Annotated in this window: 87 protein-coding genes and 1 pseudogene (1 of these 88 cut by a window edge); 46 read left to right on the forward strand and 42 right to left on the reverse strand. The window is 59.9% G+C overall.

Going from position 1 to position 98,687, the window contains the following annotated elements; translation table 11 throughout:
• Together GIR22_RS07860 and GIR22_RS07865 are read right to left on the reverse strand one after the other, a co-directional pair.
• On the reverse strand, window positions 1-89 hold the start of the coding sequence (locus GIR22_RS07860) for an amidase (RefSeq protein WP_154742787.1). Its footprint begins 1,165 nt before the window's first position; 89 of the gene's 1,254 nt are visible here — the first part of the coding sequence; it begins with the start codon at window positions 87-89; its stop codon lies beyond the left edge, outside the window.
• Window positions 90-99: 10 nt separating this feature from the next.
• Entirely contained in the window at window positions 100-525 is a 426-nt protein-coding gene (locus GIR22_RS07865; RefSeq protein WP_154742788.1) for a VOC family protein, read from the reverse strand.
• A gap of 113 nt (window positions 526-638) precedes the next feature.
• Here GIR22_RS07865 and GIR22_RS07870 point away from each other — a divergent pair, with 113 nt between their 5' ends.
• From GIR22_RS07870 to pqqE, 10 genes are all read left to right on the forward strand, one after another.
• A complete protein-coding gene (locus tag GIR22_RS07870; protein ID WP_154742789.1) occupies window positions 639-1,505 on the forward strand; it encodes a LysR family transcriptional regulator in 867 nt (288 codons plus the stop codon).
• Window positions 1,506-1,553: 48 nt separating this feature from the next.
• A complete protein-coding gene (locus GIR22_RS07875; protein ID WP_154742790.1) occupies window positions 1,554-2,015 on the forward strand; it encodes an Lrp/AsnC family transcriptional regulator in 462 nt (153 codons plus the stop codon).
• Between the two features lie 146 nt (window positions 2,016-2,161).
• Window positions 2,162-3,853, forward strand: a complete 1,692-nt coding sequence (locus tag GIR22_RS07880; RefSeq protein WP_154742791.1) for a flavin monoamine oxidase family protein — start codon at window positions 2,162-2,164, stop codon at window positions 3,851-3,853.
• An 11-nt stretch (window positions 3,854-3,864) separates the two neighbouring features.
• On the forward strand, window positions 3,865-4,659 hold the full coding sequence (locus GIR22_RS07885) for a carbon-nitrogen hydrolase family protein (protein ID WP_154742792.1): 795 nt from the start codon (window positions 3,865-3,867) through the stop codon (window positions 4,657-4,659).
• A gap of 50 nt (window positions 4,660-4,709) precedes the next feature.
• Window positions 4,710-7,139 (forward strand): pyrroloquinoline quinone biosynthesis protein PqqF, encoded by a 2,430-nt coding sequence (gene pqqF, locus GIR22_RS07890; protein WP_154742793.1) that lies wholly within the window; start codon window positions 4,710-4,712, stop codon window positions 7,137-7,139.
• A gap of 159 nt (window positions 7,140-7,298) precedes the next feature.
• A complete protein-coding gene (pqqA, locus tag GIR22_RS07895; RefSeq protein WP_003194766.1) occupies window positions 7,299-7,373 on the forward strand; it encodes a pyrroloquinoline quinone precursor peptide PqqA in 75 nt (24 codons plus the stop codon).
• A 75-nt stretch (window positions 7,374-7,448) separates the two neighbouring features.
• Window positions 7,449-8,360: a pyrroloquinoline quinone biosynthesis protein PqqB gene (gene pqqB / locus GIR22_RS07900; RefSeq protein ID WP_154742794.1), complete on the forward strand. Its 912-nt coding sequence runs from the start codon at window positions 7,449-7,451 to the stop codon at window positions 8,358-8,360.
• Between the two features lie 11 nt (window positions 8,361-8,371).
• Window positions 8,372-9,124 carry a pyrroloquinoline-quinone synthase PqqC gene (gene pqqC / locus GIR22_RS07905; RefSeq protein ID WP_154742795.1) on the forward strand — a complete coding sequence of 251 codons (753 nt, stop codon included), beginning with the start codon at window positions 8,372-8,374 and terminating at the stop codon, window positions 9,122-9,124.
• The gene (gene pqqD, locus GIR22_RS07910; RefSeq protein WP_154742796.1) at window positions 9,121-9,405 is read left to right on the forward strand and encodes a pyrroloquinoline quinone biosynthesis peptide chaperone PqqD; all 285 of its coding nucleotides are present in this window, start codon (window positions 9,121-9,123) and stop codon (window positions 9,403-9,405) included. The genes pqqC and pqqD overlap by 4 nt, the downstream gene beginning before the upstream one ends.
• Window positions 9,383-10,519, forward strand: coding sequence for a pyrroloquinoline quinone biosynthesis protein PqqE (pqqE, locus tag GIR22_RS07915; protein ID WP_154742868.1), 1,137 nt, complete (start codon window positions 9,383-9,385; stop codon window positions 10,517-10,519). The genes pqqD and pqqE overlap by 23 nt, the downstream gene beginning before the upstream one ends.
• Before the next feature lie 5 nt (window positions 10,520-10,524).
• Here the strand turns inward: pqqE and GIR22_RS07920 are convergent, their stop codons facing one another.
• From GIR22_RS07920 to GIR22_RS07930, 3 genes and pseudogenes are all read right to left on the reverse strand, one after another.
• The gene (locus GIR22_RS07920) at window positions 10,525-10,683 is read right to left on the reverse strand and encodes a YqaE/Pmp3 family membrane protein (RefSeq protein ID WP_033050408.1); all 159 of its coding nucleotides are present in this window, start codon (window positions 10,681-10,683) and stop codon (window positions 10,525-10,527) included.
• 97 nt (window positions 10,684-10,780) lie between these two features.
• Window positions 10,781-10,930 (reverse strand): annotated as a pseudogene (locus GIR22_RS07925) (helix-turn-helix domain-containing protein); the annotation flags it as partial.
• Window positions 10,931-11,110: 180 nt separating this feature from the next.
• Window positions 11,111-12,391, reverse strand: a complete 1,281-nt coding sequence (locus GIR22_RS07930) for an aspartate aminotransferase family protein (protein ID WP_154742797.1) — start codon at window positions 12,389-12,391, stop codon at window positions 11,111-11,113.
• Window positions 12,392-12,600: 209 nt separating this feature from the next.
• Here GIR22_RS07930 and GIR22_RS07935 point away from each other — a divergent pair, with 209 nt between their 5' ends.
• On the forward strand, window positions 12,601-13,500 hold the full coding sequence (locus GIR22_RS07935; protein WP_154742798.1) for a LysR family transcriptional regulator: 900 nt from the start codon (window positions 12,601-12,603) through the stop codon (window positions 13,498-13,500).
• Between the two features lie 227 nt (window positions 13,501-13,727).
• On the opposite strand, the gene GIR22_RS07940 is transcribed toward GIR22_RS07935, so the two are convergent.
• The 10 genes from GIR22_RS07940 to bioB all read right to left on the reverse strand — a co-directional run bounded on the left by GIR22_RS07940 (window position 13,728) and on the right by bioB (window position 26,010).
• The gene (locus GIR22_RS07940) at window positions 13,728-15,515 is read right to left on the reverse strand and encodes an acyl-CoA dehydrogenase C-terminal domain-containing protein (RefSeq protein WP_154742799.1); all 1,788 of its coding nucleotides are present in this window, start codon (window positions 15,513-15,515) and stop codon (window positions 13,728-13,730) included.
• Between the two features lie 214 nt (window positions 15,516-15,729).
• Window positions 15,730-17,514 (reverse strand): acyl-CoA dehydrogenase C-terminal domain-containing protein, encoded by a 1,785-nt coding sequence (locus tag GIR22_RS07945; protein WP_154742800.1) that lies wholly within the window; start codon window positions 17,512-17,514, stop codon window positions 15,730-15,732.
• A 90-nt stretch (window positions 17,515-17,604) separates the two neighbouring features.
• Window positions 17,605-18,897: a GGDEF domain-containing protein gene (locus GIR22_RS07950; RefSeq protein ID WP_154742801.1), complete on the reverse strand. Its 1,293-nt coding sequence runs from the start codon at window positions 18,895-18,897 to the stop codon at window positions 17,605-17,607.
• Window positions 18,898-19,101: 204 nt separating this feature from the next.
• Window positions 19,102-20,907, reverse strand: a complete 1,806-nt coding sequence (locus GIR22_RS07955; RefSeq protein ID WP_154742802.1) for a phenylacyl-CoA dehydrogenase — start codon at window positions 20,905-20,907, stop codon at window positions 19,102-19,104.
• Between the two features lie 242 nt (window positions 20,908-21,149).
• Window positions 21,150-21,422, reverse strand: a complete 273-nt coding sequence (locus GIR22_RS07960; protein WP_154742803.1) for a pyrroloquinoline quinone biosynthesis protein PqqE — start codon at window positions 21,420-21,422, stop codon at window positions 21,150-21,152.
• A 106-nt stretch (window positions 21,423-21,528) separates the two neighbouring features.
• The gene (bioD, locus tag GIR22_RS07965; RefSeq protein ID WP_154742804.1) at window positions 21,529-22,209 is read right to left on the reverse strand and encodes a dethiobiotin synthase; all 681 of its coding nucleotides are present in this window, start codon (window positions 22,207-22,209) and stop codon (window positions 21,529-21,531) included.
• Window positions 22,206-23,018 (reverse strand): malonyl-ACP O-methyltransferase BioC, encoded by an 813-nt coding sequence (gene bioC / locus GIR22_RS07970; RefSeq protein ID WP_154742805.1) that lies wholly within the window; start codon window positions 23,016-23,018, stop codon window positions 22,206-22,208. The genes bioD and bioC overlap by 4 nt, the downstream gene beginning before the upstream one ends.
• Window positions 23,011-23,742 carry an alpha/beta fold hydrolase gene (locus GIR22_RS07975; RefSeq protein WP_154742806.1) on the reverse strand — a complete coding sequence of 244 codons (732 nt, stop codon included), beginning with the start codon at window positions 23,740-23,742 and terminating at the stop codon, window positions 23,011-23,013. The genes bioC and GIR22_RS07975 overlap by 8 nt, the downstream gene beginning before the upstream one ends.
• Window positions 23,735-24,913 carry an 8-amino-7-oxononanoate synthase gene (gene bioF / locus GIR22_RS07980; RefSeq protein ID WP_154742807.1) on the reverse strand — a complete coding sequence of 393 codons (1,179 nt, stop codon included), beginning with the start codon at window positions 24,911-24,913 and terminating at the stop codon, window positions 23,735-23,737. The genes GIR22_RS07975 and bioF overlap by 8 nt, the downstream gene beginning before the upstream one ends.
• Window positions 24,914-24,954: 41 nt before the next feature.
• The gene (gene bioB / locus GIR22_RS07985) at window positions 24,955-26,010 is read right to left on the reverse strand and encodes a biotin synthase BioB (RefSeq protein ID WP_154742808.1); all 1,056 of its coding nucleotides are present in this window, start codon (window positions 26,008-26,010) and stop codon (window positions 24,955-24,957) included.
• A 92-nt stretch (window positions 26,011-26,102) separates the two neighbouring features.
• Between bioB and GIR22_RS07990 the strand changes: the two genes are divergently transcribed.
• The 5 genes from GIR22_RS07990 (at window position 26,103) to rarD (ending at window position 31,775) form a co-directional block, all read left to right on the forward strand.
• A complete protein-coding gene (locus GIR22_RS07990; RefSeq protein WP_154742809.1) occupies window positions 26,103-26,840 on the forward strand; it encodes a ComFC family protein in 738 nt (245 codons plus the stop codon).
• A gap of 64 nt (window positions 26,841-26,904) precedes the next feature.
• Complete coding sequence (locus tag GIR22_RS07995) at window positions 26,905-27,669, forward strand: TOBE domain-containing protein (protein WP_154742810.1); 765 nt, start codon at window positions 26,905-26,907, stop codon at window positions 27,667-27,669.
• 69 nt (window positions 27,670-27,738) lie between these two features.
• The gene (locus tag GIR22_RS08000) at window positions 27,739-29,643 is read left to right on the forward strand and encodes a PhoX family protein (RefSeq protein WP_154742811.1); all 1,905 of its coding nucleotides are present in this window, start codon (window positions 27,739-27,741) and stop codon (window positions 29,641-29,643) included.
• Between the two features lie 80 nt (window positions 29,644-29,723).
• On the forward strand, window positions 29,724-30,698 hold the full coding sequence (locus GIR22_RS08005) for a serine/threonine protein kinase (protein WP_154742812.1): 975 nt from the start codon (window positions 29,724-29,726) through the stop codon (window positions 30,696-30,698).
• 192 nt (window positions 30,699-30,890) lie between these two features.
• Window positions 30,891-31,775: an EamA family transporter RarD gene (rarD, locus tag GIR22_RS08010; protein WP_154742813.1), complete on the forward strand. Its 885-nt coding sequence runs from the start codon at window positions 30,891-30,893 to the stop codon at window positions 31,773-31,775.
• 222 nt (window positions 31,776-31,997) lie between these two features.
• On the opposite strand, the gene GIR22_RS08015 is transcribed toward rarD, so the two are convergent.
• Entirely contained in the window at window positions 31,998-32,516 is a 519-nt protein-coding gene (locus GIR22_RS08015; RefSeq protein ID WP_154742814.1) for a glycine cleavage system transcriptional repressor, read from the reverse strand.
• A 515-nt stretch (window positions 32,517-33,031) separates the two neighbouring features.
• On the opposite strand from GIR22_RS08015, the gene GIR22_RS08020 reads away from it, so the two are divergent.
• Window positions 33,032-35,209, forward strand: coding sequence for a malate synthase G (locus GIR22_RS08020; protein ID WP_154742815.1), 2,178 nt, complete (start codon window positions 33,032-33,034; stop codon window positions 35,207-35,209).
• A 158-nt stretch (window positions 35,210-35,367) separates the two neighbouring features.
• Here the strand turns inward: GIR22_RS08020 and GIR22_RS08025 are convergent, their stop codons facing one another.
• On the reverse strand, window positions 35,368-35,817 hold the full coding sequence (locus tag GIR22_RS08025) for a response regulator (protein WP_154742816.1): 450 nt from the start codon (window positions 35,815-35,817) through the stop codon (window positions 35,368-35,370).
• A 246-nt stretch (window positions 35,818-36,063) separates the two neighbouring features.
• Between GIR22_RS08025 and GIR22_RS08030 the strand changes: the two genes are divergently transcribed.
• From GIR22_RS08030 to GIR22_RS08060, 8 genes are all read left to right on the forward strand, one after another.
• On the forward strand, window positions 36,064-37,998 hold the full coding sequence (locus GIR22_RS08030; protein WP_343039641.1) for a putative nucleotidyltransferase substrate binding domain-containing protein: 1,935 nt from the start codon (window positions 36,064-36,066) through the stop codon (window positions 37,996-37,998).
• Window positions 37,995-38,702: an exonuclease domain-containing protein gene (locus tag GIR22_RS08035; RefSeq protein WP_178122154.1), complete on the forward strand. Its 708-nt coding sequence runs from the start codon at window positions 37,995-37,997 to the stop codon at window positions 38,700-38,702. Before GIR22_RS08030 ends, GIR22_RS08035 begins: the two co-directional genes overlap by 4 nt.
• Window positions 38,703-38,878: 176 nt before the next feature.
• The gene (locus tag GIR22_RS08040) at window positions 38,879-39,397 is read left to right on the forward strand and encodes an RNA polymerase sigma factor (protein WP_154742818.1); all 519 of its coding nucleotides are present in this window, start codon (window positions 38,879-38,881) and stop codon (window positions 39,395-39,397) included.
• Window positions 39,394-40,362 carry a FecR domain-containing protein gene (locus GIR22_RS08045; RefSeq protein WP_154742819.1) on the forward strand — a complete coding sequence of 323 codons (969 nt, stop codon included), beginning with the start codon at window positions 39,394-39,396 and terminating at the stop codon, window positions 40,360-40,362. Before GIR22_RS08040 ends, GIR22_RS08045 begins: the two co-directional genes overlap by 4 nt.
• 248 nt (window positions 40,363-40,610) lie before the next feature.
• Window positions 40,611-43,040 carry a TonB-dependent siderophore receptor gene (locus GIR22_RS08050; protein ID WP_154742820.1) on the forward strand — a complete coding sequence of 810 codons (2,430 nt, stop codon included), beginning with the start codon at window positions 40,611-40,613 and terminating at the stop codon, window positions 43,038-43,040.
• Window positions 43,041-43,104: 64 nt separating this feature from the next.
• Window positions 43,105-44,208 carry a PepSY-associated TM helix domain-containing protein gene (locus tag GIR22_RS08055; protein WP_154742821.1) on the forward strand — a complete coding sequence of 368 codons (1,104 nt, stop codon included), beginning with the start codon at window positions 43,105-43,107 and terminating at the stop codon, window positions 44,206-44,208.
• Entirely contained in the window at window positions 44,205-44,381 is a 177-nt protein-coding gene (locus GIR22_RS25940; RefSeq protein ID WP_178122155.1) for a hypothetical protein, read from the forward strand. The genes GIR22_RS08055 and GIR22_RS25940 overlap by 4 nt, the downstream gene beginning before the upstream one ends.
• Before the next feature lie 30 nt (window positions 44,382-44,411).
• On the forward strand, window positions 44,412-45,041 hold the full coding sequence (locus tag GIR22_RS08060; protein WP_154742822.1) for a glutathione S-transferase: 630 nt from the start codon (window positions 44,412-44,414) through the stop codon (window positions 45,039-45,041).
• 89 nt (window positions 45,042-45,130) lie between these two features.
• Here GIR22_RS08060 and creD read toward each other — a convergent pair whose 3' ends face one another.
• Genes creD through rloA2 form a run of 4 tightly spaced genes read right to left on the reverse strand, consistent with a single transcriptional unit; the run spans window position 45,131 to window position 49,226 of the window.
• Window positions 45,131-46,507, reverse strand: coding sequence for a cell envelope integrity protein CreD (gene creD, locus GIR22_RS08065; RefSeq protein ID WP_154742823.1), 1,377 nt, complete (start codon window positions 46,505-46,507; stop codon window positions 45,131-45,133).
• A gap of 52 nt (window positions 46,508-46,559) precedes the next feature.
• The gene (creC, locus tag GIR22_RS08070; RefSeq protein ID WP_154742824.1) at window positions 46,560-47,999 is read right to left on the reverse strand and encodes a two-component system sensor histidine kinase CreC; all 1,440 of its coding nucleotides are present in this window, start codon (window positions 47,997-47,999) and stop codon (window positions 46,560-46,562) included.
• Window positions 47,999-48,667 carry a two-component system response regulator CreB gene (gene creB, locus GIR22_RS08075; protein WP_154742870.1) on the reverse strand — a complete coding sequence of 223 codons (669 nt, stop codon included), beginning with the start codon at window positions 48,665-48,667 and terminating at the stop codon, window positions 47,999-48,001. Before creB ends, creC begins: the two co-directional genes overlap by 1 nt.
• Window positions 48,668-48,725: 58 nt before the next feature.
• Entirely contained in the window at window positions 48,726-49,226 is a 501-nt protein-coding gene (gene rloA2, locus GIR22_RS08080) for a retropepsin-like aspartic peptidase RloA2 (protein ID WP_178122156.1), read from the reverse strand.
• A gap of 175 nt (window positions 49,227-49,401) precedes the next feature.
• Here rloA2 and GIR22_RS08085 point away from each other — a divergent pair, with 175 nt between their 5' ends.
• A complete protein-coding gene (locus GIR22_RS08085; RefSeq protein WP_154742825.1) occupies window positions 49,402-50,295 on the forward strand; it encodes an acyltransferase in 894 nt (297 codons plus the stop codon).
• 381 nt (window positions 50,296-50,676) lie between these two features.
• Here GIR22_RS08085 and GIR22_RS08090 read toward each other — a convergent pair whose 3' ends face one another.
• Window positions 50,677-51,240, reverse strand: coding sequence for a DUF2780 domain-containing protein (locus GIR22_RS08090; RefSeq protein WP_154742826.1), 564 nt, complete (start codon window positions 51,238-51,240; stop codon window positions 50,677-50,679).
• A gap of 315 nt (window positions 51,241-51,555) precedes the next feature.
• Here GIR22_RS08090 and GIR22_RS08095 point away from each other — a divergent pair, with 315 nt between their 5' ends.
• Entirely contained in the window at window positions 51,556-52,014 is a 459-nt protein-coding gene (locus tag GIR22_RS08095; protein WP_154742827.1) for an anti-sigma factor domain-containing protein, read from the forward strand.
• A 53-nt stretch (window positions 52,015-52,067) separates the two neighbouring features.
• On the opposite strand, the gene fdhA is transcribed toward GIR22_RS08095, so the two are convergent.
• The 8 genes from fdhA to GIR22_RS08135 all read right to left on the reverse strand — a co-directional run bounded on the left by fdhA (window position 52,068) and on the right by GIR22_RS08135 (window position 61,987).
• The gene (fdhA, locus tag GIR22_RS08100) at window positions 52,068-53,267 is read right to left on the reverse strand and encodes a formaldehyde dehydrogenase, glutathione-independent (RefSeq protein ID WP_088423304.1); all 1,200 of its coding nucleotides are present in this window, start codon (window positions 53,265-53,267) and stop codon (window positions 52,068-52,070) included.
• Window positions 53,268-53,385: 118 nt separating this feature from the next.
• A complete protein-coding gene (gene purU / locus GIR22_RS08105; protein ID WP_034101145.1) occupies window positions 53,386-54,243 on the reverse strand; it encodes a formyltetrahydrofolate deformylase in 858 nt (285 codons plus the stop codon).
• Between the two features lie 123 nt (window positions 54,244-54,366).
• Window positions 54,367-54,999, reverse strand: coding sequence for a sarcosine oxidase subunit gamma (locus GIR22_RS08110; RefSeq protein ID WP_154742828.1), 633 nt, complete (start codon window positions 54,997-54,999; stop codon window positions 54,367-54,369).
• Between the two features lie 82 nt (window positions 55,000-55,081).
• Window positions 55,082-58,099 (reverse strand): sarcosine oxidase subunit alpha, encoded by a 3,018-nt coding sequence (locus GIR22_RS08115; protein ID WP_154742829.1) that lies wholly within the window; start codon window positions 58,097-58,099, stop codon window positions 55,082-55,084.
• Window positions 58,096-58,398, reverse strand: a complete 303-nt coding sequence (locus GIR22_RS08120; protein ID WP_154742830.1) for a sarcosine oxidase subunit delta — start codon at window positions 58,396-58,398, stop codon at window positions 58,096-58,098. Before GIR22_RS08120 ends, GIR22_RS08115 begins: the two co-directional genes overlap by 4 nt.
• A gap of 156 nt (window positions 58,399-58,554) precedes the next feature.
• Window positions 58,555-59,805, reverse strand: a complete 1,251-nt coding sequence (locus GIR22_RS08125; protein ID WP_154742831.1) for a sarcosine oxidase subunit beta — start codon at window positions 59,803-59,805, stop codon at window positions 58,555-58,557.
• 22 nt (window positions 59,806-59,827) lie between these two features.
• Window positions 59,828-61,081, reverse strand: a complete 1,254-nt coding sequence (glyA, locus tag GIR22_RS08130; protein ID WP_154742832.1) for a serine hydroxymethyltransferase — start codon at window positions 61,079-61,081, stop codon at window positions 59,828-59,830.
• Window positions 61,082-61,249: 168 nt separating this feature from the next.
• Window positions 61,250-61,987, reverse strand: coding sequence for a TraX family protein (locus tag GIR22_RS08135; protein WP_154742833.1), 738 nt, complete (start codon window positions 61,985-61,987; stop codon window positions 61,250-61,252).
• Window positions 61,988-62,077: 90 nt separating this feature from the next.
• Between GIR22_RS08135 and GIR22_RS08140 the strand changes: the two genes are divergently transcribed.
• From GIR22_RS08140 to GIR22_RS08150, 3 genes are all read left to right on the forward strand, one after another.
• Window positions 62,078-63,118: a threonine aldolase family protein gene (locus GIR22_RS08140; protein WP_154742834.1), complete on the forward strand. Its 1,041-nt coding sequence runs from the start codon at window positions 62,078-62,080 to the stop codon at window positions 63,116-63,118.
• Window positions 63,119-63,301: 183 nt separating this feature from the next.
• Window positions 63,302-63,502: a hypothetical protein gene (locus tag GIR22_RS08145; RefSeq protein WP_154742835.1), complete on the forward strand. Its 201-nt coding sequence runs from the start codon at window positions 63,302-63,304 to the stop codon at window positions 63,500-63,502.
• Between the two features lie 136 nt (window positions 63,503-63,638).
• Complete coding sequence (locus GIR22_RS08150; RefSeq protein WP_154742836.1) at window positions 63,639-64,172, forward strand: REP-associated tyrosine transposase; 534 nt, start codon at window positions 63,639-63,641, stop codon at window positions 64,170-64,172.
• Between the two features lie 521 nt (window positions 64,173-64,693).
• Here the strand turns inward: GIR22_RS08150 and gbcB are convergent.
• A complete protein-coding gene (gene gbcB / locus GIR22_RS08155; RefSeq protein WP_154742837.1) occupies window positions 64,694-65,794 on the reverse strand; it encodes a glycine-betaine demethylase subunit GbcB in 1,101 nt (366 codons plus the stop codon).
• A 282-nt stretch (window positions 65,795-66,076) separates the two neighbouring features.
• Between gbcB and gbcA the strand changes: the two genes are divergently transcribed.
• The gene (gene gbcA, locus GIR22_RS08160; protein WP_154742838.1) at window positions 66,077-67,372 is read left to right on the forward strand and encodes a glycine-betaine demethylase subunit GbcA; all 1,296 of its coding nucleotides are present in this window, start codon (window positions 66,077-66,079) and stop codon (window positions 67,370-67,372) included.
• A gap of 660 nt (window positions 67,373-68,032) precedes the next feature.
• On the opposite strand, the gene etfB is transcribed toward gbcA, so the two are convergent.
• The 6 genes from etfB to GIR22_RS08190 form a co-directional block, all read right to left on the reverse strand.
• Complete coding sequence (gene etfB / locus GIR22_RS08165) at window positions 68,033-68,803, reverse strand: electron transfer flavoprotein subunit beta (protein WP_154742839.1); 771 nt, start codon at window positions 68,801-68,803, stop codon at window positions 68,033-68,035.
• A gap of 15 nt (window positions 68,804-68,818) precedes the next feature.
• Entirely contained in the window at window positions 68,819-70,039 is a 1,221-nt protein-coding gene (gene etfA / locus GIR22_RS08170) for an electron transfer flavoprotein subunit alpha (protein ID WP_154742840.1), read from the reverse strand.
• Window positions 70,039-71,982 (reverse strand): dimethylglycine demethylation protein DgcB, encoded by a 1,944-nt coding sequence (dgcB, locus tag GIR22_RS08175; RefSeq protein WP_154742841.1) that lies wholly within the window; start codon window positions 71,980-71,982, stop codon window positions 70,039-70,041. The genes etfA and dgcB overlap by 1 nt, the downstream gene beginning before the upstream one ends.
• Before the next feature lie 150 nt (window positions 71,983-72,132).
• Window positions 72,133-74,193 carry a dimethylglycine demethylation protein DgcA gene (gene dgcA, locus GIR22_RS08180; RefSeq protein ID WP_154742842.1) on the reverse strand — a complete coding sequence of 687 codons (2,061 nt, stop codon included), beginning with the start codon at window positions 74,191-74,193 and terminating at the stop codon, window positions 72,133-72,135.
• 15 nt (window positions 74,194-74,208) lie between these two features.
• Window positions 74,209-74,739: a 4-vinyl reductase gene (locus GIR22_RS08185; protein WP_154742843.1), complete on the reverse strand. Its 531-nt coding sequence runs from the start codon at window positions 74,737-74,739 to the stop codon at window positions 74,209-74,211.
• Between the two features lie 107 nt (window positions 74,740-74,846).
• Window positions 74,847-75,824 (reverse strand): dipeptidase, encoded by a 978-nt coding sequence (locus GIR22_RS08190; protein ID WP_154742844.1) that lies wholly within the window; start codon window positions 75,822-75,824, stop codon window positions 74,847-74,849.
• Between the two features lie 221 nt (window positions 75,825-76,045).
• Between GIR22_RS08190 and GIR22_RS08195 the strand changes: the two genes are divergently transcribed.
• The 3 genes from GIR22_RS08195 (at window position 76,046) to GIR22_RS08205 (ending at window position 78,170) form a co-directional block, all read left to right on the forward strand.
• Entirely contained in the window at window positions 76,046-76,447 is a 402-nt protein-coding gene (locus GIR22_RS08195) for a lysozyme inhibitor LprI family protein (protein WP_154742845.1), read from the forward strand.
• Between the two features lie 110 nt (window positions 76,448-76,557).
• Window positions 76,558-77,709 (forward strand): MFS transporter, encoded by a 1,152-nt coding sequence (locus GIR22_RS08200; protein WP_154742846.1) that lies wholly within the window; start codon window positions 76,558-76,560, stop codon window positions 77,707-77,709.
• Window positions 77,710-77,753: 44 nt separating this feature from the next.
• The gene (locus GIR22_RS08205) at window positions 77,754-78,170 is read left to right on the forward strand and encodes a DUF3010 family protein (RefSeq protein WP_154742847.1); all 417 of its coding nucleotides are present in this window, start codon (window positions 77,754-77,756) and stop codon (window positions 78,168-78,170) included.
• Here GIR22_RS08205 and GIR22_RS08210 read toward each other — a convergent pair whose 3' ends face one another.
• Both GIR22_RS08210 and GIR22_RS08215 read right to left on the reverse strand, forming a co-directional pair.
• Window positions 78,171-79,343 (reverse strand): AAA family ATPase, encoded by a 1,173-nt coding sequence (locus GIR22_RS08210; RefSeq protein WP_154742848.1) that lies wholly within the window; start codon window positions 79,341-79,343, stop codon window positions 78,171-78,173.
• Between the two features lie 68 nt (window positions 79,344-79,411).
• The gene (locus GIR22_RS08215; protein ID WP_154742849.1) at window positions 79,412-80,356 is read right to left on the reverse strand and encodes a GlxA family transcriptional regulator; all 945 of its coding nucleotides are present in this window, start codon (window positions 80,354-80,356) and stop codon (window positions 79,412-79,414) included.
• A 193-nt stretch (window positions 80,357-80,549) separates the two neighbouring features.
• Between GIR22_RS08215 and GIR22_RS08220 the strand changes: the two genes are divergently transcribed.
• The 6 genes from GIR22_RS08220 to GIR22_RS08245 all read left to right on the forward strand — a co-directional run bounded on the left by GIR22_RS08220 (window position 80,550) and on the right by GIR22_RS08245 (window position 85,800).
• A complete protein-coding gene (locus GIR22_RS08220; RefSeq protein ID WP_154742850.1) occupies window positions 80,550-81,494 on the forward strand; it encodes a choline ABC transporter substrate-binding protein in 945 nt (314 codons plus the stop codon).
• A gap of 74 nt (window positions 81,495-81,568) precedes the next feature.
• Window positions 81,569-82,456: a 3-dehydrocarnitine:acetyl-CoA trimethylamine transferase CdhC gene (cdhC, locus tag GIR22_RS08225; RefSeq protein WP_154742851.1), complete on the forward strand. Its 888-nt coding sequence runs from the start codon at window positions 81,569-81,571 to the stop codon at window positions 82,454-82,456.
• Between the two features lie 131 nt (window positions 82,457-82,587).
• A complete protein-coding gene (locus GIR22_RS08230; protein WP_154742852.1) occupies window positions 82,588-83,553 on the forward strand; it encodes an L-carnitine dehydrogenase in 966 nt (321 codons plus the stop codon).
• 66 nt (window positions 83,554-83,619) lie between these two features.
• Entirely contained in the window at window positions 83,620-84,096 is a 477-nt protein-coding gene (locus tag GIR22_RS08235; RefSeq protein WP_154742853.1) for a thioesterase family protein, read from the forward strand.
• Window positions 84,097-84,105: 9 nt separating this feature from the next.
• Window positions 84,106-85,263, forward strand: coding sequence for a gamma-butyrobetaine dioxygenase (locus GIR22_RS08240; protein ID WP_154742854.1), 1,158 nt, complete (start codon window positions 84,106-84,108; stop codon window positions 85,261-85,263).
• Between the two features lie 273 nt (window positions 85,264-85,536).
• Window positions 85,537-85,800, forward strand: a complete 264-nt coding sequence (locus GIR22_RS08245; protein ID WP_154742855.1) for a hypothetical protein — start codon at window positions 85,537-85,539, stop codon at window positions 85,798-85,800.
• 58 nt (window positions 85,801-85,858) lie between these two features.
• On the opposite strand, the gene gbdR is transcribed toward GIR22_RS08245, so the two are convergent.
• Both gbdR and GIR22_RS08255 read right to left on the reverse strand, forming a co-directional pair.
• Window positions 85,859-86,950 (reverse strand): choline metabolism transcriptional regulator GbdR, encoded by a 1,092-nt coding sequence (gbdR, locus tag GIR22_RS08250; RefSeq protein ID WP_154742856.1) that lies wholly within the window; start codon window positions 86,948-86,950, stop codon window positions 85,859-85,861.
• A 442-nt stretch (window positions 86,951-87,392) separates the two neighbouring features.
• Window positions 87,393-88,769: an L-serine ammonia-lyase gene (locus tag GIR22_RS08255; RefSeq protein ID WP_154742857.1), complete on the reverse strand. Its 1,377-nt coding sequence runs from the start codon at window positions 88,767-88,769 to the stop codon at window positions 87,393-87,395.
• A 436-nt stretch (window positions 88,770-89,205) separates the two neighbouring features.
• Between GIR22_RS08255 and GIR22_RS08260 the strand changes: the two genes are divergently transcribed.
• The 3 genes from GIR22_RS08260 to choV all read left to right on the forward strand — a co-directional run bounded on the left by GIR22_RS08260 (window position 89,206) and on the right by choV (window position 92,263).
• Entirely contained in the window at window positions 89,206-90,153 is a 948-nt protein-coding gene (locus tag GIR22_RS08260; protein WP_154742858.1) for a choline ABC transporter substrate-binding protein, read from the forward strand.
• An 89-nt stretch (window positions 90,154-90,242) separates the two neighbouring features.
• Window positions 90,243-91,088 carry a choline ABC transporter permease subunit gene (gene choW, locus GIR22_RS08265; RefSeq protein WP_154742859.1) on the forward strand — a complete coding sequence of 282 codons (846 nt, stop codon included), beginning with the start codon at window positions 90,243-90,245 and terminating at the stop codon, window positions 91,086-91,088.
• Window positions 91,085-92,263 (forward strand): choline ABC transporter ATP-binding protein, encoded by a 1,179-nt coding sequence (choV, locus tag GIR22_RS08270; protein WP_154742860.1) that lies wholly within the window; start codon window positions 91,085-91,087, stop codon window positions 92,261-92,263. Before choW ends, choV begins: the two co-directional genes overlap by 4 nt.
• Before the next feature lie 37 nt (window positions 92,264-92,300).
• Here the strand turns inward: choV and GIR22_RS08275 are convergent, their stop codons facing one another.
• Window positions 92,301-94,241 (reverse strand): BCCT family transporter, encoded by a 1,941-nt coding sequence (locus GIR22_RS08275; RefSeq protein WP_343039642.1) that lies wholly within the window; start codon window positions 94,239-94,241, stop codon window positions 92,301-92,303.
• 380 nt (window positions 94,242-94,621) lie between these two features.
• Between GIR22_RS08275 and betI the strand changes: the two genes are divergently transcribed.
• From betI to betA, 3 genes are all read left to right on the forward strand, one after another.
• Entirely contained in the window at window positions 94,622-95,215 is a 594-nt protein-coding gene (gene betI, locus GIR22_RS08280; protein WP_154742862.1) for a transcriptional regulator BetI, read from the forward strand.
• Between the two features lie 110 nt (window positions 95,216-95,325).
• The gene (gene betB / locus GIR22_RS08285; protein ID WP_154742863.1) at window positions 95,326-96,798 is read left to right on the forward strand and encodes a betaine-aldehyde dehydrogenase; all 1,473 of its coding nucleotides are present in this window, start codon (window positions 95,326-95,328) and stop codon (window positions 96,796-96,798) included.
• A 137-nt stretch (window positions 96,799-96,935) separates the two neighbouring features.
• Complete coding sequence (gene betA, locus GIR22_RS08290) at window positions 96,936-98,636, forward strand: choline dehydrogenase (RefSeq protein ID WP_154742864.1); 1,701 nt, start codon at window positions 96,936-96,938, stop codon at window positions 98,634-98,636.
• Window positions 98,637-98,687 lie beyond the last annotated feature (51 nt).

The raw sequence follows: 98,687 nt of genomic DNA on the forward strand, positions 1-98,687 counted from the left end.
TGCGCAATAAAATGCTCAGCGACCATCGCAGGTGTCGTGACCCCAGAGCGTACCGCCTCGGCAATATGGGTGGCGTCGAGGTGCTTCATGATCGCCCCCTCACTTGGCAAACAATTGCCCAATATCCCTGAACGCCTTGAACTCCAAGGCATTGCCGCAGGGATCAAACAAGAACAATGTCGCTTGCTCACCCACCTGGCCCTTGAAGCGAATATGCGGCTCCAACACAAACCGTGTACCACGCGCGTGCAAACGCTCCGCCAAGGCATGCCAGTCCTCCCAGCCAAGCACCACGCCAAAATGCGGCACAGGCACGTCATGGCCGTCTACGGCATTGGTGTGGGCGGCTGCTTGGGAGGCAGTTTTCGGGTGCTCGTGGATCACCAACTGATGGCCGAAGAAGTTGAAGTCGACCCAATGCTCGCTGGAACGCCCCTCCTCCAGGCCAAAAGCCTCACCGTAGAACAACCGCGCAGCGGCCAAGTCGTATACCGGGATTGCCAAGTGAAAAGGTGCAAGGGTCATCAGGTCAAACCTCTGTGGGCATTAAGTCTGCATGAGTCTAGCCTTGCATTTGGCGATGAAAAGACGATAGTTTTTGCGCCGAGCTCAAATTATTTTGATTAATCGAGAAGCCGATGCTGCGGGAATTGAAAACCTTCATCGCCGTTACCCGTCATGGCACCTTCGCCGCAGCGGGCATGCACATCGGGCTGACGCAATCTGCCGTCAGCGCACAGATTCGCCAGTTGGAGCAGGTGCTCGGCGTCCAATTGTTCGACCGCACCGGACGCCAAGCCATCCTCAATACGGCAGGTATCCGGGCGCTGCCACTGGCACGGGAAATTCTGGAGACCTTCAATCGCATGGCGGTACCGGTGGACGCCAACGAATACCGGGGTGAACTGAAAGTCGGCGCCATCAGCACCGCCCAGACCGGCCTGCTGCCCCAAGCCCTGGTGCGCTTGCGCCGGGCCGCGCCGACAGTGGAGTGCAAGTTGGTGCCGGGGGTTTCCCTGGAGCTGCTCAGCCAGGTAGACGCAGGCGAACTCGATTCGGCGATCATCATTCGGCCGCCCTTTGACCTGCCCAAGGAACTGCATATTCAGGTGCTGCGCAAAGAGCCGTTTGTGCTGATCGTGCCCCAGGACGTTGAAGGTGATGAGCCATTACATCTGCTCTCGACTCACCCTCATGTGCGCTACGACCGTGCGTCATTTGGTGGGCGGCTGGTCAGTCGCTTTCTGCGCGACCGCCGGCTGGAGGTACAGGTGGCGTTGGAGCTCGATGAACTGGAAGCCATCGTCAAGATGGTCGAGTGCGGCCTTGGCATTTCGCTGATTCCTCAGGCGGGCCTATGGCTGGAGCGCTCACCCAAGGTACGAATAATCCCTTTGGGCAACCTGACCTTTTACCGAGAAATCGTCCTACTGAGCCGCTATGGCCAACGCCATCTGCCCGTACCGCAATTGTTTGCCCGCTGCCTGCTGGCAGACGCCAACTGACACCCCCCTGTAACATGCTTCCCATTGCCGTCCTCGCCGGAGAATAACTTGCCCAGCCACCGCCCTCCCATCCTCGATGAAATCGATCGCCAGTTGATCGCCGCGTTGCAGATCAACGCCCGGGAGAGCGTGGCCATGCTCGCTCGACAATTGGGTATCGCCCGCACCACAGTCACTTCGCGCTTGGCGCGCCTGGAAAAAACCCAAGTGATTACCGGCTATGGCGTGCGCCTGAGCCAACGGGTGGTAGATGGCGGCTTGCAAGCCTACGTCGGGATCACCGTACAACCGCGCTCCGGCAAGGAAGTGCTGCGACGGCTGAGTGCCATGGCGCAGGTCCAGCAGCTTTGTGCGGTCAGCGGCGAATTTGATTATGTGGCCTGGTTGCGCACCGACTCACCGGAACAGCTTGATCAACTGCTGGACCAGATCGGCAGTGTCGACGGTGTGGAAAAGACCACTACTTCAATCATCCTCAGTAACAAATTGGACCGTGGGCAACCAATTTGAGCATGACTCTCGTCACTCTGACTAAAAACAAGCCAATACGACGACACATTGAGTCTTATTAACGAGCGCTACGCTCCCTAGAATGGCTGCCATCTTTTCCTATACTCAGCAGGTCGTGCCCCGCCGAGTTGCCAGCAAGGTCAGCCATGAACACGCCATACAAAAACAATCGACACCCTGCAGACGGTAAAAAACCCATCACCATCTTCGGCCCGGACTTTCCGTTCGCCTTTGATGACTGGATCGAACACCCCGCCGGCCTGGGCAGCGTCCCCACCGCCAACCATGGCGCTGAAGTGGCGATCATCGGTGCCGGGATCGCCGGGCTGGTAGCCGCCTACGAACTGATGAAGCTGGGCCTGAAGCCAGTGGTGTATGAAGCCTCGAAAATGGGTGGCCGCCTGCGCTCCCAGGCCTTCGAAGGCGCCGAAGGCATCATCGCGGAGCTGGGCGGAATGCGCTTCCCGGTGTCCTCCACGGCCTTCTACCACTATGTGGACAAGCTCGGCCTTGAGACCAAGCCCTTCCCCAATCCATTGACGCCAGCGTCCGGCAGCACGGTCATTGACCTGGAAGGCCAGACCCATTACGCACAAAAACTCTCCGACCTGCCTGCGCTATTCCAGGAAGTGGCCGACGCCTGGGCCGATGCCCTGGAGGCGGGCTCGCAGTTCAGCGATATCCAGCAAGCCATCCGCGACCGCGATGTGCCACGCCTGAAACAACTATGGAACACTCTGGTGCCGCTGTGGGATGACCGCACCTTCTACGACTTCGTGGCCACCTCCGAAGCCTTCGCCAGGTTGTCGTTCCATCATCGGGAAGTGTTCGGCCAGGTGGGGTTTGGCACCGGCGGCTGGGATTCGGACTTCCCCAATTCGATGCTGGAAATCTTCCGCGTGGTGATGACCAACTGCGACGATCACCAGCACCTGGTGGTGGGTGGCGTCGCACAAGTGCCCATGGGCATCTGGCGTCATGTGCCGGAGCGCTGCGCGCACTGGCCACAAGGGACCAGCCTCAGTTCCCTGCACAACGGCGCGCCCCGCGCCGGGGTCAAACGTATTGCCCACGCGGTGGATGGCCGCTTCGCCGTGACTGATAACTACGGCGACACCCGGGAATACGCAGCGGTGCTGACCACCTGCCAGAGCTGGTTGCTGACCACCCAGATCGAGTGCGACGAAACCCTGTTCTCGCAAAAAATGTGGATGGCCCTCGACCGTACCCGCTACATGCAGTCGTCGAAAACCTTCGTCATGGTCGACCGGCCATTCTGGAAAGACAAGGACCCGCAAACCGGCCGCGACCTGATGAGCATGACTCTCACCGACCGGCTGACCCGTGGCACTTATCTTTTTGACAATGGCGATGACCAGCCAGGCGTGATTTGCCTGTCCTACTCCTGGATGAGCGATGCCTTGAAGATGTTGCCCCAGCCTATCGACAAACGGGTGAAGCTGGCCCTCGATGCCCTGAAGAAAATCTACCCGAAAGTCGACATTGCCGCGCGGATCATCGGCGACCCGATCACCGTCTCCTGGGAAGCCGACCCGCATTTCCTCGGGGCGTTCAAAGGCGCGTTGCCGGGCCATTATCGCTACAACCAGCGGATGTACGCGCATTTCATGCAGAAGGACATGCCCGCCGAGCAACGCGGGATTTTTATCGCCGGAGACGACGTTTCATGGACCCCAGCGTGGGTGGAAGGCGCGGTGCAAACCTCGTTGAACGCGGTATGGGGCATCATGACCCACTTCGGCGGCAGCACTCATCCACAGAACCCAGGCCCGGGCGACGTGTTCGACGAGATCGGGCCGATTGCCCTGGCCGAATAAGGAGTTACACCATGCGTGTCGCCCTGTACCAATGCCCGCCGCTGCCGTTGGATGTCGCCGGTAACCTCAAGCGCCTGCACCAACTGGCGCATGAGGCGTCCGGCGTTGATGTGCTGGTGCTGCCGGAGATGTTCCTCACCGGTTACAACATCGGTACCGAAGCCGTTGGCGCCCTGGCCGAAGCGCAGGATGGGCCGTCGGCGCAAGCCATCGCCGAACTGGCACACAGCGCGAAGCTGGCGATCCTGTATGGCTACCCGGAGCGGGCCGAGGACGGGCAGATCTACAACGCCGTGCAGCTAATCGACGCCAATGGCCAGCGCCTGTGCAACTACCGCAAGACGCACCTGTTTGGCGACCTTGATCATTCGATGTTCAGTGCCGGAACGGATGATTTCCCGCTGGTTGAGTTGAACGGCTGGAAGTTGGGTTTTTTGATCTGCTACGACCTGGAGTTCCCGGAAAACACCCGGCGCCTGGCCCTGGCCGGTGCCGAACTGATCCTGGTACCCACCGCCAATATGGTGCCGTTCGACTTTGTCGCCGACGTTACCGTTCGGGCCCGGGCGTTCGAGAACCAGTGCTACGTCGCCTATGCCAATTACTGTGGGCAGGAGGGTGAGATTCAGTACTGCGGGCAAAGTAGCATCGCCGCACCGGATGGCCAGCGGATCGCCCGGGCCGGCCTCGACGAAGCCTTGATCGTCGGCACCCTGGATCGGCAAACGATGATCGACGCCCGCGCCACCAATCACTACCTGCAAGACCGTCGCCCCGAGCTGTACAGCACGCTGCACAAGCCCTGACAGGCCGGCTTTGCGCTAGCATAGGCACTTCCTACGTTTCGGAAGTGCCCATGCCTGCGCCGGCCCACCCTCATCACCTTCAAATGACCCTGGCCAACGGCCTGCGGGTTTCCTTGCGCCATGCGCCGCGTTTAAAGCGCTGCGCCGCTGTCTTGCGGATGGCCGCCGGCAGCCATGACGTGCCGATGGCCTGGCCGGGGCTGGCGCACTTCCTTGAGCACCTGTTGTTTCTCGGTACCGAGCGTTTTCCCACAGGCGAAGGGCTGATGGCCTATGTGCAGCGTCACGGAGGCCAGGTCAACGCCAGCACCCGCGAGCGCACCACCGACTTCTTCTTTGAACTGCCTGCTTCGACCTTTGGTGATGCGCTGGAGCGTCTTGCGGACATGTTGGCTCATCCGCGCCTGACGCTGGAAGATCAGTTGCGTGAACGCGAAGTGTTGCACGCGGAGTTTGTCGCCTGGTCCCAGGATGCCACGGCGCAGCAACAGGTAGCGCTGCTGGAAGGTCTGGCAGCCGCTCATCCATTAAGGGCTTTTCACGCGGGTAACCGCGACAGCCTGCCGGTAGAGCGTGAGTCCTTTCAGCAAGCATTACGGGATTACTACGAACGTTTCTATCAGAGCGGGCAAATGACCTTGAACCTTGCCGGCCCGCAGCCCCTGGAAGAGCTGGAAGCACTGGCGCAGCGATTCAGTGAGAAGCTGACGTCAGGAGCTCTGTTCCCACAAGAGGCTCCACCGGCATTGATGACCGGACATGAACGGCGTTATCAACACACCGACAAAGGCCACCTGCACCACGTCATCACCTGCGACGCACCCCGCGAGGCGCTGGACTTTCTCTGCACCTGGCTCAACGCTTCGGCACCCGGAGGGCTGCTCGCCGAATTGAAGACGCGACAACTCGCCACCGCACTGCAGGCGAGCGTGCTCTACCACTTTGATGGGCAGGCGGTGCTGGATATCGACTTTACCCTCGGCACGCAATGCGAACCGACGACGCAAATCGAAGTACTTTTACACGACTGGCTGAGCTTTTTCGCACACGGCGACTGGACCTCACTGCAGGAAGAGTTCGCCCTGTTGATCGCTCGCCAACAACAGATTCAAGGTGCCCTGGCGTTGGCCAGACACGATAGCGAAGGTCTGGAGCCGCAACTGTCCGAACACAACGCCGCCGCCCTCAAAACCTGGCTGGGCTCACTGCACCTGGAGCCCGCCGGGCACACTTGGCAACTGCCGCCGAATAATCCATTCCTGCGCCCAGCCCCCAGGGAAGAACGGGCCGGGCTGATTCGTGGCCAGACCAGCGCTCATCGCGGTTTGCGTACCTTTGCCCAGGATCGCTCACGCGGGCGAAAGGATCTGTCGGCATTGACCTTCAGTCCGGCCTTGCCGGACGACACCGGTGAAGGTGCCCTGTACCTGCGCTGGCGCATGGATTCAACGCCACGCACTGACCTTTTCCCACGCCTGGAAAGCAGGCTGCAGACACTGCGCGACGATGCTAGCCAAGCGGGTGTCAACCTGTTCTTTGAGACGGCGGGAAATGACTGGGTGCTGAAAATGAGCGGCCTGTACGACCCCATACCTGCGGTGTTGGAACAACTATCGCGCAGCCTGACCCATCCAGATCAACACGCCTGGCAAGCAACGCTGCCAACTGCCGAGCCGCTGATCGCGATCCGCCAACTGCTCGCGTTATTACCGGCCTCTTGTGCCGACAGCCATCCTGCCACCGCATTACCCGCCGCAAGTCTTGCGGACCTGCAAGATACCTGGTCAACCGCACGCTGGGACGGGCTTGCAGCCGGCCTGCCCGCTGCCTGCGAGATGGCGATCAAAAGCCTGGCGGGGCGCTTACCGGGCCAGCCCACACACAGCCTCGATAAACCGGCATCGACCAAGGTTCAGTATCGCTGGCATTCGGTCGAAACTAATTCCAGCGAAGCGGCCTTGCTGCTGTTCTGCCCAGCTCCAACGCAATCCCTGGCCGACGAAGCCGCCTGGCGACTGCTCGCGCACCTCGGGCAAGCACCGTTCTATCAGCGTCTGCGGGTCGAACTGCAATTGGGTTACGCCGTATTCAGCGGTGTCCGACAAATCAACGGGCAAACCGGCCTACTGTTTGGCGTGCAGTCCCCCAGCGCGTCATTGGAGGAAATACTCAGTCATCTCCGGGCATTTCTTCAACGCCTCCCGACGCTGATCGATGGATATGACGAACAGGAAACACTCACCCTGGCGAACCAGTTTTCTCCAGAGTCGTTGCCGACCGCCCAGGCCACCGAATTGCTGTGGCAGGCTCAACTGGCCGGCCATCCGTCGGATTATCTGGGTCAGTTACAGAGTTTCATCCGGAGCCGCACGCAAGAAGACTTATTGCACGCCATCAAACAACTGAATCAAGCCGACGGTGGCTGGCGTTGCCTGGCCAGCGGACCTTGCCCTGGCCAGCCTTGGCTGCCGGTGGGATGATCATTACCAACCCTGCAACGAGCTTTCTTCAAGAAGCCGAAGCAAGGTCGGTGAAAAATTGAGTAACATAGCTGCCTAAGCATCTGAACATCTCCCGCTGGAGATGGACTATATGTATAGCTAGTAATAAACGTCCCACTCACCCACAGGATAATTCCCATGACCTGGTCCAAACCTGCTTACACTGATCTGCGTATCGGCTTTGAAGTCACCATGTACTTCGCCAGCCGCTGATTAGCTTTGTATCGCAACGCAACGCCTCGGCTCGCCGGGGCGTTTTTATTTTGAGTTTTGTGTGATGGAGCGAGCATGTTCGTCCAGATTCTAGGTTCCGCCGCCGGCGGTGGTTTCCCGCAGTGGAACTGCAACTGCGTGAACTGCGCCGGTTTTCGCGCCGGTACGTTGCGGGCCAAGGCGCGCACTCAGTCATCCATCGCGATTTCCGACGATGGCGTAAACTGGGTGCTGTGCAATGCCTCGCCGGACATTCGCGCCCAGTTGCAAGGTTTCGCGCCGATGCAGCCGGGCCGTGCACTGCGCGATACCGGCATCAGCGCGATCATCCTGATGGACAGCCAGATCGACCACACCACCGGCCTGCTGAGCCTGCGCGAAGGTTGCCCGCATCAGGTCTGGTGCACTGACATGGTCCATGAAGACCTGAGCACCGGCTTCCCTCTGTTCACCATGTTGACCCACTGGAACGGCGGCCTGAACTGGAACCGCATCGAACTGGACGCCAGCTTCACCATTCCCGCCTGCCCCAATCTGCGCTTCACCCCACTGCCCCTGCGCAGCGCCGCGCCGCCCTACTCGCCTCATCGCTTCGACCCGCATCCGGGTGACAACATCGGCTTGATCGTTGAAGACCTGCGCACCGGCGGCAAACTATTCTATGCACCAGGCCTGGGCAAAGTGGACGCACCGTTGCTGGACATCATGGCCAGCAGCAACTGCCTGTTGGTGGACGGCACGATGTGGGATGACGACGAAATGCAGCGCCGTGGCGTGGGCACCCGCACTGGTCGTGAGATGGGCCACCTGGCGCAGAACGGCCCCGGCGGCATGCTCGAAGTGTTGGAGCAACTGCCCGAGCAGCGCAAAGTGCTTATCCACATCAACAACACCAACCCGATTCTGGACGAGGACTCGCCCGAGCGAGCCGAGTTGGTGCGACGCAATGTGGAAGTGGCGTACGACGGCATGAGCATTGAATTGTAGGAGCAAGCCCAATGACTGACACACCGCTGACCACCACCGAGTTCGAACAGGCCCTGCGGGCCAAGGGCGCCTTCTACCATATCCACCATCCGTATCACGTGGCGATGTATGAAGGCCGAGCCACCCGCGAGCAGATCCAGGGCTGGGTTGCCAATCGTTTCTACTATCAGGTGAACATTCCCCTGAAGGACGCCGCGATCCTGGCCAACTGCCCGGACCGGGAAATCCGTCGCGAGTGGATCCAGCGCCTGCTCGACCATGACGGCGCCCCCGGCGAAGACGGCGGCATCGAGGCCTGGTTGCGCCTGGGCCAGGCGGTCGGCCTCGACCCGGACCAACTACGCTCCCAGGAACTGGTACTGCCCGGCGTGCGCTTTGCCGTCGACGCCTATGTCAATTTTGCCCGCCGCGCCAGTTGGCAGGAAGCCGCCAGCAGTTCCTTGACCGAGTTGTTTGCCCCGCAGATCCATCAATCGCGCCTGGACAGCTGGCCACAGCACTATCCGTGGATCGACCCGGCCGGCTATGAATATTTCCGCACGCGCCTGGGTCAGGCTCGCAGAGATGTCGAGCACGGCCTGGCGATCACGCTGCAGCACTACACCTCCCGCGAGGGCCAGGAACGCATGCTGGAAATTCTCCAGTTCAAACTGGACATCCTTTGGAGCATGCTCGATGCCATGAGCATGGCCTATGAACTGAACCGCCCGCCTTATCACAGCGTGACCGGGCAGCGAGTCTGGCATAAGGGAATCACCCTATGAGTATTGATCGCAGCAAGATCCCCACCTGGCGCCCCGGCTACCGGTTCCAGTACGAGCCGGCACAAAAAGGCCATGTGCTGCTGTACCCGGAAGGCATGATCAAACTCAACGACAGCGCCGCGCTGATTGGTGGCTTGATTGATGGCGAGCGCGATATCACTGCCATCATTGGCGAGCTGGAAAAACAGTTCCCCGGCGTGCCCGAGCTTGGTGAAGACATCGAGCAATTCATGGAGGTCGCCCGTGCAGAACACTGGATTGAACTTGCCACCAAAGCCTGAAACCGGCCTGCCACTATGGCTGCTGGCCGAGTTGACCTATCGCTGCCCGCTGCAATGCCCATATTGCTCCAACCCGCTGGATTTCGCCGAGCAGGGCAAAGAGCTGAGCACCGAGCAGTGGATCAAGGTGTTTCGCGAAGCCCGGGAAATGGGCGCCGCGCAACTGGGTTTTTCCGGTGGTGAACCGTTGGTGCGCCAGGACCTCGCCGAACTGATCGGCGAGGCACGCAAGCTGGGGTTCTACACGAACCTGATCACCTCCGGCATTGGCCTGACCGAGCAGAAGATCAGCGACTTCAAGAAAGCTGGCCTGGACCATATCCAGATCAGCTTCCAGGCCAGCGACGAGCAAGTGAATAACCTGTTGGCGGGCTCGAAAAAAGCCTTCGCGCAGAAACTGGAAATGGCTCGTGCGGTGAAAGCCCACGGCTATCCGATGGTGCTGAACTTCGTCACCCATCGGCACAATATCGACAAGATCGACCGCATCATCGAGCTGTGCATTGCCCTTGAAGCAGACTTTGTCGAACTCGCCACCTGCCAATTCTACGGCTGGGCCCAGCTCAACCGTGTCGGCCTGTTGCCGACCCAGGAACAGCTCACTCGCGCCGAACGCATCACCAACGAGTACCGCGCCAAACTGGAAGCCGAAGGCCACCCGTGCAAACTGATCTTCGTCACCCCGGATTACTACGAGGAGCGCCCGAAAGCCTGCATGAATGGCTGGGGCAGTATCTTCCTGACCGTGACGCCAGACGGAACCGCGTTGCCATGCCACGGCGCGAGGCAGATGCCGGTGCAGTTTCCCAACGTGCGCGACCACAGCATGCAGCACATCTGGTACGACTCATTCGGCTTCAACCGCTTTCGCGGTTATGACTGGATGCCCGAACCGTGTCGCTCCTGCGACGAGAAGGAAAAGGACTTCGGTGGCTGCCGCTGCCAGGCGTTCATGCTTACCGGAGACGCGAGTAACGCCGACCCGGTGTGCAGCAAATCCGAGCACCATGGGATGATCCTCAAGGCACGCGAAGAGGCAGAGCATGCCACCCAAACCATCGAACAACTGGCCTTTCGCAATGAGCGCAACTCACGACTGATCGCCAAAGGCTGAGCGCTTCAGCGTTTGGCGATGATGTACACCGCATGCACGATGCCCGGGATATAACCGCACAAGGTCAGCAGGATATTCAGCCAGAACGCGCCGCCGAACCCCACTTGCAGGAACACACCCAAGGGTGGCAGCAGAATAGCGATGATGATACGAATGATGTCCATGGGTTCAGCTCCAAAAATCGGCTCGTGTGAGCCGTACAGCTAATCGACCATGGGCGTTCGGCAGGGTTCAGTGGGAACTGGCTTGTGGCCATCTTTCTCAGGCCAAAATTTCCAATCCATGCTTGTTCACGATACTCAACAACTTGAGCGCCATGCCGCTGGGCTGCTTTTCGCCCGACTCCCACTGCTTCACGGTGGAGGCGCTGGTGTTCAAGTAACGGGCAAACACAGGCTGGCTGACATGACGCAAAATCATCTTGCTCACGGCCGGCAGTCCTTGCCGATACCCGCTAAAAAGCCATTGTTTTCGTCGGCGCTCAAGCACACTTTGCGACGTGCAAATCGCCGAGACAAAAAAACGCCCCCAGCCAAAGGAATCAGGCTGGAGGCGCCGCGTATACCGCGAGACGGTTCAGGAAATAGGGAGCTAAACGGCGATACCCTTGCGGCATTGCAGCTGTGCGGTGTGCACTCGGGCGAAGGCCCGGGCCAGGCGCAGGAGCATTTCATCGATGTTGCTTTTGCTTAACGTCAGGGCCGGGGTGAAGCGCAGGCAGTTGGGCTGCGGGGCGTTGAGGATCAAGCCTTCGTAAAGCGCCGCTTTTATCACGGCATCGGCAGAATCATCCGACAAGGTCAGGCCCCATAGCAGGCCTTGGCCACGCAGTTCACCCTGGTCGTAGCGATAAGCCAGGCGGGCAAGCCCCTCCTTCAGGTAGTGACCTGTCTCGCGTACGTGTTCAAGAAAGCCACTGCCCAGCACACTGTCGAGCACCGCCACACCGGCCGTCGCCATCAGCGCGTTGCCGTGATGAGTGCCTTCCAGCTCGCCAGGTTCAAAACAACAAGCCTTGCCTCGGGCCAGCAAAGCCGCCAGGGGTACGCCACCGCCCAGGCCTTTTCCAAGGGTAATGATGTCGGCGCGTACGCCATAGTGTTGTTCAGCAAGCAAGGTGCCGCAGCGGCCAATACCGGTTTGCACTTCATCGAGAATCAGCAGGATCCCCAGCTCACGGCACAGGCGCTCGACGCCCTTGAGGTAATGCCCGGTTGCCGGGATAACCCCGGCCTCACCCTGGATCGGTTCCAACATGATGGCCACCGTTTGCGCATCCACCGCCGCGTGCAGCGCCGGCAGATCGTTGAACGGGACGTGGCTGAAACCTGGTAACCGGGGTTCGAAACGGTTTTCGCGGGCATCGGCCGACGCTGACATCGCGGCAAAACTGCGACCGTGGCAACCGTTGCTGGCGGTGATGATTCGATAGGCACCGCCGCGATATAACTGGCCCCATTTGCGCGCCAGCTTGATCGCCGCTTCACAGGCTTCGGCACCGCTATTGAGCAGGTAGGCCTGATCGCTGCCGGTGCTCTGGCACAGGCGATTGGCCAAGCTCAGTTGACTTCGATTGTGCAGGCCGCCGCCAGGGTTGATCAGCGCCTGCGCCTGTTCGGCCAGCGCTTTGGCCAAGACCTGAGGGCTGTGGCCAAGGCTATTGGCAGCACCACCCTGGGTGAAATCCAGGTAAGCACGGTCGTCGCTGTCCCACAACCAGGAACCCTGGCCGCGCACAAACACTTGAGGCGGTCGGACGATGCTGGGCATCAGGCATTCACTGGAAAGTTCGTCACGCAACATTGGCGTTTCAGGCACCAGTATCAGGTCATCGAGGCTGGGTGCAGGCCGACGCAGATTGAACAGGTTCATGGGCGTAACCTTTTGGCAACCAGACGTTCGTCCGTATCGCCTCTCAATCTTGGCATGAGGTTTTTTGTATTGCCTATGTAAACAGCATCAACATAAACAGTGTTCATTATGCGTTCCGGCCCTGTAAGCCTCGTGAATAGGCGCTAGAATAGGCGCCTTGAGGGCATGCAGCCATTTCGATTTTCCAGCTTTTTCGATAAGAATTACTTATGGATTTCAAGCAACTGCGTTATTTCGTCGCGGTGTACGAAGAAGGCCACGTAGGGCGTGCTGCGGAACGTCTGTCGATCTCGCAGCCGGCCTTGTCGCAGCAGATCCGCCAGCTTGAGCAGAACCTCGATGTGAGCCTGTTTGAACGCAGCAGCAAGCGCCTGCTGCCAACACTGGCCGCCCACACCTTATACAACCATGCCCTGCCCTTGCTCGACGGTATGCAGCAGGCGGTGGAGGCCCTGCGCAACTTCAAGGGCCAGGCGTTACGCACCCTGGCCATCGGTGTGTTGCAAACCGTGCACACCAGCCTGGTACCGCAGATGCTGGAACGAGTGCGCAAGGCCCAGCCGCATCTTGTCGTGCAAATCTACGAATTGACTGGCCTGGAGATCGAGCGGCGCCTGCTCAATGGCTCGCTGGACATTGGCATCAGCTACCTGCCGCCTCGCCAACCCGGTTTGCACGGAGTGCTGCTCTACGAAGATGAATTGAAGGTAGTGATTCCCTCTGACCACCCGCTGCGTGAATTCAAGAAAGTCTCTCTGAAGCAGGCCGCCGAATTGCCGATGTTGCTGCTGGGGGAAGAGTTTCAGGTGCGCCAGATCTGGCAAGGGCAGTTGGCCAACCTCGGTCGACGACCTCAGGTGCAGGCGGAGCTGAATACCATGGTGGGGATCCTCGACAGCTTGCCCCATACCAAACTGGCCACGGTGCTGCCTGGGCGCTCCCAGGATGAACACAACAGTAAAGCGCTGCTGTGGAAGCCCCTGAGCGAACCCCGGGTACCCTTGAAAGTGGGGTTGGTGTGTCGGGATGTACAGCGTCAGCAAGCCACGCTTGAGTTGCTGCGTGCACTGCTCGAAGACGTGATGAACGCCCCGGACGGAATGGCCTGAACTTTTTCGCGGCCAAAAGAAAACCCCGCCGAAGCGGGGCTTTGCAGACTGTTTCCCTGACATCCATTTCACTCCGCCATCCTGGCAGAATCCTACGTGTCCGTGTTGTTGCTTTGCGCTTCCTGCGCGACGTCCATGTGAAGTAGATTATCCATGGATCCAATCCAGCGATAGAGGACGATTAGCAGTACGTCATGTAAGAGAAAGCTTACATACCGATACCCTCGTCAGAACTGCGCTTCATCCAGCAGATACAGCGACTCACTGCCGGCCTTGACCGACGCACTGAGGGACTTAATCCGCGGTAACAAGCGGGCGAAATAGAAGCGCGCCGTCCCCAGTTTGCTGGCGTAGAAATCTTCCTGCTGCTCTTTGCCCAATGCAGCCTTGGCCATCAAGGCCCACATATAGGCATACGCCATGTAACCGAACGCGTGCAGGTACTCCACCGATGCCGCGCCGATTTCATTGGGATTGGATTTGGCGCGGTCCAGCACCCAGGCGGTCAGTTCATCAAGGTCATCCACCGCCGCATCCAGCGCCTGGGTGAACTCGGCCAACTCGGCCAACTCGGCGCCAGCGGTCGCGGTGAAATGGCGAATCTCATCGGCGAACACGGTATAGAACGCCCCGCCACTGCCAACGATTTTGCGACCCACCAGGTCCAAGGCCTGGATGCCGTTAGTACCTTCGTAGATCTGGGTGATGCGCACGTCACGCACCAATTGCTCCTGGCCCCACTCACGGATGTAGCCGTGGCCGCCGAAAACCTGCTGGCCGTGGACGGTGGTTTCCAGGCCCAAATCGGTCAGGAACGCCTTGGCCACTGGGGTCAGCAACGCCACCAGGTCATCGGCGCGTTTGCGAGTCGCGGCGTCCTCGCTGAACTTGGCGGTATCCAACTGCATCGCCACGTAGGTGGAGAACGCACGACCTCCTTCGTTCGAGGCTTTCATGGTGAGCAGCATGCGCCGTACGTCCGGGTGGACGATGATCGGGTCAGCGACCTTATCCTTGGCCTTGGGGCCGGTGGGCGAACGGCTTTGCAGGCGATCACGGGCGTATTCGATAGCGTTCTGATAAGAGCGCTCGCCGGAGGCCAGGCCTTGGATACCAACCCCGAGGCGCTCGTAGTTCATCATGGTGAACATCGCGGCCAAACCACGGTTCGGTTCGCCCACCAGATAGCCCACGGCTTCGTCGAAATTCATCACGCAGGTGGCGGAAGCCTGGATGCCCATCTTGTGTTCGATGGAACCACAGGTTACCGGGTTACGTGCGCCCAGGCTGCCATCGGCATTGACCATGAACTTGGGCACCAGGAACAGCGAGATGCCCTTGGGACCCGCCGGTGCGTCCGGCAACTTGGCCAGCACCAGGTGAATGATGTTTTCGGTAAGGTCGTGCTCCCCCCCGGTGATGAAGATCTTGGTGCCGCTGACCTTGTAGGAGCCGTCCGCTTGCGGCTCGGCCTTGGTCCGAATAATTCCCAGATCGGTCCCGGCATGGGACTCGGTCAGGCACATGGAACCGGCCCACACACCGGAGTACATGTTCGGCAGGTAAGTCGCTTTGAGTTCTTCGCTGGCGTGGGTGTTGATCGACACGCAGGCCCCGGAAGTCAGCATCGGGTACAGGCCGAAGGCCAGGCCGGAGGAATTGATCATCTCCTCAACCTGGGCCGAAACCGCCTTGGGCATGCCCATGCCACCATAGACGGGATCACCGCCAACACCAACCCAACCGCCTTCAGCGTAGGTTTTGTAAGCTTGCTGGAAACCGGCCGGGGTACTGACCGCGCCATTCTCCCAGCGGCAACCCTCTTCATCGCCACCACGACTGAGCGGGGCAATGCTTTTGGCGGTGACTTTACCGGCCTCCTCGAGAATCGCCTCGACGGTCTCGGCATCGACGGTGTCCGCCAGTGCCGGCAGTTGGGCCCAAAGTTTGGCAACCTCGAAAACCTCGTTGAGGACGAAGCGCATATCGCGCAGCGGCGCTTTGTAGTCAGCCATGGCAAACCTCGTGAAACTTTAAAGTGATTCGGTGGGGTCGGTTTTACAGACCCCGAGTGTACCCGAACAACTTTTGAGACACATAGGGTCCACTTGTGACCATAAGGTTTTTACTGGTCACAATAAGCTTCTGTCGCCGCAGTCGATGCCTGCGATAAGCCCCAAAGTCTTAAACCTCGCGCCTCTGCGGGGCGATCGCAGGCTTCGCCAGCGGCTACAAGGCAAACATCTGCGCCGGCAAACTCATCAGGCACTCGCTGCCCGCCTCCACCGCCGCTCGATGCGCAGCTGTACGCGGCAGCAAACGCTTGAAGTAGAACTCACAGGTTGCCAACTTGCCCCGGGCATAGTCGCCCTCGCTACTGCCGGTCTCCAGTTGGGCCTGAGCCACCAACGCCATGCGCAACCACAGGTAGGCAAGGATGATGTAACCGCTGTACATCAAGTAATCCAAGGCCGCCGCGCCCACTTCATCAGGGTTCTTCATGGCAGCCATGCCGACCTTGACGGTCAGTTCGCCCCACTGCTGGTTCAACTCGTTGAGCTGCGCCACATAAGCCTTGAGTTGCGGGTGGTCAACATTGGCGACACAGAACCTGTGGACGATTTTGGTAACCCCTCGCAGCAGCTTGCCCTGGCTCCCGAGGACCTTGCGCCCCAGCAAGTCCAGCGCCTGGATGCCATTGGTGCCTTCGTAAATCGGTGCAATCCGGCAATCCCGTACCAACTGTTCCATGCCCCATTCGCGAATAAAACCGTGACCACCAAACACCTGCATGCCGTGGTTGGTCACCTCCAGCCCGGTTTCGGTCATAAAGGCCTTGCAGATCGGCGTGAGGAACGCCAACAAGTATTCGGCCTCCTGGCGCTGGTTCTCATCACGGCCCAAGTGCGCGGTATCCAGCAGTTGCGCGGTGAAATACGTCAGCGCCCGGTTGCCTTCATTGAACGCTTTCATGGTCAACAGCATCCGTCGTACATCGGGGTGGACGATGATGGGGTCGGCGACCTTTTCCGGGGCCTTGGCGCCGGTCAGGGAGCGCATCTGCAAGCGCTCATTGGCATACTTGATCGCCCCCTGGAAGCTCGCCTCGCCCAGGCACAGCCCCTGCATCCCGGTGCCCAATCGCGCATGGTTCATCATGGTGAACATGCAGGCGAGACCCTTGTTGGCCTCGCCAATCAGAAAGCCACGGGCACCGTCGAAGTTCAGCACGCAGGTGGCCGAAGCCTTGATGCCCATTTTGTGTTCAATGGAGCCGCAACTGACAGCGTTGCGCTCGCCGGAACCGGCCAGGAACTTGGGCACGATAAACAGCGAAATACCTTTGGTGCCGGCGGGCGCATCCGGCAGCTTGGCCAGCACCAGGTGGATGATGTTTTCACTCATGTCGTGCTCGCCGGCCGAGATGAAAATCTTGCTGCCGGTGATTGCATGGCTGCCATCGGCCAGAGGCACGGCGCGCGTCTTGATGATGCCCAGGTCCGTGCCGCAATGGGCTTCAGTCAGGCACATGGTGCCGGTCCATTGGCCAGCGGTGAGTTTGCTCAAGTAGGTATTTTTCTGCTCCTCGGTGCCGTGGGCATGGATCGCCGACATGGCACCGTGGGTCAGGCCCGGGTACATGCCCCATGAGGTGTTGCTGGAGCCAATCATCTCGCTCAGCATCAGCCCCAGAGACAGCGGCAAGCCTTGCCCGCCATAAGCGGGGTCCGCCGCCACGCCGTGCCAGCCACCTTCGACGTATTGGGCGAAGGCCTCCTTGAAACCTTTCGGGGTCGTCACCACGCCGTTGTCGAAATGGCAGCCTTCTTCATCCCCCGGGCGATTCAGCGGCGCCAGGACGTTCTCGCAGAATTTCGCGCCTTCTTCGAGGATCGCGCTGACCATGTCCGGGCTGGCATCAGTCGCCCCCAGGGCTGCGTAGTGGCCATGAAAGTCAAAGACGTGATCGATCAGAAAGCGCATGTCGCGCAGGGGAGCTTTGTAGTCAGGCATGATGATTTCTCCGGCGGCAGATGGCTTCAAGCTACTGCCGCGCTGAGCCTCGGACAATCACTGTAGGGCCGCTGAATACACCGCCATCACTCATCCGGCAGCGCCATTGAGGCGCACGGCACCTCGACGGTTCTGCCCCGATGCCACCACGCAGTTACGCCCGGCGCCCTTGGCGTTGTACAGCGCCTGGTCGGCGGCTTTGAGCACCTCTTCCGGGCTGCGCTGCTCGGCCAGGCGCTCGGCAACGCCGATGCTCACGGTCACCGAGACATTGGAGGCGCCATTGCCCGCCCGGCGCTGGCGCCCCTGCTGATCATCCTGGGGACGGTTATCCGGGTTGCGCAACTTAATATCGTAAGTGGCAATGATCTCGCGGATCTCTTCCAGGTGCGGCAGGCACTCCTCGAGGCTCTTGCCGGCAAACACCACGGCAAACTCTTCGCCGCCATAGCGATAGGCCCGGCCGCCACCGCCGATCTTCGACAACTTGCTGGCGACCAGGCGCAACACTTGGTCCCCGACATCGTGGCCGTGGGTGTCATTGAACCGTTTGAAATGGTCCACATCGCTCATGGCCAACACATAATTACGCCCCAATCGTTGCAGGCGCTCATTGAGGGCACGACGCCCCGGCAACCCCGTCAGTTCATCGCGAAAAGCCATTTGATAGGCTTCGTGGGCAACACCAGCGGCGATCATCAACATGACCTGGCTGCACATGATGTTCAGGGTAAACGGCAGGATAAAGGTCTGGGGCAACATCCAGAACATCCCCAGCACCCCCACCAATTGCGCGGCATGCAAGGGTCGGGGCTGGCGCCAGTACTGCACCGCCAGCGCGATAAAGCCAATGAGAAACATCGGGTAGGACAGTTGGATCAAACTCATCCAGGCGCCATGCAACGCTGGCCAGCGAATCTGCGCCAACCCGCTCAATAAAGCCTGGGAATAACGTTGTTCCAGAGCCAGGGCCACGCTGCCTAGGGCCAACAGCACCGCACAGCGGGCGACAAAATCGCGGAACAGATGGGTTTTTTCCTGCCAAAGCGCATAAATGCTGAACAGCAACGGTAATAACAGGCAACACAGATGAAACACTACCGCCGCATCGTCTCGGACGCGGCCGTGGTCGCGGTAGTAATCGGTCTGAGTGTCCAGCAGGAAATAAGCGACGTACACCGTGATCATCAGAAACAACTCACGCTGGCGACGGTACACCGCGCAATACGAGCCTCCCAACAACAGCACCAACGTGGGCAGGACGTTGAACAACGAGATGAAGAAAACGTTGAGGTCCTTGACATATGCAGCCGATAGCCCGGCCAGTAACAACAGCAGCGAGGGGAGAAAGTGACTGAAACGTACAGCTGACACGCGTGACAAGGAAAAAGCTCCGGGCCGACAGACAGATGGCACTGTGCCTTTATCAAGCCCAGTTAAGCACACCCGACGCAATAGATGTCATATTGATATCACTTTAACGGCAGCCTGAGCCAATCCCTGAGCGTTGCGCCAGGGTTTTTTATCACCCATGAAAAAGCCGCCGCTCCCGAAAGAGCGGCGGCTTTGAAGTGGAGCCGGTAAGGCTTAGTAGCCCAGGTCGAAGTGCTCTTCTTTCATGTCCATCAGGTTGTTGGCGCCCGACAGCATGGTTGCAACGTGCGTACGGGTACGCGGCAAGATGCGCTGGAAGTAGAAGCGCGCAGTCTGCAGTTTGGCTGTGTAGAACGCCTCTTCGCTGGTGCCGGCAGCCAGTTTCTCGGCAGCCAGGCGGGCCATGTCAGCCCAGAAATAAGCCAGGCAGGCGTAACCGGAGTACATCAGGTAGTCCACCGAAGCGGCACCGACTTCTTCACGGTCTTTCATGGCCGCCATGCCGACCTTCATGGTCAACTCGCCCCATTCCTTATTCAGCGCGGCCAGTGGTACGACGAACTCGTTGACCGCTTCGTTGCCTTCGTTGGCCTGGCAGAACTTGTGGACAATCTTGGTGAAGCCCTTGAGCGCTTCGCCCTGTGTCATCAAGACTTTACGGCCCAGCAAGTCCAGGGCCTGGATGCCGGTGGTGCCTTCGTACAACATTGAGATACGGCTGTCGCGAACGTTCTGCTCCATGCCCCACTCGGCGATAAAACCGTGGCCGCCGTAGATTTGCACACCGTGGTTGGCAGACTCAAAGCCGACTTCGGTCATGAACGCCTTGGCGATCGGAGTCATGAATGCCAGCAGCGCGTCAGCCTGTTTCTTGGCTTCGTCGTCGGTACCGTACTTGACGATATCGACCTGCTTGGCCGTGAAATACACCATCGCGCGGTTGCCTTCGGCAAATGCCTTCATGGTCAACAGCATGCGGCGCACGTCGGGGTGCACGATGATCGGGTCAGCGGCCTTGTCTGGCGCTTTCGGACCAGTCAGGGAGCGCATTTGCAGGCGATCACGCGCATATTTCAGGCCGCCCTGGAAACCGATTTCGGCATGGGACAGGCCTTGCAGCGCAGTACCCAGGCGAGCGGTGTTCATAAAGGTGAACATGCAGTTCAAGCCTTTGTTCGCCGGGCCGATCAGGAAACCGGTGGCCGCGTCGAAGTTCATCACGCAGGTGGCGTTACCGTGGATGCCCATCTTGTGTTCCAGGGAGCCACAGGACACGGCGTTGCGCCCGCCAATCGAGCCGTCGGCGTTCGGCAGGAACTTGGGCACGATAAACAACGAAATGCCTTTGGTGCCAGCCGGTGCGTCCGGCAGGCGAGCCAGCACGATATGAACGATGTTGTCGGCCATGTCGTGTTCACCGGCCGAGATGAAGATCTTGGTACCCGTGATTTTGTAGGAACCATCCGCTTGAGGTTCGGCCTTGGTGCGCAACATGCCCAGGTCGGTACCGCAGTGGGACTCGGTCAGGCACATGGTACCGGTCCACTCGCCCGACACCAGTTTGGTCAGGTAAGCGTCTTGCTGCTCTGGGGTACCGTGTTCGGAAATAGTATTCATCGCGCCATGGGACAGGCCTGGGTACATGCCCCACGACCAGTTGGCTTCGCCGACCATCTCGCTCACAGCCAGGCCGAGGGACTCCGGCAGGCCTTGGCCGCCGTGTGCCACGTCATGGGCCAGGCTTGGCCAGCCGCCTTCGACGAACTGTTTGTAGGCTTCTTTGAAACCCGTAGGGGTCTTAACGCCTGACTCACTCCAGGTGCAACCTTCGATGTCACCCACGCGGTTCAGCGGTGCCAGCACCTGCTCACAAAACTTGGCGCCTTCCTCGAGAATGGCGTCAACCATATCCGGGGTAGCGTCCTGGCATGCCGGCAGGCTCTGATAGTGCGCTTCGTAGCCGAGCAGTTCGTCACGAACGAAGCGAATATCACGCAAGGGGGCCTTGTAGTCAGGCATAGCGATAAACCTCTGCTGATGAATCTGGGATGAACAACCGCGTGGAGTTGCAGTAGCGGTCAAACAGTTGTTTGAAACATACGTTTACGACCCTACCTTGTCAAGCGCGCGACCACTGCCGTTTGTCATGACGCCGGTAAACGCCAGGCACAGCAAGGCCTACAGCGAAATGCCGGATAAAATTCCAATGGGTAGATTCTTTATGTAGGAACGAGCTTGCGACTACAAGAGCACAGGGGAGTTCAGGCGTAGGTGTCGATCAGCGTCCCAAGCATTTCATCGGAGGCCTTGGCGATTTTCACACCCAGCTCCACTTGAAACTTACCGGCGGCGATTTCGAGCATATTGCTGGCCGAATTCGAAGAATCTGCCGACCGCAAACGGTCATTTTGCGCGTCCGAAGGCTGGCTGATGGCGGCGCTGGCAACCTTGCCGGCGGCCTGGTCGACGCGGTCCTGCCCGGACTGAATGCTGCTCAGCCCCGAATAAAACGCGCTGCTTCCAGAGATTTCCATGGCTTTAACCTGCCTTCAGAGAACCGTGAACGGGCATTGAAGCAAACATCCTGGTAAAAGACCCGTCAAAAACGCTAATGGCACAATGCCTTATCCATAGAAAAAACTAGTCAAGCAAGTCCAACTGCAAGTATTCAGCGACGGCTTCAGCACTCGGCTGCTTGAGTTTTGGCACCCTTCCCAGGCAGGGCGCAGGCAGTCGCTCAGCCAACGTGGCGAGGTTCTCCTCCAGGCGAGAGGTCTTGGGGTCGATGATATTGGCCACCCATCCTGCCAGAGACAAGCCGTCCCGGGCGATGGCCTCGGCGGTCAGCAAGGCGTGGCTGATGCAACCCAGGCGCACGCCCACCACCAGAATCACCGGCAGCTTCAATGCCTTGGCCAGGTCCGACAGGTTGGCCTGGTCGGCCAATGGCACGCGCCAGCCACCCGCGCCTTCAATCAAGGTGAAGTCTGCCTGGTTGGCAAGAAGCTGTTGCATGGGCGCGAGCAAGGATTGAACAGTCAACTCAACGCCGGCTTCACGGGCCGCCAGATGCGGCGCAATAGCTGGCTCGAACGCCACCGGATTGACCTGGGTATAACTCAGGGGCAACGAACACTCGGCCAGCAACGCCACGGCATCAGCGTTACGCAGGCCCTTGGGTGTCACCTCGCAACCCGAGGCCACCGGTTTGCCGGCCGCCGTGGTCTTGCCCAATTGCCGGGCGGCATAGAGTAAACCGGTAGCAATGGTGGTCTTGCCAACATCGGTATCGGTACCCGTAATGAAATAAGCAGCGTTCATAGCGGTTTCTCCAGTACGGCATACACCACTTGATAGGTGGCCGGCAGGCCTTGGGCCTGACGGAGCTGCTCATAAGCTTCAACCAGTGCAACAATTCGTGCCCGACCGGTAAGGCCTCCCGGGCGCCCGGGGTTCAGGTTGTGCGCCCCCAAAGCTTTCAGTTCGTGAGTCAGGCTGCGCACATCCGGGTAGTGCAGCACATGTGGGACTTGCTCCAGGTTCAGGACCCGCAACCCACTGGCATCACATAACTGCTGATAAGTACTGAACGGCCGGAAGCGATTAACGTGAACCATGCCATCCGCCGCCCGCCAGCTTTCTCGCAGTTCATCCAGTGTCCCGACGCACAGGCTGGCAAACGCCAGCACGCCACCTGGCTGCAACACCCGACTCGCCTCGCTGAGCACCGCGGCGAAATCGGAGCACCACTGCACCGCCAGGCTGGAGAAGATCAGCTCGCAATTGCCATCGCGCAACGGCAACCGCTCGGCATCACCGACGATAAAATGCTCGGCGCCGCCCAAAGGCCGGGCATGTTTGAGCATACCCTCGGCGATATCCAGCGCTAAACCTTGGCTGGCTGGGAACGCCTGATCCAGCGCGCGGCAGAAATACCCGGTGCCGCAGCCCAGGTCCAGCCAGCGGCGTGGCGCAATCTTTTGTGGCAAGCGTCGCAACAACTCACCACCCACCGCGCGCTGCAGCTCGGCGACGCTGTCATAACTGGCTGCGGCACGGGAAAAGGACGCCGCCACCTGGCGCTTGTCCGGCAAGGCGCCTGGCAGCGGGGGATGGGACAAGTCAGTCATCATGGCTCTCATGCAAAAAAGCCTGGATCGCCCCCGCCACACCGTGGGGGTCTTCCAGAAGAAAAGCGTGGCCGGCCTGTTCAATCAGGCCGATTTCAACATCCGGCAGTAGCCTCAGCAGGTCGCTGGCAGCCTCGGCGGGCACCAGGCCGTCCATCCCGGCAAACAGATGCAATTGCGGACCACGAAAAGCCTGCAAGGCTTCACGCGTATCCAGTTGGGCGAGTAGTTCAAGGCCGGCCATCAGCATTGAAGACGGTGTATTCGGCGCACCGCTGACCAGCAAGCGTGCCAAGCCTCGTGGATCTTGCGCACCCTTGGCACACAGCAGGCCAAAGCGCTTGAGGGTCATTTGGGAATCGGCATGGCAGCCGGCAAGGAATGTGTCGAAGGTTTCGCCAGGCATCGCGCTTGGCCAATCGTCGCTGGCGACAAAACAGGGATTGCTGGCCAGGGTCAATAAGCCGCAGCAACGATCACCCCGGCGTGCCGCCAGTTCGGACGCAAGCATGCCCCCCAGGGACCAGCCGCCGAGCCAGGCGTTATCCGCCAGAGTGGCATCGAGTTCGTCGAGCCATTCATCAAGGTCGCTGGAAGCCAGCGTCGGCAATGGTTCGACCTGCACCCGCAAGTGCTCGTCCAACCCTTGTAGCGCCGCCGCCAACGGTTCCATTGGCGATACACCCAGGCCCCAGCCGGGCAGTAATATCAGTCGATCACGCATGGCCGGGCTCCTGGCCTAAAAGGCGCAAACACGCTTCCAATGCATTTAACAATAGCTGCACCTGGGCCTCACTGTGGGCCGCCGACAAGGTCACCCGCAGACGGGCGCTTCCGGCGGGCACGGTAGGCGGGCGGATCGCCGTCACCATCAGCCCGTGCTCGCGCAGCATCTGTGACAAACGAATCGCCCGGGCGCTGTCGCCAATCATGATCGGCTGGATCGGCGTAAAGCTGTCCATCAACTCCAGCCCAATTTGCTCCGCGCCCTGGCGAAATTGACGGATCAAGCCATTGAGATGCTCACGACGCCAGTGCTCGGTGCGCAGCAATTCCAGGCTTTTGAGCGTCGCGCAGGCCAGCGCCGGCGGCTGGCTGGTGGTGTAGATATAAGGCCGGGCGAACTGGATCAGGCTTTCAACCAATTCTTCGCTGCCTGCGACAAAAGCCCCGGCGGTACCGAACGCCTTGCCCAGGGTACCCACCAGCACCGGTACGTCTTCCTGGCTCAAGCCAAAATGCTCGACAATCCCGCCACCGTTGGCGCCCAACGGGCCAAAGCCGTGAGCATCATCGACCATCAGCCAGGCGCCCCTGGCCCGGACTTCACGGGCCAGGGCCGGCAAGTCGGCGAGGTTGCCATCCATGCTGAACACGCCGTCGGTGACCACCAGCGTATTGCCGGTGGCTTTCTCCAGGCGCTTGGCCAGGCTCGTGGCGTCGTTGTGCAGATAACGATTGAAGCGCGCGCCGGACAACAATCCGGCGTCCAGCAAGGAGGCGTGGTTGAGGCGATCTTCCAGCACTGTATCGCCTTGCCCCACCAACGCCGTGACCGCGCCCAGGTTAGCCATGTAACCCGTGGTAAACAGCAAGGCGCGCGGACGGCCTGTCAGGTCGGCCAACGCTTCTTCCAGCTCATGGTGCGGCGTGCTGTGGCCAATCACCAGGTGCGAAGCGCCACCGCCCACGCCCCAACGGGACGCGCCGGCGCGCCAGGCTTCAATGACGTGTGGGTGATTGGCCAGGCCCAGGTAGTCGTTGTTGCAGAACGCCAGCAACGGCTGGCCATCCACAACCACTTCCGGGCCTTGGGGGCTTTGCAACAGCGGGCGCTGGCGATAAAGGTTTTCTTTACTGCGGGCAGCGAGACGCGCGGCGAGATCAAAAGACATGCAGGCCTCGGTAAATCAGAAATGAATCAAAACCTGTAGTCCTAAACCGCCGCGTTATAAAACTGCCCGCTGACCGATTGCTCCACCAACGCCTGCTCAATCGCCGCCTGGTGCACTTCATCGGCGTGCTCTTCGCGCGCCTCCGGCAGAATCCCCAGGCGTGAGAACAGTTGCATGTCCTTGTCAGCCTGCGGGTTGGCAGTGGTCAGCAATTTGTCGCCGTAGAAAATCGAGTTGGCACCCGCGAAGAACGCCAGGGCCTGCATTTGCTCGTTCATCGCTTCGCGACCGGCAGACAGGCGAACGTGCGATTGCGGCATCAGGATGCGCGCCACGGCCAGCATGCGGATGAAGTCGAACGGGTCGATGTCCTCGGCATTTTCCAGCGGCGTGCCGGCGACCTTCACCAGCATGTTGATCGGCACCGACTCCGGATGCTCCGGCAGGTTGGCCAGTTGGATCAGCAAATTGGCGCGGTCGTCGAGGGACTCGCCCATGCCGAGGATACCGCCAGAGCAGATCTTCATCCCCGAATCACGCACATAGGCCAGGGTTTGCAGGCGCTCGCCGTAGGTACGGGTCGTGATGATGGAGCCGTAGAACTCCGGCGAGGTGTCGAGGTTGTGGTTGTAGTAGTCCAGGCCGGCCTGGGCCAGGGCTTCGGTCTGGTCTTGATCCAGGCGGCCAAGGGTCATGCAGGTTTCCAGGCCCATGGCCTTGACGCCTTGGACCATCTGCAAGACGTAGGGCATGTCTTTGGCCGAAGGATGTTTCCACGCAGCGCCCATGCAAAAGCGGGTCGAACCGATGGCCTTGGCGCGAGCGGCCTCTTCAAGGACCTTCTGCACCTCCATCAGCTTCTCTTTTTCCAGGCCAGTGTTGTAGTGGCCCGATTGCGGACAATATTTGCAATCTTCCGGGCAGGCGCCGGTCTTGATCGACAGCAAGGTGGAAACCTGGACCCGATTGGCATCGAAATGCGCGCGGTGCACGGTCTGCGCCTGGAACAACAGGTCATTGAAGGGCTGGACAAACAACGCTTTGACTTCGGCGAGAGACCAATCGTGACGCAGGTTGGCAGTGGTACTGGCGCTCATGGGCGATTCCTTGTTTATGCTTGGGCAAGCGCTGCGGGAAAGGTAATACCCACAGGCACGACACGGATGCTCGGCATATTTAAGGAAGATTTATGCGCTGTCAACCTGGTAACAAACACGAAGTCTACATCTGGTCAAAAAACAATCAACACTGTTTAATCTGTGATGAACCCACCGAAACAACCCAATCGATCTGCAACGCCTGCGAAACCGAGCTGCCATGGTTGATGGATCAATGCGCAGTCTGCGCCCTCCCCTTGCCTATGGAGGGCTTGATCTGCGGCCAATGCCAGCAACGGCCCCCGGCATTTAAACAAGTGACAGCGCCCTGGACCTACAGCTTTCCCATCGACAGTCTGATCAGCCGTTTCAAGCATCAAGCCAAATGGCCGCTGGGGCATTTGCTGGCTCATCTGTTGGGGCAGTTCCTGCAAGATCTCTTCGAGAACGCCGAACTTGACCGGCCCGATTACCTGCTGCCGGTGCCCATGGCCCGTAAACGCCTGCAAGAAAGAGGCTACAACCAGGCCTCGATGCTTGCGCACTGGCTGAGCAAAGACCTGGGTATTCCCGTTGAGGAGCATCTGCTCCTGCGCCCTCACGAAACCCTGGCCCAGCAGGATCTGGACGCCAAGACCCGCAAACTCAACCTGCTCAAGGCCTTTGCCCTGAACGACAGCGATCAGGTCCAGGGCCGCCACCTGGCCCTGGTGGACGACGTGCTGACCACCGGCGCCACCGTCGACAGCCTGGCCCGCCTGTTAATCAATGCCGGCGCACGGCAGGTCGACGTGTACTGCCTGGCCCGTACACCTAAACCGGGCACGTGACTTGACTCCGGCGCGCCCTACCCGCAACGTCCTGCCATTCCATCGAAGCGTGTAACCGTTCGCCATGCCTTTACCGACCCTGCTGAGCCAGCACATCGTCCGTCGCCCCCAGCGCATTGCCTTGTTGCAACACATCGCCGAGCAGGGCTCCATCACACGGGCGGCAAAAAGCGCCGGGCTGAGCTACAAAGCCGCCTGGGATGCCATTGATGAGTTGAACAACCTGGCGCAAAAACCGCTGGTGGAACGCAGTGTCGGCGGCAAGGGAGGTGGGGGCGCGCGATTATCCGCTGAAGGCGAACGGGTGTTGCGTCTTTACCAACGCCTGCAAGTGCTGCAAGCCCAGGTACTGGACACCGCCGAAGACGCCAGCGACCTTGACCTGCTCGGCCGCCTGATGCTGCGCACCAGCGCCCGCAACCAGTTGCATGGCAAAGTCATCGCCCTGGACAACCATGGCCGCAATGACCTGATCCGCCTGGAACTGGCCGCCGGCCTGACCCTTGATGCACAGATCACCCATGACAGCACCCTGCGCCTGGAGTTGGAGGTTGGCACAGAGGTGGTGGCGTTGATCAAGGCGGGCTGGCTGGAAATCATCGCGGCCGAACACGCCGCACTACCTGGGCACAATTGCATGAGCGGCAACATCGAGGCCATTCTCGATGGGGACGACGGCCCCAGCGAGGTCCGGATCGTCCTGCCCAATGGTCAGGTTCTATGTGCCCTGGCGCAGCCCGACGAGCTCACGGCCCTGGGCGCTGGTGCCGGAAAAGCCATCCAGGTGCAGTTCGCGCCCAGCAACGTATTACTGGGCATACCGGCATAAATTAAAACTGCAACAATTTCGTCATGGCCAGTCCTTAAGGTGTCTGCAAAACCCGCAGGGAACCTGACTATGAGCCTATTAGAAGAAAACCAAGCCACCGACCTGGAACAGATGGCCGGCCTCAGCCGCCGCCGCTTTATCGGTGCCGGTGCCCTGTGCGGTGCCGCAATGTTCCTCGGTGGCAACCTGCTGACTCGTAGCGCCCTGGCCACCGGCGTCAGCAGCGCCTCCAATAGCCCATTGCTGGGCTTTGCCAGTATTGCCGCCGCCACTAGCGACACCCTTACCTTGCCACCGGGCTACACCTCATCGGTACTGATCAGTTGGGGCCAGCCCCTGCACAAGAACGCCCCGGCCTTCGATCCCAGCGGCAACGGCACGGCCAAGGCCCAGGAACAGCAGTTCGGTGACAACAACGACGGTATGAGCCTGTTTCCATTCCCTGGCGACAACAACCGGGCGCTGATGGCAATCAACAACGAATACACCAATTACCACTACCTGTTCGCCCACGGCGGCGCGCCGCAATCGGCCGAAGACGTGCGCAAGGCCCTGGCCAGCGAAGGCGTATCGGTGATCGAAATCAAACGCCAGGGGGACAACTGGCAGTTCGTCCAGGACTCGCCCTACAACCGGCGTATCCACGGCAACTCGCCCCTGCGCCTGGGCGGACCGGCGGCCGGTCACGACTGGCTGAAAACCAATGCCGACAAGAGCGGGGAAAAGGTCCTGGGTACATTCCAGAACTGCGCCAACGGCAAGACCCCGTGGGGCACTTACCTGACCTGCGAAGAAAACTTCACTGACTGCTTCGGCAGCAGCAACCCACAACAAGCCTTCGACGCCGGGCAAAAACGCTATGGTGTGGTGGCCGCCAGCAAAGAAATCAACTGGCACCTGCACGACCCGCGCTTTGACATGGCGAAGAACCCCAACGAACTCAACCGTCATGGCTGGGTGGTGGAAATCGACCCGTTCGACCCCCAGTCCACCCCGGTCAAGCGCACCGCCCTGGGCCGCTTCAAGCACGAAAACGCAGCCCTGGCCGAAACCCGCGATGGCCGCGCCGTGGTGTACATGGGCGACGACGAACGCGGTGAGTTCATCTACAAGTTCATCAGCCGCGACAAGATCAATCACCAGAACCCCAAGGCCAATAAAGACCTGCTGGACCACGGCACTCTATACGTGGCGCTTTTCGACGCCGGCGATGGCAATGCCGAGCACCCTAAAGGCCAGGGCCAGTGGGTCGAGTTGACCTTCGGCAAGCACGGCATTGATGCCAGCAGCGGTTTTGCCAACCAGGCCGAAGTGCTGATCCACGCCCGCCTGGCCGCCAGCGTCGTGAAAGCCACGCGCATGGATCGCCCGGAATGGATCGTGGTCAGCCCTACCGACGGCCAGGTGTATTGCACCCTGACCAACAACGCCAAACGCGGCGAAGAAGGCCAACCGGTGGGCGGGCCAAACCCGCGGGAGAAAAACCTCTACGGCCAGATCCTGCGCTGGAAGGCCAACGCCGATGATCACGGTGCTCTGGATTTTTCCTGGGACCTGTTTGTAGTGGCCGGTAACCCGGGCGTACATGCCGGGTCGCCCAAGGCTGGTTCGTCCAACATCAATCCACAAAACATGTTCAACAGCCCCGATGGCCTGGGCTTCGACAAGGGCGGGCGGCTGTGGATTCTCACCGATGGCGACTACAGCAACAGTGGCGACTTTGCCGGCATGGGCAATAACCAGATGCTCTGCGCCGATCCGAGTACCGGTGAGATTCGACGATTCATGGTTGGGCCGGTGTCGTGTGAAGTGACGGGGATCAGTTTTTCGCCGGACCAGAAAACCCTGTTTGTGGGGATTCAGCATCCGGGGGAAACGGGTGGTTCGACCTGGCCGGAGCATTTGCCCAATGGCAAGCCGCGGTCGTCGGTGATGGCGATTCGGCGTGAGGATGGCGGGATCGTCGGTGCTTGATCCGGCCCCCCACCTATCTGGCCCGGTGTGCGCTACCATACCCGGTCGGACGCGGCGCCCTGCTGCGCGCAGGAGTTCGCATGGCCCACCCGTTTGAAACACTTACCCCTGACCTGGTGCTCGACGCTGTCGAGAGCATCGGTTTTCTCAGTGACGCCCGCATCCTCGCGCTCAACAGCTACGAAAACCGTGTCTATCAGGTCGGCATCGAAGACAGCCAACCCTTGATCGCCAAGTTCTACCGGCCCCAGCGCTGGACCAACGAAGCGATCCTGGAAGAACATCGTTTCACCTTCGAGCTGGCCGAGTGCGACGTGCCGGTGGTAGCACCACTGATTCACAACGGCGAAAGCCTGTTCGAACACCAAGGTTTTCGCTTCACCCTGTTTCCCCGTCGCGGAGGCCGTGCGCCGGAACCGGGCAATCTCGATCAACTGTATCGCCTCGGGCAACTGCTGGGCCGCTTGCACGCGGTCGGTTCCACTCGTCCGTTTGAACACCGCGAAGCCCTGGGGGTGAAGAACTTCGGACACGATTCCCTGAGCACCCTGCTGGAAGGCAACTTCATTCCCAAGAGCCTGCTGCCGGCCTACGAGTCCGTGGCCCGCGACCTGCTCAAGCGCGTGGAAGAGGTGTATCAGGCCACTCCCCACAAGAACATCCGCATGCACGGCGACTGCCATCCCGGCAACATGATGTGCCGCGACGAGATGTTTCACATCGTCGACCTCGACGACTGCCGCATGGGGCCAGCGGTGCAAGACCTGTGGATGATGCTCGCCGGTGATCGCCAGGAATGCCTGGGGCAGTTGTCGGAATTGATGGACGGCTATCAGGAGTTCCACGATTTCGACCCACGCGAGCTGGCGCTGATCGAACCCCTGCGCGCCCTTCGCCTGATGCATTACAGCGCCTGGCTCGCACGCCGCTGGGACGACCCGGCGTTCCCCCATAGCTTCCCGTGGTTTGGCTCCGAGCGGTATTGGGGTGATCAGGTGCTGGCGTTGCGCGAACAGTTGTCGGCGCTCAACGAAGAACCGCTGAAATTGTTCTGACCCCGCTCGTTCCCATGCTCCGCGTGGGAATGCCTCTTGGGACGCTCCGCGTCCCGCCATGCGCGCACGACTCAAGCCTTGTGCAAGGTGCGACGCAGAGCGTCACGGGCTGCATTCCCACGCAGAGCGTGGGAACAATCACTAAATCCATTTACAATCGCGCTTTGTTAGCTGCCTAAGCAAGGATTCTGCATGCAAGCCGCCAATCCCCGTCGCGGATACATATTGGGCCTGAGTGCCTACATCATTTGGGGCTTGTTCCCGCTCTATTTCAAAGCCATCGCCAGCGTTCCCGCCGTGGAAATCATCGTCCACCGCGTGCTTTGGTCGGCGCTGTTTGGCAGCCTGCTGTTGATGGTCTGGAAACACCCTGGCTGGTGGCGCGAACTGCGAGACAATCCCAAGCGCTTGGCAGTCCTGGCGCTAAGCGGCTCTTTGATCGCAGGCAACTGGCTGACCTATGTCTGGTCGGTCAACAGCGGCCGCATGCTGGAAGCCAGCCTCGGCTACTACATCAACCCACTGGTCAATGTGTTGCTGGGCATGCTGATCCTGGGCGAACGCCTGCGCCGTCTGCAATGGGTGGCCGTCGGGCTCGCCGCCTTGGGTGTAGCGCAACAGGTGTGGCAGGTCGGCAGTTTGCCGTGGGTCTCCCTGGTGCTGGCGCTGTCATTCGGTTTCTATGGTTTGATCCGTAAACAGGCGCCGGTCAAGGCACTGCCGGGGCTGGTGGTGGAAACCTGGATGTTGGTGCCGATTGCGGTGGCCTGGTTGCTGTTCAACCCCACAGCCCACAGTGCGCAAATGGAATTCTGGGGCACGTCCGAAGCCTGGTGGCTGATCGCCGCCGGCCCCATAACACTGGTCCCGCTGGTGTGCTTCAACGCTGCAGCACGGCACTTGCCCTACACCACCCTGGGCTTCCTGCAATACCTGGCGCCCACCTTGGTGCTGTTGCAAGCGGTGCTGTTGTTCGATGAGCACCTGACCTCCAGCAGCCTGATTGCCTTCCTGTTTATCTGGGCCGGCCTGGCGGTCTACAGCGTCGATGCCTGGCTGAGCCTGCGTAAACGCTGATCAAATAACATACAAACCTCTGCAAGCCACAGCTATCGTGGCTTGCAGGCATCTACCCCAAGGTTATCCACATGCGGGTCCCCGGCGTTTGTGCACAACCCCTTGAAACTGCTCGTTTTTTGCCCAACCGAAGAAGAGCCCCGGCGGGTGTGGCCTGGCGCCGGATCTCTACAGGTTATCCACAGGCCCATGCAAGATTTCCATGAACAACGTTGTGGGCAGTTATTCCTCGCTGCGCAACTCCAGTTCCACCATCAAGTCGTCGGCCAAGGTTTCCAGCGCAGCTTGCAGCGTGTCCAGTGACAACGTCGATGGCACCGCCAATGAAGCTTCGGCATGAAACAGTGGGTCACCGCTCATAGGCGCCGGGCGCACATCGGTGGCCAGGCGTTCCAGGTTGACACCCTGCTTGCTCAGTAACGCGGTAATCTCGCGCACAATTCCCGGGCGGTCATTGCCGACCAACGTCATCGAGATCGGCTTGCTCTGCGAGGTTTGCCCAGCACTGCTCTCGCCGACCAATACCCGAATGCCGTGGGTTGAGAGATCCTCCAGCGCATCCACCAACTCCTCACGGCTTTCAGCCGGCACACTCACCCGCAGGATCCCGGCAAACTGCCCGGCCATGTGCGCCATGCGGCTTTCCAGCCAGTTGCCACCGTGGACGGCGATGCATTGCGCGATACGTTCAACCAGGCCCGGCTTGTCCGCGGCGATGATAGTCAGTACGAGATGATCCATGACGCAGCCCTCTGGTGATTTTTGTAGGAGCGAGCTTGCTCGCGATAAACGTCAACGATAACGCGGGCATCCTGACGAAACACTATGCCTTGGGTTTTTCGCAAGCAAACTCGCTCCTACACAAGGTGGACGCAGGCGCCCATGAAAACAAATCGTGTACCATTTTTATTTTTATATGGAACAATCCAATAGTTTTTTGAGAACATCCTATACCCCGCCGTGACCATACGACCACAGCGGGTCGTTAAACGACGTATTTAGTCTAATTTTCACAACCGCAACTCATCATGTAGTATGCCAAACCGCGCACTACATAACGTTAAGTCGATGTCCGCCAAGACGCCGTAGTAACCTCGAACACCCCGTCAGCAAGGCTTTGCCGTTGATTGGAACCACCCAGCCGCCATCTATGGCATGTACTGGTGCCCAGGGTTTGTGGTTTAAATGGCCAGAGGCTTCATTGGTAAATTGAAAAAGCTGAAAAGCGAATTAAGCTCCGCAGAGTGAGGCAAGCAATGACTGAACACGTTCAAGTCGGTGGCCTGCAGGTCGCCAAAGTCCTGTTCGACTTCGTGAACAACGAAGCCATTCCCGGTACCGGCCTCACCGCCGACCAGTTCTGGGCCGGTGCCGACAAGGTCATCCACGACCTGGCGCCGAAGAACAAAGCCCTACTCGCCAAACGCGACGATTTCCAAGCGCGAATCGACACCTGGCATCAGGCCCACGCAGGCCAGGCTCATGATCCGGTGGCCTACAAGGCCTTCTTGCACGACATCGGATACCTGCTGCCAGAAGCTGCGGATTTCCAGGCCTCGACCGAAAATGTCGATGATGAAATCGCACGCATGGCCGGCCCGCAACTGGTGGTACCGGTGATGAACGCCCGTTTCGCCCTCAATGCCTCCAATGCGCGCTGGGGTTCGCTGTACGACGCGCTGTATGGCACCGACGCCATCAGCGACGCCGACGGCGCCGAGAAAGGCCAGGGCTACAACAAGGTGCGTGGCGACAAGGTCATCGCCTTCGCCCGCGCCTTCCTCGATGAAGCCGCCCCCCTTACCGCCGGCAGCCACATTGACTCCACCGGCTACAAAATCGTCGACGCCAAGTTGGTGGTCAGCCTCAAGGGTGGCAGCAACAGCGGCCTGCGTAACGATGCCCAACTGATCGGCTACCAGGGCGATGCCGCCAAACCCATCGCGATCCTGCTGAAAAACCACGGCCTGCATTTCGAGATCCAGATCGACGCCAGCACCCCGGTCGGCCAGACCGATGCCGCCGGTGTCAAAGACATCCTGATGGAAGCCGCGCTGACCACCATCATGGACTGCGAAGACTCCGTCGCCGCCGTCGATGCCGATGACAAAGTGGTGATCTACCGCAACTGGCTCGGCCTGATGAAAGGCAACCTGGCCGAAGAGGTGGCCAAGGGTGGCAAGACCTTCACCCGTACCATGAACGCCGACCGCAGCTACACCGGTGTCGATGGGCTGCCCGTGACGTTGCATGGCCGTTCGCTGCTGTTCGTGCGCAACGTCGGGCACCTGATGACCATCGACGCGATCCTCGACAAAGACGCCAACGAAGTGCCGGAAGGCATCCTCGATGGTCTGCTCACCAGCCTGGCGGCAGTCCACAGCCTCAATGGCAACAACAGCCGCAAGAACAGCCGCACCGGTTCGGTCTATATCGTTAAACCGAAAATGCACGGCCCTGAAGAAGCGGCATTTACCAACGAGCTGTTCGGCCGTATTGAAGAAGTGCTGAACCTGGCGCGTAACACCCTCAAGGTCGGGATCATGGACGAGGAGCGCCGTACCACGGTCAACCTCAAGGCTTGCATCAAGGCCGCCAGCGAGCGGGTGGTGTTTATCAACACCGGCTTCCTCGACCGCACCGGCGACGAAATCCACACCTCCATGGAAGCCGGCGCGATGGTGCGCAAGGCGGCAATGAAGACTGAAAAATGGATCGGCGCCTATGAAAACTGGAACGTCGATATCGGTTTGAGCACCGGCCTGCAAGGTCGTGCGCAGATTGGTAAAGGCATGTGGGCCATGCCCGACCTGATGGCCGCCATGCTCGAGCAGAAAATCGCTCACCCGCTGGCCGGCGCCAACACCGCCTGGGTGCCGTCGCCGACCGCCGCTGCGCTGCACGCACTGCACTATCACAAGGTCGACGTGTTCGCCCGCCAGGCCGAACTGGCCAAGCGCGAACGCGCGTCGGTGGACGACATCCTGACCATTCCCCTGGCCAGCAACACGGATTGGTCCGACGCCGAAGTCCGCAACGAACTGGACAACAACGCCCAGGGCATCCTCGGTTACGTGGTGCGCTGGATCGACCAGGGTGTTGGCTGTTCGAAAGTGCCGGACATCAATGACATTGGCCTGATGGAAGACCGCGCCACCCTGCGCATCTCCAGCCAGATGATCGCCAACTGGTTGCGCCATGGCATCGTCAACGAAGCCCAGGTGATGGAAAGCCTCAAGCGCATGGCGCCGGTGGTGGACCGTCAGAACGCGGGTGACGCGCTGTACCGTCCGCTGGCCCCGGACTTCGACAGCAACATCGCCTTCCAGGCGGCAGTGGAGTTGGTGATTGAAGGGACCAAACAGCCTAACGGCTATACCGAGCCGGTGCTGCATCGTCGGCGTCGGGAGTTCAAGGCCAAGAATGGCCTGTGAGTAAACGCTGAAAACCAAAAAGCCCCCTGGATGAAAATCCAGGGGGCTTTGGCGTTTGTTGCAGGCGCCAGCTTGCTCGCGAAAAACCAGAGGTCACAGCGGTTATCCATAATGCCCGCGTTATCGTTGACGATTTTCGTGGGCAAGCTCGCTCCTACCTACGGGACCATCCCCAACTCGCGCTTCACCATCCTCGCCAGCTTCTCGCTATCAAGCGGCTTGAGCAAAAAATCCACCACGTCCATATGCATGGCGTCGATCACGTCTGGCGCCTCGGCATCGCCGGACATAACGATGATCGGCAAGGCCGCTCGGGGGGAACTGCGCACCTGACGAATTAATTCCAAACCATTGCTGGGCTCCATGCGCAGGTCGGTGATCAACAAACCGATGGAGCTACTGCTGGACTTCAACAACGCCCACGCGGCCTCGCCGCTGGCGGCGGTCATGCAGCGAATACCGTCCTGGCTCAGGATTTCCGCCAACAGTTCGCGCGCGTCCTGGTCGTCATCCACGATCAAAACCCGTTGCGGCGGTAAATCAGGCTCGAGCATCACAGCGCTTAGCGCTTCGCGCTCGGCATCACTCAAAATATCGTGGTCAGGCATACGGTTCTCTAATAACTCTCAACAATCTCCCAGCTTCAGAAATAAGACATCGCCAGAAGGGCGCTCAATGTGCACTTCGTCGGAAAATTTTCCTAGGGCGGTTTTGCAGGACTTAGACGATATTCACGTAAGGTTTTTCCCTGGTTTTTGGCGATTGCATCACCACCTAGACTTACGTCCAATGGGCACCCATCGCGCAGGAGTCGACCATGCAGAACGACAACGACAAAAACTGCGGTCATGGTTATGAGTAAAGCTGATGCTTTCGCACAAGCGGGGAAAACCGCTGTGCTGCAGAACATCCAAGGTACCCTGCAACTCCTGCAACGCTTCCCGCCGTTCAACCAAATGGAAAATGCCCACTTGGCGTTTCTGGTGGAACAGTGCCAATTACGCTTCTACGGGCCAGGCGAGAGCATTCTCAAACCCTCGGGTGGGCCGGTAGAACACTTCTACATCGTCAAACAGGGGCGCGTGGTGGGCGAGCGCCCACACACGGCCAAGGGCGGGACCGAAACCACCTTTGAAATCACCGCGGGTGAATGTTTCCCCCTGGCGGCACTGTTGGGGGAGCGGGCAACCCGCACCGAACACAAGGCCGCCGAAGACACCTTCTGCCTGCAGTTGAACAAGCCGGCGTTTATCAAGTTGTTCGCCCTCTCCAGCCCGTTCCGCGACTTCGCTTTGCGCGGAGTGAGCAGCTTGTTGGATCAGGTCAACCAGCAAGTCCAGCAAAAAGCCGTGGAAACCCTCGGCACTCAATATTCCTTGAACACTCGCCTGGGTGACCTGGCCATGCGCCATCCGGTGGCCTGCAGTCCGCAGACCCCCTTGCGCGAAGCCGTGACGCTGATGCATGAACAGCAAGTGGGCAGCATTGTGGTGGTGGACGAGCATAAAACGCCCCTGGGGATTTTCACCCTGCGCGACCTGCGCCAGGTGGTGGCCGACGGCACCAGTGATTTCAACCAAGACATTGAGCGCCATATGACCCAGGCGCCGTTCTTCCTCAGCCCGGACCACAGTGCGTTCGATGCGGCCATCGCCATGACCGAGCGGCATATCGCCCACGTCTGCCTGGTCAAGGACCAGCGCCTGTGCGGCGTGGTCTCCGAGCGTGACCTGTTTTCCCTGCAGCGGGTGGACCTGGTGCACCTGTCCCGGACCATCCGCAACGCGCCCCGGGTGGAAAACCTGGTGGCGATCCGTGGCGAAATCGGCCAACTGGTGGAACGCATGCTGGCCCATGGTGCGTCGTCGACCCAGATCACCCACATCATCACCCTGCTCAACGACCACACGGTATGCCGAGTTATCGAGCTGACCCTGGCAGACAAGGGCAACCCCGGCGTGCCTTTCAGTTGGTTGTGTTTTGGCAGCGAAGGCCGTCGCGAACAAACGCTGTACACCGATCAGGATAACGGCATCCTGTTCGACGCCAAGGACGCCGCGCAAGCCGCCGAGATTCGCAGCCGCTTGCTGCCGTTGGCGCAGCAGATCAACCAAAGCCTGGCGCTGTGTGGCTTTACCCTGTGCAAGGGCAACATCATGGCCGGTAACCCGCAGCTATGCCTGTCCCGCGCCGAATGGGCACGGCGTTTTGCCGGGTTCATTCGCGAAGCAACTCCGGAAAATGTGTTGGGTTCAAGTATCTACTTCGATTTGCGGGTGGTCTGGGGCGATGAGCAAGGGTGCGAGCAATTGCGCGCAGGGATTCTCGATCAAGTGGCAGATAATCGTTTGTTCCAGCGCATGATGGCCGAGAACGCCTTACGCCAGCGGCCACCGGTGGGGCGTTTCCGTGACTTTGTGCTGACGCGCAAGGGTCCGGAAAAGGCCACACTCGACCTCAAGGTCCAAGGCCTGACCCCCTTCGTCGACGGTGCCCGCCTGCTGGCCCTGGCCAACGGCATCAGCGCCAACAACACCCTGGAGCGCCTGCGCCAGTTGGTGGCCAAGGAGGTCATCGAACCCTTGGACGGCGCGGCCTATGAAGAGGCCTATCACTTTATCCAGCAAACCCGCATGCAACAGCACCAACTGCAAACCCGGGAAAACCAGCCCTATTCCAACCGTGTCGACCCCGACAGCCTCAACCACCTGGACCGACGCATCCTGCGTGAGTCCCTGCGCCAGGCCCAACGCCTGCAAAGCAGCCTGAGTTTTCGGTATCAGTTGTGAGCCTGTTCAGTTGGCTGCGCAAACCCAAGCCTGGCCTGGACCCGACGCTACAGCGGCGTGTCGAGCAATTGCCCACGCCAGGGGAGCTGGGAACATGCTCACTGCGGGACCAGCGCTGGGTGGTAGTGGACCTGGAAACCAGCGGCCTGAACCTCAACCGGGATCAGGTGCTGTCCATCGGCGCGGTGGTGATCGAGGACGGCGCCGTCGACTTTTCCCAACTGTTCGAACGCACCCTCCATCGAGCCGACAACAAGCTCAACCCCAGCGTGCTGATCCACGGCCTGGGGCCCAGCGCCATCGCCGCCGGTTGCGACCCCGCCAAGGCGTTGCTGGACTTCATGGAGTTCGTCGGCGACAGCCCGTTGCTGGCCTTTCATGCGCCGTTCGATCAACACATGCTGGGGCGGGCGCTCAAGGACAGTTTGAACTACCGCCTGGGCCATCCGTTTTTGGACGTAGCCGACATCGCCCCTCTGCTGTGTCCCGAGGCCACGATTCGCGAAGCCGGGCTGGATAACTGGATCGGGCATTTCAACCTGCAGGTGGGCGAGCGCCACCACGCCAGCGCCGATGCTTTGGCCACGGCAGAGCTGATGTTGATTTTGTTCAGCCGGGCACGGCAGCAGCAAATGGACAGTCCATTGGCGTTACAGCAGCGGTTGAGCCAGTGGAAGCGCCGACAGCAATCACCCTCCTTCTGAATCAGAAGGGCGACGGTGCCGGGATTACGGCCGCTGCGCGCCCGATCGCAGGCTGCGCCAGCGGCTACAGGTGGCGACAAGTGCCATCACCCGACCAACGCCAATTGCCACCACCTTCCGCCTCTGACACAATCGCGAATAATTCTCGTTAGTTTAAATTTTCGATCGGTGATGCCTTGTCGTCAGCCCAAAGTCCCCACAGTGAGCTTGTTGGCACGTTGTACCGTGACCATCGCGGCTGGCTGCTGGCGTGGCTGCGACGCAATGTGGCCTGCCCCAGCCGTGCCGAAGACCTGAGCCAGGACACCTTCATGCGCCTGCTGGGCCGTGAAGAACTACGCGAACCCCGCGAACCCCGGGCATTCCTGGTGGCCATCGCCAAGGGCCTGCTGTTCGATTATTTTCGTCGCGCCGCCCTGGAACAAGCCTACCTCACCGAACTGATGCTGATCCCGGAAAGCGAACATCCGTCTCCGGAAGAGCAGCAACTGATCCTCGAAGACCTCAAGGCCATCGATCGCCTGCTGGGCAAACTCTCCAGCAAGGCCCGCGCCGCCTTCCTTTATAACCGCCTCGACGGTATGGGCCATGCCGAAATCGCCCAACGCCTCGGCGTGTCGGTACCCCGGGTGCGGCAGTACCTGGCCCAGGGTATTCGCCAGTGCTATGTCGCGCTGTATGGCGAGCCGCTATGAGCCAGGTCAGTTCCAAACCAGTCTCGGCCCGGGTGCTGGACGCCGCGATCGCCTGGCAACTGTCCCTGGGCTCGGGTGACGACAGCGCCGTGGAGCGTGAGGAATTCGCCAAATGGCTGGCCAGTGACAAGGAGCACGCCCGCGCCTGGCGCCAGTTGGGCATGCTAGATCAGCGCGTGGGTGTGGCCTCGGGCCCGGCGCGCGCCGCCTTGTTGCAGTCGCGCGCAGGCATCCGCCGACGAGTGCGCAAGCTCGGCAACGGCCTGGCCAGTGTGGTTCTAGTCGTCGGCCTGGGGTTGTTTGCGGGCCAGCGGTATGTGCCGATCAACTATTGGCTGGCCGACCAACGCACCGCCACCGGCGAACAGCGCACGCTGAAACTGGCAGACGGCACGGTGATCAGCCTCAACACCCACAGCGCCATCGACGTGCGCTTTGACGAAAAGCGCCGGCTGATCGTGTTGCAGGCAGGCGAGATGCTTGTCGAGACCGGCCACAACGATGCCCGACCCTTCATTGTCGAAACCCGCGAAGGCCGCCTGCGGCCTTTGGGCACGCGGTTTATCGTCAAGCGCGAAGACGCCGGCACGCGGCTCAGCGTGTTGCAATCCGCCGTCGCCGCCCAACCCCTGGCGTTGCATCAGGAACAGGTTTTCAAGGAAGGCCAACAAGTGCTGATGCGCAGCGACGGCCTCGGCCCGCTGCTGGCCGTCACCCCAGGCACCGATGCCTGGACCCGCGGCATGTTGGTGGTGGACAACGCACGGCTGGGCGATGTGGTGGAGGAACTGGGCCGCTATCGCACCGGGCATCTGGGGGTCGACAAGCATGTAGCCGACCTGAGGATTACCGGCAGCTTCCCACTGCACGATACCGACCTGGCACTCAATGCGCTGCTACCGACGTTGCCGGTGCAGATCCAGCAGCACACACCGTGGTGGGTGACAGTGACGAGCAGGCCTTGAGATAAGTGACTCCTGTAGCCGCTGGCGCAGCCTGCGATCGGCTGCGCAGCAGTCGTTTGGGCTGCCTTGAAACCGCTGAAGGTCCTGCGGCCCTTATCGCAGCCTCGTGCCTCGACAGCGGCTACAGGGATCGCCGATCACTTGTTCACGCTTACTAAATCGAAATTATTTTCATCCCCCCCTATCACTTTTTGAATCTCGCTCGGCACATAGGCAATTGAGAAATATTTTCATTCAGGAGCCGCTCCATGTCCCGCTCGCTCGACACTTTGTTGCGCCCCAGCCTGTTGGCCGTGGCCATTGCCCTCGGCGCCCCACTGGCCAGCACACCACTGATCGCCGCCGAACAAGCGTCCAGCGTGCGGGCCTACAACCTGCCCGCCGCACCGTTGTCCAGCACCCTGAACCAGATTGCCAGCCAGGCGGGCCTGGCGCTGACGCTGAATCCGGCGCTGGCATCGGGCAAGACCTCGGCTCCCGTCCAAGGCCAGTTCGATGCGCCGGGTGCATTGCGCGAAGCGTTGCGTGGCACCGGGTTGCAGTTGGAACAGAGCAGTGCGGGTACGTTCAGCCTGGTTGAGATTCCCGATGGAGTCGTGGCGTTGCCGCAAACCAGCATTATTGGCCAGGGCAACTATGAAAGCGCTTGGGGACCGGTGGAGGGGTATGTTGCTACGCGTACGGCGGCGGGTACGAAGACAGATACCGCACTGGTCGAAGCCCCGCGATCAATTTCCGTCGCCACCCGCAAGCAAATGCAGGACCGCAACGTCCAGAATCTCGATGACGCCGTCAAGTACATGCCCGGCATCGTTTCCGCCAGCTACGGCAGTGATACTCGCTACGACTGGATGCGCGTGCGCGGCTTCGAACCCACGCAGTTCCTCGATGGCCTGCCATTGCCAAGAGGCGTGTACGCCAACCCGAAAGCAGAGACCTGGAACCTCGACCGCATTGCTCTACTGCGTGGCCCGGCCTCCTCGGTCTATGGTCAAACCCCACCAGGCGGCCTCCTGGATATCGTCAGCCGGCGTCCCAGCGCTGAGTCGAGCAGTGCCATTCAGGTGCAATATGGCAGTGACAATTACCGTCAAATCAATTTCGCCAGCACTGGCAAGATCGATGATGAAGGTCAGTTTCTCTACGGTGTCAGCGGCGTAGTGCGTGATGCCGGCACCCAGGTCGATCACATCGACAACAAGCGCTACAACATCGCCCCCAGCCTGACCTGGAATATCGACACCGACACCAAGCTGACCCTGCTCTCGCAGTTCACTCGCGACGATACTGGGGCCACTAGTCAGTTCCTGCCGATAGTAGGCACCAAGATCAAATCGCCATTGGGTGAGGTGTCGCATCACAAGAACCTGGGCGACCCGGACTACGAGTTCTACGACCGCACCTACTACGCACTGGGCTATGCCTTCGAACATCGCTTCAACGATACCTGGCAGTTCAAGCAGAACCTGCGTTACACCAAGTCGGAGCTGTCCTTCCAGCAACTGACCGTGGGCTCCTATGCTTACTCACCGGTTGACGCTGCGGGCAATATCAGCCGCTCGTCTACCAACGTCGACGAAAACATTGGTCAATTCGCGGTCGACAATAACTTCCAGGCCGACTTCGCCACAGGTGACATCACCCACACCCTACTGCTCGGCCTGGATCATCAACGCACCGACACCTCGTACCTGTCGATTTACGGTACCGCAGGGACCGTCAACATCTTCAACCCGGTCAACACCCAACCGGTGGTGCGCCCGGCACGCTCAACTGCGTACTACGACTACAACCAGAAAACCGTGCAAACTGGTCTCTACGTGCAAGATCAGATGGCCCTGGACAAGTGGCGCCTAACGCTGGGCGGTCGTGAAGACTGGGTGCATCAAGGCACCACTTACTTCAACAAAAACGACGCGACCAACACTGACCGCAGCAAGAACTTCAGTGGCAACGCAGCGCTGAGCTACGTATTCGACTCGGGCTTTGTACCGTACATCTCCTACGCCGAATCGTTCCAGCCAGCGAGTAACGCTAGCGTCTCGCCGACCGAGTCGTACAAACCCACCGAAGGCAAGCAATGGGAACTGGGGATCAAGTACCAGCCGCCCGGCTCAAACACCCTGCTCAGTGCTGCGGTCTACGACCTGACCCAGAAGAACGTGCTGGTCACCAGCTTCGGGGCCGGTGGCCAGTCGGTCACCAACCAAACCGGTGAAGTGAAGGTAAAAGGCCTGGAACTGGAAGCGGTATCTGACGTGACCGAGAACCTCAAGGTCATCGCCGCTTACACCCTCGCTAAGTCCGAGGTGCAAAAAGGCCAATACAAAGGCAACCGCCTGCAACTGATGCCAAACCAGCAAGCCTCCCTGTGGACTGACTACACTTGGCACACTGGCGTGCTCGACGGTTTCGGCATTGGCGCGGGTGCGCGCTACACCGGTAATACTTATGGCGACCAAGGCAATACCTGGCTGGGTAAGGCCAACGCCTACACGGTGTTCGATGCCGCTGTGCATTACGACCTCGGCCGCCTGGACAACAGTCTCAAAGGTGCATCCTTGAAGTTGAACGCCACCAATTTGTTCGACAAGGACTACATTTCCACTTGTGATGCTTCCTATTGCTACTACGGCGACCAACGCAGCGTAGTAGCCAGCGCCACCTACCAATGGTAATCGGCTGAGTTAACAACCAAGCCGTCCCAAGAGGACGGCTTTTGGTTTGTCTGAAGGCTATGAAATGAAAAGCAAAACCATCCGCCGCTGGTCCTTCATCCACACCTGGACCAGCCTCGTCTGCACCGTATTCCTGCTGATGCTCGCACTGACCGGCCTGCCGCTGATCTTTCACCATGAGATCGATCACCTGCTGGGCAACGAACCCGAGCTCAAGCAGATGCCGGCCGGTACCCCGCAACTGAACCTGGAGCAGCTTGTGGCCAAGGCCCAGGCCCATCGCCCGGGCGAGGCCATGCAATACCTGGCCTGGGACGAGGATGACAAAAACGGTGTGATCGCGATCATGGCCGCCACGGCCGGCACCGAGCCCAATTCGTCCCACACCTTCATGCTCGACGCACGCACCGGCGAGGCGGTGGAAACACCTTCAGCCAATGGCGGGCTGACCCTGTTCCTGCTGCGCCTGCATGTGGATATGTTCGCCGGTTTGCCCGGCAAGCTGCTGCTGGCGTTCATGGGCATTCTGTTTGTGCTGGCGATTGTTTCCGGCACGGTGCTGTACCTGCCATTCATGCGCCGCTTGAAGTTCGCCACCGTGCGTCAGGACAAATCCACTCGGCTGCGCTGGCTCGACCTGCACAATCTGCTCGGCGTGGTCACTCTGACCTGGGCCCTGGTGGTGGGTGTGACCGGTGTTATCAGCGCCTGTGCCGACTTGATCATCGCCGCCTGGCGCACAGACAGCCTGAGCGCAATGATCGAACCCTACAAAGGTGCGCCACCCCTGACGCTGCGCGCGCCGGCCACGGACTTGCTGAAGATCGCCGAAAAAGCCGCCCCCGGCATGGAGCCCGACTTTATCGCCTTCCCCGGCACGCGGTTTTCCAGCGAGCACCATTACGCCGTGTTTATGAAAGGCAGCACCCACCTGACCTCGCACCTGCTCACGCCGGTGCTGATCGACGCCAGCAACCTGTCTGTCACCGCCATCGCCGAACGGCCGTGGTACATGGACGCCATGGGCATGTCCCAGCCGCTGCACTTTGGCGACTACGGCGGCATGCCGATGAAGATCCTCTGGGCGGTGCTGGATGTGCTGACCATCATCGTGCTGGGCAGTGGCGTGTATCTGTGGCTGGTACGGCGCAAGGCGGGCAAGTCATGAGGCCAAGGCAGTCGAACTTCTGGAAGGTGTTCAGTATTCCCCTGGGGATTGGCCTGCTCAGCGCGGCCGGGTTGTTTGCCGCGCTGCTGGGGGATGGCGTGTGGGATTCATGGAGCTGGGTCGGGCTGGGCATACCGTCGGTGATTGGCAGTTGGGCGTTGCTCAAGCGTTGAGCTAGGCTAGGCCTTTTCCGAGGATTCTTCATGTCAGCTCCCAGCATGACGTTGTTCCACAATCCCGCTTCGCCCTTCGTGCGCAAAGTCCTGGTGCTGCTCCATGAGACCGGCCAGCAGGACCGGGTTGCCCTGCAGACCGTCCTGGTCACGCCGATCAACCCGATCGAGCAGTTGAACGACGGTAACCCGCTGGGCAAGATCCCGGCGCTGCGCCTGGCTGACGGCAACATGCTGCACGACAGTCGGGTGATCTTCGATTACTTCGATCACCAGCACGTCGGCAACCCGTTGATTCCCCGTGACGGCTCGGCCCGCTGGCGGCGCCTGACCCTGGCCTCGACCGCCGACGGAATCATGGATGCGGCAGTGGTGGTGCGTTATGAAACCGCCCTGCGCCCGGCGGAAAAACACTGGGAACAATGGCTGGAGGAACAGCGCAACAAGATCCGTCGCGCCCTCGGCATGCTGGAACAGGACGCCATCGCCGAACTGACCAGCCATTTTGACGTTGCCGCCATCAGCGTGGCCTGTGCCTTGGGCTACCTGGACTACCGCCACCCGGATATGCAATGGCGGTCCAGCCATCCGCAGTTGGCCGCCTGGTACACCGAAGTCAGCCTGCGGCCGTCGATGATGGCGACCCAACCGCCGGTTTGATCACCGGCTTGTGCGGCGCAGGGAACAACGCGGTAATCCTCGCCACCAACTGCTCCCTTACGCGCTGATCCTCGCGCAACCCCAACGACCTACTCATGCGCCGCCTCCAGGTCAAACACCATGGGCTCGGCGCCCTTGCGCTTGCCCACGCCATACCAGTCCAGTTTGCGCGTCAGTACCATCACGGTTCCCAGCAGGCCGAACAGCAACAGCGAGCCCATCAACAGCGCGTAATCCTCGGCACTCAACAGCCCGTACAGCAAGCCATACAATGCCGCCAATCCCGCCGAAAACCCCAGGCCATGGGCCAGGCTGCGCAGCACGTGGCAGACATAAAAACCGATCAGCACCACGCAGGCACTGGCCGACAACAGGTACGCCAGGGCAAAGCCGATATGCTCGGACAGTGACAATAACAGCAGGTAGAAAAACGCCAGGGCCACCCCCACCAATGCGTACTGAATCGGGTGCACCGCCAGGCTCTTGAGTACCTCGAACAGAAAGAAACCGGCAAAGGTCAGGGCGATAAACAGCAACGCATATTTGATCGCCCGGTCGCTCTTGAGGTACTGATCCACCGGGTCGATAAAGCTCACGCCGAAGCTGCGGCCGTTGAAATCTTCACAGCCGCGTTCCGACAGGCAGCCGCGCAGGACCTCTTCAAGGTTGGTGGAAAAAAACGAGGCCTGCCAATTGGCGGTGAAGCCTTTGTCGGTGATCTCTCGCTGGGCTGGCAGGAAGTTGCCGATAAAACTGGGATGCGGCCAGTTGGACGCAAGTTTCACCTGGCTGGTCTTGCCCACCGGCACCACTTGCAGTTGCTCGGTGCCTTGCAGGCGCAGGTCAAAAGCAAAGTCCAGCGGCGCAGGTTTTTGACGGTTTTGCTCGGGCAGCATCACGTGCACGCCCTCCCCCAGCCAATCCACTTGGGTTCCCGGCGAGAACTCCAGGCGCTGGCTGCCCAGCTCCAGTTTCAGCGCATTCTCGATGCCGCGAATATCGCTGATGCCCACCGCCAGAAACGCCTGGTCAAACTGGTAATCGGCAAAATTTTCACGGATGCCCAACTGCGCCGGCAAAACAAAACGCCCGCTGATGCGGTTATCGGCATGGAACAGCCGCGCCTGGTAGATGCCCCGGGCCCGCAGTTCGGTTTGCACCTGGCCGTCGAGTTCAAAGTGCTCCGGCAGGAAATACAGACGACCGCGCACTTCCCGGGTTTGCTCGTAGCGCTTGTTGAGTTTTTCATTGAGCTTCCACTCACGAAGGGTCTTGCGATAAGGCACCACCATCACTGGCCCACTCAAGCGCTGGCTGTAGCTGGAACTGCGGGCAATATCCATCAACACGCCGTCGCGCAACTGCTGGCGGTCATTGATGATGCCGTCGATCATCAGCAACGGAATCAGCAACAGCAGGATCAGTAGTGCGATGGCACCGAGTTTGAATAGCAGGCTGCGGTTCATGGATCTCTCCCTGTTTGAATGAGGGAGAGTCTGCAAGCGCTGTGTGGGGGATTTATGTGGGGAGTGTGGAGACTGTGTGGAGATGCAGCACCACCTGCACGCCGCCCGGCACGTTACCGATCTGCAACGTGCCGCCGTGCAGCTTCATCACCTCCTCGACAAAGTTGAGGCCCAGGCCAGTGCTTTTGCGACCGCTGGCCGGGCGCGGCAGGGAATAGAAACGCTCGCTCAAGCGCGGCAAGGCGTACTCCGGGATGGGCTCGGCCTGGTTGAACAGATACAAGAGCACATCAGCGTTACGCACTTGGGCAGTGAAGCGCAGTGCACCACCCGGCGGAGTGAAATCCAGGGTGTTTTCCAGCAAGTTACCCAAGGCTTGGCGCAACAGGAACGGCTCACCGAACACCCGCACATCCGCTGCAATCGACTGTTCAACCTGCAAACCTGCCCCTTCGATTCGCGCGCACTGGGCCTGGAGCACTTCGTCCACCAGCGCGGCCAACGACACGCTGGCCTGATCTTCCAGGCCTTGGCGCTGCTCAACCTGGGCCAGGTTCAACAGCCGTTCGATCAACTGCTGCAAGCGCGCACTTTCACTGTCGATATTGCTGACGAAACGCTGCTGCTGAGCATGAGACATATCGCCCTGCAACAGCTCTGCCGCACCACGAATCGCCGCCAGCGGACTTTTCAGTTCATGAGTCAGGGTGTGCACATAACGCTCGACATAGGCTTTGCCTTCCAGTTGAGTGCGCATGTGCTCGACCGCGCTCGACAACTGCTCCAGTTCGCCACCCCGGTAATGCGGCAACTCGGCGCGACGCCCCTCGCTCACCGCCTGGGCGTAAACCGTCAGCCGGCGCAACGCGACACTCAGCCACCACGACAGCAACGCCCCGAACAGCAGGCCCAGGCCCACCAGTCCGGCGCCGTACCACAGCAGGCGGTTCTCGGTGCGGTCGACATAAGGTTGCAGCGAACTGTTGGGCTTGGCCACGGTGACCACGCCAATGACCTGCCCGTTATCGCGGATCGGCGCACCAACGTGCATCACCGATGACGCCGGGTTATCGATCTCGCTGCGGGTCGAACGGGCGCCGTATTCGCCCCGCAGGGTCAGGTAGACATCGTTCCATTTCGAATAATCCTGCCCCACTGCTTCGCCCGTGGAGTCCAGCAACACAATGCCCTTGGCGTCGGTGACATAGATACGGTGGTTGACCTGATTCTTCGGCAAGCCCCAGATGGTGGCGCCCGGCCGACGGCTGCCGTAAGCCTTGAGCAACTGCGGCCAGTGGCTCTGGCCGAGGGTGCCGTGCTTGACGTCTTCGCGCAGGACTTCTGCCAACAGGTTGGCGGTGTCCACCAGGGTTTCTTCGGTGGATTGGCGCACCCCTGGGCGGATTTCCTTCATGACCGTGTTGAGCACGAAGTAACCCGTCAGGCCGATAAACAGCGCATAGACCAGGAAAAATCGAACCCCCAGGCGCATCAGCTGTGGCCCGGGCTGTAGCTGTAGCCAAGGCCGCGGTGGGTCTGGATCGGCTCGGCATCGGGCGCCACAGTGCGTAACTTGCTGCGCAGGCTTTTGATATGGCTGTCGATATTGCGTTCGTAGCCGACATCGACGGCGACACCCACGGCATCCAACAGCTGCTCGCGGCTGAACACCCGTTCGGGCTGCTCCAACAGACAGTTCAGCAGCCGGAACTCGTGACGGGTCAGGCTCAACGATTGCCCGCGATAGTTGATCTGCATGCGTTGCAGGTCCACCTGGAATACGCTCAGCGCAACACCCGGTACCACTCGCTTGAGAATCGCCCGCACCCGCGCCGCGACTTCCCGAGGGCTGAAGGGCTTGACCACATAATCGTCGGCGCCAATCTCCAGGCCCACCACCCGATCAATCTCGCCGTCCCGGGCACTGAGGAACATCACCGGCACTTCGCTGAAGCGGCGCAATTGCTTGCAGGTTTCAAAACCGCTGATGTCTGGCAGGCCGATGTCGAGAATGATCAGGTCTGCCGGGCTCTGGCGCTGATGCTCAAGCGCGGCCTGGCCAAGACTCAGCCAGGTGGTGGTGAAACCTTCGCCTTGCAGGGCAAAAACCAGCGTGTCGGCTATCGCCGCTTCGTCTTCGACAATCAGGATATGAGGCATGGCATCCGAGCACAGGGAGGCAAAGGTGAACGGTGCCCCATGCCTCATGCCGCGTCAATCAGCAGTCGGGCTTGTCAGCCGTGTAGCGACGGGCCGGGTTCACGGCAGCGCCGAACTCACGCAGCGCCTTGGCGCCAATCAACAGCGGATAGTTGAAGCTGCTGCGGTCGGTGAGGTTGACCTCCACCGTACGCTTGACGTTGCCCAGGCACATTTCCAGGTCAATCACCGGGCGTTTGGCGACGCTGGCGTCATCCTTGTCTTCGTCCTCGTCGGCACGGCTCTTGATCTTGCTGATCCGCGCGACTTTATGCTCGTAGACCTTGTTACTGGTGTCCTTGCCGTTCAGACGAAAACGCACCCAATCGTCGCCGTCACGGGTAAAGGTCTCGATATCCTTGGCCGACAACGAGGCGGTCAATGCACCGGTGTCCATCTTGGCTTTGAACGTTTCACCGATTTCCGGCAGTTGGATGTACTCGTAGCGCCCGTACAGGGTCGGTTCGGCGGCCATGACCGGAAGCGTCACGAGGGCTAGCAAGGCAAGGATCGATTTCACGTAGGTGGTTTCCTTGAAATAGGTGGACAAATTCTAGACCGCATAAACAGGCCTTAGTTGAATCAACGAGCATACCCAACGCAAAGTGAAACATTTGTCGTGGGGGACTTGCGATTTGGCCTCTAGACTGAAGTCTGCTTATCATGAGCTGCCCAAAGATTACCAAGAGTTGCTTATGCGCCGCCTGCTCACCGGCTGTTTCGTCACCTCACTGCTATTGCTCAACACCCTTGTCCTGTTCGGACCGCTGATGGTGTTTGCCCTGCTCAAACTGGTGGCCCCCGGCCGCTTCCGCGACTATGCATCAACGGCAGTGATGTGGATTGCCGAAACCTGGGCCGAGATCGACAAATTGATTTTCGCCCTGTGCATCCCCACCCAATGGGATATTCGCGGCGGTGATGAGCTGCGTGGTGACACCTCCTACCTGGTGATCAGCAACCATCAATCGTGGGTCGACATTCCGGCGCTGATCCAGGCCCTCAATCGCCGTACGCCATTCTTCAAGTTCTTCCTGAAAAAGGAGCTGATCTGGGTGCCGCTCCTGGGCCTGGCCTGGTGGGCGCTGGATTACCCGTTCATGAAGCGCTACACCAAGGCATTCCTGGCCAAGCATCCGGAACTGGCGGGCCAGGACCTGAAGATCACCCAGCAGGCGTGCGAGCTGTTCAAGCGCCAGCCGGTGACGGTGGTCAATTACCTGGAAGGCACGCGCTTCAGCCAGGCCAAGCACCAACAGCAGGCCTCACCCTTCAAGCGCCTGCTCAAGCCCAAGGCCGGTGGTGTGGCGTTCGTGCTGGCCGCCATGGGTGAACAGCTCGACGCGGTCCTTGACGTGACCGTGGTCTATCCGCAGGAGAAAATTCCGGGTTTTTGGGATTTGATCAGCGGCTCGGTGCCGAAAGTGATCATAGATATCCGCACCCACGAGCTGGATCCAGCCTTGTGGCAGGGGGATTACGAGAACGATCCGGCATTTCGCCAGACCGTCCAGAACTGGGTCAACCGGCTCTGGATGGAAAAGGATGCGCAGATTCGGCAACTGCTTAACCGTAACGATCCGGCATAAGGTCGGCAAGAGCCGGCGTGCCCAGACAACTTAGCCGGAATACCGCTCTCCCGACAGGGCGTTGAAGTCGATCCGCTCTCGCATCGGGATCCGAGGATCGTCAGCACCCGACTTCAGTTGATCTCCTCCCTCAGGAGATAACCCAGGGAGTTGGTTCCCATACGAAGGAAAGTGGCCATTACCGATTGTGCTCATATAAATGCATCCGCTAGTAAGGTAGAGAGTTTCTCCCTGGCACTCTGGCCGGGAGCCCTCTGATCAGTGGCAAAGGCAACCCAGCCGTTCCTTAAAAAGTGTTACCGCATTTACCTAGCCCAATCAGCCCAAGCGAATAACCGAAGCCAGGTTCAACACATCCAGTGATGCACCAGCCTCACAGCATCAAGCGCCCCAAATACCTCCCAGGTTCTGGAGCAGCGAACCGCCAACGCCCTGGTCACCCAGATACTTGAGAATCACCGGGGCAAACTTGCCGACCATGCTGTCATCCATGCCCAACGCGCTGAACGCGGTATTCAGGTCACTGGTGTTTTTCACGTTACCCAGCACACTGTCCAGGCCCGAAGTCTTGCTGCCACCGTTCTGGCCCAGCATGCCGCTCAACGCACCCAGGCTGCCCAGCGAATTGCTGCCGGAGAGTTTATCCAGGCCCGGCACGCTTTGGCTCAACTGCGAGTAGTCACCACCACCCAGTTGGTTCTTGGCCAACCCCAGCATAGCGCCAGTACCACCAACGGCCTGTTCCGGCGTCACGTTCAATTGCGAAGTCAGGGCGCTCAGCAAACCGGCGGTTTGAGAGCTCGGCGCGGCGGCGGCCGCCTTATTTGCGCCTTGCGAACCGGAAACCGCATTAGCCACGTCACCCAGGCTGAAACCCGCCGCGAACACCGGGCTGGCTGCCACGGTCAGCAGGCAGGACAGGGCAAAACCGCGTGAAATTTTCATCGAGACAACCTCTTGATTCATGAACCCGCCGGCCTACACCGGCTGGGCTGGGACAAAGCAGCTGTTGGACCAAGGCGCCTGGAGAATTGTTCCGCCCTGCAGATTAGTTCAGAAACCCTGTATCCAGCCGTTGCCCGAGCAATAAGGCGACGGACTGAACGGTTATCTCAGGAACCCATCACCTCTTTTAAGGTCAATGCCTGTATTGGAAAACCCGAACAGCCTGCCGGCAAATAGCCACCAATGGCAGAGCTGGCCTGCCGCGAGTCCCTTGACCGCCACGCACCGCACTCAACCACTGTCAGGAACAACCTAATGAATTCGCCCCAACCTCACGTGATTGAGCACAAGCCTTCATTCTGGAGCCGTCCTCGTCTGTTCATCGCAACGTGCGTCGTTGTGGTCGCAGGCCTCGGTGGCGCGATTTATACCCAAGATGACGTCAAGTCCGCCGCGACCCTGGTCACCACCAACCAACAACCGGCAACCCAGATCAGGGCGCACAAGGATTATCTGGAAGTGGAGCCAATTGCCTCTACCGCCCCTGAGCCTGACCGCAGCCTGGAGCTATGGGCGATGCCCGCAGGTAGCGCTCCCGTCTCCCTGGGACTGCTGCCCGAAGATGGCAAAGGCATCATTGGCCTCAACCCACGCCAGCAAGAAACCATCAGCCAGCCGGTAGAGCTGCTGGTCAGCTCGGAAACCAAGGGCGGCTCGCTGAGCAAGCAACCCACTGGGCCGACGGTGTATCAAGGTGCGCTGGCACGGCGCTAAGCCCCAGACGCAAAAAGGGCGACCCCAGGGTCGCCCTTTTCTTTGCCTGGCGTTTACGCCGCACTGAACAACTTGTGCGGATCAATCACAAACTTCTTCGGTACACCCGCATCGAACTCGCCATACCCACGCGGCGCGTCATCCAGGCTGATCACTTCTACGCCCACAATGTCGGCGATCTTGATCCGGTCCCACATGATTGCCTGCATCAGTTGGCGGTTGTATTTCATTACCGGGGTCTGGCCGGTGTGGAAGCTGTGGGACTTGGCCCAACCCAGCCCGAAGCGGATGCTCAGGCTGCCCATTTTCGCGGCGGCATCCACGGCACCTGGATCTTCGGTGACGTACAGGCCGGGAATACCAATTTTGCCGGCCACGCGCACCACACCCATCAACGAGTTGAGCACCGTGGCAGGCGCTTCGTGCTTGACGCCGTCATGGCCGTGGCCACGGGCTTCAAAGCCCACCGCATCCACCGCACAATCGACTTCCGGTTCGCCCAGCAACGCAGCGATTTGTTCGTGCAGCGGCGTGTCCTTGGACAGGTCGGCAATTTCAAAACCCTGAGCCTTGGCGTGAGCCAGGCGGATCGGGTTGACGTCGCCGATGATCACCACCGCGGCGCCCAACAGGCGCGCAGAAGCAGCAGCGGCCAGGCCAACAGGACCGGCACCGGCCACATAGACAGTGCTACCTGGGCCAACACCGGCGGTTACGGCACCGTGATAACCGGTTGGCAGAATGTCGGAAAGGCAAGTCAGGTCACGGATCTTTTCCATGGCCCGGTCGCGGTCCGGCAGTTTCAGCAGGTTGAAGTCGGCGTAAGGCACCAGCGCGTATTCGGCTTGGCCACCGGTCCAGTCGCCCATGTCGACATAGCCATAGGCGCCGCCCGGACGAGCCGGGTTTACGCTCAGGCACACGCCGGTGTGCATTTCCTTGCAAGAGCGGCAACGACCGCAGGCGACGTTGAACGGTACGGAAACCAGGTCGCCGATTTTCAGGTTTTCGACGTCGCTGCCTTTCTCGATGACTTCACCCGTGATCTCGTGCCCCAGCACCAGGCCGGTCTGGGCAGTGGTACGGCCGCGCACCATGTGTTGGTCGGAGCCGCAGATATTGGTGGAGACCACGCGCAGGATGACGCCGTGCTCAATCTTCCTGCCACGGGGGTCCTGCATTTTGGGATAGTCGATTTTCTGTACTTCGACCTTGCCGTTGCCGAGATATACGACGCCACGATTACCAGACATGTGAGTCACCTCTATCTTTGTTGTTGTGGAGAATGGAGTGAGCTTCAAGCGGCAAGCTATAAGCCGCAAGAAGTGTGCATACCGCCTTTTCTTGCGGCTTGAAGCTTGCAACTTGCCTCTAAAGAACGACCGTCCTGTTAGCGTTCAAAAACACCCGTCTTTCGATGTGATAACCCACGGCTCGGGCCAGTGTCAGCCCCTCGATATCCCGCCCCTTGGCAATCAGATCCTCGGGATAGTGACTGTGATCCACCACCTCCACGCCCTGGGCGATGATCGGGCCTTCGTCCAGGTCGTTGTTGATGTAGTGCGCGGTGGCACCCACCAGTTTCACGCCCTTGTTGTAGGCCTGGTGGTAAGGCTTGGCACCCTTGAACCCCGGCAGCAGGGAGTGGTGGATATTGATGGCCTTGCCATCGAGCTTGCGACACAGCTCCGGTGACAGCACTTGCATATAGCGGGCAAGGATCACCAGTTCGGCGCCAGTGTCTTCCACCACTTGCCACACCTGACGCTCCTGGGACGGTTTGTCGTTGGGGTCGAGGGGGAAATGGTAGTAGGGAATCTGGTGCCAGTCGGCCAACGGTTTGAGGTCGGGGTGGTTGGACACCACCGCGACCACGTCCATCGACAATTGACCGATGCGCTGGCGGTACAGCAGGTCATTCAGGCAGTGATCGGCCTTGGAGACCATGATCACCACTTTTGGCCGGTAGTTCGGCGCCGTCAGTTCGAAGATCATGCCGAAGGCCTCGCCACGCGCGGCCAGGCCATCACGGAAAGCCTGTTCGTCGAAGCCGTCGGGCTGGCGAAACTCCACACGGATGAAAAAGCGGCCCGAGAGCCGATCATCGAACGAGTGGTGTTCGGTGACGTAGCAGCCCTGCTCGAACAGATAGCGGGTGACCGCATCCACCGTGCCGAGCACGCTGGGGCAGTCGGCAGTCAAAATCCATGTATCGGGTGCGCGGCTCATTGTTGGTGACTCCTTGATCGTTCCCACGCTCTGCGTGGGAACGCCGCCATGGACGCTCTGCGTCCGCTCTTGGGACGCGGAGCGTCCCGGGATGCATTCCCACGCAGAGCGTGGGAACGATCATTACGCTTGGACGCTCAGGCCAAATTCGGCCGATGCATCCTGCAACCACAGCCACCAGTAATCCGAGAAACTGCGACGAATCACCAGTTCCCAGGTGTCTTCAGCCGTGTGGCGAATCACCAATTGCGACTTGGCAAATACCGTCCCCACTGCCTTGCCCACCGGGAAGTTGTTGGGGTGCACGTCGTAGCTGGTGGACTTCATTAGCACGTCGCGCACATTCGGGCCGCTCAGTTCCAGGATCTGTTGGCCGCCGCTGACGTTGACGATCTGGATATGCAGGTCGCCCAGCGCCTCACGCAGACTTTTCTCGGCGCCAAGTTCCTCACCGCTCGGTACCACCAGCAGCCACTCGTCCGGGCCCAGCCATTGCAGGCTGGTTTCGCCCTTGACGATGACAGCCAAGGCGCCCGGCAACTCAATGCCCAAGGCCTTGTGTACGCCGGCGGCAAAGGCCGCGTCATGGCCATCGCCACGAATGGTCAGGTGGCCGAGGAGTTTCTTTTCGCGCACGGTCACACCGGCGTTTTTGCGGCCCTTGCCCACCAGGCTGGCGAGGTCGGCATGGTGCAGCGACGACTCGGCCCTGGCCCCGGTGGTAGGGCGTTGTTCATATACATTGACTGCGGTCATATGGAGCACCTTTGTCTTAAATTGATCGTTCCCGCGCTCTGCGTGGGAATGCCGCCATGGACGCTCTGCGCCCGATCAGGTGTCAGATGTTCTGCTGCTCGCCTTTCGGGTCGAAGAACACCGAGGAAACAATCTCGGCCTCGATCACGCTGCCATCCGCCAGCGGTGCAAATACCCGCTCGCCGATGCGCTTCAAGCCGCCCTTGACCACGCCCATGGCAAACGAATAACCGAGGGAGTTATGGGCATAACTTGAGGTGACGTGGCCGACCATCTTCATCGGGATCGCCTGCTTGGTGTCGAACACCAACTGCGCGCCTTCCGGCAGCCACACGTTCGGATCAATCGGCTTGAGGCCCACCAGCTGTTTGCGCTCTTCGCGCACGCAATCTTCACGGTTCATCCCGCGCCAGCCAATCCATGAGAACGGCTTGGTACGGCCGACACACCAGCCCATGTTCAGGTCGTCCGGGGTCATCGAGCCGTCAGTGTCCTGGCCGACAATGATGAAGCCCTTCTCGGCCCGCAGCACGTGCATGGTTTCAGTGCCATACGGCGTCAGGTTGTACTGCTTGCCGGCCTCGACGATTTGTTCCAGCACGCCCATGGCGTAGTCGGCCTGCACGTTGACTTCATAGGACAACTCGCCGGTAAACGAGATCCGGAACACCCGGGCCGGCACACCACCTACCAAACCTTCTTTCCAGGTCATGAACGGGAAGCCGTCCTTGTCCAGGTCGATGTCGGTGACTTCTGCCAGCAGCTTGCGGCTGTTGGGGCCCGACAGGGTCATGGTCGCCCAATGGTCGGTGACCGAGGTGAAGTACACCTTGAGATCCGGCCATTCGGTCTGCTGGTAGATTTCCAGCCACTGCAACACACGGGCCGCACCGCCGGTGGTGGTGGTCATCAGGAAGTGATTGTCGGCCAGACAGGCGGTGACGCCGTCGTCGAAGACCATGCCGTCTTCCTTGCACATCAAGCCGTAGCGGGCCTTGCCCACGTCGAGCTTGGTCCAGGCGTTGCTGTAGATGCGGTTGAGGAACTCACGGGCATCCGGACCCTGAATGTCGATCTTGCCGAGGGTGGACGCGTCCAGCAGGCCAACGCTGTCGCGTACCGCCAGGCATTCGCGCTTCACGGCGGCGTGCAGGTCTTCACCGTTGCGCGGGAAGTACCAGGGGCGTTTCCACTGGCCGACGTCTTCAAACTCGGCGCCGTTCTTCACGTGCCAAGCGTGCAGCGCGGTGTAACGCACCGGCTCGAAGATATGCCCACAGTGCCGGCCCGCTATCGCGCCGAAAGTCACTGGCGTGTAGTTGGGGCGGAACATGGTGGTGCCCATTTGCGGGATGGTCACGTTCAGGGAGCGGGCGGCAATGGCCAGGCCGTTGACGTTACCCAGCTTACCCTGGTCAGTGCCGAAACCCAGCGCGGTGTAGCGCTTGACGTGTTCCACCGACTCGAAACCTTCACGGGTCGCCAATTCGATAGCGGCGGCGGTCACGTCGTTTTGCAGGTCGACAAATTGCTTCGGCGCCCGTGCCGTGGCTTTTTCGTGAGGCACCTGGAACAGCGCCAGGGTTGGCTCTTCCAGGCGGCTCAGGGCTTTGGGCAATACGCCTTCCACTGGTTGGAAACCGGCTTCGCTGGCTGCGCGCACGCCGCCTTCAAAACCGTCCGCCAGGGAATCACCGAGGCCGTACACGCCGTTGATACCACCGACACACACGCGTTTTTGCGGTGCTTCGCCCGGAACAAAACCGAGGATGTCTTCACGCCAGGTCGGTTTGCCACCCAGGTGCGAAGCCAGGTGAACCACAGGGCTGTAGCCGCCGGAGCTGGCCACCAGGTCGCAATCCAGCCATTCACCGGGGCTGGTGACTTTATGCGCTTTGACGTCAATCGCCGCCACGCGGGCACCGGTCACGTGCTTGCTCCCGCGGACCTCGATCACGGCGCTGCCGGTGAGGATGCGAATACCTTTGGCGCGCGCTTCTTCAACCAATGCGCCGCGTGGGTTGTGGCGCGCATCGGCCACGGCCACGACTGAAAGGCCTGCGTCAAACCAGTCCAGCGCCACACGGTAGGCGTGGTCGTTGTTGGTCGACAGCAGCAGCTTCTTGCCCGGTGCCACGCCGTAACGGCGCACATAAGTGGAGACCGCACCGGCCAACATGTTGCCCGGCACGTCGTTGTTGCCATATACCAGCGGACGCTCACACGCGCCGGTGGCCAGCACCACGCGCTTGGCGCGGACACGGTGGATGCGTTGGCGCACTTGGCCAATCGGTGCACGGTCACCGAGGTGATCGGTAAGGCGCTCGTGAATGGTCAGGAAGTTGTGGTCGTGGTAGCCATTGACGGTAGCGCGAGGCAGCAGCAGCACATCCGGCAGGGAGTTGAGTTCGGCAATAACGCTGGCAACCCATTCGGTAGCCGGCTTGCCGTCGAGGCTTTCGCGAGAGTCCAGCAGCGTACCGCCAAACTCTTCCTGCTCATCGGCAAGAATCACCCGGGCGCCGCTGCGGGCAGCTGCCAGTGCAGCAGACAAACCCGCAGGGCCGGCGCCGACAATCAGCACGTCGCAATGACGGTTCATGTAGTCGTAGGTATCCGGGTCATTCTCGGTCGGCGAACGGCCAAGCCCGGCAGCCTTGCGAATGTACTTCTCGTAAGTCATCCAGAACGATTGCGGGTACATGAAGGTTTTGTAGTAGAAACCCGGCGGCATCAGCTTGCCGCCAACCTTGCCGAGAATGCCCATCATGTCGTTGTTGACGCTCGGCCAGCCGTTGGTGCTGGTGGCGACGAGCCCCTGATACAACGCCTGTTGCGTGGCGCGCACGTTGGGAATCTGGGTGGCTTCGGTGGCACCGATCTGCAGCACCGCGTTCGGCTCTTCGGCGCCGGCAGCAAAGATGCCCCGCGGGCGCGAGTACTTGAAGCTGCGACCGATGACATCGACGCCATTGGCCAGTAAGGCGGCGGCCAGGGTGTCACCTTCAAAGCCTTTGTAGCTCTGGCCGTTGAAGGTGAAGCTCAAGACTTTGTTGCGGTCGATCCGGCCACCGTTGGACAGGCGATTGATCTGGCTCATACCTTCTCTCCAGAAGCCTTGGCGGTGAATTGCGGCTGGCTGCCAATCTTGTAGGTTTCAAGAATTTCGTAGGTGACAGTGTCGCGGGTGGCGTTGAAGTACTGACGGCAACCGGCGGCGTGAATCCACAGTTCGTGGTGCAAGCCGCGCGGGTTATCGCGAAAGAACATGTAGTCGCCCCACTGCTCGTCGGTGCAGGTATTCGGGTCCAGCGGGCGCGGGATATGCGCTTGGCCGGACGCATGGAATTCCTCTTCGGAGCGCAGTTCGCCACAGTGAGGACAGAAGATATGCAACATAGGGAGTTTCTCCTCTCAAGCGCCGTGAAAACGTAGCGAGCTAAGGCAAGACAAGGCAAAAACAGGGGAGAAAGCGGAGCTTAGTTTACTAAGTGAGCATTTCGAGCCTGTTTTTAACGCAGTATTGCCGAGCGCAGTAGTTTTCATGGCGCTTTGTTAGTGGGCGACGGCTGCAGCGCCATGTTCATCGATCAACGCACCGTTGTGGAAACGGTCGATGGAGAAAGGCGCGGCCAACGGGTGCATTTCACCCTTGGCGAGGCTGGCGGCAAACACGTTGCCGGAGCCTGGGGTGGCCTTGAAACCACCGGTGCCCCAACCGCAGTTGAAGAACATGTTCGGTACCGGCGTCTTGGAGATGATCGGGCAGGCGTCCGGCGTGGTGTCGACGATGCCGCCCCACTGGCGGTTCATGCGCACACGGGACAACACCGGGAACATCTCGACGATGGCCTGGATGGTGTGTTCGATCACCGGGTACGAACCGCGCTGGCCGTAGCCGTTGTAGCCGTCGATACCGGCGCCGATCACCAGGTCGCCCTTGTCGGACTGGCTGATGTAACCGTGCACAGCGTTGGACATGATCACGCTGTCGATAATCGGCTTGATCGGCTCCGACACCAACGCTTGCAGCGGGTGGGATTCGATCGGCAGGCGAAAGCCCGCAAGGCCAGCCATATGCCCGGAGTTACCGGCGGTTACTACACCGACGCGCTTGGCGCCGATAAAACCCTTGTTGGTTTCGACGCCGATGCACACGCCGTTTTCCTTGCGAAAACCGATCACTTCGGTCTGCTGGATCAGGTCCACGCCCAATGCGTCAGCAGCCCGGGCAAAGCCCCAGGCCACGGCATCGTGACGGGCCACGCCGCCGCGACGCTGCACGGTGGCGCCCAGTACCGGGTAGCGGGTGTTTTTTGAGCAGTCGAGGTACGGAATCTCATCGGCCACTTGCTGGGCATTGAGCAGTTCGCCGTCCACCCCGTTGAGGCGGTTGGCACTGACCCGGCGCTCGGAATCACGGATGTCCTGCAAGGTATGGCACAGGTTGTAGACGCCACGCTGGGAGAACATCACGTTGTAGTTGAGATCCTGTGACAGGCCTTCCCACAGCTTCATCGCGTGTTCGTAGAGGTGCGCGGATTCATCCCACAGGTAGTTGGAACGCACAATGGTGGTGTTGCGCGCGGTGTTGCCGCCCCCCAGCCAGCCCTTCTCGACCACGGCCACGTTGGTGATGCCGTGCTCCTTGGCCAGGTAGTAGGCGGTCGCCAGACCATGCCCGCCGCCGCCGACGATGACCACGTCATACACCTTTTTAGGGGTCGGCGTGCGCCACATCTTCTGCCAGTTTTCGTGGTGGCTGAGTGAGTGCTTGAAGAGGCCGAAGCCCGAGTAGCGTTGCATAGTCATTACTCCAAAACCGCGCTCAGCGATAAACCGGGAAATCAGCGCACAGGGCGGACACATGCTTGGCCACATTGGCCTCGACGTCGGCATCGCCAAGGTTGTCGAGGATGTCGCAGATCCAGCCGGCCAGTTCGATGCACTGCGCTACTTTGAAGCCGCGGGTGGTTACCGCCGGCGTTCCGATGCGCAGGCCCGAGGTCACGAACGGCGACTGTGGATCATTTGGCACGGCGTTCTTGTTGACGGTGATGTGAGCGCGACCGAGGGCAGCGTCTGCCTCTTTGCCGGTGAGGCCCTGACGGATCAGGCTGACCAGGAACAGGTGGTTATCGGTGCCACCGGACACTACATCGTAGCCGCGTTTGATAAACACGCTGGCCATGGCTTGGGCGTTTTCGATCACTTGCTGCTGGTAGACTTTGAAGCCTGACTCCTGGGCTTCCTTGAAGCACACGGCCTTGCCGGCAATCACGTGCATCAGCGGGCCGCCCTGGGCACCGGGGAACACGGCAGCGTTGAGTTTCTTTTCAATGGCTTCGTTGGACTTGGCCAGGATCAACCCGCCACGCGGACCGCGCAGGGTCTTATGGGTGGTGGTGGTGACCACATCGGCGTAAGGCAGCGGGTTCGGATACAGGCCAGCGGCAACCAGGCCAGCCACGTGGGCCATGTCGACGAACAGCAACGCACCAACCTTGTCGGCGATCGCGCGAAAACGCGGAAAATCCAGGGTCTTGGAGTAGGCGGAGAAACCGGCCACCACCATCTTCGGCTTGTGCTCCACGGCCAGGCGCTCGACTTCGTCGTAGTCGATCAGGCCCGTGTCGGTGTTGATGCCGTACTGCACCGCGTTGTAGAGCTTGCCCGAAGACGACACTTTGGCGCCGTGGGTCAGGTGACCGCCGTGGGCCAGGCTCATACCCAGGATAGTGTCACCGGCTTGCAGCAGGGCCAGGTACACGGCGCTGTTGGCCGACGAACCGGAGTGCGGCTGCACGTTGGCATAATCGGCGCCAAACAGCTGCTTGGCGCGCTCGATGGCCAGGACCTCAACCTTGTCCACGTGCTCGCAGCCACCGTAGTAGCGCTTGCCTGGGTAGCCTTCGGCGTATTTGTTGGTCAGGCCGCTGCCTTGGGCTTCCATGACCCGCTTGCTGGTGTAGTTCTCTGACGCGATCAGCTCGATATGATCTTCCTGACGCTGCTCCTCGGCATTCATGGCCGCCAGCAGTGCATCGTCATAACCCTGGATCTGGTCTTGCTTGCTGAACATCGCGTCTCTCCCAGCCTTTCGTATTGTTGAGGCCTGTGCAGGGCCCTTTGATGCGATGGTAGGGCTGGCTTCAAGAGGTCAAATGCCTACGGACGCCACGCAAAGGTGCGTTTACGACATGGCTTGGGCAAATGACATTGGGCGGCCGGCATTTGTAGGAGCTCGCGCCTACATGGGACCGGCAACAATCTGACGGACAAATAGGAGCAACAGAAAATGCAGGGGATAAAGAGCATATGCCCAGCGCCGCATGGCCGGTGGTGAGACGTGTTTGGCATGTCGCAACAAGACCCATCCGGCCAATGGCGCAATCAGGCACATCGCCAATCCCGACAGCGCGACGACACTGGCACTACTGAGCAGAACCTGCCATTGATTGGCGGCGACGCACACCAGCCCCGGCACCACGCTGAAATACCAGGGCCGACGAAACACCAGCAGCATCGCCAGCGGCAACAGCACCCCAAAAAAGCCGAACATCAGGTGCGTCGAGAATATCGCCGCCAATAGCACAGCGATCAGCGCCAAACCTCGATCAACAGCCGTCTTTTGCTGCCATCCTCTGGCAATCAGCATACCCAGAGCCAAGGTAGGCAGCACATTGAGGCTGTGGGCATCGGCGATAAACATTCGATACGGCACCTCGCTGATCACGCTGAACAACAGCAGCCAGCCCAGGTAACGCCATTGAAAGGTCGCGGGCACATCCTTGACCCGCTGCACATTCGCCGCAATCACCAGGCAAAACCACGGGAACGCCAGGCGCCCCGGCACATACAGCCCATCCAGGCTCAAACCGACATAACGCAGGTGGTCCAGCACCATGCTCAATAGCGCCAGCCACTTGAGCAAATCGAGGGCGCCATCGCGGACGCGGCTGACAGGAATCGTTTCAATACCGTGCATAATTCCCCAGAGACTTTGCATTAACAGTGCGTGCGTACGCCCGACAATCTTGGGTAAAGTGCGCACCAACATCGACCACAGGAATAGGCCATGACCGACAAGAGCCAACAATTCGCCAGTGACAACTATTCCGGCATCTGCCCTGAAGCCTGGGCTGCCATGGAACTGGCCAACCAGGGCCATCAGCGCGCCTACGGTGATGATGAGTGGACCCACCGCGCCGCCGACGGTTTCCGCAGCCTGTTCGAAACCGACTGCGAAGTATTTTTCGCCTTCAACGGCACGGCCGCCAACTCCCTGGCGCTTTCATCACTGTGCCAGAGCTACCATAGCGTGATTTGCTCGGAAACTGCCCACGTCGAAACCGACGAATGCGGCGCACCGGAGTTTTTCTCCAATGGCTCCAAGTTGCTCACCGCCCGTACTGAAAACGGCAAACTGACGCCGGAATCGATCCGCGAGATCGCCCTCAAGCGCCAGGACATCCACTATCCAAAACCCCGTGTGGTCACCCTCACCCAGGCCACCGAAGTGGGCAGCGTCTACACGCCGGAAGAAATCCGCGCCATCAGCGTCACCTGCAAGGAGCTGGGGCTGAACCTGCACATGGACGGCGCGCGCTTCTCCAATGCCTGCGCGTTCCTCGGCTGCTCGCCTGCGGACCTGACCTGGAAGGCCGGCGTCGACGTACTGTGCTTTGGCGGGACCAAGAACGGCATGGCAGTGGGGGAAGCGATTTTGTTCTTCAACCACAAGCTGGCTGAAGACTTCGACTACCGTTGCAAGCAGGCCGGGCAACTGGCTTCAAAAATGCGCTTCCTCTCGGCGCCATGGGTAGGCCTGCTGGAGAATGACGCCTGGCTCAAGCACGCCCGTCACGCCAATCATTGCGCGCAATTGCTCAGCAGCCTGGTGGCGGACATTCCCGGCGTGGAACTGATGTTCCCGGTGCAGGCCAATGGCGTATTCCTGCAACTCTCGGAACCCGCTATCGAGGCACTCACTGCCAAGGGCTGGCGTTTTTATACCTTCATCGGCAAAGGCGGCGCACGGTTCATGTGTGCGTGGGATACCGAGGAAGAGCGTGTAAGAGAATTGGCAGCAGATATTCGGAAAGTGATGGGGGCCTGAAAGTAGCGAATACTGGCGCAATGCCGAGTCTGTTATTTGATATTTCTGACAGCATCGTGTTCCGTTTTGATTGACTAGCCTCTTGGAACCCGAAAGGAAAAAGCCGCTGCGGAGGCCACCTTTCGGGAAAACTGCCTGCCGAACAATCGGCCGGAAACGGAAATCCAGCAGAGGGCTATACCCATGGAATATCAAAGCAACAGCGACGGCCTGCAAAGCGATGGCACTGTCAGCACCACGGTCATTGACTGGGATGAGTTCAGGAAATACGCAAAAGTCGGTGACACTATCCAAGAGCCATCAAGGACGCTGAAGATTTACGAAAAAGTCTATGAATTGACAGCATCAGGCCAGCACTTCGTAGTCCATATCTACGCCCAGTAACCTTAACGCCCAAAGCCCGCGCCGCAAGCTCATGAGCTCCGGCGCGGACTGGTCCGCGCATTGATCGTTTCCACGCGTGGGCATGCATCCCCGGACGCTTCGCGTCCAGGCCACACCCCAATTCAAGGATGAATCCATGGGTAGAAGCCGCTACGTCATCACCGAACCCGAAAAGCCGCACTTCCTGACGTGTACCGTCATGGAGTGGCTACCGCTGTTTACCCGCGACTACATCGTGGGCCGTCTCCTGGATTGTTGGCGATATCAACAACGCCATGAGGCTCTAAACCTTTACGGCTATGTCGTCCTCGAAAACCATCTGCACTTTGTCGCCCAGGCGCCAGACCTGGGCAAATGCGTCAGCCAATTCAAATCCTTTACCGCCCGCACCATCATCAACGACCTGCAAGACAAAGGTGCAGAGCGAGTCTTGAGTCGCCTGCGTTTCAGCAAGCGCGCTCACAAGGCGGATCGGGCTTATCAACTTTGGCAGGAAGGCTCACACGCCGAGTTGGTGTATAGCGAAGCAGTGATGCGCCAGAAGCTTGATTACATCCACCACAACCCAGTGAAGCGGGGATATGTGGATCTGGCCGAACACTGGCGGTATTCCAGCGCCCGTAACTATGCGGGAATGGAAGGGCTGATCGAGATACAGCGCTGGCTCTAAAGATCGCAATGATCGCTCCCCCGCTCTGCGTCACACCTTGCACAAAGCTTGAGTCGTGCGCGCATGGCGGGACGCGGAGCGTCCCAAGAAGCATTCCCACGCGGAGCATGGGAACGAGCGGAGGCCGCAAGATATGGATCGTGGATCGTTCCCACGCTCGGCGTGGGAATGCAGCCCGTGACGCTCTGCGTCACACCTTGCACAAAGCTTGAGCCGTGCGCGCATGGCGGGACGCGGAGCGTCCCAAGAAGCATTCCCACGCGGAGCATGGGAACGAGCGAAGACCGCAAGATATGGATCGTGGATCGTTCCCACGCTCTGCGTGGGAATGCAGCCCGTGACGCTCTGCGTCACACCTTGCACAAAACTTGAGCCGTGCGCGCATGGCGGGACGCGGAGCGTCCCAAGAAGCATTCCCACGCGGAGCATGGGAACGAGCGGAGACCGCAAGATATGGATCGTGGATCGTTCCCACGCTCGGCGTGGGAATGCAGCCCGTGACGCTCTGCGTCGCCAAGAGGTTAGAACTCGATGCGCACGTCGCCCTTCGGCACGCTGCAGCATGACAGGATGTAGCCTTCGGCTTCGTCTTCCTCGGTGATCCCGCCGTTGTGCTCCATTTCGACTTCGCCGCCCAGTTTCATCACCTTGCAGGTCCCGCAAATCCCCATGCCGCAGGCTTTGGGGATCAGCAGGCCAAGCTTGGCCGCAGCAGCATGGACGGTTTCGCCGGGCGCCACACGAATGCTTTTGCCTGACGAAATGAACTCCACCTGATGCAAATCCGCCAGGTCGACTTCCGGGGCATCCGCGGCTTGTTCGGCTTGCTCCACTGCATCGGCACGGGCTTCTGGTGGCGTCTGGCCAAAAGATTCCTCGTGGTAGCGGCTCATGTCGAAGCCATTGGCTTCCAGCAAGCGCTTGACCGCGTTCATGTACGGCGTGGGGCCGCAGCAGAAGACTTCACGCTCAAGGAAATCCGGCACCATCAGTTCGAGCATTTTCTGGTTGAGGTAACCGCGGTAACCGGCCCACGGCTCACCGAGCCCGTGTTTCTCACAGATCAGGTGCAGGCTGAAGTTGTCGATCCGCGACGCCATGTGCTCCAACTCACGGTGGTAGATGATGTCTTTCGGCGAGCGGGCGCTGTGGACAAATACCATGTCGACATTGGCGTTGGTGTCGTAATACCAGCGCGCCATGGACATCACCGGCGTGATACCGACGCCACCACTGAGGTACAGCACTTTCGGGTTGGTGTAGTCGATGGCGTTGAACAGCCCGACCGGGCCGTGCACCGCCAATTCTTGCCCTTCATGAAGAGTGTCGTGCAGCCAGTTGGAGACACGGCCGCCCGGCACGCGTTTGATGGTCACCGAGAAGCTGTAGGGCACCGATGGCGAACTGGAAATGGTGTAGGAGCGCATGATCGGTTGGCCGTCGATTTCCAGCTCCAGGGTGACAAATTGCCCCGGCTTGAAAAAGAACAGGATTGGCTGGTCGGCCATGAAACAGAAGGTGCGCACGTCCCAGGTTTCCTGGATGACTTTGACGCAACGGACGGTGTGCCGGCCGTTGGCCCAGGTCTGGGTGGTTACCGGGTTCAGGAAGCTGTTGGACATGCTGTTCTCCACCGCCGATGGTCGGCCTTATGGTGGCGATTCTGCGTAACGCGAGAATCACCCATTTGTCTATCTGCGACATTCACATACTTATCGCAACCAGCCCCCGTACCATGGGAGTTGCGCGTCGGGAACAGAGTGGGCCATGTCGCTCATGGATAAGGTTCGAGGCAACGCCGGCCCCACACTCGCTCCACACAAAGACGCTTTCTGTACGCCTTGCATAGCACTAACCGTAGCCACTTATCTCGGCCACACAGAATGGCCATGAGGACACACACGATGGACGTCACCGCAACTTTAAGCTTGGGCGATCCGCTGGACCCCGCACGCAAGGCCACCGCGCAAATGCTGCAAGAACGCGAGCGCACCTTTTCGTTGCCGCAGCCGTTTTACTCTGATGAACGGCTGTTTGATATCGACATGCAGGAAATTTTCCAGAAAGAGTGGCTGATCGCCGGCATGACCTGCGAAATCCCCAGCAAGGGCAACTACCTGACCCTGCAAGTGGGCAAGAACCCGATCATCGTCATTCGCGGCGCCGATGGCGTGGTGCATGCCTTTCACAACGTCTGCCGCCATCGTGGTTCACGCTTGTGCACCAGCGACAAGGGCAAGGTGGCCAAGCTGGTCTGCCACTACCATCAGTGGACCTACGAGCTAGACGGCCGCCTGCTGTTCGCCGGCACCGAGATGGGGGCCGACTTCGACATGCAGCAGTATGGTCTCAAACCGGTGAACGTGAAGACCGCCGGCGGCTACATTTTTATCAGCCTGGCTGAGTCCCCACCGGCCATCGACGACTTCCTGTCGACGCTGAACCACTACATGGAACCCTACGACATGGAGAACACCAAGGTGGCGATTCAAACCACCTTGTTCGAAAAAGCCAACTGGAAGCTGGTGCTGGAAAACAACCGCGAATGCTATCACTGCAACGCATCGCACCCTGAGTTGTTGAAAACCTTGCTGGAATGGGACGACGTCACCGACCCACGGGCCGACCAGGCCTTCAAGGACCATGTGGCCGCGTCCGCCGCTGCCTGGGACGCCGAAAAGATCCCTTATGCCCACGCCAGCTTCGGCCTGCGTAACCGTATCGTGCGCATGCCTCTGCTCAAGGGCACCGTGTCCATGACCCTGGACGGCAAGCAAGGCTGCAAAAAGCTGATGGGCCGGATCAAGAACCCGGAACTGGGTTCCATGCGTATCCTGCACTTGCCTCACTCATGGAATCACTGCATGGGCGATCACATCATCGTTTTCACCGTGTGGCCGATCAGTGCCCAGGAAACCATGGTCACCACCAAATGGGTCGTCCACAAGGACGCCGTGGAAGGCGAGGATTACGACGTCGAGCGCATGCGCCAGGTATGGGACGCCACCAACAACCAGGACCGCCGCCTGGCTGAAGAGAATCAGCGCGGGATCAACTCCACCGCGTACCAGCCTGGGCCATATTCCAAGACCTATGAATTTGGCGTGGTGAATTTTGTGGATTGGTACAGCGAGCGGATGCTGAACAACCTCGGGGCTGAGCCTGCGGCGTATCTCAAAGGCGTGGCGGCACACGAATAACCACTGCCTGCAGGAGCGGGCAAGAACTGGGCGTCCCCCTCGCTCCTACAGGGGGACGCGTTGTACAAAATTCTTCCTGCCCAACTTATCCACAAAGCCACCCACAGCAATTGTGGGCAACTGCCCTTTCCTATCGAAACAAAACCAAGAAAATCCGTGACTTATTCAAATCCACGGATTTAGACCCTCACTGATCATTTTTTAACCTAAAGCCTGCAAGCCACGATCTGCATGGCCTACAGAGGAGCGCAAACACCTTATCCACAGAAGCACCAACAGACTTTGGGGGCAACTTCGGGTTATCTGTGGAAAACCCGCTAAAGCCAAGCAGAATCGAGGCTTTGAAGGGATTTACGGGCTGAAATAGCGACATTGATCATATTTTGATCAAACCCATGAATCCCTCTGTTTACATGGCCTGTAGCGGATAGCAAACAACTTATCCACAGAAACACCAACAGACTTTGGGGGCAAGTCCAGGCCCGGAACTTTCTTAATCCACAAAAAAACCCAAGGAAAACCGTTGGTTAGATTGGTTGTTTTTCGTACAAAAGGCTGCAGAGCTTGATTTGTATGGGATGTGGGCAGCAGCGAACAGGTTATCCACAGGCAGGCCAACCGAGACTGTGGGTAAAGCCTACCTCGCCGCTCCTACAGGACTTAGCGAACCACGCCTTCCTCAATCAACAGTTTGAGAATGGCTTGGGCACCGTCTTGCGGGCTGACACCCTTGAGCACTTGCCCGCCACCGCCACTGGCCTTGGCCGTAGCTGCTTTCATCCGGTCGGCGCCGCTCTTGGCCTTGATCACCTTGAGGCGCTTGGGCCGGGGTTTGGCCGGTTGCAACACAGCGCCTGTGAATAACTCATCCTCCAACACCTCTACGTCATGAGCTTCCAATAACCCACGCTGGGCCGGCCCGTAGGCACTTTGTCGAGGCTTGGGTGCGGCGTTATCCACCGTGGCGAGAAACGGCAGGCGTACCTTCAGGCGCCGCCGCTGCCCACGGGGCAAGGCTTGCAGCACATGAGCCACGCCGCGCTCGATGGACTCCACCTGGGCCAGGCCAACAATCAGCGGCCAGCCCAGTTGTTCGGCCAACAGGAACGGCAGCATCCCCGAGCCTTCACCGGTTTCGGCCTGGCTGCCGGTGAGCACCACCTCAGCGCCGGAGCCTCGCAGGTAGTCGCTGAGCACCGGCAAGGCATCGGCGCCAGCCGGTTGCTCCAGAACATGCAGTTGCTCCAAACCCATGCCCAGGTAGGCACGCAGGGTCGGTTCGGCAATGTCACCGGCGTGCAACACTTGCAGGTTATCCCCAGCCAGTTGCAAACCCAGCTCAAGGGCACGGGCATCCTGTTCGGCACGCCGTGGCCGGCCAGAAGTCGGATGGGCGCCGATGGACACCAGGCTGATTACATTGGTCGTCATTGTCATTTCCTTTGCTTACGCCACATCGCGCCTGGCGCCGTTGCGGTAAGCCTCCACCGCATCGATCAAGGCTTGCAGAATAGCGGCGCTGTCACCGATTACCGACAAGTCGGCACGCTTGATCATGTCGCAACCCGGGTCCAGATTGATCGCCACCACCTTGTCACAGGCACCAATGCCTTGCAGGTGCTGGATCGCCCCGGAGATCCCCACCGCCACATACACCCGGGCGGTGACCCAGATGCCGCTGGCGCCAACCTGGCGATCCCGGGCCATGAAGCCATCGTCCACCGCCACCCGCGACGCGCCTTCGGTGGCGCCCAGAGCGACAGCGGCATGATGGAACAGCGTCCAATCCTTGACCCCGTTGCCGCCAGAGACAATAAACTCGGCCTCGGCCATGGGAATCGCCGCGGGGTCCACCGCCACGGCGCCAAGGTCTTCGATACGCGGCAGGCTGCGGGCCAGGGCTGTGGATAACTCCACGGGCAAGACTTCATGCCGGGTGTCGCTGACCGGATCGGCACATTCCGCCGCCGCCAGAACCATTCGCGGCAATGACCTGGCCAGGTCTTGCTGACCCGCACCGGCACGGCCGATGCATTGCTGGTCCTTGATCTGCCAGACCCGCGTCGCCGGCCGCTCCTTGAGACTGGCAGCAAAACGCCGGCCCAACTCGCCACCACCATTGCGGCTGTCCGGCAGCAGCCAGTGGCGCGGGTTGAACTGGTTATCCACAGCCCGCAGGCCCTGGACACGTTGTTCCGGTGAATAACCGTCGAATTCGTGGCCTTCCAGCACCAACAGCCGATCCACACCGGCTGTGGCAAAGGCGTTTTCCTTGTGCTCACCGAACACCACCGCCAACACCGCGCCGTCGGCACCCGCCAACTGCCGGGCCAGGCCCAGCAAGTCGCGGTCGTGACTGCTCAAGCGACCACCGACCATGTCCGGCACCACGTTGATGTAGAACGCCGGCGCCGCAACCTGATGCAACGGCAATTGCACTTCCACGGCGGCTGAACGCTTGGCCGCACCGCCCTGCTGGGCGCCGCTGCGATCAATACGCTTGATGCCGTTGGGGCCAATGAACCCCACACCGTGGACGTTCTTGCGGATGACGCCATTGGGCCCCATCCAGCTGTGTTGTACCGGCTGCATGGCCGCATGCAACGGGTGCAGGCGGTTACGCGCGATCCATTCGGCACGTGGGTCACGACGGATAATATCGCTCATCAGTGCACCTCCGCAGGTTCACGCAGGGTCGGTGTCTTGGCGGGTGCCGCGTCTTCCAGCAACGCATCGGCCACCAGTTCAGCGATGTCCTTGATCAATGGACGAGGCTCCACTACCCCTTCAAGCATCGCCGTGCACTGTGGACAACCCACGGCCACCAGTTCGGCGCCGGTTTCGCGGATGTCCTCCATGCGCATATCGGGAATCCGCTGCTTGCCGGGAATATCGGTAATCGGCGCGCCGCCACCACCACCGCAACAGCGGGAACGGAACCCCGAGCGCTGCATTTCCTTGACCTCGATCCCCAGCGCCCGCAGTACTTGGCGCGGCGCTTCATATTCGCCGTTATAGCGGCCCAGATAACACGGGTCGTGATAGGTCACGCTGCTGCCTTTGTGCTGGCCCAGGTTCAGCGCCCCTTCGCCAATCAGCTCGGCCATGTAGGTGCTGTGGTGCTGGACCTGGTAGTGGCCGCTGAAGGCGCCGTATTCGTTTTTCAACACATGGAAGCTGTGGGGGTCGCAAGTAACGATGCGCTTGAAGCTGTACTTGGCCAGGGTCTGGATATTGCGTGCGGCCAACAACTGGAAGGTCGCTTCATCACCCAGGCGTCGTGCCACGTCGCCGCTGTCGCGCTCTTCAAGGCCGAGCACCGCGAAGTCGACGTTGGCTGCCTTCAGCACTTTGACGAAGGCGCGCAGGGTGCGCTGGTTGCGCATGTCGAAGGCACCGTCGCCGACCCAGAACAGCACGTCGGTGGTTTTTGTGTCGCTGAGCAGTGGCAGGTTCAAATCCGCTGCCCAGTTCATCCGCCCGCCCGGTGCAAAGCCGCCGGGGTTGTCGGTGGCGATCAGGTTTTCCAGGACTTCGGCGCCCTTGTTCGGCGTCGCGCCTTTTTCCAGAGTGAGGTGGCGGCGCATGTCGACGATGGCGTCCACGTGCTCAATCATCATCGGGCACTCTTCCACGCAGGCGCGACAGGTGGTGCAGGACCACAGGGTGTCGGCGTCCACCAGGCCATTGACGATCGGTTGATGAGGGTTGCCGCTGTGTTCACCCACCGGTTTTCCTGGATACGGGCTGCCGGCGAACTTGGCATCGGTGCCACCGGCCAGGCCGACCACCATGTCCTGGATGAGTTTTTTCGGGTTCAACGGTTGGCCGGCGGCGAACGCCGGGCACGCAGCTTCGCATTTACCGCACTGCACGCAGGCGTCAAAGCCCAGCAGTTGGTTCCAGGTGAAGTCCTTGGGTTTCCCCACGCCCAAGGGTGAGGTTTTATCAGCCAGGTCGAGGGGTTTCAAACCCGTGGAGCGGCCACCGCCAAAACGTTCGGCACGGCGGTGCCAAGCCAAGTGAAGGGCGCCGGCGAAGGCGTGTTTCATCGGGCCGCCCCAGGTCATGCCGAAGAACATCTCCGACACGCCCCACAACACGCCCAGTGCCAAGGCAGCGGCCAGCAACCAGCCGCCGAAGTCCGCTGGCAAAATTCCGGCCACAGGCAACGTCACCAGGAAAAAGCTCACCGAAAACGCCATCAGGCTTTTCGGCAGGCGCATCCATGGGCCTTTCGACAGGCGTGAAGGGGGATTGCGGCGGCGCAAATAAACGAAAGTAGCGCCGACAAACATCAGCACCGAAGCCAGCAGCAAGGCATAGCCGAGGAGGCGATTGTGCAGGCCGAAGCCATGCACCAGCACCGCCAGCAGCGCCGACAGCACAAAGCCCAGGGCGGTAGCGACGTGGGTGTTGGCAATGTATTTGTCGCGGGCCACCACATGGTGCAGGTCAACCATGTAGCGCTTGGGCATGGCCAGCAGGCCGCCAAGCAAGTCGACCTTGGAAGCCCGGCCACGGCGCCACATGTTCATCCGCCGCAGCGCGCCGAGGACGGCAAGGCCCAGGGCGGCGAACAACAGGATGGGAAGAAGGGTGTTCAGCATGGTGAAGCTCCCAAAGACCTCGGGGTCAATGATCGTTCCCACGCTCTGCGTGGGAATGCATCCTGTGACGCTCTGCGTCACGACCTTAAGAACGGACGCAGAGCGCCCAGGGCGGCGTTCCCACGCAGAGCGTGGGAACGATCAGGTAGCTTAAAAATCCTTGCACAGGCGCAGGGCGTCATAGATCGCGGCGTGGGTATTACGCTGGGCCACACAGTCACCAATGCGGAACAGCAAGTACCCCTCGCCAACCTCGCTCAAGCACGGTTGCGGCTTGATCGCAAACAAGGCTTCGACGTCGATCTGGCCCTTGTTGCGCGAGCCCGGCTTGAGTGCGTAGTAGATCTCTTCGTCCGGGCGCACGCCGTTTTCCACGACCACTTGGTCCACCACCCGCTCCTCCTGGGCCCCGGTGTATTCGTTCTCCAGCACCGCCACCAGCTTGTCGCCCTCGCGGTAAACCTTTTCCAGCATCATGTCGCCGGTCATGATCACTTCCTTGGGGTACATGCTGCGGTAGTAGGTTGGGAACGATGTACCGCCAACCGCCACGCCCGGCTTGATGTCGTCGGTGACGATTTCGACCTGGCAGCCTTTGTCCGCGAGGAAGTCGGCCACCGACATACCGGTGAACTCACAAATGGTGTCGTAGACCAGCACGTTCTTGCCCGGTGCCACTTTGCCGTCGAGCACATCCCAACTGCTCACCACCAGGCCTTCGGCAGCGCCCCAGTGTTCGTTTTGCTCGATGAACGGATGCCCGCCGACAGCCAGCACCACCACGTCCGGGCGCACGTCCAGGATGACCGCGGCGTCAGCCGCCACGCCCAGGCGCACGTCGACTTTCAAGCGCGCCAGCTCCAGTTGGTACCAGCGAGTGATGCCGGCGATCTGGTCGCGCTGCGGGGCCTTGGAAGCCGTGGTGATCTGCCCGCCGATAAATTCTTTTTTCTCGAACAGGATCACCTCGTGCCCGCGCTCAGCGGCAACACGCGCGGCTTCCATTCCCGCCGGGCCGGCACCGACCACCACCACCTTGCGCTTGGGCCCGGTAGACTTTTCGATGATGTGCGGCACGCCCATGTATTCACGGGAGGTGGCGGCGTTCTGGATGCACAACACATCCAGGCCCTGGTACTGGCGGTCGATGCAGTAGTTGGCGCCCACGCATTGTTTGATCTGGTCGATTTGCCCCATCTTGATCTTGGCGATCAGGTGCGGGTCGGCGATGTGGGCGCGGGTCATGCCGACCATGTCCACATAGCCACCTTCCAGGATACGCGTGGCCTGGTTCGGGTCCTTGATGTTCTGTGCGTGCAGCACCGGGACCTTGACCACTTCCTTGATACCGGCGGCCAGGTGCAGGAACGGCTCCGGTGGGTAACTCATGTTCGGGATGACGTTGGCCAGGGTGTTGTGGGTATCGCAACCCGAACCCACCACGCCGATGAAATCCAGCATGCCGGTGTCGTCGTAGTACTTGGCGATCTGTTTCATGTCCTCGTGGGACAGGCCGTCCGGGTGGAACTCGTCGCCGCACAGGCGCATGCCCACACAGAAGTCTTCACCCACCTCGGCGCGCACGGCTTTGAGCACTTCGAGGCCGAATTTCATGCGGCCTTCGAAGCTGCCGCCCCATTCGTCGGTGCGTTTGTTGACCCGAGGGCTCCAGAATTGGTCGATCATGTGCTGGTGCACGGCGGACAGTTCGACACCGTCCAGGCCACCAGCCTTGGCACGCTTGGCGGCGCTGGCGTAATTGCCGATCACCCGCCAGATTTCTTCCGGTTCGATGGTCTTGCACGTGGCGCGGTGCACCGGCTCACGCACGCCGGACGGCGACATCAGGGTTGGCCAGTTAAAGCCGTCCCAGCGTGAGCGGCGGCCCATGTGGGTAATCTGGATCATGATCTTGGCGCCATGCTTGTGCATGGCGTCGGCCAGGTTCTGGAAGTGCGGGATGATGCGGTCGGTGGACAGGTTCACCGAGCTCCACCATTCCTGCGGGCTGTCGATGGCCACCACTGAGGAGCCGCCACAGATCGCCAGGCCGATGCCGCCCTTGGCTTTCTCTTCGTAATATTTCACATAGCGGTCGGTAGTCATGCCGCCGTCGGTGGCATACACCTCGGCGTGGGCGGTACTGAGCACGCGGTTGCGGATGGTCAGTTTGCCGATCTGGATCGGCTGGAACATTGCTTCAAAAGCCATGGCGCGGTCCTCGACTTACAACGGCTTGACGATGAACAGACCGTCGTCGTGGCCTTCTTCGGAACCGCCATACACCTGCTCGGCCACGGTGCGAATCCGGCTGGCGCGCGATTGCAAAATCTGGTCCATCGCACCGGCAAACCAGCCAGTGAACATGTAGTCGACCTTGCGCCCGACCTTGCCGTACACGTAGACGAATGCCGAGTGTTCCAGCTTGACGCTGGCGGTGCCTTTATCCAGGTCGATGTCCTGGATCTTGAACAGGCCCCAGCCACGCTGCGACAAGCGCTTCATATAGTGCTCAAACACCGCGACGCCTTCCAGGCCATGGCACTCGGCTTCTTTTTCACACCAGTGCCAGGCGGATTTGTAGCCGGCCTTGTAGAGGATTTCGGCGTACGCGTCAGCACCCAGGACTTCTTCGATACCCATGTGGTTGTTGACGAAAAAATGCCGCGGCACGTACAGCATAGGCAGGGCATCGGAGGTCCAGACACCGGTTTCGCTGTCGACTTCGATAGGCAATTGCGGGGCGATCTTGGCCATGGGGTAAAGCTCCAGAATTCAGTATGTGGTGTAGCCGAGGTACGCGGCTGCGATGCGTGTTCGCAGGACTGCAGCCTCGGCAGCGGCTACACGGTTAGTTATTGGTGTTATTCGCCCCAGACGTCCTTGAGGACGTTGACCCAGTTCTCGCCCATGATCTTGCGCACCACCTGCTCGGAATGGCCGCGCTTGAGCAGGGTCTCGGTGAGGTTGGGAAACTCGCCCACGGTACGGATGCCCAGCGGGTTGATGATCTTGCCGAAGCTGGTGAGGCGACGGGCGTAGCCCTTGTCATGGGTCAGCATTTCGAAGAAATCCTGGCCGTGACCCTGTGTGAAGTCGGTACCAATGCCGATGGCGTCTTCGCCAACGATATTCATGGTGTACTCGATGGCTTCGGCGTAGTCGTCGACGGTGGAATCGATGCCCTTGGCCAGGAACGGCGCAAACATGGTCACACCGACAAAACCACCATGGTCGGCAATGAACTTGAGTTCTTCATCGGACTTGTTGCGTGGGTGTTCCTTGAGGCCCGACGGCAGGCAGTGGGAGTAACACACCGGCTTTTTCGACTCGAGGATGACTTCTTCGCTGGTCTTGGAGCCGACATGGGACAGGTCGCACATGATGCCGACACGGTTCATTTCACCGACAATCTCCCGGCCAAAGCCCGACAGCCCGCCGTCGCGCTCGTAGCAACCGGTGCCCACCAGGTTCTGGGTGTTGTAGCACATCTGCACCACACCGACGCCGAGCTGCTTGAAGATCTCGACGTAGCCGAGTTGGTCCTCAAAAGCATGGGCATTCTGGAAGCCAAAGATGATCCCGGTCTTGCCCTGTTCTTTGGCGAGGCGGATGTCGGCAGTGGTTTTCACCGGGATGACCAGGTCGCTGTTCTCGCGGATCAGGGTCTGGCTGGCGACGATGTTGTTGATGGTTGCCTGGAAACCTTCCCAGACCGACACCGTGCAGTTGGCAGCGGTCAGCCCACCCTTGCGCATGTCTTCAAACAGCTCGCGGTTCCACTTGGCAATGATCAGCCCGTCGATAACGATGCTGTCGGCGTGTAATTGCGCTGGGCTCATCAGGCGTCCCCTTATTTGGCGATTCATGCGCCGAATCGTCTGCCGGCGCTTTGGAGCCAGCATATGCCCAGGGGCTGACAGAGCCGGGTGCAAAAACGACAGGGGAATTGCCGAAAGCGTCAACCCGCGACAAAGGCCAACATGACATCTCTGACCGGTATCTGTTCTTTGTCCTACGCTTGAGCCAGAATTTGACCCAAAACCTGATATGAGACGGCGCAATGAAATCGATTTTCCTGGCTTTGGCACTCATCACAACCGGCGTACACGCGGCAGAAGACCCCGACCACACACCGTGCGATGGCATCGAAAACGACCAGCAAACCCTGGAATGCGCCACCTATAACAAAGCCACCGCCGAGCAACTGCTCAAGGACAACTACCAGAGCCTGCTCGAGCGCATGGATAACACCTATGCCAGCGCACAACTGGCGGACATTACCGCTCGTCTGAAGGATGCCCAGCAGAAGTGGGAGAAGTTGCGCGATGCTGATTGCGCCGTGGATACCTTCCCGGCGGTGAACGGCACCAAGGCATATGCGATTGCGCAGAATGATTGCCTGGCTCGGATGAGTGATGAGCGGTCGGAGTTTCTGGAGTCGATTGGGCAGAGTGATGACTGAGGATGTGCACGACAACGTACGTCTTATTTACTGACACCGCTGTTTGTTGACTTGCCAGTCAACCCGTTCCTTCGCCATGATCACCGTCCATTTCTCATGTGCGGCGCCCCATGAACCCACGCATCTACCTGCTCGCCCTCGCCGCCTTCGTGGCTGGCATCGATGAAAACCTGGTGGGTGGGATCTTGCCGTTATTGTCCAGGGAACTGGGCGTTACCCTGAGCGCCGCCGGGCAGTTGACGACTGTGTTTTCCCTGACCTTTGCCCTGTGCGCGGCGCCGCTGCTGTCGATGACGTCGCGCCTTGAACGGCGCACGTTGCTGATTGCGGCCTTGCTGACTTTTGCGCTGGGCAACCTGGGGTCCGGGTTGGCGGTGAATTACTGGATGCTGCTGGTCTGCCGGATCATCAGTGCTGGCAGCTGTGCATTGGTCGTCGTGCTGGCGTCAACCTTGTCGGCATCGCTGGTGGAGGCGCCGCTACGCGGGCGGGCGATCGGCATTGTGTTCATGGGCATCAGTGGTTCGTTGGTGCTGGGGATTCCGCTGGGCATCGCCGTGAGTGAATCGCTGAGCTGGCGGGCGCCGTTTATGTTGCTAGCCCTGTTGGCATTGGTCATTGCCGGGCTGTTGCGCCTGAACCTGCCGACCTTCGCCAGCCGCCCGAGTACGTCGCTGCGAGATTACTGTCGCCAGTTGGTGATTCCCAAGCTGTTGTTGGCGCAACTGGTGTCGGTGCTGCTGCTGACCGGGCATTTCGTGCTGTTCGCCTACCTGGCGCCTTACGTGCAACAGACCATGGGCATCCACGGTATCTCGCTGAGCTATCTCTACGTATTCTTCGGCATTGCCGCGATCAGCGGTGGCTACTGCGGCGGCTGGCTGTCGGATCGATTGGGGTTCAAGCAAGCGTTGGTGTTGATTCCGGCGCTGTTCAGCCTGGTCATGGCGCTGCTGCCCTGGGCAACGGGCTCATTGGTGAGTTTCCTGGCCCTGTATGCATTGTGGATGGCCTTGAGCTGGACCATCTCCCCCGTGGTGCAGAATTACTTGTTGCACACCGCACCCGAATCCGGTGAGGCCAACGTCGGGATCAATACTTCGGCAATGCACCTGGGGGTAGCCTTGGGCGCCGCGCTCGGTGGCATGGTCATAGCCAAGGGCAGCCTGGAAATCACCCCGCTGGTGGGCGCACTGGTGACTGCATTGGCCCTGGCGGCGGCGTGCCTGAGCTTGATGGCCGGGGCGCGTCGCAAGCCTTGAGCCTGATACCATTCGCCACCTCTCTACCTTTCCAAGGCGACCCCATGAATATCTGCGGCATCGAAATCAAAGGCAGCGAAGCCATCATCGCCGTCGCCTCACTCAAGGGTCAGGCACTGAGCCATGTTGCCCTGGCCACCAAGAAAATCGCCCTCGAAGACGATGATGAAGCGGCCAACGTCAAAGCCTTCGCCGCGTTGGTGAATGCATTTGTGCGGGACAACACCATCACCCACATCGCCATCAAGAAACGCAGCAAGAAAGGTGAATTCGCCGGTGGCCCGACCACGTTCAAGATCGAAGGCATGTTTCAGTTACTGGAAGGTTGCGAGGTGACATTGCTGTCGCCGCAGACCATCAATGCGCAGAACAAAAAACACGACTTCGCCCTGCCGGCGACGCTGAACAAGTATCAGCATGAAGCCTTCAAGGCGGCGTGTTCGGCGCTGATGAAGAAGTAACTAGCCCGTTTTACGAGCGTTGAGCCAGTCCCCGAAAGACTTGTCTTCCAAGGCATAAGCTCCCCGGCTCGACTTCCATACCAGTTCCTTGTCGCGCAGGGCATCGATGCAGGCCTGGATGGTCTGGGTGCCTGGCACCACGTCGCTGCCCATGGCCTCCAGTGCCTTGCCGACCGCTGTGATCGTGCTGTCGGTAAACGGTGCAAAAGGCTCGTTGTTTTGCGAGCGCTCAACCATCACTGCCAATACCGCGCGCTGGGGCACCGTCAGGGCATTCCAGGCGCTTTCGAATTCGGTCCACACACCCGCCCGCAGGAATTCGGCGCGGTTGTGCAGCAGTTGGCTCAGGTTGCTCGCCTCTCCCAGGTCCAACGCCACTTCGCCAATGATGGTGCGCAGCATCTCCGGGCGACGGCCGACCAGCTCAAAAGCTTCATCAATGTCTACGGCGTTGAACTGATTGGTCTCGGCCAGTTGGGCATTGAGGTGTGCGGTGTAGGCCTGGGTGAATTCTTTGCCCAAGAGTGGAAACGGGGTAATGCTGGAGCCGAAAAACGGCTGGCTTTTACCGAGCACCAGGTGCGCCAGCTTGTCGCGATTGGAGCCGGTAAATACCAGGCGCAAACCGCTGCCCTCGCCTTCACGGCCCTGGTTGAGCTGATCCCGGGCGGCCTTGAGGGCGAACATTGCGTTGATGCCTGACTCGGTGGTCAAGGCGTGCTGTGCTTCGTCAATCACCAGCACAACTGTTTTGCCGGCGGCGCTGTGCAGCAATTCCAGTGCTTGGGTCAGGGTCGCCCCGGCGGGCAACTGAGGCTTGGTGAAATCCCAGGACAAGGTGCGCAGGAAGCTGAGTTTTTCGATGCCGATGGTCTTGGCCAGTTTACGAATACCCGTCTCGAAGGGCACCAAAGCAGCTGCGATGGCCCCGGAGATCAAGTCTGCTGGGTCTTTTTCCTTGTCGGCCCACAGGTCGACATACACCGTCAGCCAACCCCTGGCTTGGCATTCAGGGATCAAGTCTTCGCGCAAAAAGGTACTTTTCCCCGTGCGCCGTGGCGCCGCCAGGAACAGGCCGGAGGTAAAGTCCTGGATCCCTGCACCCACCAGGCCATCGGCAATGCTGCGGGCCAGAGCGGGCCGACGAAACACAAAACCGTTGGGTTTTGACATGGCTTTATACCGAATTATGGAGAGAACTATAAATTATAGTCATTAGTATAATTAACTATAATTGCCAGTCAAACAACCTCCCGTCGCCGATCCTCCCGCGGACTCTTGGCAAACCGTGCCCGATAACTGCGGGTGAAATACGACGGTGACTCAAAACCGCAGGCAATGCTCACTTCCAATACGCTCATATCGGTCTGGCGCAGCAACTGTCGGGCCTTTTCCAGGCGCAGGCCGAGGTAGAAATTGCTCGGTGTGTCGTTCAGGTGCAGACGAAACAGCCTCTCCAACTGCCGCCGCGTCACCTTGATTGCCGCCGCCAGCACCAACGTACTCAGGGGTGGTTCGGTGTGCAGCTCCATTTCACCAATCACTTGCACCAGCTTCTTGTTGTTGATGCCGTAGCGCGTGGCGATCTGCATGCGCTGGTGATCCTTGTGCGGGCGAATACGACCGAGCACGAACTGTTCGGAGACCTGGATTGCGAGCGTAGGACCATGGGCCTGGCTGATCAGGTCGAGCATCAAGTCGATGGAAGCAGTGCCGCCGGCGCAAGTGATGCGCCGACGGTCAATTTCGAATAGCTCCTGGGTCACTGTCAGCTGTGGATAGGACTCCTTGAAGGCATCGAGGGCTTCCCAGTGCAGGGTCAGGCGGTGATCATCGAGCAGGCCCGCTTCGGCAAGGACGAAGCTGCCGGTGTCGATGGCGCCGAGAGTCACGCCGTCGAGGTCGAGACGACGCAGCCAATGCTCCAGTGCCGGCGTGACGCATTTCAGCGGCTCGAAACCGGCCACCACCAGCAAGGTCGCGCCTTTTTTCAGCGGTTCCAGCGCCGCGTCGGCATTGACCGACATGCCATTGCTTGCCAGTACGGCGCCGCCATCGGCACTCAATACATGCCAGCGGTACAGCTCACCGCGAAAACGATTGGCCACGCGCAGTGGCTCGATGGCGGAGATAAAGCCGATAGCGGAAAAACCCGGCATCAGCAGAAAGTAGAAATCCTGGGACATGGTGCGCACTCGTGGGACGGGTAGCGTGGCCACTGTGATACGCCAGTTCAATCGGTCATTCAAGAGCACAGGTCGCTGCAGTGCAAAAGCGGGTCGCCGCCGTGCGCTTTGTACAACCACAAGCTGCGTAACTTGGCTGCACGGCGCACAAAGACGCCGGAACCCACAATAACCACCTGCCGAGGAATTCACCATGAACCGACTGATCAACCGTTGCGTGCTTGCGCTCAGCGCCAGCGCCATCTTTAGCACCAGCGTAATGGCAGCCGACGCAGCTTCGTGCCAGAAGGTGCGCATGGGCGTGGTGAACTGGACCGACGTGATCGCCACCAGCGCCATGACTCAAGTGTTGCTCGACGGCCTCGGCTACAAGACCAAACAAACCAGCGCCTCCCAGCAAATCATCTTCGCCGGGATCCGCGACCAGCGCCTGGACCTGTTCCTCGGTTATTGGAACCCGCTGATGACCCAGACCATCACGCCCTTTGTCGACGCCGGGCAGGTCAAGGTTCTCGACACGCCCAGCCTCAAGGACGCGCGCGCTACCCTGGCGGTACCGACTTACCTGGCGGACAAGGGCCTGAAGACCTTCGCGGACATCGCCAAGTTCGAAAAAGAGCTGGGCGGCAAGATCTACGGCATAGAACCCGGCTCCGGCGCCAATACCCAGATCAAGGCAATGATCACCAAGAACCAGTTTGGCCTCGGAAAATTCCAATTGGTCGAATCCAGCGAGGCCGGCATGCTCGCGGCGGTGGATCGTGCCGTACGGCGCAAGGAAGCCGTGGTGTTCTTCGGTTGGGCACCGCACCCGATGAACGTCAACGTCGCGATGACCTACCTCACCGGCAGTGAAGAGGCCCTGGGCCCGAATGAAGGCATGGCCACGGTCTGGACCGTCACCGCGCCAACCTATGCAAAACAATGCCCGAACATTCATAAATTGCTGACCAACCTGACGTTCACCGCCGCCGACGAGAGCCGGATGATGCAGCCGTTGCTGGATCACAAGGACGCTTTTGAATCCGCCAGGCAATGGCTCAAGGACCACCCGCAAGACCAGCAGCGCTGGCTGGAAGGCGTGACCACCTTTGACGGCAAACCCGCAGCGGCCAATCTGCAATTGACCAGCAAATAACATTTTTTCAAGCACCGCTTCGCAGTCGTCTTTGGCTGCGAACGGCACCACCACGCCTGTAAGGAACCTGCCCCATGAACCACGACGTCATCATCACCTGCGCACTCACCGGTGCTGGCGACACGAGCGCCAGAAGCCCCCACGTGCCGGTCACCCCGAAACAAATCGCCGCCGCTGCGGTGGAAGCCGCCAAGGCTGGCGCCACCGTGGTTCACTGCCATGTGCGTGACCCCCAAACCGGCAAGTTCAGCCGTGACGTGGCGCTGTATCGCGAGGTGATGGAGCGCATCCGCGAGGCCGACATCGACATCATCGTCAACCTTACCGCCGGCATGGGTGGCGACCTGGAGATCGGCGGCGGCGAGAACCCCATGGAGTTCGGTCCCAACACCGACCTGGTCGGCCCGCTGACCCGCCTGGCCCACGTTGAAGAACTGCTGCCGGAAATCTGCACCCTGGACTGCGGCACCCTGAACTTCGGCGATGGCGACACCATTTACGTCTCCACCCCGGCCCAACTGCGCGCTGGCGCCAAACGTATTCAAGAGCTGGGGGTTAAAGCCGAGCTGGAAATTTTCGACACCGGACACCTGTGGTTCGCCAAGCAGATGATCAAGGAAGGCTTGCTCGACAACCCGCTGTTCCAGCTGTGCCTGGGCATCCCGTGGGGCGCGCCGGCCGACACCACCACCATGAAAGCCATGGTCGACAACCTGCCGGCGGACGCCGTGTGGGCCGGCTTCGGCATTGGCCGCATGCAGATGCCGATGGCGGCCCAAGCCGTACTGCTGGGCGGCAACGTACGGGTTGGCCTGGAAGACAACCTGTGGCTGGACAAGGGCGTGCTGGCGACCAATGGGCAACTGGTGGAACGCGCCAGCGAGATCCTCAGCCGCCTGGGCGCGCGGGTCATGACCCCGGCCGAAGGCCGCGTGAAAATGGGCCTGACCAAGCGCGGCTGATCTATCACACCCCTCTGTAGGAGCGAGCTTGCTCGCGAAAAAGGTACATCCGGCACCGCACTGCGCCTGGAATACCTTCGCGAGCAAGCTCGCGCCTACAGAGGCTCATCACATTTTTCGAGACCATCACCATGAAATTTATCACCGAAATCAAAACCTTCGCCGCCCTGGGCAGTGGTGTCATCGGCAGCGGCTGGGTGTCCCGCGCCCTCGCCCACGGCCTCGATGTAGTGGCCTGGGACCCGGCGCCCGGGGCTGAAGCGGCTTTGCGCAAGCGTGTCGCCAACGCCTGGGGCGCCCTGGAAAAACAAGGCCTGGCACCGGGTGCGTCCCAGGACCGCCTACGTTTTGTCGCCACCATCGAAGAATGCGTAAAAGATGCCGACTTCATCCAGGAGAGCGCCCCGGAACGCCTGGAACTGAAACTGGAACTGCACAGTAAGATCAGCGCCGCAGCCAAGCCCAATGCGTTGATCGGCTCCAGCACGTCGGGGCTATTGCCCAGCGAATTCTATGAAAGCGCGTCCCACCCGGAACGCTGTGTAGTCGGTCACCCGTTCAACCCGGTTTACCTGCTGCCACTCGTAGAGGTGGTCGGCGGCAAGAACACGGCGCCCGAGGCGATCCAGGCAGCGATCAAGGTCTATGAATCACTGGGCATGCGCCCCCTGCATGTGCGCAAGGAAGTTCCCGGCTTTATTGCCGACCGTCTGCTGGAAGCGCTGTGGCGTGAAGCGCTGCACTTGGTCAACGATGGCGTGGCAACCACCGGCGAGATCGACGATGCGATCCGCTTTGGCGCTGGTTTGCGCTGGTCGTTCATGGGCACATTCCTGACCTACACCCTGGCGGGCGGCGATGCCGGGATGCGGCATTTCATGGCGCAGTTCGGGCCGGCGCTGCAGTTGCCATGGACCTACCTGCCGGCGCCGGAACTGACCGACAAGCTGATCGATGATGTGGTGGACGGGACCAGTGCACAGTTGGGTAGCCACAGCATTTCGGCCCTGGAGCGCTATCGTGATGATTGTTTGCTGGCAGTGCTGGAGGCGGTGAAGACCATCAAGGAAAAGCACGGGATGACCTTTGCCGAGTGATTGATCGTGCCCGCGCAGAGCGTGGGAGCGTTCATTAAACGATCATCAACCTGCGGAACCCCAACCATGCCCGCTCTCACCACTTACACCACCAAGATCATCCCCGAATGGGTCGACTACAACGGCCATCTGCGCGACGCGTTCTACCTGCTGGTCTTCAGCTATGCCACCGATGCGCTGATGGACACCCTGGGTCTTACCAGCGACAACCGCGAAGCCAGCGGCCACTCGTTGTTCACCCTGGAACTGCACCTGAACTATCTGCATGAGGTGAAGCTGGGTGCCGAGGTTGAAGTCCACACCCAACTCATCGCTCACGACCGCAAACGCCTGCACCTCTATCACAGCCTGCACCTGGTAGGCGAAGCGCGAGAGCTGGCCGGCAATGAGCAAATGCTGCTGCATGTGGATCTCGCCGGACCGCATTCGGCGCCATTCAGTGAAGCCGTGCTGGGCAGGCTGGCAGCCATCAGCGCCGAACAAGCCGACCTGCCGAAACCTGCGCTCCTCGGCCGAGTGATTGGACTGCCACCCTCAAAATAAGGAATCGTCATGAACACCGCCGCCGTTGCCGACTTCCGTACTTACCCATTGATCAGCGCGCTGGCCAGCGTCGAGTTATTACCCGACCAGTTGCGGGTGCAATGGGCTGATGGCCGGGCCAGTCCGTTTCATCATCAGTGGTTGCGGGACAATTGCCCGTGCCCGCTCTGCGTTTATAACGTGACCCGTGAGCAGGTGCTGGAAATCGTCGATGTCGACGAAGACCTCACCGCCCTCAGTGTGCATATCGATCAGGGCTGCCTGTGCGTGGAGTGGCATGGCGGCCACAGTAGCCGGTTCGATCCCGGCTGGTTGCGGGCCCATGCCTACGACGATGAATCCCGCGCCGAGCGCCGGGACGCCAAGGCAAAACCCAAGCTGTGGGACAGCCGTTTTGAGCTGCCGGTATTTGACTACGCCGCCTTGATGGAAGACCCCAACACATTGTTGCAATGGTTATTGGCCCTGCGCGACAGCGGCCTGACGCAGGTAAGTGGCGTGCCCACCGAACCCGGCTCCCTGGCACTGATCGCCAAGCGCATTTCGTTCATCCGCGAAAGCAATTTCGGTGTGCTGTTCAACGTGCAATCCAAGGCCGATGCCGACAGTAACGCCTACACCGCGTTCAACCTGCCCCTGCACAGCGACCTGCCGACCCGCGAGTTGCAACCGGGCTTGCAATTCTTGCACTGCCTGGTCAACGACGCCGACGGCGGTGAGAGTATCTTTGTCGACGGTTTTGCCATTGCCCACGCTCTGCGCGACGAGAATCCCGAAGCGTTTCGTGTGCTGTGCGAGATCCCCGTTGAGTTTCGCAACAAGGACCGCCACAGCGACTATCGCCGCCTGGCGCCGATCATTGCCTTGGACGCCTTGGGTGAGGTGGCGGAGATTCGCATGGCCAACTTTCTGCGTGGTCCGTTTGAGGCATCGGTGGAACAAATGCCATTGCTGTACCACGCTTACCGGCGCTTTATTGCAATGACACGGGAAGACCGGTTTCGCTTGGTCAAGCGACTGAACCCCGGCGAACTGTGGTGCTTTGACAACCGCCGCACGTTGCATGCGCGCCATGCTTTCGACCCTGCCTCTGGAGCGCGGCACTTCCAGGGCTGCTACATCGACCGGGATGAGTTGTTGTCGCGCATTCTGGTGTTACAGCGATAACCCCTTCGCACCTGGCAGGCAGGCAAAAAAAGCCCCGATCAAGCCGTGACAGGATCGGGGCAGAGTGCTTTGTGTGAGCTGCGCATCCCGAGGGTGACCAAACCTTCAAGCTGCTTGCTTGAACACAGTGTGCCCACTCCCGACCCTGGCGAGTTAGCCGAAAACGACCTGCTCATAGGTGTCACGACCATTCACGCATTCAGTCCTTGCCGACAGAGCGATGGCCTACCAGAATCGAGTCCAGCCCCCGCCTCCCTAACAAGGATAAATGTCATGATGCACGCGGATTTGATTGATCAGGATGACCTGCTTGGCCAACTGCGGTCGTTGGGTTTCGAAGTGTCCAGCGGCGCCACCGCCGAGCAGGCTTGCGAATGTGCGGTGCGTGGCTTGAGTGAAGCGCGGGCCAAAGCGCTTAAGGGTATGGTTGAGCAGATGTACTCCAGCAGTGCAACAATTTTGCCAACGGTGCGGCAGGCGATCGACAAGCAATTGTTGCCGGCACTGGCGCAGTTCAAACAGAACTCCGGGGCCTGATAATCGACCGCGGATTGTTCCCACCCGCAGTGGGAACAATCAATCCAGGCGACTCGGTTTAGAGCCGTACGCTGGCGAAAGTCGACTCGTTGCGTGCCTGGCTCAACGCCGACAACGGCGACAGCACCAGCGCCGGAGGAGTCGCCATCAGCATCACTTGCTGGGTGGTGTTGGAGCCTACGCGCTCGTCCCGTGGCGGAATGCCGAAATATTCGCGGTAGCACTTGGAGAAGTGCGGTGTGGAGACAAAACCACACACCGACGCCACTTCGATGATCGACATCGGCGTTTGCTTGAGCAACTGCCGCGCCCGGATCAGGCGCAGCTTGAGGTAATAGCGCGACGGCGAACAATGCAGGTATTTCTGGAACAAACGCTCCAATTGACGCCGGGAAACCGCGACATACACCGCCAACTCATCAAGGTCGATGGGTTCTTCCAGGTTGGCCTCCATCAACGCAACGATTTCCTGCAACTTCGGCTGGTTGGTGCCAAGCATGTGCTTGAGCGGCACGCGCTGATGATCCTGCTCATTGCGGATGCGTTCGTAGACAAACATTTCGGAAATTGCCGCCGACAATTCACGGCCGTGCTCGCGGCTGATCAGGTGCAACATCATGTCCAACGGCGCCGTGCCGCCGGAGCTGGTGAAGCGGTTGCGATCGAGGGTGAACAGGCGTGTGCTCATGACCACTCGAGGAAAGGCTTCCTGCATCGACGCCAGGCATTCCCAGTGCACGCTGCAATCAAAACCGTCCAGCAGACCCGCACAAGCCAATGCCCAACTGCCGGTACATACCGCGCCGAGACGGCGGGACTGGCGCGCCTGGCCTTGCAGCCATGACACATGCTCACGGGTGACGGTGCGCTGGATACCCACGCCGCCGCAGACAATCACAACGTCCAGGGCCGGGGCTTTGTGCATGCAAGCATCGGGAGTGATTTGCAGGCCGTCGCTGGCCCACACCTGGTTTCCGTCAACACTCAACGTCGTCCAGCGATACAGCTCGCGACCGGACAGCTGGTTGGCCATGCGCAGTGGCTCGACTGCGGAAGCCAGGGAAATCAGCGTGAAATTGTCCAGCAGCAAAAAGCCAATGGATTGAGGTGCACGGTTCTGGGGTTGAGTCCCGGCGTTGAACGACGTCATCGTGGTATCTCCTCACACAAAGCAGGTGATGGCCTCAGACGAGGCTCTTGTTATTGCGCTCCTCTCTTGAAGAGGGAGGCTTGGAATTGATAGAGCAAATGCCATGCCTAAAGTTGAATGCGCATTCAATAACTCCTGAAAACGACCTCATGACACGTCTACATAAGCCCGCGCCCGGAGTGCGGGATATGCCCCAAAAAGGCAGGTGGAGAAGCAGCCTCAAAGCGTGTGAGCAGTTCGGTAGCACTTGTGGGAAGAAGGAGAAACGAGATGGGAAGAGTCTGTCACCACAAGCACGATGACAGGCGGTTATGAGGGCTGATCGTTCGCAAGCTACTTATCTAATTACGACGCGCCAAAAGGTGGCGCGATGGGATCCGGATGCTCACTTAATGCGCAACATTTGATCGTTCCCACGGATGGGAACGATCATCGCGGCCGGTCAACACTCAACCGCACTCACCGCCAACCCACCCCGCGACGTCTCCTTGTATTTGTCATGCATGTCCGCACCGGTATCGCGCATGGTCCGGATCACCCGGTCCAGCGAGATAAAATGCTGGCCATCGCCACGCAACGCCATCTGCGCCGCATTGATCGCTTTCACCGCGGCGATCGCATTGCGCTCGATGCACGGCACCTGTACCAGTCCACCCACAGGGTCGCACGTCAGGCCAAGGTTATGCTCCAAACCAATCTCCGCCGCATTGCACAGCTGTTCCGGCGTAGCACCGAGAATCTCCGCCAGCCCCGCTGCTGCCATGGCGCAGGCCGAGCCCACCTCACCCTGGCAACCCACTTCGGCGCCGGAAATCGAAGCGTTCTTTTTACACAGGATTCCTACTGCCGCCGCGCCAAGGAAATAGTCGATAACGTTGGCTTCAGTCACTATCTCGCTGAACTTCATAAAGTAGTGCAGCACCGCCGGAATGATCCCCGCCGCCCCATTGGTCGGCGCCGTCACCATCCGCCCGCCAGCGGCGTTTTCTTCGTTCACCGCCAGGGCGAACAGGTTGACCCATTCCATCGCGCTCAAGGTCGAGCCGATCACATTGGGTTTGTTCAGCTCCTGCAAGCTGCGGTGCAATCTGGCCGCCCGGCGCCGTACATTGAGGCCACCCGGAAGAATGCCTTCGTGCTTGAGGCCCTGCTCGACACAGTCCTGCATGGCACGCCAGAGCGTCATCAGGGCGCTGCGGATTTCTTCTTCCGAGCGCCAGGCTTTTTCATTGGCAAGCATCAGTTCGGCCACCCGCAGGTTATGGGTGCGGCACAAGCCCAGCAGTTCGGCTGCGCTGGAGAACTCGTAAGGCAGTTCGGTGCGATCCATATCCGCCACACCGCTGCTGGCCTGGGCTTGATCCACTACAAAACCACCGCCCACTGAATAGTAGGTGTCACGATGCAATTCACCGTTATCACCGAACACCATCAGGGTCATGGCGTTGGGGTGGAATGGCAGGTTTTCATCGACCAACAGCATGTCCCGCGCCCAGACGAACGACACAGGCAACCGCCCATCCAGAAGTAAGGTATTGGTCTCGCGCAGACGCTCAATGCGCAGGCCGATTTGCGACGGGTCAATTGCATCCGGCCATTCACCCATCAGGCCCATGATCGTCGCATTGTCACTGCCATGACCGATGCCGGTGGCAGATAACGAACCGAAAAGTTGAACTTCCACGCGCCGTACCTGTTCCAACAAACCTCGTTCACGCAGTCCTTGAACGAACAACGCCGCGGCGCGCATGGGGCCGACGGTGTGAGAACTGGATGGGCCAATGCCGATCTTGAACAAGTCGAAAACGCTGATAGCCATTACCGTGAAACTCCTCGATGAGCACATGCCAGGCGTAATAAACGTTTGGTAACGTAGCTGCTACGCTCAAGTCGCAACCCGCTCAGATGGCGGCATCATCAAGCTTTTGTTGCCGAGCACGACGTCTCACACCGACGTACCCATGCTCACCAGCGCCGCACGTGTGCTATCACCCTCAGGGCCGTTTTTTGCAGTGCAGATCGGCAGAAGGTGCAGTTTTTGCTTTGAAAAAAGCTGTAAGCGACGTCAGCGACACTGGATACGACCATCCCTGTACTGGATACGACGCCCCCTGTAGGCGTCAGATTTTCGCTGGTACATGATCAGTCTCGACTCGCTTGCAAGGCACCAGGGCTTGGGTGTGTCGCATGCCCCAACCGCAACACCTATAAAGCGCGGTGAAACGCCGCCAGAAAAACATCAGGAGTCCAAACCCATGAAAGGTTCCCACCCGTTGTTGTTGGCCGCCATGTTGAGTCTCCCCCTAGGGGTTCAAGCCGCAGAGCCGGAACAATGCAAAACCGTCAACTTCTCCGATGTCGGTTGGACCGACATCACCGTCACTACAGCGACCACCAGCGAAGTTCTCAAGGGCCTCGGCTATAAGACCCGCACCACGATGATTTCCGTTCCGGTGACCTACAAGTCCCTGGCCGACGGCAAGAACATGGACGTTTTCCTTGGCAACTGGATGCCGACCATGGAAAACGACATCAAGCAGTACCGTGATGCCGGCACCGTGGAAACCGTACGGGCCAACCTGGAGAACGCCAAATACACCCTGGCGGTTCCCGAGGCGCTGTACAACAAAGGCTTGAAAGACTTCGCCGACATCACCAAATTCAAGAAGGAACTGGGCGGCAAGATTTACGGCATCGAACCCGGTAACGACGGCAACCGCACCATCCAGAGCCTGATCGACAAGAACGCCTTCGGCTTGAAAGAGGCTGGTTTCAAGATCGTGGAGTCCAGCGAAGCCGGCATGCTGTCCCAGGTTGAACGCGCTCAGCGCCGCGACACCGCCGTAGTGTTCCTGGGCTGGGAACCGCACCCGATGAACACCCGCTTCAAGATGAAGTACCTGACCGGGGGTGATGACTCCTTCGGCCCCAACTACGGCCAGGCCACTATCTATACCAACACCCGCAAGGGCTACACCCAGGAATGCAGCAACGTCGGCCAACTGCTGAAAAACCTGGTGTTCACCCTGGACATGGAAAGCACCCTGATGGGGAATGTCCTGGACGACAAGATAAAACCCGATGTCGCGGCCAAGGCTTGGCTGAAGAACAACCCGCAAGTGCTCGCCACCTGGCTGGCCGGTGTCACCACCGTTGATGGCAAACCAGGACTTGAGGCCGTAACAGCCTATCTCGCCCAGTAGGCGAGTACCGCTGAAAAAAACAACCGCTGATCCTGGGTCGGTACGCCGGCCAAGGATGTTTTCCCCTTCGCATGTGGACACTCACTACCATGCTGATTGAACAAAAAATCCCATTAGGCCAGTACACCGCTGCCTTCGTTGATTGGTTGACGCAACACGGCGCCAACTACTTCGACGCAATCGCATCGACACTGGAAACGATGATCCACGGCGTGACTTTTGCGCTGACCTGGTTCAACCCACTGGCATTGATCGGTCTGATTGCGCTGCTGGCTCACTTTATTCAACGTAAATGGGGGCTGACTGTTTTCGTCATCGCCTCCTTCCTGCTGATCCTCAACCTGGGTTACTGGCAGGAAACCATGGAGACCCTGGCGCAGGTGCTGTTCGCCACCCTGGTCTGCGTGGTCATCGGTGTGCCGCTGGGCATTGTTGCCGCGCACAAACCGTTGTTCTACACCCTGATGCGGCCGGTACTCGATCTGATGCAGACCGTACCGACCTTCGTCTACCTCATCCCTACCCTGACCCTCTTCGGGCTGGGTGTGGTGCCAGGCCTGATTTCCACGGTGGTGTTCGCGATTGCCGCGCCGATCCGCCTGACCTACCTGGGTATCCGCGATGTACCGCAAGAGTTGATGGACGCCGGTAAAGCCTTTGGCTGCTCGCGCCGTCAGTTGCTCTCGCGCATTGAACTGCCCCACGCCATGCCGAGCATTGCCGCCGGCATAACCCAATGCATCATGCTGTCGTTGTCGATGGTGGTGATTGCCGCCCTGGTGGGCGCCGACGGCCTCGGCAAGCCGGTGGTCAACGCACTGAACACGGCCGACATCGCCCTGGGCTTCGAGGCAGGCCTGGCGATCGTATTGCTGGCGATCATGCTTGACCGTATCTGCAAACAACCTGAAGCCAAAGTAGGAGGTGACGCATGAGCATCATTCGCTTCGATCAGGTCGATGTGATTTTCTCCAAGGATCCGCGCGAAGCCCTCAAGCTGCTGGACCAGGGCATGAGCCGCAACGAAATCCTGAAAAAGACCGGGCAGATTGTCGGTGTCGAAAAGGCCAGCCTGGACATCGAGAAAGGCGAGATCTGCGTACTGATGGGTCTTTCCGGCTCTGGCAAGTCGAGCCTGCTGCGGTGCATCAACGGCCTGAACACCGTCAGTCGTGGCCAGCTGTTTGTCGAGCATGAAGGCCGGCAAATCGACATTGCGTCCTGCACCCCGGCCGAGCTGAAAATGATGCGCACCAAGCGCATCGCCATGGTCTTTCAGAAATTCGCCCTGATGCCCTGGCTGACAGTGCGCGAAAACATCAGCTTTGGCCTGGAAATGCAGGGCCGGCCGGAGAAAGAACGGCGCAAGCTGGTGGATGAAAAACTTGAGCTGGTGGGCCTGACCCAGTGGCGCAACAAGAAGCCCGACGAGCTTTCCGGTGGCATGCAACAACGTGTTGGCCTGGCTCGCGCCCTGGCGATGGACGCCGATATTCTGCTGATGGACGAACCCTTCTCCGCTCTCGACCCACTGATCCGCCAGGGCCTGCAGGACGAACTGCTGGAGCTGCAACGCAAGCTGAACAAGACCATTGTGTTCGTCAGCCATGACCTGGACGAAGCACTCAAACTGGGCAGCCGTATCGCAATCATGAAAGACGGCAAGATCGTCCAGTACAGCGTGCCGGAAGAGATCGTGCTGAACCCGGCGGACGACTATGTGCGCACCTTCGTCGCCCATACCAACCCGCTGAACGTGTTATGCGGCCGCAGCCTGATGCGCACCCTGGATGACTGCAAACGCATCAACGGTTCGGTGTGCCTGGACCCAGGTGACGACTCGTGGATCGACCTGGCCGAAGGCAACATCATCAAGGGCGCGCGGCAAAATGGCGCCGCACTGAACCTGCAGAACTGGGCGCCTGGGCAGGCGGTCGAGGAACTGGCCCGGGTGCCGACGCTGGTGGACTCCAATATCGGCATGCGCGATGCGTTGCAGATCCGCTACCACACCGGGAATAAGCTGGTGTTGCACGATAACAACACGGTGGTGGGAATACTCGGGGATAGCGAGTTGTATCACGCGTTGCTGGGTAAGAATCTCGGCTAGTAGCTTGAACGTTCCCACTCTGCGTGGGAACGTTCACTCAGCTATAGACACGGCCAAGGAGCTGCCGATGGCTTTCAAACTGATCGAGCACGTCCCGGGTGATCTGCTCCGGGGTGAAGCCCATCAGGTCGTAGTCCTGACTCCCGTTGTGCAGGTAAACCTCGGCGCGGTAGTAGCGCGTGCGCTCTTGCGCCGCGTCGGCCGACTCGCTCGGCCCCGCCAGGTAGCCGTCCAGGCTCACCTCGTAGACAAACGGATTGCCCTCTTCCATCTCGATCCGCACACCCATGCAGCGTTTGGATTTACCGAGCAAGGTCTGCACGTCCAGCCCTTGGCCGCGCATGGCCACCGCTGCTTCCTCCAACGCCGGCGTCACCTTTTTATCCATGAAGCGCTGCACCACGGCCTGGCTCGGTTGCAGGTCCTGGGCGGTCAAGCGCTCGCTGAAACCACGACGCCCCCGCTCAGCCAACTGCGCCTGCTCCAGCTCGATCGCCACATCCTGGCGCATGGCCTTGTGCAGACCGAACATGAAGAGAATCAGCACCACCGAGAACGGCAGGCCAGCCAGCACCACCATGGTTTGCATGGCTTCGAAGTTACCGGCAAACAGCAGGCCGATGGTCACCAGGGTGATCACCGCCGACCAGAAAATCCGCAACCAGTGCGGCGCATCTTCGTCAACATTGCCGCCCTTGCAGGACAGGTTCGCCATCATCACCGCGCCGGAGTCCGCCGGGGTCAGAAACAGGACGAAGCCGACAAAAATCGACACACCGATGACGACTTTCGACGCCGGGTAATACTCAAGCAATTGGTAGATCGCCATGGACGGCTGCTCCAGGGCAGTTTTCCCCAACTCCACCGCACCATGGTTAAGCACCAGGTCCAGGGCCGAGTTGCCGAAGATCGACAGCCATGCCAGGGTGAAGCCCAATGGGATCAGCAACACGCCAGCCACCAGTTCACGTACGGTACGGCCACGAGAAATACGCGCGATGAACATACCTACGAACGGTGCCCAGGAAATCCACCAGGCCCAGTAGAACAGAGTCCACAGGCCCATCCAGCGTTCGGTCTTGTCGGCGTCGCCTTCGTACACATAGAGGTCGAAGGTTTTCAGCACGATGCCGTTCAGGTAATCGCCGGTGTTTTGCACCAGACCGTTAAGCAAGTGCAGGGTCGGGCCGAACAACAGCACAAAAATCAGCAAGCCGCTGAACAACACAATGTTCAGGTTGGACAGGCGGCGAATGCCGTTTTCCACACCCGACACGGCAGCGATGGTCGCCACGGTGCTCATCACGATGATCACGATCAGCAGGTTGGTGTTGCTGTGCTCCATGCCGAACAGGTTTTCCAACCCGGACGACACTTGCATCGAACCAATCCCCAGGTTGGTTACCAGGCCCAGCAACGTCACGAACATACCGAAGCCGTCCACCGCATGACCGGCCGCGCCCTTGACCCAGCGCTCGCCTACCAACGGGTACAGCGCCGAGCGCAAAGCCAGTGGCTGGTTATGACGGTAGGCAAAGTACGCCACGGCCAGGCCGACCAATGCGTAGATCGCCCAGCCGTGCAGCCCCCAATGCAGGAAGGTCAACTGCAATGCTTGACGTGCAGCGCCGTTGCTGGCGGCTGCGCCTTCAGGCGGGTTGAAGTAGTGGTCCAGCGGCTCGGACGCACCGAAGTACAGCAGCGAAATGCCGATCCCCGACGAGAACAACATGCCGGCCCAGGCGCCGTAGCTGAAGTCAGGGGTGTCGTCCTTGCTGCCCAGCTTCAATTTGCCGTAGGACGAAAACGCCAGGCCCACCACAAATACCAGGTAGGCGGCGATGACCACCATGTAGTACCAGCCGAAGCTTTTGGAGAGCCAGGCCTGTGCCACCGCGAGCACTCTACCGGCCTCTTGCGGGGCGATAATCAAAATAGCGGTCAACAACAGAATCAACGCGGTGGAGGTGTAGAACACCCAACCGTTGACCCGTACCTTTTCCGGCGGGGTCTTTATCAGAGAGGCAGAACTCATGGCACAGATGCTCCAGGCAGTGCGAGAGAGGAGCGCAAGGCAGCGCTTGACCCATGCCATCGTTTTTTCGGCAGTCGACGGACGGGTGATATAAAGACACCCCGAAAATCCTTGAACCCCACCAAAGCGCTGGCTTGAGCGGTTTCAAGGGTTTTTTCAGGTGTCAGGTGTCGCCGCTAACACGCAGGAAATACCTGTAGGTAGCGACCATTTGTCGCAGATCTTATTCTTTGTTGATTGAACGTTCAATCAAAACAAAATAGACTGGCCATCAAACCGACGGGCGTATATCGCCCATCGGTAGGCCTGAGGAGAGGTGCTACATGCCCAAGGTCGGTATGCAACCCATACGCCGCCAGCAGTTGATCGAAGCCACATTGACGGCCATCGATCAGGTCGGGATGGGAGATGCCAGCATTGCGCTGATCGCCCGTCTGGCCGGTGTCTCGAACGGCATCATCAGTCACTACTTTCAGGACAAGAATGGCCTGATCGCCGCCACGATGCGGTACTTGATGAGTGCGCTGATCGAGAACGTCCACGAACGTCGGCTCGCCTTGAAGGACGACAGCCCACGGGCGCACCTTCAGGTGATTATCGCAGGCAACTTCGACGCCAGCCAGGTCAACGGCCCGGCGATGAAAACCTGGCTGGCCTTCTGGGCCACCAGCATGCACCACCCGTCTTTGCACAGGTTGCAGCGGATAAACGATCACCGCCTGTATTCCAACCTGTGCTGCCAGTTCCGCCGTGTGCTGCCGCTGTCCGAAGCACGTAGCGCAGCCCGAGGCCTGGCGGCCCTGATCGACGGTTTGTGGTTGCGCGGCGCATTGTCGGGAGACGCTTTCGACACGGAGCAGGCGCAACGGATCGCTTACGAATACATGGATTTTCAATTGGCCAAGCAGGTGAGTTAGAGCACACATAAACGCTCACACCTGAACTGCTGTTGATCGGTGTTGCCACAACCTTATGGCCTCACCTTTGAGCGGCTAACGCCAACCACTTATGCACTTGCGAGGACTTTATGGCCCGTTTCGAACTGCAAAAACTCTACATTGACGGCTGCTACAGCGACGCTGGCAGCGATGCCACCTTCGAAGCCATCAACCCGGCTAACGGTGAAGTTCTCGCCCAAGTGCAGCGCGCAACGAAAGAAGACGTTGAACGCGCCGTGGTCAGCGCCGAAAAGGGCCAGAAAATCTGGGCCGCGATGACTGCCATGGAGCGTTCGCGCATTCTGCGTCGTGCCGTGGACATCCTGCGCGCACGCAACGACGAACTGGCCGCCCTGGAAACCCTGGACACCGGCAAGGCGTTCTCCGAAACCAAGTATGTCGACATCGTTACCGGTGCCGACGTGCTGGAATACTATGCAGGCTTGGTGCCGGCGATTGAAGGCGAGCAGATCCCCCTGCGCGACACTTCGTTTGTCTACACCCGTCGCGAGCCACTGGGCGTTGTCGCCGGTATCGGCGCATGGAACTACCCGATCCAGATCGCCCTGTGGAAATCCGCTCCAGCCCTGGCGGCCGGCAACGCGATGATCTTCAAACCGAGCGAAGTCACCTCGCTGACCACCCTGAAACTGGCTGAGATCTACACCGAAGCCGGCGTTCCAGCAGGCGTGTTCAACGTCCTGACCGGCAGCGGCCGTGAAGTTGGCACCTGGCTGACCGAGCACCCGCGCATCGAGAAAATTTCCTTCACCGGCGGCACCGACACCGGCAAGAAGGTCATGGCCAGCGCTTCGAGCTCTTCGCTCAAAGAAGTGACCATGGAGCTGGGTGGTAAATCGCCGCTGATCATTTTCGACGACGCCGATCTGGATCGCGCCGCCGACACCGCAATGATGGCCAACTTCTACAGCTCCGGCCAGGTCTGCACCAACGGCACTCGCGTGTTCGTACCCAAGCACCTGCAAGCGGCGTTCGAAGCCAAGATCGCTGAACGCGTTGCACGTATTCGCATTGGCAACCCGGAAGACGAGAACACCAACTTCGGCCCGCTGGTCAGCTTCGCCCACATGGAAAGCGTGCTCGGCTACATCGCCAAAGGTAAAGAAGAAGGCGCCCGCCTGCTGTGCGGCGGCGATCGCCTGACCGAAGGCGATTTCGCCAAGGGCGCCTTCGTGGCCCCGACCGTGTTCACTGACTGCACCGACGAGATGACCATCGTCCGTGAAGAAATCTTCGGCCCGGTGATGAGTATCCTCACCTATGAAACCGAAGAAGAAGTCATCCGTCGTGCCAACGACACCGACTTTGGCCTGGCCGCCGGCCTGATCACCAAGGACTTGAACCGCGCTCACCGCGTGATTCATCAACTGGAAGCCGGTATTTGCTGGATCAACGCCTGGGGCGAGTCCGACGCGAAGATGCCGGTTGGTGGCTACAAGCAGTCGGGTGTTGGACGTGAGAACGGGATCAGCTCGCTCAATAACTTCACGCGCATCAAGTCCGTGCAAGTCGAGTTGGGCGACTACGCCTCGGTGTTCTAACCCACTCCCGTAGCCGCTGCCGAGGCACGAGGTTGCGCTGCGGTCCGCAGGACCGCCGCTCGGGGCTGCTTCGCAGCCCATCGCAGCCCCGTTGCCTCGGCAGCGGCTGCAGACCAAATCTAGAGAGGGTGCATCTAATGTCCCAAGAATACGACTACATCATTGTTGGTGCCGGTTCCGCCGGCAACACCTTGGCAACCCGCCTGACCGAAGACGAAGGCGTCACCGTCCTGTTGCTGGAAGCCGGCGGCCCGGACTATCGACTGGACTTCCGTACCCAGATGCCAGCCGCCTTGGCCTTCCCGCTGCAAGGCCGCCGCTACAACTGGGCCTACGAGACCGATCCAGAGCCACACATGGACGGCCGCCGGATGGAATGCGGTCGCGGCAAAGGCCTGGGCGGTTCCTCCCTGATCAACGGCATGTGCTACATCCGTGGCAACGCCATGGACTACGACAACTGGTCGAAACTGCCAGGCCTGGAAGACTGGGCGTACCTGGACTGCCTGCCGTACTTTCGCAAGGCAGAATCCCGTGACATCGGCCCCAACGACTACCACGGTGGCGAAGGCCCGGTCAGCGTGACCACGCCGAAAGCCGGTAATAACCCACTGTTCCACGCCATGGTGGAAGCAGGCGTACAGGCCGGTTACCCGCGTACCGACGACTTGAACGGCTACCAGCAAGAAGGCTTCGGCCCGATGGACCGTACCGTGACGCCGAACGGCCGTCGCGCCAGCACCGCTCGCGGTTACCTGGACACCGCCAAGAAACGTTCGACCCTGACCATCGTCACCCACGCGCTGACCGACAAAGTACTGTTCGAAGGCAAGCGCGCCGTCGGCGTGAGCTACCTGATAGGTAGTGCCGAAGAACGCATTGAAGCCCGTGCCCGTAAGGAAGTGCTGGTGTGCAGCGGCGCCGTCGCTTCGCCACAACTGCTGCAACGCTCCGGCGTGGGGCCGGCCAAACTGCTGGAAAGCCTCGACATCCCGGTGGTCCATGACCTGCCAGGTGTCGGTGAAAACCTGCAGGACCACCTTGAGTTGTACCTGCAATACGCGTGCACCCAACCGGTCTCGCTGTACCCGTCGCTGCTCTGGTACAACCAGCCGGCCATCGGTGCCGAATGGCTGTTCAACGGCACCGGTATCGGCGCCAGCAACCAGTTCGAAGCGGGCGGCTTTATCCGTACCCGTGAAGACTTCGAATGGCCGAACATCCAGTACCACTTCCTGCCGGTGGCGATTAACTACAACGGCAGCAACGGTGTGAAAGAGCACGGCTTCCAGGCGCACATGGGTTCCATGCGTTCGCCAAGCCGTGGCCGCATCCAGCTGAAGTCGAAGAACCCACGGGACTACCCGAGCATCCTCTTCAACTACATGGCGAGCGAGCAGGACTGGCAGGAATTTCGCGATGGCATCCGCCTGACCCGTGAAATCATGCAACAGCCGGCATTGGACCCGTTCCGTGGCCGCGAAATCAGCCCGGGCATCGCGGTGCAAACCGATGAGCAACTGGATAAGTTCATCCGTGAGCACGCCGAAACCGCGTTCCACCCCTCCTGCTCGTGCAAGATGGGCACCGACGAAATGGCCGTGGTCGATGGCGAAGGTCGCGTGCATGGCATGCAAGGCCTGCGTGTGGTCGATGCCTCGATTATGCCGATCATCACCACCGGCAACCTGAACGCGCCGACGATCATGATCGCCGAGAAAATCGCCGACAAGATCCGTGGCCGCCAACCGCTGCCGCGCAGCACGGCGGATTACTACGTAGCAGGCGATGCGCCAGTACGTGGCAAGCCGTTGCGTGAAGTGAGCCCGACTCTGTAGGAGCGAGCTTGCTCGCAAAGAACCTTGGAACACCGCGGGGCACCTGATGCC

It is taken from the genome of Pseudomonas karstica (assembly GCF_009707515.1).
Taxonomy (GTDB): Bacteria; Pseudomonadota; Gammaproteobacteria; order Pseudomonadales; family Pseudomonadaceae; genus Aquipseudomonas; species Aquipseudomonas karstica.

Bases quoted from the DNA above. Each gene is read 5' to 3' on its own strand.
- GIR22_RS07880 (WP_154742791.1), top strand. From the start codon at position 2,162: ATGAACACGCCATACAAAAACAATCGACACCCTGCAGACGGTAAAAAA.
- bioC (WP_154742805.1), bottom strand. From the start codon at position 23,018: ATGACTGACTTGTCCCATCCCCCGCTGCCAGGCGCCTTGCCGGACAAG.
- GIR22_RS07870 (WP_154742789.1), top strand. From the start codon at position 639: ATGCTGCGGGAATTGAAAACCTTCATCGCCGTTACCCGTCATGGCACC.
- GIR22_RS08220 (WP_154742850.1), top strand. From the start codon at position 80,550: ATGAACCGACTGATCAACCGTTGCGTGCTTGCGCTCAGCGCCAGCGCC.
- GIR22_RS08230 (WP_154742852.1), top strand. From the start codon at position 82,588: ATGAAATTTATCACCGAAATCAAAACCTTCGCCGCCCTGGGCAGTGGT.
- GIR22_RS07975 (WP_154742806.1), bottom strand. From the start codon at position 23,742: ATGCGTGATCGACTGATATTACTGCCCGGCTGGGGCCTGGGTGTATCG.
- choW (WP_154742859.1), top strand. From the start codon at position 90,243: ATGCTGATTGAACAAAAAATCCCATTAGGCCAGTACACCGCTGCCTTC.
- pqqB (WP_154742794.1), top strand. From the start codon at position 7,449: ATGTTCGTCCAGATTCTAGGTTCCGCCGCCGGCGGTGGTTTCCCGCAG.
- GIR22_RS08215 (WP_154742849.1), bottom strand. From the start codon at position 80,356: ATGTCCCAGGATTTCTACTTTCTGCTGATGCCGGGTTTTTCCGCTATC.
- GIR22_RS08020 (WP_154742815.1), top strand. From the start codon at position 33,032: ATGACTGAACACGTTCAAGTCGGTGGCCTGCAGGTCGCCAAAGTCCTG.
- GIR22_RS07955 (WP_154742802.1), bottom strand. From the start codon at position 20,907: ATGCCTGACTACAAGGCCCCCTTGCGTGATATTCGCTTCGTTCGTGAC.
- dgcA (WP_154742842.1), bottom strand. From the start codon at position 74,193: ATGGCTTTTGAAGCAATGTTCCAGCCGATCCAGATCGGCAAACTGACC.
- cdhC (WP_154742851.1), top strand. From the start codon at position 81,569: ATGAACCACGACGTCATCATCACCTGCGCACTCACCGGTGCTGGCGAC.
- GIR22_RS08150 (WP_154742836.1), top strand. From the start codon at position 63,639: ATGGGTAGAAGCCGCTACGTCATCACCGAACCCGAAAAGCCGCACTTC.
- GIR22_RS08140 (WP_154742834.1), top strand. From the start codon at position 62,078: ATGACCGACAAGAGCCAACAATTCGCCAGTGACAACTATTCCGGCATC.
- GIR22_RS08185 (WP_154742843.1), bottom strand. From the start codon at position 74,739: ATGGCCAAGATCGCCCCGCAATTGCCTATCGAAGTCGACAGCGAAACC.
- pqqC (WP_154742795.1), top strand. From the start codon at position 8,372: ATGACTGACACACCGCTGACCACCACCGAGTTCGAACAGGCCCTGCGG.
- choV (WP_154742860.1), top strand. From the start codon at position 91,085: ATGAGCATCATTCGCTTCGATCAGGTCGATGTGATTTTCTCCAAGGAT.
- pqqF (WP_154742793.1), top strand. From the start codon at position 4,710: ATGCCTGCGCCGGCCCACCCTCATCACCTTCAAATGACCCTGGCCAAC.
- GIR22_RS08085 (WP_154742825.1), top strand. From the start codon at position 49,402: ATGCGCCGCCTGCTCACCGGCTGTTTCGTCACCTCACTGCTATTGCTC.
- GIR22_RS08005 (WP_154742812.1), top strand. From the start codon at position 29,724: ATGGCCCACCCGTTTGAAACACTTACCCCTGACCTGGTGCTCGACGCT.
- GIR22_RS08095 (WP_154742827.1), top strand. From the start codon at position 51,556: ATGAATTCGCCCCAACCTCACGTGATTGAGCACAAGCCTTCATTCTGG.
- etfB (WP_154742839.1), bottom strand. From the start codon at position 68,803: ATGACGACCAATGTAATCAGCCTGGTGTCCATCGGCGCCCATCCGACT.
- GIR22_RS08045 (WP_154742819.1), top strand. From the start codon at position 39,394: ATGAGCCAGGTCAGTTCCAAACCAGTCTCGGCCCGGGTGCTGGACGCC.
- GIR22_RS08255 (WP_154742857.1), bottom strand. From the start codon at position 88,769: ATGGCTATCAGCGTTTTCGACTTGTTCAAGATCGGCATTGGCCCATCC.
- GIR22_RS07885 (WP_154742792.1), top strand. From the start codon at position 3,865: ATGCGTGTCGCCCTGTACCAATGCCCGCCGCTGCCGTTGGATGTCGCC.
- GIR22_RS08115 (WP_154742829.1), bottom strand. From the start codon at position 58,099: ATGAGCCAGATCAATCGCCTGTCCAACGGTGGCCGGATCGACCGCAAC.
- GIR22_RS08205 (WP_154742847.1), top strand. From the start codon at position 77,754: ATGAATATCTGCGGCATCGAAATCAAAGGCAGCGAAGCCATCATCGCC.
- GIR22_RS08110 (WP_154742828.1), bottom strand. From the start codon at position 54,999: ATGACCGCAGTCAATGTATATGAACAACGCCCTACCACCGGGGCCAGG.
- GIR22_RS08235 (WP_154742853.1), top strand. From the start codon at position 83,620: ATGCCCGCTCTCACCACTTACACCACCAAGATCATCCCCGAATGGGTC.
- creC (WP_154742824.1), bottom strand. From the start codon at position 47,999: ATGCGCCTGGGGGTTCGATTTTTCCTGGTCTATGCGCTGTTTATCGGC.
- GIR22_RS07945 (WP_154742800.1), bottom strand. From the start codon at position 17,514: ATGCCTGACTACAAAGCTCCCCTGCGCGACATGCGCTTTCTGATCGAT.
- GIR22_RS07865 (WP_154742788.1), bottom strand. From the start codon at position 525: ATGACCCTTGCACCTTTTCACTTGGCAATCCCGGTATACGACTTGGCC.
- etfA (WP_154742840.1), bottom strand. From the start codon at position 70,039: ATGAGCGATATTATCCGTCGTGACCCACGTGCCGAATGGATCGCGCGT.
- gbcA (WP_154742838.1), top strand. From the start codon at position 66,077: ATGGACGTCACCGCAACTTTAAGCTTGGGCGATCCGCTGGACCCCGCA.
- GIR22_RS08000 (WP_154742811.1), top strand. From the start codon at position 27,739: ATGAGCCTATTAGAAGAAAACCAAGCCACCGACCTGGAACAGATGGCC.
- creD (WP_154742823.1), bottom strand. From the start codon at position 46,507: ATGAACCGCAGCCTGCTATTCAAACTCGGTGCCATCGCACTACTGATC.
- gbcB (WP_154742837.1), bottom strand. From the start codon at position 65,794: ATGTCCAACAGCTTCCTGAACCCGGTAACCACCCAGACCTGGGCCAAC.
- bioF (WP_154742807.1), bottom strand. From the start codon at position 24,913: ATGTCTTTTGATCTCGCCGCGCGTCTCGCTGCCCGCAGTAAAGAAAAC.
- bioB (WP_154742808.1), bottom strand. From the start codon at position 26,010: ATGAGCGCCAGTACCACTGCCAACCTGCGTCACGATTGGTCTCTCGCC.
- GIR22_RS08190 (WP_154742844.1), bottom strand. From the start codon at position 75,824: ATGAGCCCAGCGCAATTACACGCCGACAGCATCGTTATCGACGGGCTG.
- GIR22_RS08125 (WP_154742831.1), bottom strand. From the start codon at position 59,805: ATGCAACGCTACTCGGGCTTCGGCCTCTTCAAGCACTCACTCAGCCAC.
- dgcB (WP_154742841.1), bottom strand. From the start codon at position 71,982: ATGCTGAACACCCTTCTTCCCATCCTGTTGTTCGCCGCCCTGGGCCTT.
- GIR22_RS08245 (WP_154742855.1), top strand. From the start codon at position 85,537: ATGATGCACGCGGATTTGATTGATCAGGATGACCTGCTTGGCCAACTG.
- GIR22_RS07990 (WP_154742809.1), top strand. From the start codon at position 26,103: ATGCGCTGTCAACCTGGTAACAAACACGAAGTCTACATCTGGTCAAAA.
- GIR22_RS07940 (WP_154742799.1), bottom strand. From the start codon at position 15,515: ATGGCTGACTACAAAGCGCCGCTGCGCGATATGCGCTTCGTCCTCAAC.
- purU (WP_034101145.1), bottom strand. From the start codon at position 54,243: ATGAGCCGCGCACCCGATACATGGATTTTGACTGCCGACTGCCCCAGC.
- GIR22_RS08025 (WP_154742816.1), bottom strand. From the start codon at position 35,817: ATGCCTGACCACGATATTTTGAGTGATGCCGAGCGCGAAGCGCTAAGC.
- GIR22_RS08260 (WP_154742858.1), top strand. From the start codon at position 89,206: ATGAAAGGTTCCCACCCGTTGTTGTTGGCCGCCATGTTGAGTCTCCCC.
- GIR22_RS08135 (WP_154742833.1), bottom strand. From the start codon at position 61,987: ATGCACGGTATTGAAACGATTCCTGTCAGCCGCGTCCGCGATGGCGCC.
- GIR22_RS07930 (WP_154742797.1), bottom strand. From the start codon at position 12,391: ATGAACCTGTTCAATCTGCGTCGGCCTGCACCCAGCCTCGATGACCTG.
- GIR22_RS08200 (WP_154742846.1), top strand. From the start codon at position 76,558: ATGAACCCACGCATCTACCTGCTCGCCCTCGCCGCCTTCGTGGCTGGC.
- GIR22_RS08055 (WP_154742821.1), top strand. From the start codon at position 43,105: ATGAAAAGCAAAACCATCCGCCGCTGGTCCTTCATCCACACCTGGACC.
- GIR22_RS08050 (WP_154742820.1), top strand. From the start codon at position 40,611: ATGTCCCGCTCGCTCGACACTTTGTTGCGCCCCAGCCTGTTGGCCGTG.
- GIR22_RS07935 (WP_154742798.1), top strand. From the start codon at position 12,601: ATGGATTTCAAGCAACTGCGTTATTTCGTCGCGGTGTACGAAGAAGGC.
- GIR22_RS08145 (WP_154742835.1), top strand. From the start codon at position 63,302: ATGGAATATCAAAGCAACAGCGACGGCCTGCAAAGCGATGGCACTGTC.
- GIR22_RS08090 (WP_154742826.1), bottom strand. From the start codon at position 51,240: ATGAAAATTTCACGCGGTTTTGCCCTGTCCTGCCTGCTGACCGTGGCA.
- betA (WP_154742864.1), top strand. From the start codon at position 96,936: ATGTCCCAAGAATACGACTACATCATTGTTGGTGCCGGTTCCGCCGGC.
- pqqD (WP_154742796.1), top strand. From the start codon at position 9,121: ATGAGTATTGATCGCAGCAAGATCCCCACCTGGCGCCCCGGCTACCGG.
- GIR22_RS08015 (WP_154742814.1), bottom strand. From the start codon at position 32,516: ATGGATCATCTCGTACTGACTATCATCGCCGCGGACAAGCCGGGCCTG.
- betI (WP_154742862.1), top strand. From the start codon at position 94,622: ATGCCCAAGGTCGGTATGCAACCCATACGCCGCCAGCAGTTGATCGAA.
- gbdR (WP_154742856.1), bottom strand. From the start codon at position 86,950: ATGACGTCGTTCAACGCCGGGACTCAACCCCAGAACCGTGCACCTCAA.
- GIR22_RS08210 (WP_154742848.1), bottom strand. From the start codon at position 79,343: ATGTCAAAACCCAACGGTTTTGTGTTTCGTCGGCCCGCTCTGGCCCGC.
- bioD (WP_154742804.1), bottom strand. From the start codon at position 22,209: ATGAACGCTGCTTATTTCATTACGGGTACCGATACCGATGTTGGCAAG.
- GIR22_RS08060 (WP_154742822.1), top strand. From the start codon at position 44,412: ATGTCAGCTCCCAGCATGACGTTGTTCCACAATCCCGCTTCGCCCTTC.
- GIR22_RS08120 (WP_154742830.1), bottom strand. From the start codon at position 58,398: ATGTTGCATATCTTCTGTCCTCACTGTGGCGAACTGCGCTCCGAAGAG.
- GIR22_RS08240 (WP_154742854.1), top strand. From the start codon at position 84,106: ATGAACACCGCCGCCGTTGCCGACTTCCGTACTTACCCATTGATCAGC.
- creB (WP_154742870.1), bottom strand. From the start codon at position 48,667: ATGCCTCATATCCTGATTGTCGAAGACGAAGCGGCGATAGCCGACACG.
- GIR22_RS08195 (WP_154742845.1), top strand. From the start codon at position 76,046: ATGAAATCGATTTTCCTGGCTTTGGCACTCATCACAACCGGCGTACAC.
- GIR22_RS07920 (WP_033050408.1), bottom strand. From the start codon at position 10,683: ATGGACATCATTCGTATCATCATCGCTATTCTGCTGCCACCCTTGGGT.
- fdhA (WP_088423304.1), bottom strand. From the start codon at position 53,267: ATGTCTGGTAATCGTGGCGTCGTATATCTCGGCAACGGCAAGGTCGAA.
- glyA (WP_154742832.1), bottom strand. From the start codon at position 61,081: ATGTTCAGCAAGCAAGACCAGATCCAGGGTTATGACGATGCACTGCTG.
- GIR22_RS08030 (WP_343039641.1), top strand. From the start codon at position 36,064: ATGAGTAAAGCTGATGCTTTCGCACAAGCGGGGAAAACCGCTGTGCTG.
- GIR22_RS07995 (WP_154742810.1), top strand. From the start codon at position 26,905: ATGCCTTTACCGACCCTGCTGAGCCAGCACATCGTCCGTCGCCCCCAG.
- betB (WP_154742863.1), top strand. From the start codon at position 95,326: ATGGCCCGTTTCGAACTGCAAAAACTCTACATTGACGGCTGCTACAGC.
- GIR22_RS07960 (WP_154742803.1), bottom strand. From the start codon at position 21,422: ATGGAAATCTCTGGAAGCAGCGCGTTTTATTCGGGGCTGAGCAGCATT.
- GIR22_RS25940 (WP_178122155.1), top strand. From the start codon at position 44,205: ATGAGGCCAAGGCAGTCGAACTTCTGGAAGGTGTTCAGTATTCCCCTG.
- rarD (WP_154742813.1), top strand. From the start codon at position 30,891: ATGCAAGCCGCCAATCCCCGTCGCGGATACATATTGGGCCTGAGTGCC.